The following is a 115,343-nucleotide window of genomic DNA, read 5'->3' as shown; positions in this document are numbered from 1 at the left end:
TTCTACATTTGAAACACCTAATTGCTTGTAATTATGAGCAACAATTTCAGATAAATCATTATTAATTTCACAATGAGTAACTTTTTTAAACGTTTTAGAAAAAGCTAAACAATCTACACCAAAACCTCCGGTAATATCAATAATAGATTCTCCCTGTACCAATTTCGACTTATAATCAGCTGTAATTTCTGAAGAAGTTTGTTCAATACTAATTTTTACGGGGTAATAAATGTTTTCCGTAGCAAACCAAGTGGGTAGTTTTTTCTCAGACTTCTGCTTTGCGACTAGTTGATTTGCTAATTCTTGCACGGTAACACCCTCAAAAGGACTCCCTTTAAAAATTAATTCTTCAATATTAGCGCGTAAGTTTTCGTTAATATAATTCTGAACCTCAGTATGTAATATATTTTTATTCAAAAAAAATGATTTATTGAGTACTCCTTACTGCAATAATACTAATAATTTAACAGTTCTTAAACGCAGCTAATCCTAGATTTTTACTAGGTTTGTTTACTTAATTATCAATTTAAAGTTAACAAATAATTTATTATGAAAAAAAGTATTTTAATGCTTGCGATGATTTTAGCAACAATGAGTGCAAGTGCTCAATTTTATGTTTCTGCTAGTGGAGGTTATTCAATATCTAGTGCAGGAGTAAGATTTGGAACTGAAACAACAACTGTAGGAGTAGAGAACACTTACGGTAGTTATGGAGAAGGTATGCACACTCAATTAAGAGGTGGGTATTTTTTTAATGACACTTTTGGTGTAGAAGCTGCTTTTGGTTATTTACATGGAGCAGATCAAACTATAAACAAAGTTAATCTAGCAGGTCAACCTGAAATTGATATTTACTCAAGAGGTAGAGCTTACGGTGCATCTGCTTCTTTAATTTATAAGTTTACTAATAACATCTATGGTAGAGTAGGTTTTTTAACAAAAATAGGAGGTAGAACTGAAGCTGTTGGAAAAATGCATGGAATTAAATTACCTGCAGGAACATTACCAGGTGTGCCAGTAGAAACAACTTTAGATGTTGATTTTGTTCATGATTTTAAAGGACGTTTTCCTTTAGGTGCTATTGCAGCAATTGGTTATAAGCATGATTTATCTAAAAATGTAGCTATTTTTGGTGAATTTGAGTATATGGGAATTAGTGTTACTAGAGATACTTCTAAAATGTCTGAGTTTTCAGCTTCTATTAGAGAAAATGGAGCAACATTAAATATCGATCAGGTAAGAGGTATTTTAACAGCAGGAGGAAATTCTGCAGCTGCATTATTTCATGATAATATAGAGTATGTTGATGAGTTACCTTTAGGAAACACAGATACTTCTAAGCAGTTATCTCAAAAAGTACCATATTCTTCTTTCGGAATTAATTTTGGTATAACTTATACTTTCGGTAAATAATATTTTTGAGTTATATAAAAACTAAAAGAGCAGCTATGTAGCTGCTCTTTTTTGTTATAATAATTTTTCACTAGGTTAATTGTATCCTTTAACATCTCCCATATCTAACACACCTACAGCCATTTCATGTTTTGTTGGTAGTATTGCTCCCGATTCTGTAGTTACCCAATCACTCCAGCTTGCTTCTGTTCCTCCTGTAGGGATTATAGAAACCCACATTTTATAACTAGTAGGTTTACCACTTTCATCTAAAATCCATAAATACGAGTCTCCTGGTGTTGAACCACCAGTTGTATAAGTAACTAGTAAAGCATCTTTACCTTCATATTGTACAAGTCTTCGTTCAATACCACTATCAAAAACTTTATATGGAGCAATTAGCCAAAAGCTATCATTATTAAAATAATCGATTGATTTTTGAAGAATTTCTTTGTTGTTGTTTTCTTTTCCATCAATCAAAACAATACTCTTTTCAGGTTCTTTGGTGTGTAATATCACTTTGTTGGTATCCCAAGATACTTCAACTATGTTTTTTTGTTTATCCCATTTATAAAAGCGTTTTCCTCTAAAACTCCATTCTATAAAACGTGTGTTTTTATATGCTTCATAATTTAATGCATTCAGCATTTTAGTAGCTAATTCATTCGCTTTAGGCCCCTGTTTTCCTGAAGGAAGACTTTCGTTATTCTTAAAGTAGAAAACAACTAAAACTATCCCTCCAATTAAAAGTAAACCACCCAGTATTTTAAATAGCTTTTTCATCTTTATTGATTGATTAATTGTTTAATTCCTTTAGCTAATTCATCCGCTGCAGCTGGTTGTTCTCTAAACCATAGTTCTGGCTCTATCAATTCTAATTCAGCAATAGCCAATTTATCATTATTATCAGTAAACACATCTACCCGAGCATAAATAGGCAACTCTACACAAGCTTTTACAGCATTCTCAGCAAAGTCAATTTCTTTTTGAGTAGGAGAGTAGCTGTGTACAGATCCACCAAAATCATCTTGTACTCTAAAATCTCCTGATTTGGCTATTTTCAATACTGCATGTGTAAACTTACCATTCATTACCATTAATGATATTTCACCTTTTTTTACAATATTATACTGAAAAGGTTGAAGAATCATTGCTTCTTCGGTTATCAATTCAGAAAAAACAGTTTCAAAGGTTTTTATGTTTTCTGGATTGATTTTATAAGTATGTCTTGCTGCTCCTGAAATACACGGTTTTAAAACAAACTCTTTTAAACCAAACTGAATTGAAAGTTCTTTAAGGGTTTTAGTAGTGCCTTGTTCTATAAAATATGATTCACAAATATGTACTCCGTTTTGTTGTAAATCTTGTAAGTAATGCTTGTCAATATTCCAACGAATAATTTTTTCTGAATTTAATAGAATAGTTTGCTGACTCACATTGTTTAACCATTCAGAAAATTCAGAAAATCGATCAAAATAGTCCCATGTAGTTCTAAATAAAATATAACGAGTTGTTGACCAATCAAAACTAGCATCATCCCAAGAAAGACGATCAACTTTTAAATCTTGATTTTCAAGAGCTATTCTTACATAATTATCTTCATCAAGTACGTTTTTAGTGTATGCGTTAATTTCAATCGGATTTACATATCTTTTATCTGTTAAGATAATTACATCGTATTTTTTCATAAGCTATTTTACTTTTTGTTAAATAAGTCTTTACTGATATAAAAATATTAGTTATAATTTAGCATGTTTTTTTAAAAAAAAAACTAAAAAAACAAAACTAGTATTAAATAAAAAAAGTGCTTAAGTAAGCACTTTTAAAATATATCTTTTACTAAATCATTCATACTATCGTATTCTTTAAATAAAAAGCCAAAGAAATCTTTACTCTTTTTTTCTTGAAACTCTATTATTCCTTCAGAAAACCTATACTCTCTAAAAGTTCTTAACTTGTTGTTTAGGTCTTTCTTTAAACCTTTTTTTATAGGTAAATGATCTGTGTTTTTCACAAGTATATTTTTATAACGCGTTATTTAAATCTACTTTATATTTGTTTAATAAAGCTTTAGTAATACCTAAGTTAGCTTCTTTAGAATCTACAGCCAAATAAATAAAGTAAGTACCACTTGGTGCAATGTTTATAACGTGTACTTGACTAGATAATGTAATTGTAATATCTTGTATCTCTTCGTTTAATTTTAAAGCTTCAATTGCTTTTAATTTAGCTTTTACTACCCCTAAATTGTATGCAGAAGCAAGAGTAGGATCGAAATTTGGATCTACTGTAAAATATTCGTAAGCTTCCCCTGAACTTACATCTGTAACAGACACTGCAATAAACCCTGGAACATTAGTTCTTAAGTTTTCGATAAAATCATTTAAAATTTCCTTCATTTTGATATTTTATTAATTGTATTAATAGATTTCTATATAAAATTATAGAGCTAGTTTTTTTAAGGTAAGTTTCATTATAGCTACCTTAGATACATCATCGGCTATTAAACAAACAATATGTTTGTTGCTATATTTATTTATTACCACTAGTTCATTATTTGAGTTTAATACTAGCTGATTAAGCTTATCAGATTCTAAAACGTCTTCGAAAAATTCATGAGACATTGTTATCATAACAGCTAACATTGCTGCTACATTATGTTCGTTAGTAACATTGTAAGAATCTATAATATGACCTTCAGAATCGAATACAAGTCCTTTGTTAGCCTCCGATTCTTCGACTAACATTTGTAAGTTTATTTCCTCCATTATGTTCAACTGTAAGCATTAACGTGTAGTTAATACTAAATTTTGTTTCCTATACACTGATTTAGACACACCTATTTTAAAAAGAGTCACAAAAATAAGTCTTTATTTTAGTGAATTAATTTTGTTTAATCTTTTTTTGTGATATCTTTATCAGAAAACTTTATTAAAAGAGGGTAAAAAAAAGACTAGATTTTATAGGGTCACAAAAATAAGTCTTTATTTTAGTGAATTAATTTTGTTTTATCCTTTTTGTGATATCTTTAACAGAAAACTTTTTTAAAAGAGGGTAAAAAAAAGACTAGATTTTTTTAATCTAGTCTTTTTTTGTGAGTATTAATCACCTTGTAGTTTTTGTTTGTTTTTAAACTTTACTAAGTCAAGAATGTTTTCAAACCTAGGTTGGAAAAAGAAATCGTAAACAGCTTCTTTTAAATCGCTTACACTGTTTATAGATTTTAAGGTTTCATTTTCATTAACAACTGAACTATTTAATGTGGGAGCGAATTCAAAAGAAACAAAACATAATTGCTTTCGTTAAAAACATGGCTAAAACAGGTAGATATTACTGGGTAATGACTGATTTTGCTGTAAAAGAAAATGAAAAAGGACAAGTTACAAACTACAAAGCATTACGTAAACCAGCACCTAGAAAAGCTATACAAGAAGTCATTCCTTTGTATAAGAGATTAAGAGAAATTGAAGATCTTAATGGAATTGAAGCTTCAGAAAAATTCTTGAAAGGTTTTTTAGATTCTAAAAACACTGATTACGATACTTATGTAGAAAGATTGATTACTGATAATTTAGGTAGTCTTTCAGAAAGTAGTACTCCTCAGGAAGTTGGAAAAGCTACTGAAAAGAAAAAAGGGTCTTTCTTTAAAAGATTCTTTGGAATAGAATAATACTTAATATCAATATTCCCCTGTAAAGGTTTTATGCTTGATAAGTTGCTTTAATCATCCGATTGTTGCCAAACAAATCTTTTCGAAGTTCAACTTTAGTAAAACCTTTACGCTTTAACATATCTACAGTTTCTTTACCTAAATACTGATTGATTTCAAAAAAAAGTAATCCGTTTTTAGTTAACGACTTAATAGCTAAATCAGCTATTTTTTTATAAAAAATCAACGGATTATCATCATCAACAAATAACGCTGAATGTGGTTCGTTTTCTAAAACATTGTTTTTGATTTCTACTTTTTCTAATTCGCGCACATAAGGTGGATTAGATACTATCACATTGTATTGTTCAGATAAACTCTCAGTTTGTAATATATCTTGAAGTATAAAAGTAACTTCAGCTTTGTTTAACAAAGCATTCTCCTTAGCCACTTTTAAAGCTTCCTCAGATACATCAATAGCGCTTACTTTTGCACCTGGAAGCTCTTTTTTTAAGCTGATAGGAATACAGCCTGTGCCTGTTCCTATATCTAAAATAGATAATTGCTGTTTGTTATTTTCTAAACCTAATTCTTTTACCTTATTAAGAATCCATTCAACTAATTCTTCGGTTTCTGGTCTCGGAATTAGTGTGTTTTCATTTACCTTAAAAGGATATCCATAAAACTCTGTTTTTCCTAATATGTACTGAATAGGTTCTTCTTTTTGTAATCTAGTAAGAGCCGTGTTTAAAAGATCATACTTTTTTGAAGGGATTTCTAAAGTTGGTTGTAAAGTAAAGTCTATTCGTTGTAATCCTAAATATTCTTCTATCAACAAAAAAAAGAAAGTATCTATTTCTGTTTTAGGAAATATACTTTCTAATTTTTCCGTAAAATAAACTCTAAAGTGTTTTAAATTCATTAAAATTTCTTTTCTAAAAATCCAGTAATCCAACTATCTATACTACAAATCTTTTAGCATCCAAACATTACACGAATAATGGCCTGTGTTTCCCATAGGCTTATCAAGATTTATGAATCCGTTTTTCGTGTATAAAGCTCTCGCAGCTTCCATGTATGGCATGGTTTCTAAATAACATTGCTCATAACCTTGTTGTTTAGCCCTATCCAAGCAATAATCAATTAATTTACTTCCTAAACCTTTTCCTCTAGCTATAGGCAGGAAATACATTTTTTGAAACTCACATACGTTACCTTCAAAATTGTCTAAAGGAGCAAAACCAGCACCGCCAACAACTTTTCCTTGATGCTCTATTACAAAATAACCAGCCTTTTCTTTTTGGTAAGTTTCGTACATCTCATCGGTAGCTTTATCTTCATAAGCAGTTCCTACTTTAGGGACTCCAAATTCGATTAACACACCGCGTATAACTGCTGCCAATTCCGCATTATCTTGCGGTTTTACTTCTCTAATAATAAAATCAGAAGGTATCATAAGAATATAGTACTTTTGCTAAAGCAAAGTACCCAAAAAAACACGAGTTTTCATGAAGAAAATCACATATTTTTTACCTTTTTTACTTTTTGTAATAAGTTGTTCTGTAAAACAAAAACCTATCTTCTTAAAAGTTGATGATATAAAACTACTATCGGTTACTACCGATACTATTAGAGTAGGGGCTAATGCATATTTTAAAAACCCTAATGATATTGGTGGTAAAATTGCTACTGATGAAATTAAAGTTTTAGTAAATCAGGTTCAAGTTGCTCAGGTATCTTCAGAAGAATTTAAAGTTCCTGCTCGTAAAGAATTTTCTATTCCTTTAAAAGTAGTGATTCCTGCCAAAAGAGTTTTTGAGAATAATAAAAACGGAGTTTTAGGTGGACTTCTTTCTTCTTTGCTTAACCAAAGTTTAAAAGTTCAATTTAAAGGAGACTTAAAATATAAAGTGTTAGGTTTTTCGCATGTGTACCCAATTGATCAAATTGAAGATGTAAAAATAAAATTATAACAATTTGAACCACGAAAAATATATACAACGTTGCTTACAATTAGCTAAAAACGGTATTGGCACAACACGTCCCAATCCATCTGTTGGAGCTGTAATTGTTCATGAGAATAAAATTATAGGAGAAGGATTTACCTCGCCTTATGGCGGTCCTCACGCAGAAGTAAACGCCATCAATTCTGTACAAAATCAAGAATTATTAAAAGAAGCCACTATTTATGTCACACTAGAACCTTGCTCTCATCACGGAAAAACACCACCATGTGCTGATTTAATCATAGAAAAAGGAATTCCGAATATAGTAATCGGTAGTGTAGACACCAATAGTTTAGTAGCAGGTAAAGGTATTGAACGTCTTAAAAAAGCAGGAAGAAATGTAATAGTTGGTGTTTGTGAAAAAGCTTGTAAAGAACATCACAAACGTTTTTTTACAGTTCAAAACAAAAAGCGCCCGTATATTATCTTAAAATGGGCAGAAACTAAGGACGGATTTATAGCTCCTTTGACCAAAGATGAGCAAAAACCTGTGTGGATTTCAAACGCTTATTCTCAACAGTTAGTTCATAAATGGCGAAGTGAAGAGCATGCCATTTTAGTAGGAACCAATACGGTGATAGCTGACAATCCATCATTAACTGTTCGTAGTTGGTTTGGAAATAACCCTGTGAGAATTGTTATTGATAAAAACTTACGAATTCCTTCAGAAGCAACTGTTTTAAATAGTCAAGTTAAAACGATTGTTCTTGTTGATAAAGAGATAAGAGAAACAAGAAAAGATAAACAAAAAGTCTTTTACGAAGAAATCGATTTTTCTTCTCGAGTAGCACAACAAATCTGCGAAGTTTTACACAAACATCACATTCAATCAGTAATTATTGAAGGAGGTGCGCACACCTTGCAAACATTTATCGAAGCTAATTTATGGGATGAAGCCAGAGTTTTCATAGGCGATGTAAACTTTGGAGCAGGAGTGAAGCACCCTGTTTTCAATGCGAAACTTTCTTCCGAAGAAAAAATAACTAACGACCTATTAAGAGTATATAAGAATGATTAAAAACATCATTTTTGATTTTGGTGATGTATTCATCAATTTAGATAAAGAAGCAACATACAAAGAACTGGCAAATCTTGGAGTTACTGAGATTAGTGAAGAAATGATGCAACAATACTATCAGTATGAAATGGGATTAATTTCTACGGATGATTTTATTGATTATTTCTACAATAAATTCAATATTCCTAAAGAAAAATTAATCTACTCTTGGAATGCTATTTTGTTAGATTTCCCGAAACATCGCTTAGATTTTTTGAAGAAACTTGCTGCAACGAATGATTACCGATTGTTTTTATTAAGTAACACAAACGATATGCATATTTCTTGGATTCAAAACGATTGGGGAGAAGAGCTTTATAATGAATTTAAAAGTTATTTTGAACAGTTTTACTTATCGCACGAAATCAATCTAAGAAAACCAAATACTAACATTTTTGAGTTTGTTTTAAACGAAAATAATTTACAAGCTTCTGAAACTATTTTTATAGACGATACCCAAGAAAACACCAATGCTGCACAACAGTTAGGTATTCATGTGTGGAATAATTGTCCGAAAACAGAAGATGTGGTAGATTTACTAAAAAGAAAGGAGTTTATAGCGTGATATTTTTAATTTTCAGTGTTTTTATAACAAGTTTACTCTTTGTAATCTTTAAATTGTTTGATGTTTACAAAGTAAATACATTTCAAGCCATTGTTTTAAACTATGCGGTAGCATTATGCTTCGGCTTTGTGCATTCAGAAATTTCACTTTCTGTAACAGAAATTCCACAACAACCTTGGTTTTTAGGAGCTACCCTCTTAGGTTTCTTATTTATTACCGTATTTCTTGTAATGGGAATCACAGCTCAAAAAAATGGGCTTTCTGTTGCTTCTATAGCAGGAAAAATGTCGGTCGTAATTCCTGTTGTTTTAGGAATTTTCCTCTACAATGAAAGTATTGATTTTGTAAAATTTATCGGGATTATACTTGCGCTGGTAGCAGTCTATTTATCTTCAGCAAAAAGTGATACTGCTCCTGTAAAATTTAAAAACTTATTGTTTCCTATGTTACTCTTTTTAGGGTCTGGAAGCATCGATACTTTGTTGAAGTACACAGAGGATACTTATGTTTCTAAAGGAGCCGTACCCATGTTTTTATCTACCATTTTTGGTTGTGCCTTACTTTTTGGAATCTTCTTTAGTTTACTACAATTTGTCAACAAGAAGGTTAAGTTAGAATGGAAAACACTTGTTGGAGGAATTGCACTGGGAGTTCCTAATTATTATTCGATGGAATTTTTACTAAAGGCACTACAAACAAAAGGACTTGAAAGCGCTACTATTTTTACTATTAACAATGTTTCGGTAGTCGTTTTAACAACGGTATTTGCCCTGTTGTTTTTTAAAGAAAAGCTCGTTAAAAAGAATTGGATTGGTATTGGACTTGCCATAATTAGTATTTTATTAGTAGTTTCGGCGTGATGAATGAGATAAAAGACACTTATAAAACCATTACAAAACCTTCTGAGGAAACCTTGTTTAAAGACCGAAACAGTAAGTTTTTCGGCTATGCGTTTCCTGTTTTTTCTGAAGAGGATATTAAAGAACGATTAGAAGAACTTCGCAAACAGCACCATACAGCGCGTCATCATTGTTATGCATGGCAGTTAGGAACTGAAAACATCCGTTTTCGTGCCAATGACGACGGTGAACCTAGCAACTCAGCAGGACAGCCAATTTACGGACAAATACAATCTTTTGATGTAACTAATATTTTAATTGTTTCAGTACGTTATTTTGGCGGAACTAAATTGGGAGTAGGAGGATTGATTAATGCCTATCGTACTTCTGCGCAATTGGCTTTAGAAGCTTCAATAATTGTAGAAAAAACTATTGATATTCATTATAAGCTGAAATTTGGTTACGATATGATGAACAAAGTACAACGTATCATTAAAGAACGAAACTTAGACATCATCAATCAAAAACTTGAGTTAGACTGCGAATACACTATTTCAGTACGAAAAAAAGAAGCCGAAAATATTTTTGAAATTTTTGACAATTTGTTTAAGGTGGAGATTAAGGAAGTGGAGTAGTATATTTTTTAAGTAAAAGTATTTTACATTTTGATTTTAAGTAAATTAAAATTACTTTTATCTCAAATTTAACTTAAAAAAATATGAAAATGAAAAACCTAACCTTTATTGTATGCCTATTCATGTCTTTTCAACTTTTTTCGCAAGCGCAAGCTGAAGTAACGAAAGAGAATATATGCAGAGGCGCTGCTATTAGTGTCGTAGCAAATGTAAAACCTTTTTTAGAAAATGGTATTCCTAAATCTGAGGTTTTACAAATGGGTAAAGAATTGGTAAAAGAAGTAATTAAAGATGCTCCTGCTAAAGCTTATGATTTATTAAAAGCTAAAAAATCTCGAGACGAAGTTGTTGAACTCCTCTACAAAGACTTTATGAAATTGGACGAAAAAACGGTGCTGCAATTTTTATTAAAGCCAGATAATGATGGTTTTGAAGATGAGGAAGATGATTATTAATGTTCCTAACCTAAAAATAGGTGAGATATCAGCTCATTAAAACGACGGATATCTTAACCGTTAGCTGCCATTGACCAAACTAGCACCAAAAACTATGGAAAATTCAAAAAATTAGAACTAACACCATTAACAAATATTAAAGAACGAAACTTAGACATCATCAATTAAAAACTTGAGTTAGACTGCGAATACACTATTTCAGTACGAAAAAAAGAAGCCGAAAATATTTTTGAAATTTTTGATAATTTGTTTAAGGTGGAGGTTAAATTAGTAGATTAAAAACTAACAGAGGCTTTGAGAAAATGAAGTTAATGAAAAAAAATATTATCATCCTCTTTTTAATGGTTTTACCCATTAAAAGCATAAAAGCTCAAAACTTTTTGTATAATACTGAACAGTTTGGTATACGAGGATCTATGTTAGGAGGTGCTATAGCTGCTGGAGCAGATGATGAAAGTATGACTTTTTATAACCCTGCAGGAATACACAAAGTTCCTTCTCAAGTAAGTATATCTCTATTTCAGCCTGTAATTCGTAGCTTTGGTTTTAATAGCTTTTGGGGAGCAAGGGAAAGCAGCGAAATAAATACTAATTATGGGCTAAAACCTTCTCTTATATCTTTTAAATTTAATTTAAAAAATATTGAATTAGCATTTATTAAAATAAGTAAAAGCGAGTTAACAGATTTTTTTAATGCAAAAAGAGAAACCACAAACAGTAACCTTTTAAATACACAGTACTTTGAATATGAATATAAAGGCGAAGATGATTGGTTTGGAGTTGGAACAAGTTTTAAATTAACACCAAATATTTACCTAGGTATTAGTCAGTTTCTAAGTATTTCTAACTTTGAATATAGAAATAAAGTATTTTTAGAAGAACTAAATACAGCTAATAACACTTCTAATAGCTACTTTAACTCTGAACAAGCTAGCAGTTATGATAACACAGGTTTTATAACTAAAATAGGTTTTTTATACGATACTAATAAACACGACTTTGGTTTTACAATAACTACTCCAAAGTATTTGAGAATTTTAAAAGATGGATACTATACAGGAGAATTAACCAGAATAGATAGTGACCATAGTTTAGGCAGGCAAATTGTAGATAATGATATATCTCCAGAGATACGAACTCCTTGGGAGTTTTCTATCGGATATAGTTTTCTAGTAAATAAAAATAGTAAATTATGGTTAAGTACCAGTTATCACACTGGAATATCTGATTATAAAGTCGCAAATATAAAATCCGGAAACTCAGCTTTTTCCTGGGTCAATGGTAATAAATCGGTTATTAACTTTGGAGTAGGGTATTCACATCAAATAAGTCCAACATTAGAATTATCAGGAGGTTTTAGAACAAATAATTTAGCCTACGAAAACAAAAAGGTTTCATTAACAAAATTGAGAAACACTATTTTAGATGGAAATCAGATACACTTTGTAATTGGAACTAAATTTAAATTCAAAAGACACGACGTGCTTTTAGGGTTAGACTGGGGTGCTATTTATGATACTCCAAACAAAACTAGCTTTGAATATTTACAAGATATTGCTGAATTATCTCCAAATTTGAATGGGCTGACCAAACAAAATATAACTATTCTATTAACATATAGGTTTATTATAGATGAACTAATAAAGCTATAACATATCTTAACTTACTTAAGCTCAAAACATTTTAGGTTACTTCAAGAATTATTCGTAAATTTGCACGCCTTTTTACGAGTACAGATTTAAAAAAGGTTTAATTTTTTTTATAAAGTTTAATTTCTCTTGGCGTTAGCATCGTTAAAAATCTGGTTAACAAAAAGATACAAATTATTTTCAGAATGTCTGAAACAAAAGTAAACCCACAAGAATTTTTAGCTGACTTTGATTGGCACAAGTACGAACAAGGTATTGAAGCTGTAGATGAGGCTAAATTAAAAGAATTTGAAACTGCGTTAGAAGGAACTGTAGGTTTCGTTAACGAGCGTGACGTAATTGAAGGTGAAGTAGTACGTATTACTGATCGTGATGCTATTATCGACATCAACTCTAAATCAGAAGGAGTAATTTCGTTAAACGAGTTCCGTTATAACCCAAATTTAGCAGTGGGTGACAAAGTAGAAGTATTAGTTGACAAAAGAGAAGATTCATCTGGTCAATTAGTATTATCTCACAAAAAAGCACGTGTAATCAAAGCTTGGGATCGTGTTAACAACGCACACGAAACTGGTGAAATCGTTAACGGTTTTGTTAAGTGTAGAACTCGTGGAGGTATGATCGTTGATGTATTTGGTATTGAAGCTTTCTTACCAGGTTCTCAAATCGATGTGAAGCCTATCCGTGACTACGATCAATACGTAGAGAAAACTATGGAATTCAAAGTTGTTAAAATCAACCACGAATTTAAGAACGTAGTAGTATCTCACAAAGCGTTAATCGAAGCTGATTTAGAAGATCAAAAACGTGAAATTATCGGTCAATTAGAAAAAGGACAAGTATTAGAAGGAGTTGTTAAAAACGTAACTTCTTACGGTGTATTTGTTGACTTAGGAGGTGTTGACGGATTAATTCACATTACTGATTTATCTTGGTCTCGTATCAACCACCCGAACGAAGTTGTTGAATTAGATCAAAAATTAAACGTTGTAATCTTAGACTTTGATGATAACAAATCTAGAATTCAATTAGGTTTAAAACAATTATCTGCTCACCCATGGGAAGCTTTAAACTCTGATTTAAAAGTTGGTGATAAAGTAAAAGGTAAAGTAGTTGTTTTAGCTGATTATGGTGCATTTGTAGAGGTTGAAGAAGGAGTAGAAGGATTAATCCACGTTTCTGAAATGTCATGGTCAACTCACTTACGTTCTGCGCAAGATTTCGTAAAAGTTGGTGATGAAGTAGAAGCTCAAATCTTAACATTAGATCGCGAAGAGCGTAAAATGTCTTTAGGTATGAAGCAATTACACCCAGATCCATGGACTGATATCACTACTAAATACCCAGTAGGTTCTAAACACACTGGTACGGTACGTAACTACACTAACTTTGGTGTATTCGTAGAGTTAGAAGAAGGTATCGACGGATTAGTATATATCTCTGATTTATCTTGGACTAAGAAAATTAAGCACCCATCAGATTTCGTAACTGTTGGTGATCAATTAGAAGTACAAGTATTAGAATTAGACGTAGAAAACCGTAAGTTAAACTTAGGTCACAAGCAAACTCAAGATAACCCTTGGGATGCTCATGAAGCTACGTATGCTATCGGGTCTATGCACGAAGGTACTATTAAAGAGAAAAATGACAAAGGTGCAACTGTAGTATTTGCTGACGGAATTGAAGCTTTCGCTCCAACTCGTTTCTTAGAAAAAGAAGACGGTGGTAAATTAGCTAAAGGTGACGAAGCTAAATTCCAAGTAACTGAGTTTAGTAAAGAATACCGTAGAATTGTTGTTTCTCACACTTCTATCTTTAGAGAAGAAGAGCAAAAGAACATTAAAGCTGCTGCTGCTAAGGCTCAAGAAGTAGAAAAAACTACTTTAGGAGACATCGGTGGATTAGCTGAGTTAAAGAAGAAAATGGAAGGAAAATAATCCTAACAACTTCTTAAAAATTATAAACCGCTAAGCTTTAAAGCTTAGCGTTTTTTTTGTTTCCATTATAAAATTCGTAATTCATAATTCTTAACTCGTAAATCAATATATTTGCTCATCAATTAAAAAATTAATATGACACTTATAAAATCTATATCAGGTATTAGAGGTACCATAGGCGGAAATACAGGTGATAATTTAACTCCAATTGATGCGGTAAAATTTGCGGCAGCATACGGAACATTTATTAAAAAGAAAAACGCAGAAAAAGAAAAGATTAGCATTATTATTGGTAGAGATGCTCGTATTTCGGGTAAAATGATAAGCAACTTAGTAGCTAATACCTTAGTTGGTTTAGGGATAGATGTTATCGATTTAGGATTATCTACTACACCTACGGTGGAAGTTGCTGTTCCTTTAGAAAAAGCTGATGGAGGTATTATCTTAACTGCTTCTCACAACCCAAAACAGTGGAATGCGTTAAAATTATTGAATGAGAAAGGAGAGTTCTTAAATGGTGAAGACGGAGCAGAGATTTTAAAAATTGCTGAAAACGATGCAACCATTGAGTTCGCTGAAGTAGACGATTTAGGATCATACAGAAAAAAGAAAAACTATATTAAAAAACACATTAAAGAAGTTTTAAAACTTGATTTGGTCGATACAAAAGCCATCAAAAAAGCGAAATTTAAAGTTGTTGTAGATGGTGTGAATTCTACAGGGGGAATCGCAATTCCTGCTTTATTAAAAGAATTAGGAGTAAAGTGTATTGAATTGTACTGTGAGCCTAACGGACATTTCCCTCACAATCCAGAGCCTTTAAAAGAACATTTAACAGATATTTCTGAATTAGTTGTAAAGAAAAAAGCTGATTTAGGTATTGTGATTGATCCTGATGTAGATCGTTTAGCGTTAATTTCTGAGGATGGTTCTATGTTCGGTGAAGAATATACCTTAGTTGCTTGTGCCGATTATGTTTTAGGTCAATTAGGTGGTGGAAATACCGTTTCTAATTTATCATCTTCAAGAGCATTACGTGATGTTACCGAAAAACATGGAGGAACTTACACTGCAAGTGCAGTAGGAGAGGTAAACGTAGTACAAATGATGAAAGACACCAACACCGTTATTGGAGGAGAAGGAAATGGAGGTATTATTTATCCAGCATCTCACTACGGACGTGATTCATTAGTTGGTGTAGCGTTATTTTTATCACACTTAGCACATAAAAAAATGTCTTGCAAAGAGCTAAGAGATTCATATCCTAGTTATTTTATGAGTAAAAATAAAATCCAGTTAACACCACAAATTGATGTTGATAAGATTTTAGAAACTATGGCTACCAACTATAAAAACGAAGACGTAAACACGATTGATGGTGTAAAAATTGATTTTGCTGAAGAGTGGGTGCACCTACGTAAGTCAAACACTGAGCCTATCATCAGAATTTATACAGAAAGTACTAGTCAGGAAAATGCAGATGCTTTAGCTGAAAGAGTTATTTCTGAAATAAAAGAAATAATAGCGTAAAGAACTTAAAAATTGTGAGCTTCTAACAAAATGTTATAAATACGTTAATATTATAATTATTTTAGACTACCTAATAGCATACTAGTAATTTTATCACCAAACAAACAACTCAGATTTTAAACTATGGATTTAGAACAGTATTTTGATAAGTTCAGAAAAAATATTGTAGGAATAGACCAAAATTTTCAAACACCTTATGGTGAAAAAAAAATGGTATATACCGATTGGACTGCTAGTGGAAGGTTATACAGGCCTATCGAAGAGCAACTTTTACATAAATTCGGCCCTTTTGTAGCAAACACACATACAGAAACTTCTACTTCAGGAGCTGCTATGACACTTGCATATCATGAAGCCCGTAATATTATAAAACGCCATGTAAATGCTTCTGCTGATGATGTTTTGATAACTGAAGGCTCTGGTATGACGGGGGTTGTAAATAAATTTCAACGTATTTTAGGACTTAAAGTATCTGAAAACCTTAAAGAAAACACCCAAGTTCCTGATGAAAAAAGACCTATTGTTTTTGTTAGTCATATGGAACATCATTCAAACCAAACTTCTTGGATTGAAACTATTGCCGATGTAGTAGTGGTACCCTCTAACGAAGAAGGTTTAGTGTGTTTAGATAAGTTTGAAGAAACGATTAAACAGTATTTAGATAGACCTATTAAAATAGCTTCAATTGTTGCTGGATCTAATGTTACAGGTATTAAAACTGACTACCATAAAGTAGCCTCTTTAATTCACAGATATGGTGGCTTATGCTTTGTTGATTTTGCTTGTTCTGCACCGTATGTTGATATTGACATGCATCCAGAAAATGAAGATGAATATTTAGATGCTATTTTCTTTTCTCCACATAAGTTTTTAGGAGGTCCAGGTACATCAGGCGTTTTAATTTTCAATAAGAAATTATATAAAAACATGGTTCCTGATAACCCAGGGGGAGGAACTGTAAGTTACACAAATCCATGGGGACAACATGATTATTTTGATGATGTTGAAACTCGTGAAGATGGAGGTACACCAGCTTTTTTACAAACGATAAAAATAGCATTGTGTATTCAGGTAAAAAATCAAATGGGTACCGATAAAATTAAAGAACGTGAAGATGAAATTAATCCGATCATTTTTAATTGCCTAGAAAATTTAGAAGGAGTTCAAATTTTAGCTCCTAACCATAAAGATCGCTTAAGTATTTTTTCTTTTTACTTTGAAAAATACCATTTTAACTTAGTAGTTAAGTTATTAAACGATCGTTTTGGTATTCAAACCAGAGGAGGTTGTTCTTGTGCTGGAACTTACGGACACTTTTTATTAAATGTAGATCAAACCAGATCAAATGAAATAAAAGGACAAATTTTAGGAGGTTGTAGTACAGAAAAACCAGGTTGGGTACGTTTATCAGTTCACCCAACTATTACAAATGAAGAAGTACAATTTGTTTGTGATTCATTAAAATCGTTAGCTGAAAATATTGAAGAATGGTCGAAAGACTATGAGTACGATATGGGTAAAAACGATTATGTACACAAAACTGTTGAACCTATTGAAAAACGGCTAGTAGCTGATTGGTTTTCGTTATAATATGACACACATTAGTAGCTCTTTTTTAGAAAAAAACTATTTAAAAATTAAAGAAGACTCTATATCTGGAAGGTGGATTACCCTAACAGATATAGAGCCTTTGTATTTTGACTTACAAAATTCTAAAATTGAAACGAAAATAATTGGTGAATCAGAGCAGCAGAGAGCTATTTATCAGTTGAAATTTGGAACAGGAGAAAAGAGAATTCTTATTTGGAGCCAGATGCACGGTAATGAAAGTACCGGAACCAAAGCTGTTTTCGATTTTTTAAACTTTATTCAGCGTTTTCCAGACCATGAAATTACTAAGGCAATTGTAAACAATTGTAGTATTACCATCGTTCCTATGCTAAATCCTGATGGAGCACAAGCCTATACACGTGTCAATGCTAATAATGTTGATTTAAATAGAGACGCTGTTGAGTTACAAGCGAAAGAAAGTAAGTTATTACGTAAAATTTTAGAAGAAGTTAATCCGCAGTTTTGCTTTAATTTACACGATCAAAGAACCATTTTTGGAGTAGAAGGCACTACCAATACTGCTACGATATCTTTTTTGGCTCCTTCTGAAGAAGAAACACGTAAAATTACTGAAGGCAGAAAAAAAACTATGAATGTTATTGTAGCAATGAATAAATTGTTGCAAGAAATTATACCAAATCATATTGGCCGTTATACAGATGAATTTTACCCAACCGCTACAGGAGATAATTTTCAAAAGTTAGGACATAATACTATTCTAATTGAAGCAGGCCATTTTCCTGATGATTACGATAGGGAAGAGGTAAGAAAGTATAATTTCTATGCATTACTACAAGGAATTTACCATATTTCAATAAATAACGACTTTAGTTTCTATCAAGATTATTTAGCTATTCCTAACAATATCAAGAATTTCTACGACGTAATTTATCGCTCAAAAAATAATGAAAAAGATGTTGCTTTTCAGTATGTAGAAACTATAGAAAATGGTAAATTTGCACTGGTTTTAACAAAAGAAAAAGAAGGAAATTTATCTTCATATTTAGCTCATAAAGAATTCACAAAAAATAGTTAAAAATTTATTTTTCCTTAAACAAAACTTAAGTTTTTTATAAAAAATCTATATTTTAGCAATATTACTTGAAGAAAACAAAAAATGAAGAAGTTCATACTAGATGAAATCGATCATCAAATTTTAGACATTTTAATTGAAAACGCTCGTACACCTTTTACAGACATTGCAAAAAAGTTGTTAGTATCTGCTGGTACTATCCATGTACGTGTAAAAAAGATGGAAGATGAAGGTATTATTCAAGGGTCAACATTAACCTTGAATTATGAAAAAATGGGATACTCGTTTATTGCCCATGTAGGAGTTTTCTTAGATAAAACATCTATGACTCAACATGTATTAGACAATTTACGTTTAATATCTAACGTTACAGTTGCTTATGTAACAGCAGGAAAGTATAATATTTTCTGTAAAGTTCGTGCTAAAAATACTGCTGACGCAAAAGATATTATTTATAGAATTGATGATATTCACGGAGTAAATAGAACTGAAACTATGATAGCGCTTGAAGAAAGTATTAACGATAAAAAACGTTTAATGCACGCTATTTTCCAAGATATTTAATTTGAAAAGTATTTTTCACAAAAAGGGTTACGAATTTCGTAACCCTTTTTTATTTTTTACCAACCAAATCTTTCAAAGACTGTATTCCAATCTTCAGGTAATTCAGCTATGATTTCTAGTTTTTCATTTGAATAGGGATGAATAAATTCTAAAGAACGCGCATGCAAAAAGAGATTTTCACAATTAAAATTTTCAAGAAACATCATATTGTGATTTTTATCTCCGTATTTAGGATCTCCAATTAACGGGTGACTAATTTTATTCATGTGAATACGCAGCTGATGTAATCTACCCGTTTTAGGCATTAATTTCACCAAACTATATCTTGAAGTATCGTACGGTTTCACAGGAATATCAACAGTAACTGTTTTTAACATTTCTAAATGAGTTTCTGCTTCTTTATGCACATTTGCATCTCTTCCTTTTACTGGCGAATCGATAATTTTTGTTTCAGGAGCATGTCCTCTTACAATTCCGTAGTATGTTTTTTGAATTTGATTATTCATAAACAATTCTTGAAACTTAGCTACGTACTCACTTTTTTTAGCTAACAATAGTATTCCTGATGTTTTTCTATCAAGACGATGTATAGGATACATTTTTTCACCACATTGCTCTTGTAATAACTGCAATAATGAAGCTTCATCTGCCACATTTCTAGAGTGATGCGCATGGTGTACAACCACATTATTAGGTTTTGATGCACACACTATATAATCGTCTTCGTAAAGAATTGATACATTCATAATATTAATTTTCCTGTTTAAGTTTTGTTAGTTTTACTAGCGCTAAAGATAAAGCGCCGCAAATAAAAAATCCGATAAAAAGTGGAAGGGTAGTGGTACTAACAAATCTACCTATTACCGTTGCAATTGGCACTGCCATAATCGTTGATACAAATCCGTTAATAGCAGCCCCAATACCCGCGATATGTCCAACAGGTTGCATTGCTAAAGCACGTAGGTTCCCGAATAAAAAACCGATAGAAAAGAACTGTAACGCAAAGAACACCAATAAAATGGTTATGCTAGGATTCTCTTTTTGGTAAAATAATGCCACATAAATTAAAGGCACAAAGGTAAATATGATTAAGAAGAAAGACACCAATTTGTGCATTCCGAATTTCATTACAAATGAACCATTTAAAAATGTAGCAAATCCGACAGAAATTGCCAACCCAGCAAAAATGAACGGAAACTCATCTACTAATAAATACTGCTCTTGAAAAATTTGTTGAGAAGCACTTAGATAGACCATAAAAGATCCTGTTATAAAACCGGAAATTATGGTGAAAACAGTTGCTTGTTTGTATTTTATAAATTCTTTTAAGCCGTCTGAAAATAAACCAAAAGAGAATTTAATTCTATTTTCTTCTTTAAGTGTTTCTGGTTGACGTTTCCATAACCAAAACATAACTAAAACTCCAAAAATTAACTGACTATAAAAAATAGATTTCCATCCGTAAGCATCGAGCATAATTTTTCCTAGTGCTGGGGCTATTACAGGAACTAAAATAAAAATAACGACAATAAATGACATGATTTTCGCCATGTAATTACCACTAAAACTATCACGAACCATCGCAATACTTATGGTTCTAGGTGCAGAAAGTCCTATTCCTTGTAAAATTCTTCCCACAACCATCATTTCTAAACTTGTTGCACTAACGCAAATAAAACTAGCGATTACAAAAAGTACAAATCCACCGTAAATAACTGGTTTTCTTCCTAAAGTATCAGAAATTGGTCCTGAAATTAATTGCCCAAATCCTAAACCTAAAAAAATCATTGTCACTAACAACTGACTATCGTTAGAAGATTCTTGAATGTTAATACTGATACCTATGTGTTCTAAAGCTGGGAGTAATGCGTCTATTGATAGTGCTACAAGCGACATTAAAGACGCCATTAGAGCGATAAACTCTAACTTTGATTGATTATTTTCTTGCATTGGGCAAAAGTACTCCCTTTGTTTTTGTTTAAAGTTAAAATTGTATAAAAAAAGGCTGTTAAAAAACAGCCTTTAAACAAACAATATCACGACTTTAAAAGTCTAATTAAATTTTGACGCTGTTAGGAATGAATTGTAGTGAAACAAAAAATGTATAGGTTGAAGGGGGCTTCCTGAACAGCGTCTAATATTATAAATACATCTTACATAACATAAAACAGGAATCTTTTAATAAACCCTACTTTTTTTGTTAAAAAAACTATTTTTTTTATTTTTTCTGAAAGTAGACAAACGATGAACAAAAATTATATAATTAAATAAAGAGGTTTTTCAGCTATTTTTCTTCTTTAAACAACTACTATTTAACATAATATTAATTATAGAACAAATATAGATAATTGATTTTGTAAGTTATAATTCTATACTATTATGTGAAATATCCTATAACCTTTATTAATTCTTTACAATATTTTAGTACTTGGATCATTAAAAATTCAAATACACGATTCTATCAGCTAAACAATAGATTGCTTTTATAAAATCAAAATGCTTATCTTTTCGGTATTAGATCAATCGCCTTCAGCTATTAAACTACGTTTGTATCAAACACTTTCTAACATTGCTGCAGAGAAAAACACAATAATTTTATTCCCTTTTCCTGAGGAAGTATTACCTAAAAAGAACTCTAAATAAAAGTAACAAAATGCAACTCTACTTCTCTTCTATTTCATTCTTTACAATTTATCATAACCATTAAAACGTTTATCTACAATACGCTTCCATTCTGGATGTTTTTTTATGTAAGCGAATACATAAGGACAAAATGGTAACAATGAATTATGGTGTTCTTCAAGATAGTTCAACGTTTTTTCTACCAAAGCTATTTGGCTATGTGTTTCTTTATAATCTATAAAAGCAATGATTCCTTCTACTTCTATCTCAAAACGATGATCCTTTTCGTTTTTTACAAGCGGTATGTTTAGAAATTCTTCTTTCATTTTATAAATAGGTTTTATAAGGCTGCCAGAAACTTCTAAACAGACCTATTTTATTGTAAATTTAAAAAGCAACTCGTTGAATTTGAGTTGCTTTTAAATTTAGAGCTAATCTTCTAAATATCCAAACTTTCCTGTGTTGAAGTCCTGAAATGCTTCCACCAATTCCTCTTGAGTATTCATTACAAAAGGACCATAAGCTGCAATAGGCTCATTTAGCGGTTCACCACTTAATACTAAAACAACAGTATCTTCAAGAGCTTCTAGTGTAAAAGTATCTCCATCATTTGCAAACAAAGCAAAGTGATCTTGTAAAACATTTTCCGTTTCATTTACCTTTACACTTCCTTCTACAGCTAAAATTGAAGTAGTATAATGCGTAGGAAATGTCAGTTGTGTTTTTGCTCCTTTTTTTAATCGTACATTAAACATATTTACGGGTGAAAATGTTGAAGCTGGTCCTTTATTTCCCTCATAATCTCCTGCAATTACCTCTACTTCTCCTTCATTATTTGGTAACTGAACTTTAGCCATTTCAGTATTTGCTATAGCTTGATATTTTGGCGGACTCATTTTGTCTTTTGCTGGAAGGTTTACCCACAACTGTACCATTTGAAACTCACCTCCTGTTTTGCTCCATTCAGTTTCGTGAAACTCTTTGTGTAACACTCCGGAAGCTGCGGTCATCCATTGTACGTCACCTTCACCAATAATTCCTCCTCCTCCTGCACTATCTCCATGCTCTACACGTCCTTTATAGGCGATAGTTACGGTTTCAAAACCTCTATGAGGGTGTACACCTACACCTTTAGGTTTATCTGTTGGAGGGAAATTATATTTTGAATTATAATCTAACATAATAAACGGATCCATACGCTGCATACTTGAGCTTCCTGGAATAAAATTATGTACTCTAAATCCGTCTCCTACAAAATGCGGAGCTCCTGGTTTTACGACTCTTTCTATACTTCTTGTTTTCATCTTTCTATCCTTTTATTAATTTAAACTACATGCTAGTTTTATTTCAAATGAATTGTCTAAATAATTACGTTGTGCTCCTGGTTTGTTTTTAGACCAATATGCTTTTTTTACATTTTCTGAAAGTGTTGTCTCTTCTTTATAAGTTACTACAATCGCTTCAGGAAATAGTACTGTAATTATTTTCTTTAATTTATTTCTATCTATTTCATTTATTTCTTCTGAAATAGCTAGCACATTATACGGTTGTTGATGTAATTTTTCAATGGCTGTTTCGACATTACTAACAGTTGAAACTTGCCAGTTTAAAATTTTAGGCATTGTTGTACTTTCTGTTACAACTAATGTTTTTAAATGTCTCATAATAAATCCTTTTTTACCTATTAAATGGGATTAATTATTCGATGATTAACATCGAAATGAATTCGTTTATTTTTTCTGAAATATTAAGTGAGTTGACCTCTACTTTTTATTTCACTGTAAAATTACTGCAACAAAAAAGGATATGCATTGACCTATGGTAAGAAGTGTTATTTGTGTGGTTTGAAGTTTTCTTCTGCAAGTGCTTTACGAACTCGGCTAAGACTTTCAGGGGTAATTCCTAAGTAAGAAGCAATCATCCATTGAGGTACCCGAAGCATAATATCGGGGTACATACTCACAAAATCTAAATAACGACTTTTTGCTGACACCCCTAATAACTGACTGATACGCTTATACAAATGTCGAATATGATTTTGTAATAACTGCTCGTTTTTTTCTCTAAAATCAGTGTTTATTTTTGATATTTCATTTATAAAATGCTCGTCGAACATCACAACCAGTGTATCTTCAACAGCATCAATAAAATACGTAGAAGGTTCTTGAAAAAAAACACTCCCTCTGTCGCTTACTATCCATCCTTCTGTAGCAAATTGTAAAATATTTTCTTTTCCCTCTTCATTTAGCGCATACATACGTAACAAACCTTGTTCTACAAAAAAGAAATGCGAACAAATTGCTCCTTGCTTTAATAAGAAGTCGTTTTTAGAAACCTTTTTTGTTTGAATATATGATTGTATTGAGGCATAATCTTTTTCAGATAATCCTCCTTTTTCAATAAAATGTTTCTTTAAGTTGGGTAACTCCATACATCTAATATATGCTATCAAGAATATTTACACAACTTTGTTTATTCTTTTGAAGTTTTGTTAACTACCCTACCACGATAATTTATAGACTTTTTTTGATTACTCATAACATAAATAGAAGTAGATAAACTAGGATATACTCTAACTATTACATTGTAATTTTCGGTAATATTATTTTTATCTTTTATTTTGAAGTTAATTTTATAACTATTCTCTTTCGCTTCAGTTATCGTTAAGTTTTCTGGCTCTCCTTCAAACACAATTCCAATATCTGTACCACCGTAAGATCCACCTGCTTGACGTTCTCCAAAATAAGGTAAATAGGCTGAAACAGTATCTCCTTTCATTTTAAAGAAATTAGCGTTTCCTATTAAATTTATATTTCCTGCACTACTCCCATTAGGTAACATTCCTGCATTAGCTATTTGTGTCATCGCAAGCGTAGCTTGAGGCTCTGCCCATTCAGATTCTATCTCGAAAGTTTTACTTTCAATAAGAGCTTTTAAATTATCTATTTCTGCTTGAGTTGCTGTTCTTGAAGAGGCGCAACTAAACAGTATAAAAACTACACCTACTAAAATGCTATACCTTTTCATATTATATTGATTTTAAAACCTATACAAGATACTCAAATCTAATGAGCTTTTCAAGAGAAGAAGTGATTTTAACTATTTAGTTTATCTACTTATCTTTAAGAAATAAAGGAGGTTATTAAAATAAACCTCCTTTATTATAAATGAACTTTCAGGGGAGACTTCATTTACTATTCTACTATAACTTTATACTCTGCAATAGTAAGTTTCTTAATTTGAAGAACACTACTCCTAAAAGACCAATAATTACCCTAAAAAGTTTTATTTATACCATAAAAAAAAGGTTAGAAATTAATCTCTAACCTTAATACATTTATATAAATAAGTATTATTCTTGTTTAGGAGGTACGTAAAACAATTCGGGTTTTGCTCCTTTTATATCTCTGTAAAAATCATAAATATGATTCATATCAGTATTCATATCCTCAGTTAAGTAATATGGAGGTGCTACTATAATTTGTTTATTTTCAAAATCGAAAGCAAACATTACTACTGGTACATTGGCCCCTTTAGCAATATAATAAAAACCTGTTTTCCATTCTGTTATTTTCGCTCGAGTTCCTTCAGGAGATAATGCTAAACGAAATTCATCGTGTTCGTTAAACAAATTCACAATAGCTTCTACCTTATTGGTGCTTTTACTTCTATCAACTGGTGAACCCCCTAACGCTCTAAAAATAAACCCGAATGGCGGTTTGAATAAGGAAGCCTTTCCTATAAAATTAATTTTAACGCCATAAGTGTTTCTTGCAAAAATAGCAATAGGAAAATCTTTCCAACTCGTATGAGGTGCACCAATAACCACATACTTTTTTAAATCTCTAGGAAAATCTCCTACCAACTTCCAGCCTAAAACTTTGTGAAATATAAATTTAGATATCATTCTAACAGTTATAAGGGTCAATGATACGGTTTTCCTTATAAAAATCAAATAAATTTAACCTATCTTGTCCTATATTTGTTCATTCAATAAACTTTTAAACAACCTAATGAATACCACTCTTTTACTGATTTTAATTGCTATTAGTACCCTTGTTATTGGGTTTATTATTGGAAATCTGCTTTCTAAATTAAAGTTTAAACAACAAACTACCGATTTAGAAAAAGAGATTGCTTCGTTACAAAACAATCAGGCCAATTTTGAGGTTCAAAAAAGAGAAAAGGAAGTCCTTTTTTCTCAACAAAAAGAAGATTTTTTAAAACGATTAGATGAAAAAACTAAAGAAAATGGTGAATTACGTCGTGAAAAGGAGTTTTCTTCTATTGAATTAGCTAGAAAAAATGAAGAGTTGAAAAATTTACAGCTAAAACTAAATGAGAATAAAGAGGAAGTAGAAAAGCTACAGGATAAATTCACCAAAGAATTTGAAAACTTAGCTAACAAGATTTTAGATGAAAAATCGAATAAGTTTACAGAACAAAATAAAAAGAACATTAAGGATATTTTAAATCCGCTTCAAGAAAAAATACAAACCTTTGAAAAGAAGGTTGAAGACACTCAAAAAGAGAGCATTTCGATGCATTCTGCTTTAAAAGAGCAATTATTAGGTTTAAAAGAATTAAATGCTCAAATGAGTAAAGAAACGATTAACCTTACCAAAGCTTTAAAAGGAGATAGTAAAACTCAAGGAAACTGGGGCGAATTGGTTTTAGAACGTGTTTTAGAAAAATCTGGTTTAGAAAAAGACCGTGAGTATTTTGTACAACAATCTTTTACCAATGAAGAAGGTAAACGCATTATGCCCGATGTGGTAATTCATTTACCAGACAACAAAAAAATGGTTGTCGATTCTAAAGTATCATTAACTGCTTACGAGCAATTTATTAATACTGAAGATGATATAGAAAAAGAACGCTTTTTAAAAGAACATGTAAATTCATTAAAACGTCACGTAGAGCAACTTTCAGAAAAGAAATATGAAGACATCTACAAAATAGAATCCCCTGATTTTGTGTTGCTTTTCGTGCCTATTGAACCTGCTTTTGCAGTAGCTTTAAATGAAGACAACACCTTATATAATAAAGCTTTTGAAAGAAATATTGTGATTGTTACTCCAACCACGTTATTAGCTACGTTACGTACTATTGATACGATGTGGAATAACGAGAAACAACAACGTAATGCTTTAGAAATAGCACGTCAAGCAGGTGCTTTATACGATAAATTTCAAGGGCTATTAATCGATTTAGTGAACATTGGTAAGAAAATAGATGGCACAAAAGCCGATTATTCCGCTGCTATGAATAAACTCGTAGAAGGTCGTGGAAACTTAATTACAAGTGTAGAAAAACTCAAAAAAATGGGAGCCAAAGCTAAAAAAGCACTTCCAGAAAAAATTCTTGAACGAGCTCAAGATAATGACGAATAAAAAAAGGTCGCTCTAAAATATTTTAGAGCGACCTTTTTATCTATACCTTATTCGAAGGCATCACCTTCTACATGATAAACAAACGTCTGTGGTGCATTAAATCAAACACCTTCTCTCCTACTGCTTCTAATAACTCTTCGTTGTCAGCATTCATTAAAGCTTCATCAATTAAGTCCACAACAACTTCCATGTCTGCTTCTTTTAAACCGCGTGTAGTAACTGCAGCAGTACCCACACGAATACCAGAAGTTACGAATGGAGACTCCGTATCAAACGGAACCATGTTTTTGTTTACAGTAATCTCCGCTTTTCCTAATGCTTCTTCAGCAGCTTTTCCTGTAATATTTTTGTTACGTAAATCAATTAACATACAGTGGTTATCTGTACCTCCAGAAATAATTTCATATCCTTTTGCTACAAATGCTTTCGCCATTGCTTGCGCATTTTCTTTTACTTGGATTTGATAATCTAAGAATTCATCTGTTAATGCTTCACCAAAAGCAACCGCTTTAGCAGCAATAACATGCTCTAATGGTCCACCTTGATTTCCTGGGAAAACCGCAGAATTTATCAACGTAGACATTTTCTTTAATTTTCCTGATTTTAATTTTTCTCCAAATGGGTTTTCAAAATCCTTTCCAATCATAATCATACCACCACGAGGCCCACGTAACGTCTTGTGAGTTGTTGTAGTAACAATATGACAATGTGGTAAAGGATCAGATAAAATTCCTTTAGCAATTAATCCTGCTGGGTGTGAAATATCAGCCATTAAAATAGCTCCAACGCTATCAGCAATCTCTCTAAATTTCTTAAAATCGATATCACGTGAATACGCTGAAGCTCCTGCAATGATTAATTTAGGTTTATGTTCCTTAGCTTGTTGCTCTAAGTGGTTATAGTCAATATATCCCGTTTCTTTATCAACTCCGTAAAATACTGGGTTGTATAATTTACCAGAAAAGTTTACTGGCGAACCGTGAGTTAAGTGACCTCCGTGAGATAAATCAAATCCTAAAATAGTATCTCCTGGCTTTAAACATGCAGCAAAAACGGCTGTGTTCGCTTGACTTCCAGAGTGAGGTTGTACGTTTACATACTCAGCACCGAAAAGTTCTTTAGCTCTATCAATAGCAATTTGCTCTACGATATCTACTACTTCACATCCACCGTAATAACGTTTTTGTGGATATCCTTCAGCATATTTATTTGTTAAAACCGATCCTTGAGCTTCCATTACTTGGTCGCTTACAAAATTTTCAGAAGCAATCAACTCTAATCCGTTTAGCTGACGCTCTTTTTCTTCTTGAATTAAATCAAATATTTGATGATCTTTTTGCATGTTGTGTGTTGTTACATAAAGAGCCAAAAGTACTAATTTTATTCTTCAATTTTTACAGATTTTACAAGAAGTGTTTCTAAATACACTTTCACATTTTTTTTACTCATCTTTTTGGGGTAAATTGAAAAAAATATGTAGGTTTGATGAAAATATAACAAAAACGATAAATGGAAATAACTGCTAATAATCCGAATAGAAAATCTTGGTTAACTGTGGCTGAAGACTCAGATTTTCCTATTCAAAACATACCTTTTGGGGTTTTTCTAACTAAAGACGATATTATAACTATTGGTACTAGAATTGGTGATTACGCTATTGATTTAGGTGCCTTACACCAATTAGGATACTTTGACGGAATCCCATTAACAGATGACATTTTTTTACAAGATACTTTAAACGATTTTATTGCTGACGGACGCAAAACTTGGCGTTTAGTTCGTAATAGAATTGCAGATGTTTTTGATGTTAAAAACAGTGCTCTACGTGATAATGCTGAGCATAAAGACAAAATTATCTTTAGAATGGATGAAGTTGAAATGCAACTTCCGGTAGCTGTAGGAGATTACACTGACTTTTATGCAAGTAAAGAACATGCCACTAACGTAGGGAGCCTATTTAGAGATCCTGAAAACGCTTTATTACCAAACTGGTTACAAATTCCTATTGGTTACCACGGAAGAAGCTCTTCAATCGTACCATCAGGAACTCCAATTCGTCGTCCTGTAGGGCAACAACGCCCTAACGAAGGAGAAACTACGCCTAACTTTGGACCTTCAAAATTATTAGATTTTGAATTAGAGATGGCGTTTATTACAACAGTAGCAAACGATTTAGGTGACAGAATTCCTATTGAAGAAGCAGAGGAATATATCTTTGGATTGGTATTATTTAATGACTGGTCTGCTCGTGATATTCAAGCTTGGGAATATGTTCCTTTAGGGCCTTTCTTAGGAAAAAACTTTGCATCAACAATTTCTCCTTGGATAGTTACTTTAGATGCTTTAGAGCCTTTTAGAGTAGACAATCCTAAACAAGTATTTGAACCATTACCTTACTTAAAAAAGGAAGGAAAAGACAGTTACGATATTAATTTACAAATGGCTATTCAACCAGAAGGAAAAGAAGAGACTGTTGTTTGTAACTCTAATTTCAAGTACATGTATTGGACAATGGTACAACAATTGGCGCATCACACGGTAAACGGATGTCCTGTAAATGCTGGAGATATGATGGGTAGTGGTACTATTTCTGGTCCAACACAAGATAGTTTTGGTTCTATGTTAGAATTAACTTGGAGAGGTCAAAACCCTATTAAAATGAATGATGGTAGCGAGCGTAAATTCATCAATGATAATGACACTGTGATTATGCGTGGATATTGTAAAAATGATAAAGTTCGTATAGGTTTTGGTGAGTGTTCTGGTAAAGTTTTACCTGCAAAATAATAATCCAAATCATAATAAAATAAAAAATCCGATTCTTTTTAAAGAGTCGGATTTTTTATTTGGTTATTATCTTAGATTGTTAGATTATTAGAAAATTTAATTTTTCACTTTTAGTTTTTCACTTTCTAACATCCCTACTCCTCTTCTGGTGGTGGATGACCATGGATTTGCTCGTACACCTCGTCAAAATTACCACGTAAATACGTGTTTAATTTTTTTCGGTAATCATCTTGTAACCAATCAATAAAATTATGGGTACTTTTAGAAATACATTTTGAATATCTGTAAATTCTATCATCAATATCTCCTCCTAACATTTTAGCTAGTATCAAAGCATCAAAAACATCCTCACTGTTTTCAACACACATTTTAGCATGATGTTCAATAGATTTTTCTAGTACTCTTTTAGAAGATTCACCTCCTTGTATCGTGTCTCTATATACTTTTTTAACATCAAAGTATAAATCTTCAGAATTAGCAAACTCAGCTTTTACCTCTTCTGGAAGCTCATATCTAAAATCACTTTCTATCTCTTCATCAGATAATAAATTATCTAAATAGAAGTTAGGCGCTCTAAACATTTTTTGCCAATCTAAATCTGCTCCCCAAGGACCGAAACGGTGGAAGTTGTTTCCTAAGTCAATTACATTAAAATCAGATTTACCTTTTAACACACGCGAACCACGACCAATCATCTGATAATAAAGTGTTAACGATTTTGTAGCTCTGTTTAAAATGATTGACTTAACTGATGGCTCATCAAACCCTGTTGTTAAAATACTTACTGAAGTAATTATCGCATTTGGTGTTTTATGGAACCATTTTAATATTAAATCACGTTCTTTCTTAGTATTTGTATTATCTAAATGCGCAATAGGATATCCTGCTCTTTTAAACGTATCAAATACGTGTAAAGAAGTATTAATACCATTGTTAAAAATCAACGTTTTAGTTCCTTTAGCGCGTTCTTCATAAGCTTGTAATAACTTAGAAAGCATGTCGGTGTTGGTATATAAATCTTCAGATGATTTTACGGTATAATCTCCATTTGCTCCTACTTCTAAAGAAGTTAATCCAACGTTGTAAGAAAAAACATTTGCTTTTGCTAAGTATTCATTTTCTATTAAAGAACCTATACTCTCCCCTACAATCAACTCATCATAATTATCTTTCATAGGAAGTTTAATATTAGAACTCAAAGGAGTCGCTGTAACACCTAAAATGAAAGACTTTTCAAAAAACTTGAATAATTTAGTAAATGAATTGTAGTGCGCCTCATCAATAATTACCAATCCAACATCAGAAATATCTAACATATCGTCGTTTAAACGATTGTTTAATGTTTCTACCATCGCCACAAAGCAATCATATTTGTCTTGATCTTCTAAGCTTGCTTTACTATCTATAATTTTATTCTCAACACCAAATTCAGTAAGCACTTTTGCAGTTTGCTTACATAACTCAATTCGGTGGGTCATTATCAATACTTTCTTTTGATGGTGTTTTAAATATTGACGTGTAATTTCAGAGAAAATAACTGTTTTACCACCTCCTGTTGGAAGCTGATATAACAAGTGGTAATTCTCTGGAGCATCTTCAAAACTTTTAAAAATTTTGTTTAATGCTTCTTTTTGATAATAGTATAAATTTTTTCCTTTCTTTGGTTGTGAAGTTGCTGTTTCGTTACTCAAATCTCTATAATTTTGAAATATGCAAAAATACGAGGTATTTAAGGAAATCCCACTAAAATCAGGAGTTTTTTTAGATTTTTTTCAAATCTACTTTTGAAATATCATAATGAGAAGCATGTGCTACTACCGCTCCTTTTTTAATTACCAATAATTGAGGAGATTGGTGTGTTACTTCAAATTGAGTCGAAATTTCATTCGAAATATCTCTATAACTCAACAAGTCTAAATAATACACTTTTAAATCTTTCAATTCTTCATCAAAACTATTTTCAAAACGTTTAATAACCATGCTACTAATACCACATCGAGTAGAATGTTTAAAAATAGCCACAGGTTCATTTTCTGATTGATTTTTAATAGCTTCTAACTGTTCAATAGTCGTTAACGGAATCCATTTTATAAACGATCCTTTATCTGATTTATCTATTTTTTTATTTCCAAAAAAACTATCCAACATTCCCATATATTTCTTAATTTAATATCAACTTAATTATCATTACTCTATATCAGTCAAAAAGTCAGTAATCACTTGTGTTTTTAAGACAAAATGTCGTTTTTAACTTTAAAAATAGAATTGGTATTGATTTTGACTTTTACAGTGAAAAAATAAAACGATATGAATTTTAACAATTATACAATAAAATCACAAGAAACCATACAGCAAGCGCAACAATTAGCGCAAAGCTATGGTAACAACCTTATAGAAAACGAACACATTTTTAAAGCTTTACTTTTAGTCGATGAAAATGTGCTTCCTTTCATTTTAAAGAAACTTAACATTAATATTGATGTTATACAGCAAATTTTAGACAAACAACTAGAAAGTTTTTCTAAAGTTACTGGAGCAGATTTAATGCTTTCTCGTGAAGCAAATAAAACATTGAACGAAGCTGCTATTATCGCAAAAAAAATGAACGATGAGTACGTTTCAATTGAGCATTTAATCTTAGCTATTTTCAAATCGAAAAGTCAAATAGCTCAAGTATTAAAAGACCAAGGTGTTACTGAAAAGAGTTTAACAGCTGCTATTGAAGAATTACGTAAAGGCAATCGTGTTACTTCTCAAAGTGCAGAAGAAACCTACAATTCCTTAAATAAGTATGCTAAAAACTTAAACCAGTTAGCACAAGACGGAAAATTAGACCCTGTTATTGGTCGCGATGAAGAAATTAGACGTCTGTTACAGATTTTATCACGTAGAACTAAGAACAACCCTATTTTAGTAGGTGAACCAGGTACTGGTAAAACTGCTATTGCTGAAGGATTAGCACATCGTATCATCCGTGGTGATGTTCCTGAAAATTTAAAAGATAAACAAATTTTTTCTTTAGACATGGGAGCTTTAATCGCTGGTGCGAAATACAAAGGTGAATTTGAAGAGCGTTTAAAGTCGGTAGTAAAAGAAGTATCTAAATCTGAAGGAAACATTGTTCTTTTCATTGACGAAATCCACACTTTAGTTGGTGCTGGTGGTGGCCAAGGTGCCATGGATGCTGCAAACATTTTAAAACCAGCCTTAGCACGTGGAGAATTGAGAGCAATTGGGGCTACTACCCTAGACGAGTATCAAAAGTACTTTGAAAAAGACAAAGCGTTAGAGCGTCGTTTTCAAAAAGTAATGGTAGATGAGCCAGATACTGAAAGTGCTATTTCTATTTTACGAGGTATTAAAGATAAATATGAAGCACACCACAAGGTTCGTATTAAAGATGAAGCTATTATTGGTGCGGTAGAATTATCACAACGTTATATCACCAATCGCTTTTTACCAGACAAGGCGATAGATTTAATGGATGAAGCTGCTTCTAAATTACGTATGGAAATCAATTCTAAACCAGAAGAATTAGATGTCTTAGATCGTAAAATAATGCAGTTAGAGATTGAAATTGAAGCGATTAAACGTGAAAATGACGAACCTAAACTAAAGTCCTTAAATGCTGATTTAGCCAATTTAAAAGAAGAGCGTAACGAAATCAATGCGAAATGGCAATCAGAAAAAAGTGTGGTTGATACTATTCAAAGCTTAAAAACTGATATTGAAAACTATAAACTAGAAGCCGAAAAAGCTGAACGTAATGGTGATTACGGAAAAGTAGCTGAATTACGTTACGGGAAAATTAAAGAAGCACAAGAACAGCTTGATGAGCAACAAAAAGTATTAGCTAGTCAACAAGAAAACTCTCTAATTAAAGAGGAAGTTACCTATGACGATATCGCTGAAGTAGTTGCTAAATGGACAGGAGTGCCTGTAACTAAAATGTTACAATCTGAACGTGAAAAATTATTGAAGCTAGAAGATGAACTTCACAGACGTGTAGTAGGACAAGAAGAAGCAATAGAAGCTGTTTCTGATGCAGTTCGTCGTTCAAGATCTGGGTTACAAAACCCTAATAAACCTATTGGGTCATTCTTATTCTTAGGAACAACAGGAGTTGGTAAAACAGAGCTAGCAAAGGCTTTAGCTGAATATTTATTCGACGATGAAAATGCCATTACTCGTATTGATATGAGTGAATACCAAGAACGTCATTCGGTAAGTAGATTAGTTGGTGCACCTCCTGGATATGTAGGTTATGATGAAGGCGGACAATTAACTGAAGCTGTACGAAGAAAACCGTATTCTGTTGTGTTGTTAGACGAGATTGAAAAAGCGCATCCTGATACTTTTAATATTTTATTACAAGTATTAGATGAAGGTAGATTAACCGATAATAAAGGTCGTGTTGCAGATTTTAAAAACACCATCATCATCATGACCTCAAACATGGGAAGTCATATTATTCAAGAGAAATTTGAGAACATGAAAGGCGACATCCATACAACTATGGATTTAGCTAAAACAGAAGTATTAGGATTATTAAAACAATCTGTGAGACCTGAGTTTTTAAATAGAATTGATGATATTATTATGTTTACTCCGCTTTCAGAAGAAAACATTAAAGAAATTGTAAAACTACAATTAAACAGTGTTAAAAAGATGATAGCGAAACAAAACATTACTTTTGATGCTACAGATCAAGCTATTGACTACTTAGCACAAAAAGGATATCAACCCGAGTTTGGTGCACGCCCGGTAAAACGTGTGATTCAAAAAGAGGTTTTAAATCAATTATCGAAAGAAATTTTATCAGGAAAAGTTTCTACTGATAGTATTATTTTATTAGATGCTTTTGATGATCAGTTGGTTTTTAGAAATCAATCTGATTTGGTTGGAAACGAAGAATAAAAAAAGGGAGTTTTAAAACTCCCTTTTCTTTTTTATATATAAATCTTATTCCACAGTTATATTCTCTAAAACAATTTCAGAAAGCTTTTTCAGCCTTCCTTCTTCATATAATTTATCAATTGTATAAAAATCAATTTCTTTATCTAAAGGCTTATAATTGTTATAATCTGCAAAGCGAATTCCGTCAACCAACTTTTCTTCTTTTACATCTCTAAAACGAACTCCTCCTCCATTTGTATGATATTTATAGGCTAAATAATCTAATTGAAAGTTCTCTTTAGAAAACCAGTAAAGAAACACATCATCAAAATCTTCTCCTCCTCCTTCTTCAGTAAAAGTAACTCTAACTTTATAATATTCTTTTCCCTTAATAGTTACGGGATCTAATAACTTTTTTTGAACAGCTTTATCGTTCAATCCAAATGGTAACACAGAAAAGTAATGAACAGAATTTACCGAATTACTGTACTTATTTTTATCTTCTTCTGAAAGGTTAACCAAACTATCATTAACAAAACGTTTAAATCCGTCATTAAACAATACATCTTTTACAGTTGCTGTATCGTTTTGCACAACTCGTGTTAATTCAAAAGTTCCGTTGTTTCGTATAGCTTTGTAATTGTTATCTCTAAAAGAAAAAGAAATAGTTGCATCCGCTATGTTATTAGACTTAGAATACGCTAACGATTGATCTATTACTTCTTGTGCTGTAAATTTTGGTTTACACGAGACTAATAATATTAATAGTGAAATATATAAGTACTTCATAAAATCTTAATTCTTTAAAAAATTGTCTTGCGCACAAATTTATAGGAATTCAATCACATTCACTTTAAAATTCTGTTAATAACAAAAAAAGAGCTGCAAAATTGCAGCTCTTAACATGCTCGCTTTCAAATTGGTTTAGAATCTTACTCCTACACCAAAGCCTATTAATAATGGATTGATATCTACTTCTGCAGGAACAGTTGCAATACCTGCATCAACAGTTACATCAGTACTTAACCCGATATACTTAGCATCTACGTTTAAAAACCAAGTATCGTCTAAATCATAGTCAAAACCTAATTGTAACGCATATCCGAATCCGTTTTTATAATCTACATCTACTACAGCACCAGGATCAGCATTGTAAAAAATAGTATAATTTACACCTGCACCAACATAAGGTTTAAAATCGCTGATATTAAAATGGTATTGTAATGTTAATGTTGGAGGCAATAACCATACATCACCCAAATTAACATCTCCTAAAGCGGTTCCTACTGCTTTTACATCGTGATTTGTAGTTCCTAAAATTAACTCCGCTGCTATATTTTCAGTAAAGTAGTACGTAAAATCTAGCTCAGGAATAAAACTTTTACTAATCTCAACATCTCCTCCAATAGTTCCTATGGTAGCTGATTCATTTGGCATTACACTAACCCATCTAAAACGAGCTTGCCATCTTTTAAAATCATCAGCTTTTGTAGTTTCTTGTGCAGCTGCATTGCTAAAAAATAAAATTCCAAATACAGCACTTAATATAATTTTTTTCATGATTATAAGTTTAAATTTTAAGCAAAATTACCTTTGCAATCCCCTTTAAAACATGACTTAAATCATAGCTTAATAATTTTATTTAACAACTTAAAATTATAGTTATATTTGTGTTTCCTTATGCAAAAAAACATTAACATACAGAATAAAAAAGCTCGTTTTGAATACGAGATACTTGACAAGTACACAGCAGGAATACAACTTACTGGTACTGAGATAAAATCGATACGGCAAAGTAAGGCTAGAATTACTGAAAGTTTTTGTGAATTCAATGATGAAGGAGAACTTTTTGTCGTTAATATGTACATTGAAGAATATGCCTTTGGACATCATTACAACCACAAACCAAAAAGCGAACGTCGTTTATTATTAAACAAACGTGAACTAAAAAAGCTTGAAAAAGAAGTAGAATCAAAAGGTAATACCATTGTTCCTTTACGTTTATTTATAAATGAAAATGGATGGGCTAAGTTAGAAATAGCGCTTGCCAAAGGAAAGAAAACTCACGACAAGAGAAATACTATTAAAGACCGTGATACCAAACGTGATTTAGCCAGAATAAAAAAGGCGTTTTAATTAATGAAAAATTGTTTCTTAAATAATATTCAATGGAAGAAGATTGTCTACTTCACTTTCATGTTATTTTTATTTAAGTTTTGTTTTTTATATGGTTATGGTTTTAAAACAACGCTTTCTTTTTTTGATTTAGGGCTTTTATCAATAGCTAGTGCTTTTTTATTAGCCTCTGGATATTTAAAAAGTTTTGCTTACAGAAATCAGCATAAAAAAATAAAAATTGATTTAGAAAAGACAAAAAAATGTTCTTTTTGGTTTGCTATAATCGGTGTTTTAGTTGGAGTTCTTCTATCATTTAAAATACAAAAACCATGGTACGGAATCTTATTTGTTGTTTGTCCAATCATTTCACATTTTTATGTAAAAAACAACATTAAAAAGACCTTTATTAGCAATATAGTTACTGCTTTTCTAAAACCTTTTGCCTTATTAACTTTATTGTGGTTTGACTCTCCTGTCGATTTAACTCAAGAACAATGGAGCTTGTTATTTAATCTTCAACTAATTACAATAGCTTATGTAATAATGTCTTTCTTTAGTAATATTGTTTTTGAAATTATTCTTGATTTAATTAATGTAAATGAAGATAATCTTAACAAACAAAACACGCTCCCTATTTTGTTAGGGAGAAAGAGAGCTAGAGACATCGCTTTAATTCTATCTATTATCGGTTGTTTTTTTATCTTTTCTATTGCCTTAGCTTTTTCTGATAATACATTCGTTTTTGCAACCCTAATGTTATTAGGCGTTCTTCCTTATTTATATTTTATTTACTACTTAATGAAAGCTTCTGAAACAAAACATTACAAGTACCTTATTAAAATTAGTTACTTTAATTTTTTTCTAGCGCTTTTAAGCATTCCACTAATAGCTTATCATTTTAAACATGTTATCTACTAAACTATCAAAGTACAATGTAATTTTAGCTTCTAACTCACCTAGAAGACAAGAATTAATCAAAAGTTTAAACATTCCTTTTTTAATAAAAACTAAGGAAGTAGAAGAAATATACCCTTCAGAACTACAACACAGCCAAATAACAGATTACTTAGCTGCTTTAAAAGCATCTCCTTTTACAACTGAATTAAAAGAGAATGACCTGTTAATTACTTCAGATACTATTGTTTGGTTAAATAACAAAGCCTTAGGTAAACCTAAAGATTATAACGAAGCGTTTAGCATGTTAAAAGAGTTATCTAATACAACTCATGAAGTTATTACTTCAATATGTCTTACAAGTAAGAATTTTCAAAAAACAATTAATGACGTCACAATTGTTACTTTTAAAGAATTACTTGATGAAGAAATTGATTATTATATAAATACCTATGAACCTTTCGATAAAGCTGGTGCTTATGGAATTCAAGAATGGATTGGTAAAATAGGAATTACAAAAATGGAAGGAAGCTATTTTAACGTTATGGGATTTCCAGTTCATAAACTTTACAAAGAATTATCAAAATTATAAGGCTAGCTTTTTATAAAAGATTATTTTTGACACGTATTTACACAACACAAACTGATGAAAAAATATACTTATACTGAAAAAAAAGATACCCGATCTGGGTTTGGTGATGGTTTAACCGAATTAGGGAAAACAAATCCTAATGTTGTTGCCCTTTGTGCTGATTTAACTGGCTCTTTAAAAATGAATGAGTTTGCTAAAAATCACCCAGAACGTTTCTTTCAAGTTGGAATTGCTGAAGCAAATATGATGGGAATTGCAGCAGGATTAACTATTGGTGGAAAAATTCCTTTTACAGGTACATTTGCTAACTTTTCTACAGGTCGTGTATACGATCAAATCCGTCAATCTATCGCGTATTCTGATAAAAATGTAAAAATTTGTGCTTCTCACGCAGGATTAACTTTAGGCGAAGATGGAGCTACGCACCAAATTTTAGAAGACATCGGGTTAATGAAAATGTTACCTGGTATGACTGTTATCAATACTTGTGATTATAGCCAAACCAAAGCAGCTACGTTAGCTATTGCAGAACATGAAGGACCAGTATATTTACGTTTTGGAAGACCTAGTGTTCCTGTTTTTATGACTGACCAACCTTTTGAAATTGGTAAAGCAATTCAACTTACAGAAGGTACAGATGTAACTATTGTTGCAACAGGACATCTAGTTTGGGAAGCATTACAAGCTGCTGAAAAATTAGAAGAAAAAGGAATTTCAGCAGAGGTAATCAATATTCACACTATTAAACCTTTGGATGAGGAAGCTATTTTAAAATCAGTAGCTAAAACTGGATGTGTAGTTACCGCTGAAGAGCATAATAAATATGGAGGCTTAGGCGAAAGTGTTGCGCGTTGTTTAGCCACTAACAACCCTACTCCTCAAGAATTTGTAGCTGTAAATGACAGCTTCGGGGAATCTGCAACTCCTGCAGAGTTAATGAAGAAGTACGGATTAAATGATGAAGCCATCGTAAAAGCTGTAGAGAAAGTAATTTCAAGAAAATAAACTCTGTATTATACACAATAAATACATCACTTTTTAGGTTTAAAGTGATGTATTTTTTTTATAAAAAAGTAATATAACCCCCAATTATTAATAAATAAACCCTAAACAAATGAAAAAAGCAGTTTTAATGATATTCCTTTTTGTTGGAGGAATTCAATTAGCACAAAGTCAAATCCAAGGAGGTATTAAAGGAGGTATTAACTATAACTCAAATTCTTTTACTGATGTAAAAAACGATGTAGTTTTTGATAATGCTAAAAGTAAAACAGGTTTCCACGCTGGTGCTTGGTTACGTATAAACTTACCTGTTGCCAATTTATACTTAAGACCAGAATTAGTATATACTCAATTAAGTAATGAGGTATCTTATAAATATAATATTGCCGATGATCCAAAAACTACCACCTATGACTTCCAAAAAATTGATATTCCTGTTTTAGTAGGAATGAAATTCTTAAAAGTAGCGCATGTTTTTGGAGGGCCTTCTTTTCAATATATTTTAGATTCTGATTTTAATATTGAAGACCTTAAACAAGTAGATTCTGACGGTTTCTCTGTTGGAGTACAATTTGGAGCTGGTATTGAGTTAGGTAAGTTAGGATTAGACGTTCGTTGGGAAAGAGCTTTATCTGATACTGAAGCTAAATTCATCGATTCTAACATTAACGATGTTAATTTTGACACTCGTGTAAATCAAATCATTGTAGGATTATCTTATAGATTCTAAAACAAACAATCACATATAAAAAAACCGAAGTTTTTAACTTCGGTTTTTTTGTTTTAATATTTTACTCTAATATCTCTGTTTAAATAATCAGGTACACTTGGCTTATTCGGATCATTAAAATCATTTCTTGGATCTCCATCACCATTTTTATCTTCATTTTTAGTTAAAACACCATCACCATCATCGTCTATATCTAAATAGTTAGGAACATTATTCTTGTCAGTATCATCATTCCTAGGGTTTCCATCCTCATCCAAATCTTCATAAATAGAAGGAATACCATCGTTATCATGGTCAGTATCTACTACGAAGTCTAATAAATCAATATAAAAAATCAATTGTGAGTTAGAAGGAATACCACCGTTAGGAGTGTTTCTATAAGCCAAACCTGAAGGAATGATTAAAATTCCTTTTCCAAAGTTTTCATAAGTAATAGGTTCTCCTGGAGTAGGCACATTAATCCCTGCTTTTAAATTAGGAATTCCATAAGTCCAACCTCTAATAGGAGATGGTGCATCCTGACGACTTCCAGATTGTGTTAAATTCCACCAAATAGGTTCAGTTCCTGTCTGACTTAATTCTAATTGATCTGCCTTTGTTGAATACCAAACTTGATATTTCGTTAAAACAGAATCTAATTGAGTAGGATTACCTTTTGGCGACTCTCCTTCTTTAACAATTAAATGATATAAATCATACTCAATATCATTTTCTGTGTGCGTTTTTTTAATAAGTCTATCATCTTCTAATAAAGGAGTTTTACCTGAAACCATAGGCTTTATAGAGTCTACAGTATCATCAAAATAATAGTTTTTTAAAAACTTTGCAATAGTATCTTTATCCTTAGCAGCTTGCGCTTCATGGTCAAAATTTTCTATTCTTGGATTACTATCAGTTCCGCATGCATACAAAAGAGTACCTACAGCAACCGTATATAATAAATGTTTAAATTTTATCATTTAATTTTGAAATTTTAACGCGCAATTTACCATTTTTATACCTTTGTAAAAAACGAAAGAACAAAAATTAACTTTTTATATGAGAATTGACAAATATTTGTGGTGTATTCGCTTGTTTAAAACCCGTAGTATTGCCACAGATGCTTGTAAAAAAGGGCATGTGAAGCTTGATGGAACCAACTTAAAACCTTCTAAAGAAGTTTTTGGAAATGAAGAAATTACCATCAGAAAAAATCAAATTAATTATAAAATAAAAATCTTAGACATCCCTCCTAACCGTGTGGGTGCTAAACTTGTTGATTTATATCGAAAAGATTTAACCCCAAAAGAAGAGTTTGAGAAAACCGAGTTATTAAAGTACTCTAAAGACTATTATCGTAAAAAAGGAACAGGACGTCCTACCAAAAAAGATCGTCGTGATATTGACGATTATTACAAAGATTCTAAAGAAAATGATGTTAATTTGTAATTCCTTTGTTTTAAACTAAAAGAAAAATGACCGACACTAACAATATCATCCTAAACAACACACAAATAGAGCAAAAAATTCGTAGAATGGCTTTTCAAATCTACGAAAGTAATAGTGAAGAAAAAGAAATCATTATTGCAGGTATTGCTGATAACGGTTTTTTTCTTGCTGAAAAAATTGCGGATGCAGTAAATAAAATCTCACCTTTAAAAGTTACCCTTTGTAAAGTTTTTATCGATAAGAAAAAACCTACAACTCCAATTACTACTTCAATAACTAGTTACGAGTACAAAAACAAAGCGTTAGTATTGGTTGATGATGTTTTAAACTCAGGTACTACTTTGATTTACGGCGTTAAACACTTTTTAGAGGTTCCTTTAAAAAGATTTAAAACTGCCGTGTTAGTCAATAGAAATCACAAAAAATATCCAGTAAAAGCAGATTTTAAAGGTATTTCTTTATCTACCTCTATTAAAGAACATGTTGTTGTTGAATTTAAAGCGAATGAAACTATTGCTTATTTAACTTAGTATAACTTGGAGATTCTCCACTGTTTCATTCACATCTTTATTATCAACTACTAGTTTATGAGTAGCTTGATTGTAATAATAACTACGTTCAAATAAGTGTTTGGCTATAAACTCTGCCAATTCATCTTCATTTAAGCGAGCTACTAACGGACGTTGGCTTTTTTCATTTACCAATCTTTCCTTGATTGTTTGTATAGATGTTTTTAAATATATAGAAGTCACATCATCATAACTTAACAATACATTCATGTTTCCTGCATAACATGGTGTACCTCCTCCTAAGGATAAAACAAAGTCTTCTTTTTTATCTAACAGTTCCTTTAGATAAACATGCTCTTGCTTACGAAAATAGATTTCTCCTTTCTCTTTAAAGACATCAGAAACCGACATTTTTTCTTTTTCTTCAATATATGCGTCTAAATCTATGAAAGAAATCTTCATTTTTTCGGCTAAAATCTTACTAATTGTCGATTTCCCGCTAGCCATATATCCCAATAAAACAATTTTCATAAACTAATAATTAAGCAGTTACAAATATCTATAAAAAATATTACAAAAAAGCTTTTTTCATTTAAAGAACAGTTGTATATTTGCAACCGCTTTCACAAGGAAGCAATGACCGGGTAGCTCAGTTGGTAGAGCATCTCCCTTTTAAGGAGAGGGTCCTGGGTTCGAGCCCCAGCCCGGTCACCAAAAAGTTAAGCGAAAGCTTAACTTTTTTAGTTTACGCACGTATGGCGGAATTGGTAGACGCGCAGGCTTGAGGGGCTTGTTTCCAACGGAAGTGCAGGTTCGACTCCTGTTACGTGCACCAACAATAAAAACCACAAACTTCACGGAAAGCTTGTGGTTTTTATTTTAAAGTAAACTTTGTACTTACCGTATCAATTTCACAGATAATTAACTAAACAAAATCTATTTATGCTTATTATTGCATTATGCAAAAAAAATATACTTTTTTATTGTTATTACTTGTTTCATCATTTATAACAATAGCTCAAACCACTCAAAACAATAATCTTAAAGGACAAATTATAGATTCTGAATCTAAAAAACCTTTAAGCGCTGCACATATATTAAACTTAAATACTGTAGTAGGTACAATTACCAACGAACAAGGAGCTTTTGATTTAGTAGCTAAAGCAAATGATACTGTTCTTGTATCTTATTTAGGATACTCTTCTATAAAACTAAAAGTAACAAACGACCTTTTAAAAGGAAATGAAGTGGTTATTTCTTTAGAGGAAAAACCTGAAGAAGTTAAAGAAGTCGTAATTAAATCTACAGAACTTATTGGTGTTTTAGAAGTTGATGTAAAACAAGTACCTAAAGATCGTTTTACAAGAATTCATATTAACGGTTTACCCCAAACCTATGAAGTAGGAAAACCTCAAAAGATCTCCTCTCCTATTGCTAAACTCTTAAATCCTGTCGATTTAGTGTATAATCACTTCGGAAGCAAACCTAAACAGCTAAAAAAACTAAAAAAACTGAAACAAGAAGACGATTTACGTAAAATGTTAGCTGGTAAATTTGATAGAGAAGTAATGATGGAGTATCTAGAAATGGACAGAGCTGAGTTAAACAAACTGCTCTCTGACTGTAACTATTCTGAATATTTTATAAAAAAAGCTAGTGATTTGCAACTTATCGAAGCCGTTTTAAACTGTTATGAAAACTACAAGGCTGTTAAAAATGGTAAAATAGAACGAGACAGAATACCTAAATAACATCTTTTATGTTAGAAAAACGGGATTTTCAATAATTTATCTGTTATATTGTTTAATAACTAACAAATAATTATATTTAAAAATGAGAAAAACCATATTATTATCTTTTCTATTTGTTATGCTTTTAAGCTGTAATAAGGAAGATATAAATCCGCCCGTTCTTGACAATCTAGCTAATGATTTCGTTTGGAAAGCTATGAACTCATGGTATAACTGGCAAGGTGATGTTCCAAATTTAGCAGACAGTAAGGATGATAATAAAAATGATTATTACACTTATCTTAACTCTTACAGTACTCCAACTTCATTATTTGAAAGCCTAAAGCACGCGAATGATGATTTCTCTTGGTTTATTGAAGATTACGTAGCTCAGCAACAACAATTTCAAGGTACTTCTAAGACTTTTGGTTTTAGACCTAGTTTGGTTAGAGTTGGTACAACCGATTATGTAGTAATGTATATTCAACATGTTTCAAAGAACTCTCCTGCAGATCTAGCTGGATTTAAAAGAGGTGATATTATAAATGCTATCAATGGAACTGTAATGACCTTGAGTAATTATAAAACCGTTTTTAATGGTTATTACCAAGAAACTTCAGAATTTTCATTTACAGAAAAAGACGGTCAAACTTTAAAAGAAAATAAAACAATTTCACAAGCTGTAGTATCAGACAACCCGGTACATTTAACTAAAGTTTTTGATGATATTAATGGTAAAAAAGTTGGGTACATAGTTTACAATGGTTTTAGATCTTCTTATAATGACGAATTAAACGCTGCTTTTGGCGAGTTGAAGTCTGCTGGTGTTCAAGAATTAGTATTAGATTTAAGAATTAATGGTGGTGGTTCTGTAGAAACATCTGCATATTTAGCAAGCATGATACGTGCAGAAGCTGGTACTGATAAATTTGCTGAATTAAAGTTTAATAGTAAACACTCTCAATACAATGATCCTTACTATTTTGATAATACGTTAAATGTTTATGGGGCTGATGGAAAAAAAACCCATGAAGAAACCATTAATAGACTGTCTGGTATTGAAAGATTATATGTTTTAACTTCTGGTAGCACAGCATCTGCTAGTGAAATGATTATAAACGGATTACGCCCTTTTATAGAAGTTAAAGTAGTAGGAACCAAAACAGTAGGTAAAAACGAGGGATCTATAACACTTTATGACTCTCCAATTAGTGATTATACAAATGTAAACTCTGCTAATTCTTCTCATAAAATGGCTATGCAACCGATAGTTTTTCAGATTTATAATAAGCTTGGTCAAAATGATTATGGTGATGGATTTGAACCTAATATTTTAATCGAAGAATGGAAACATTGGGATAACATCTTACCTTTTGGAGACGAAAATGAAATTGTGCTTAAAACAGCACTAGATGATATAAGAGGTGTATCGGCAAAATCTACATACGAAGTAAAAAGTTTTGAACGTATTGATATAAATGTATCAACAAACAAGTTTGAACAAGAAATGTATATTGACAGTCATTACTTTAATAAGTAAAATTACCTTATAAAAAGCAGCAAAATTTTGCTGCTTTTTTTATGCTTCTATTTCATCCAAAAGAATTAAATTTACAGCTTTCAAAAACACACACAAACACAACTAATAATGATTCATTTCTTTGGAAACGTAAACAGCAAGGTTTTTGCTGTTCAAACAACAGAAGAATTAACATCTGAAACAATTTCGAAGTTAACTTGGTTATTTGGCAACCAACCGAAAATAAACGCGGCGTCTGTTGACGCCTTTTTTGTTGGACCTAGAGCAGCAATGATTACTCCTTGGAGTACCAATGCCGTTGAAATTACTCAAAATATGGGAATTTCTGGAATTATCAGAATTGAAGAATTTGATGCAGTAGCTAATGATTTTTCTGACTTCGACCCTATGATTTCTCAAAAGTTTGACGGATTAAACCAAGAAACTTTTACGATCAATATTCAACCTGAGCCAATTTTAGAAATTGATGATATTGCTACTTATAATGAGCAAGAAGGGTTAGCCTTAAGTGAAGAAGAAATTGTGTATTTAGAAGAAGTAGCTACTAAAATTGGTAGAAAATTAACCGATTCTGAAGTATTTGGATTCTCTCAAGTAAATTCAGAGCACTGTCGCCATAAAATTTTCAACGGTACTTTTGTTATTGATGGTGAAGAAATGCCAACTTCTTTATTCAAATTAATTAAAGAAACTTCGGCAAAAAACCCTAATGATATTGTTTCTGCTTATAAAGACAATGTTGCTTTTGTTAAAGGTCCAAAAGTAGAGCAATTTGCTCCTAAAAGTGCAGATAAACCTGATTTTTACGAAACAAAAGAGTTTGAATCTGTTATTTCATTAAAAGCTGAAACACACAACTTCCCTACTACTGTCGAGCCTTTCAACGGAGCTGCTACAGGATCAGGTGGTGAAATTCGTGATAGATTAGCTGGTGGAAAAGGATCGTTACCCTTAGCGGGTACTGCTGTATATATGACTTCTTACTCTCGTTTAGAAGAGAATCGTCCTTGGGAAAAAGGAATGGATGAACGTAAATGGTTATACCAAACTCCAATGGATATCTTAATCAAAGCATCTAATGGAGCTTCTGATTTTGGTAATAAATTCGGTCAACCATTAATCTGTGGTTCTGTTCTAACTTTTGAACACGAAGAAGATGCTCGCAAACTTGGTTTCGATAAAGTAATAATGCAAGCAGGTGGTATCGGATATGGTAAAAAAGAACAAGCATTAAAAGATACTCCACAAGAAGGAGATAAAATAGTAATTCTTGGAGGTGAAAACTACCGTATTGGTATGGGAGGAGCTGCAGTTTCTTCTGCCGATACTGGAGAGTTTTCAACTGGAATTGAATTAAATGCAATTCAGCGTTCAAATCCTGAAATGCAAAAACGTGCAGCCAACGCTGTTCGTGGTATGGTAGAAAGTGATGAAAACTTTATTGTTTCTATTCACGATCACGGAGCTGGTGGGCACTTAAACTGTTTATCAGAATTAGTAGAAGATACTGGCGGAAAAATCGATTTAGATAAATTACCTGTTGGAGACCCTACGCTATCTGATAAAGAGATTATCGGTAACGAATCTCAAGAACGTATGGGGTTAGTTATTGCTGAAAAGCATATCGACACCCTTAATAAAATTGCTGAACGTGAGCGTTCGCCAATGTACACAGTAGGTGATGTTACTGGGGATCACCGTTTTACTTTTGAATCTAAAACCAATGGTAACAAACCAATGGATTTAGCTTTAGAAGATATGTTTGGAAGTTCTCCAAAAACGATTATGACTGATAAAACAGTAAATCGTAATTATGCTGATGTTGAGTATTCTAAAGAAAACTTTGCTCAATATTTAGAGCAAGTTTTACAATTAGAAGCCGTTGCCTGTAAAGATTGGTTGACGAATAAAGTTGACCGTTGTGTTGGAGGAAAAGTAGCCAAACAACAATGTGTTGGTTCTTTACAAATTCCATTGAACAATGTCGGTGTAATGGCGTTAGACTATAAAGGTAAAGAAGGAATTGCTACTACGATTGGGCACTCTCCTATTTCTGGATTAATTGATCCAGAAGCAGGAAGTAAAAATTCAATTGCTGAAGCATTAACTAATATTGTATGGGCTCCTTTAAAAGATGGTTTACAATCGGTTTCATTATCAGCAAACTGGATGTGGCCTTGTAAAAATGAAGGTGAAGATGCTCGTTTATATAAAGCAGTAAAAGCTGTTTCTGATTTTTCTATCGATTTAGGAATCAACGTTCCAACAGGAAAGGATTCTTTATCGATGAAACAGAAATATCCTAATGAAGAAGTAATTTCTCCAGGAACTGTAGTTATTTCTGCTGCGGCTAACTGTAACGATATTACTAAAGTAGTAGAACCTCTTTTACAAGCAAACAAAGGAGATATCTATTATATCAACTTATCACAAGATGATTTCAAATTAGGAGGAAGTTCGTTTGCACAGATACTAAATAAATTAGGTAACTCTGCTCCTACGATTACTAATAATGAGTTCTTTAAATCGGCATTTAATGTTTTACAGAATTTAATTAAGGAAGGAAAAATCGTTGCTGGTCACGATGTTGCATCTGGAGGATTGATTACTACCTTGTTAGAATTGTGCTTTGCAGATGTAAATGTAGGTGCAAACTTAGATTTATCTACTTTAAATGAAGCTGATAGTATCAAGTTATTATTTGCTGAAAACTCTGGAATTGTTTTCCAAGCAATCGACGCTTCTGTAGAACAAACTTTAACTAATAATAATATTGAGTTCTTTAAAATTGGTTCGGTAACAGAGTCTGATCGTTTAAATATTAAGAATGGATCTGATATTTTTGCTTTATCCATTGCTGAATTAAGAGATACTTGGTACAAAACATCGTACTTATTAGATCAAAAACAAACAGCTAATGGTTTAGCTAAAGATCGTTTTGATAATTATAAAAACCAACCTTTACAATATACATTCCCAACGCATTTTACAGGAAAGCTTGCTGACACTCTGGGTACTGTAACTAACAGACCTAAAGCTGCTATCATTCGTGAAAAAGGTTCAAACTCTGAACGTGAAATGGCAAATGCCATGTATTTAGCTGGTTTTGATGTAAAGGATGTTCACATGACAGATTTAATTTCTGGTCGTGAAACGTTAGAAGATATACAATTTATTGGAGCTGTTGGTGGTTTTTCAAATTCAGATGTTTTGGGTTCTGCTAAAGGATGGGCTGGAGCATTTTTATATAATGAAAAAGCGAACACTGCTTTGAAAAACTTCTTTAAAAGAGAAGATACACTTTCTGTTGGTATTTGTAACGGATGTCAGTTGTTTATGGAATTAGAGTTAATCAACCCAGAGCATAATGAGCATGGTAAGATGTTGCACAATGATTCTAAAAAGCACGAAAGTTCGTTTACATCTGTAAAAGTTCAAGAGAATAATTCAGTAATGTTATCTAGTTTAGCAGGAACTGAATTAGGAGTTTGGATTTCTCACGGAGAAGGAAAATTCAATTTACCAGAAACTGAAGACAATTACAACATTGTTGCTAAGTACGGATATGAAGGATATCCTAACAATCCGAACGGTTCAGATTATAATACAGCAATGCTATGTGATAAGACTGGTCGTCATTTAGTAACTATGCCACATATTGAACGTTCTACTTTCCAATGGAACTGGGCTAACTATCCACAAGACAGACAAGATGAAGTTTCTCCTTGGTTAGAAGCTTTTGTTAATGCAAGAAAATGGATAGAGAATAAAAAATAAGTAGAATACTACATTCTCAACTACAAAAAAGCACTCTGTAAACAGGGTGCTTTCTTTTTTTTACAAAAGTAAACAGCAAAACACATATTTTACATTTGTTAACCATTGAATTGTGGTAACATTTGTAATATTCTTATCATTCAACTTCTATTCTGCATATATAATATGTTTATATAAGTACTTTAAAGATATATGATTAAACCTATAGTAATTTAAAGTAGTTATAGAAGTATTATAAAGTTTATAGTCTGATTCAGATTTATATAGATTTAAAATACCGCAACATCATTATTATTCGCCTTAAAGTTGCTTATTTGACGTTTAAGTCAGTTAAATAAGGATAAATGGTCATTTAAACACATCATATTTATTAAAAAAGAAATGTATTTACATTCGTGAACTTAGCAAATCAAACAATTAACTTAATTACAAATATAAACAAGGAGGTTTACCAAAAGTATAAATTTTCTTTATATTAAACATGTATATATCTAATTTGCAGCATTTTAAATGTTATTTATTAAAGTGTTTTATAGTCTTGTTTTAAATTATTTTGAAAAAATATTAAATTTTTATTGTTTACAATTATAAAATATCATATATTTACAATCGTAAACAACCTTTAATGTTTACATAAGTAAACAAATGATTGAAAGATTAAAACAGATATTAGACTATTACAATTTATCGGCGTCAAGCTTTGCAGACAAAATTGATGTTCCAAGATCTAGCATTTCTCACCTGCTATCAGGAAGAAATAAACCAAGTCTAGATTTTATTATAAAAGTTGAAACGGCTTTTGATGAAGTTGATTTAAATTGGTTAGTGTATGGTAAAGGTAGTTTTCCACCAAACACACAAAATCAAGAGAAAGAGGTAAAAATAGAAAAAAATGAAGCTCCTTCTCTGTTCGCTGAAAATATAGTATTTGACCAAGAACCCGAAAAAAAATCAAATACGCAATTCTCAGAGAGTACTATAAAACCAAAAGAATCGGCCGCTTTTAGAGAAATTAAAAATATTTTGGTTCTATATGATGATGGAACCTTTGAAGATTATAAAAAAAGATGATACTATAAATGATTCCCAAAAAAAATCCCCAAAGAATTTAATGAGTTGTGAAATTCAAATAACCCCTCAGTATTTGTATCCCCCAACAAATCTTTTGAATTTTATAAATCATTAAAAACTAAACTCTCCCCTAAAACTTATGTCCCCTTTAAGTTGTGACTTTAGAAATTTGTCCCACAGACAAACCCATCGTGCTTGCACCCCTTAACAAGCAAACACAACCCCCTTAAAAATAAAAGAAGCCTGTATTATAAAAATAACACAGGCTTTTTTTTGTTTTTTATAAGTAAGTCAAATTTTATGTTAACATTCCTCCGTCAACTGATAATGTTTGACCAGTAATATATGAACTCATATCTGATGCTAAGAATACACAAGCGTTAGCGATGTCTTCTGGAGTTCCTCCTCTTTTTAAAGGAATTTCATTTCTCCAACCTTCAACTACTTTTTCATCTAATTTTGCAGTCATTTCAGTTTCAATAAAACCTGGAGCAACTACGTTACTACGAATATTACGAGAACCTAATTCTAATGCTACAGATTTTGAGAATCCTAAAATTCCTGCTTTTGAAGCTGCATAATTTGCTTGACCAGCATTTCCTTTTAATCCAACAACTGAACTCATGTTGATAATTGAACCTGCACGTTGTTTCATCATCGGACGAATTACTGCTTTGGTTAAATTGAAAACAGATTTTAAATTTACTTCAATTACTTTATCAAAATCTTCTTCAGAAATACGCATTAACAAATTATCTTTTGTAATACCTGCGTTATTTACTAACACATCAATAGTTCCGAATTCTTCTAAAACGTTTTTAGCCAATTCTTGTGCTGCATCAAATTCAGCTGCATTTGATTGATATCCTTTTGCTTTTACTCCTAATGCTTTCAACTCATTTTCTAAGGCAGTTGCTGCTTCAACAGAAGAGCTATACGTAAATGCAACGTTACATCCTTGATTTGCAAACTCTAAGGCAATTCCTCTACCAATTCCTCTAGTAGCACCTGTAACAATTGCAGTTTTATTTTCTAAAAGTTTCATTTATTAGTTGTTTTAATCACAGGGCGATAGCCAAGGGTTTTATTCCCCGAAGCTTGCCTCTAAATTTTTACATAATTTTTTTGAATACCCAGTATGCTTGTATCTGGGTAATTTATTGGAATTCAAATATAAAAATAAATTCCCGTTAAAAACGGGAATTTACTCTAATATGTATGTAGTTTCTTATGCTAAAACTTTAGCTACCATTTCTCCAATTTTAGCAGGAGACTCTACAACGTGAACTCCATTTTCAGCTAAAATTTTCATTTTTGCTTGAGCAGTATCATCAGCACCACCAACGATAGCACCTGCATGTCCCATTGTTCTACCAGCTGGAGCAGTTTGACCTGCAATAAAACCAACTACTGGCTTACGGTTACCGTCAGCTTTAATCCAACGAGCAGCTTCAGCTTCTAAGTTACCTCCAATTTCACCAATCATTACGATTGCTTCAGTTTCATCGTCATTCATTAATAACTCCACAGCTTCTTTAGTAGTAGTTCCAATAATTGGATCTCCACCAATACCAATAGCTGTAGTAATTCCGTAACCTTGTTTTACAACTTGATCAGCAGCTTCATAAGTTAAAGTTCCTGATTTAGAAACGATACCTACTTTACCTTTTTTGAAGATAAATCCTGGCATAATTCCAACTTTAGCTTCTTCTGGAGTAATTACTCCTGGACAGTTAGGTCCTACTAAAGTACAATCTAATTGATCAATATAAGCTTTTACTTTTACCATATCAGCAGTAGGAATTCCTTCAGTAATACAAATGATTACTTTAATTCCTGCTTCAGCAGCTTCCATAATAGCATCAGCAGCAAATGCTGGTGGTACAAAAATAATAGAAGTATCTGCTCCTGCTTTTTGTACAGCTTCATCAACTGTATTAAAAACTGGCTTTCCTAAATGCTCTTGACCTCCTTTACCTGGTGTTACACCTCCAACTACGTTTGTTCCGTAATCGATCATTTGGCTAGCGTGGAAAGTTCCTTCGCTTCCTGTAAAACCTTGAACTATAATTTTTGAATCTTTATTTACTAAAACACTCATTGGTTTGCTTTTTTTATTTTTTAAGACAGACAAAAATAACTTTTTAATTGTGTTTTCACAATTAATTTTAGGTTACTTTTTTTCTTTATTTGTTGCATTCTTTAAATAGATGACTTCTCTAAGAGTTTGACGGTATTCACGCTGTGGTGTTCCGAAGTATACTCCTTTTTTTAAGGATTTTGTAACTCCTGTTTGTGCCATTAAAACGGTACCTTTTTCAATAGTTAATCCACTACTAATACCTACTTGACCCCAAATTGTTACTTCATCTTCAATAACAGTACAACCAGCGATACCTGTTTGCGCTGCAATTAAACACTTTTTACCGATTACAGTATCGTGACCAATGTGAACTTGGTTATCAATTTTTGATCCAGCACCTATTAATGTATCTCCTGTTACTCCTCTATCAATAGTACAAGAAGCTCCTAAATCTACATTATTTTCAAGTACTACTCTACCTCCAGAAATTAGTTTATCAAAACCTTCTGGTCGATTTTTGTAATAGAAAGCATCTCCTCCTAAAACTGTATTGGCGTGAATTGTAACATTATCACCTATTACGCAGTTATTATTGATTGCTACGTTGGCGTGAATTAAACAATTTTTTCCAATCGTTACATTTTCACCAATAAAAACATTTGGTTGTATAATTGTTCCTTCTCCTATAATAGCCGACTCAGCAATACTACTTTTTGAAGCTATAAAAGGATTGAAATGTTTTGTTATTTTATTGAAATCTCTAAAAGGATCATCAGAAATTAATAATGATTTTCCTTCAGGGCATTCTACTTTTTTATTAATTAAAATAGTAGTTGCAGCAGAGTTTAAGGCTTTATCGTAGTATTTAGGGTGATCTACAAAAACAATATCTCCTTTTTCTACTACGTGAATTTCATTAATTCCTGTAATAGGAAAATCGTTTTCTCCTACAAATTCTAAATTTAATAGAGCTGCTATTTGCTCTAAAGTTTGAGGCTGTTTGAATTTCATCTTTAAAAAGAAATTCCCGCTAAAGAGCGGGAATCGTATATTTATTCTTTAATTCGCTCTGTATATGCGCCTTTTTCTGTGTCGATTTTTATTTTGTCTCCTTCATTAATAAATAAAGGAACATTAATTCTAGCACCAGTTTCAACAGTTGCAGGCTTTGTAGCGTTTGTTGCTGTATTACCTTTAACACCTGGCTCTGTATGAGTTACTTCTAAGATAACATGCGATGGCATTTCTACAGATAATGGCATATTATCTTCAGTATTAATTAAAACAGTTACAACCTCTCCTTCTTTCATTAAATCTGGAGCGTCTAATACTGATTTTTGAAGTGTAATTTGGTTATAATCTTCAGTATTCATGAAGTGATAAGTATCTCCTTCTGGATATAAGTACTGAAATTTATGAGTTTCAACACGAACGTCTTCTATTTTATGTCCTGCAGAAAATGTATTATCTAAAATTTTTCCTGTAGTAACACTTTTTAATTTTGTACGTACAAAAGCTGGTCCTTTTCCAGGTTTCACATGTAAAAACTCTATAACTTTATAGATATCGTGATTAAACTTTATACACAATCCTTTTTTAATATCTGATGTTGTTGCCATTTATTTTGATCTTTATAATTGCTCAATCAAGTGCAATTTTACTAATTAATTTGCTTTAAAATATCCTTTCATTATTCCACGATGCGAATCTTTGATAAACTGAATGATTTCATCACGCTCTGAAGTTGCTTCCATCTCAGCTTCAATAATATCTATCGCTTGTGAGTTGTTGTAGTTTTTCTGGAATAAGATTCGGTATATGTCTTGAACTTCTCTAATCTTTTCAGTAGTGAAACCTCTTCTACGTAATCCAACAGAATTGATACCTACATACGATAATGGCTCTCTAGCAGCCTTAACAAACGGAGGTACATCTTTACGAACCAAAGATCCTCCTGTAACAAAAGCATGATTTCCTACAGAGGCAAACTGGTGTACAGCTACCATACCCGCTAAAACTACATTATCACCGATGGTAACATGACCCGCTAACGTTGAATTGTTTGAAAAAATACAATTATCTCCCACTTTACAATCATGAGCTATGTGACAATATGCCATAATTAAGCAATTATCACCAATAACTGTTTTCATTCTATCAGAAGTACCTCTGTTAATAGTAACACATTCTCTAATAGTTACGTTATCTCCTATTTCTACAGTGGTTTCTTCGTCGTCAAATTTTAAATCTTGAGGAATTGCAGAAATTACTGCTCCTGGAAAAATTCGACAGTTTTTACCGATGCGCGCACCTTCCATAATTGTAACGTTAGAACCAATCCAAGTTCCTGAACCTATTTCTACATTTGCATGAATGGTTGTAAAAGGCTCAATAACTACATTACGAGCTATTTTTGCTTGAGGGTGTACGTACGCAAGTGGTTGATTCATATTATTTAATTTTTGAAATTTGAGCCATTAATTCTGCTTCACAAACCAGCTTACCATTAGCATAAGCATATGCTTGCATATGAGCAATACCTCTTCTTATTGGCGTTATTAATTCACTCTTAAATATTAATGTATCTCCTGGTAATACTTTCTGTTTGAACTTTACATTGTCCATTTTCATGAAATATGTTAAGTAATTTTCAGGATCTGGTACTGTGTTTAACACTAAAACTCCACCACATTGTGCCATTGCTTCTACTTGTAAAACCCCTGGCATTACAGGTGCTCCTGGAAAATGTCCTACGAAGAAACCTTCATTCATCGTAACATTTTTCATTCCAACCACATGTTTGTCAGATAGTTCAATAATTCTATCAATTAATAAAAATGGTGGTCTGTGAGGTAAGATATCCATGATTTTATGAATATCCATTAATGGTGGTTGGTTTAAATCAAAAGTAGGGACGTTATTTCTTTTCTCTTGTTTAATGATTTTAGCCAACTTTTTAGCAAATGAAGTATTTACTGAATGTCCTGGTTTATTAGCAATTACTTTACCTTTAATACGAGTTCCTGTTAAAGCTAGGTCTCCAATAACATCTAATAACTTATGACGTGCAGCTTCATTAGCCCAATGCAACGTTAAGTTATCTAACACTCCGTTAGGTTTTACGGTAATATTTTCTTTATTAAAGGCTTTTTTAAGTTTTTGCATTGTGCTGTCTGACAACTCTTTGTCAACATAAACAATGGCATTATTTAAATCTCCTCCTTTAATTAAATCATTCTCTAATAAAGTTTCAATTTCGTGTAAGAAACTGAATGTTCTTGCTGCTGAAATTTCGTTTTTAAAATCAGAAATTTTGTCTAAAGTAGCATTTTGAGTTCCTAAAATTTTAGTTCCAAAATCTACCATAGTAGTAATTTGGTACTCATCAGCTGGCATTAAAATAATTTCACTACCAGTTACTTCGTCTTTGTACGAAATAATTTCTTTTACAACATATTCTTCTATTTCAGCCTCTTGCTCTACAATTCCTGCTTCTTCTAATGCTTCAATAAAAAACTTTGAAGAACCATCCATAATTGGTGGTTCTGAAGCGTTAACTTCAATAAGTAAATTATCAATATCTAAACCTACTGCAGCAGCTAATACGTGCTCAGATGTTTGAATTTGAACCCCGTTTTTTTCAAGGTTAGTACCTCTTTGTGTATTTGTTACGTACTCAGCTTTTGCTTCAATTATTGGGCTTCCTTCTAAATCTACACGCTTAAAAGCGAATCCGTGATTTTCTGGAGCTGGTTTAAAAACCATTGTAACTTGATTACCTGTGTGTAACCCTACACCTGATAATGTTATTTCGTTTTGTATTGTTTTTTGTTTCTTACTCATTGTTTGAATTTTGAGCATTCAACTCTTTTTCTATTTTATGTACCGTTGTTGCTAACTTTGGTAAGTTTTTAAAGTGTACATACGATTTACTATAGTCAGAATATCCGAAGGCAGGAGATCCCTGAACAACTTCGTCATCTTTTAAACTTTTTCCTATTCCTGCTTGCGCTTGGATTTTTACATTATTTCCAATTGTGATGTGTCCAACAATACCTACTTGACCTCCAATCATACAGTTCTCTCCTATTTTTGTTGATCCTGCAATACCTGTTTGAGAAGCTATTACGGTATTTTTCCCTATTTCTACGTTATGAGCTATTTGAATATGGTTATCTAACTTTACTCCTTTACGAATAATTGTTGAACCCAAAGTTGCTCTATCTATTGTTGAATTGGATCCTACATCAACATTATCTTCTATAATAACGTTTCCAATCTGTGGAATTGCTTTATACTCTCCATTTTCATCAGGAGCAAAACCAAATCCATCTGCACCTATTACAGTTCCTGAATGAATCTTACAATTTTTACCTATAACTGTTTCTGAATAAATTTTCACTCCAGCGAAAACAACCGTATTGTCTCCAATAACTACATTGTCTCCAATATAAGAGTTCGGATAAATTTTCACATTATTTCCAAGCACCACATTTTCACCTATGTAAGCATAAGCTCCAATGTATTCATTATCTCCAATAGTCACAGAATCTGCCATAAAGTGAGGATTTTCTCTCCCTACTTTATTGTTTTTCACTTCGTTATAAAACTCTAATAATTTTGAAAATGATTTGTATGCATTTTCAACCTTGATTAAAGTTGTTTCTATTTCCTTTTCAGGAACAAAACTTTTATTAACAATGGCTACTGTTGCCTTTGTTGAATAGATATATGAATTATATTTCGGATTAGATAAAAAGGTTAATGACCCCAAGGTACCTTCTTCTATCTTGGAAAGTTTAGATACTTCAGCTTCTGGGTTTCCTACAATCTCTCCCTCTAAAATATCGGCTATTTGTTGTGCTGTAAATTTCATTAAGTGCAAAAGTAATTATTTTTGTTCAATTACCTCTCCATTCGTATTTGTTTCTAATAATTAGTCTAGGTGATTTTTTTAGGATAACACAGATAATGCTTTACTACAGGCTTCGTTAACGCTTTCAAATTTAGTTGATCAGATGCTTTTGCAATATCTTTTAACTTACCTTTTTTTGTGTAAATTTTTATAGGCTTATCAGAATTATAAGCTTGATGTTTAATGTTATTTGAAAAAACAAAATACTCTAACTCCTCATCGGTTAGATTTACTAGCTTTTGAAGTTTTCTCCTTCTTTTTTCAATATATTCTTCTGAAAATGGTTTCTCTTGAATTTCAATTCTTAAAAGATTTCTATCTATAATTTTCTTTGCTAAGGTAGATAGCACAAAATCTTCATGATTTTTCCATTCTTTGATAGCCGAAAAGATGTCATAATCATCCAACTCAGAAAATATCTGTAAGGTTTTCCCTGAAAAATTTTCACTAGTTATTTGATTATACAAAAAGTATTTTAATGCTGAACTTGCTGGCAGCTCCACTCCTTTTGTGGCTAAGTCTTTTGCTCGTTTTAAGATGCTAACTAAAAGATTTTCTGCTACTAATCCTGTTTTGTGTAAATACACCTGCCAATACATCAAACGACGTGCAATAATGAATTTTTCAACAGAATAAATTCCTTTTTGTTCTATTACCAATTCATTATCTACCACATTCATCATCGCAATTAAGCGATCGGAAGAAATGTTTCCTTCAGCAACACCAGTGTAAAAACTATCTCTTTTTAAATAATCTAATCTATCAATATCTAATTGACTTGATATTAATTGATATAAGAATTTACGAGGATGTTTTCCTTCAAAAACTTCAATGGCTAAACTTAATTTTCCGTCAAACTCCTCATTTATAGCTTTCATAAACTTTAAAGAAATCTCTTCGTGAGTAATTCCGTTAACAATACTATGCTCTAAAGCGTGTGAAAAAGCTCCGTGACCAATATCGTGCAATAAAATAGCTATGTATAAAGCATTCGCTTCATCTTCAGAAATTTCAACATTTTTTACGCGTAATACACGAACTGCTTTTTGCATTAAGTGCATACAACCAATTGCGTGATGAAAACGTGTGTGATTCGCCCCTGGATATACCAAATTTGACAATCCCATTTGAGTTACTCTACGTAATCTTTGAAAGTATGGATGCTCAATAATGTCAAAAATTAGTGAGTTTGGTATAGAGATAAATCCGTAAATCGGATCGTTAATTATCTTTAATTTATTGGTTGTCGATTTCTTCAAAATGTATAATTCCTTGAATTTTAAACAAAAAAATCATAATTTATCAACAAAACCAAATTAACGAGCGTTTAATTAACGTATTTTTAGCTTTTAAAAACGCAACAAAACTCCTTTTAGACGTTATTTACATGTATAGTCTACTATGACAACGATTTTGTTTTAGTAAAAATTTGATAAAAAATTATGATGAAAAACATACATATTCTTTGGGTTGATGATGAAATAGATTTATTAAAACCACACATATTATTTTTAGAAAAAAAGGACTACAAAGTAACTACTTGTACTAACGGAGCTGATGCAATTGATATGGTTGATGAAAACAATTTTGATATTGTTTTTTTAGATGAAAATATGCCAGGTATTTCTGGCTTGGAAGCCTTGTCTGAAATAAAACAGAAAAACCCTAACCTTCCTGTAGTTATGATTACCAAAAGTGAGGAAGAGTACCTTATGGAAGAAGCTATTGGATCTAAAATTGCTGATTATTTAATTAAGCCAGTAAATCCGAACCAAATATTATTGAGTTTAAAAAAGAATTTAGATCATTCTCGTTTAGTTTCAGAAAAAACCACTTCAAACTACCAACAAGAATTCAGAAAAATCTCAATGGATTTAGCCATGGTGAATTCCTATGAAGAATGGAGCGAACTCTATAAAAAACTAGTACACTGGGAGCTTGAATTAGAAGATATTAATGATACAGGAATGTTAGAGATTTTAGAATCTCAAAAATCGGAAGCTAATTCTCAGTTTTTTAAATTTATTAAAAAGAAGTATCAAAACTGGCTAACTAGCAACGATAAACCTACATTTTCTCATACTTTATTTAAAGATTATGTCGTTCCTAACTTGTCTAAAGAACAAGGAGTTTTATGGGTGGTAATCGATAATCTTCGTTATGATCAATACCGAGTTTTAGAGCCATTTATCAATAATTATTATAAAAAGGAAGAAGAGTACTCTTATTACAGTATTTTACCTACTGCTACGCAGTATGCTCGTAATGCGATATTTTCTGGACTCATGCCTTCAGAAATGGAAAAAAGATTCCCTAAAGATTGGAAAAATGATACTGATGAGGGTGGTAAAAACTTATTTGAAGCTGAATTTTTAGACGATCAAATTAAACGTTTAGGATTAGATATTAAGCATGAATATTACAAAATTGTTTCGCTAAAAAGCGGAAAAGATTTAGCCGACAATTACAACGGAACAAAGCAAAATGATTTAACCGCTGTTGTTTTTAACTTCGTTGATATGCTTTCACATGCTAAAACTGAAATGGAAGTAATTAAAGAATTGGCGGGTGATGATAAAGCATATCGTTCTTTAACGGTAAGTTGGTTTAAAAACTCTCCGCTATATGACATCATTCAAAAGGCGCAAAAATTAGGTCAAAAACTTATTATTACTACTGATCATGGTACGATAAACTGTAAACATCCTACCAAAGTTATCGGTGATAAAAATATCAGCTCAAACCTACGTTATAAAACAGGTAGAAGTTTAAGTTATGAAGATAAAGATGTATACGCAGTTAAAAATCCAAAGGATATATTTTTACCAACTGTAGCAATTAACAGTCCGTTTATTTTCACAAAAGAAGATTTGTTTTTTGCCTATCCTAATAACTATAATCACTTTGTAAAGTATTATAAAAACACCTATCAGCATGGTGGAATTTCGTTAGAAGAAATGATTATTCCCTGTGCAGTTTATAATCCGAAGTAATCAAAAAAAGGAAATTTATCTAACGTGTAAATTCTACTAGTCAAAACAAGTTTTCTTCTTTATTTTTGCTTTTATGAACAAAAACTATTCATTAAACGAATTAACAGCTATTGCTAAAGAAATCGTTGCAACAGCACCACATAAAATATTGTTGTTTTACGGGGAAATGGGCGTTGGTAAAACTACATTAATCAAAGAATTATGTAAAGTTTTAGGGGTTGAAGACATCGCTAGCTCCCCTACCTTTTCTTTAGTTAATGAATATAGAACGACCACCAATGAAACGGTTTATCATTTCGATTTTTACCGTATTGAGGATGAAGAAGAAGCCTATGACATGGGGGTTGAAGATTATTTTTACAGTAATAATTGGTGTTTAGTAGAATGGCCAGAAAACATTAAAAATTTACTACCTTTAGATACTGTTTCCATCTCAATTAGCTTATTAGAAAACGGGCAACGAAATATTCAATTAAAAACCAACTAATTACATGGGTTCTATTTCACCTTTTACCAAAGAGCAGTTAATGCCACAAACCGAAATGCTTGAAATTAAAAAGCAAAAAGGCGAATTGTTTATCGGTTTACCAAAAGAAACCCATTTTGAAGAAAAACGAATTAGTTTAACCCCTGATGCTGTAGGTGCTCTTGTTGCTCACGGACATCGAATTGTTGTTGAAACTGGTGCCGGAGACGGTGCAAATTACAGTGATAAAGAATACTCTGATGCTGGTGCAAAAATTTCGTACGATGTAAAAGAGGCTTTTGCTTGTAATATTGTTTTAAAAGTTGAACCGCCTTCTTTAGATGAAATTCAGATGTTAAATCCGCAAACGGTATTAATTTCTGCCTTACAACTTAAAACACAAGACAAAAAATACTTTGAAGCTTTAGCTAAAAAACGAATTACTGCTATTGCTTTTGACTATATTAAAGATGAACATGGTGTTTATCCTATTGTAAAATCATTAAGTGAAATTGCAGGAATTGCTTCTATGCATATTGCAGCTGAGCTTTTAACCACATCTAATGGTGGTAATGGTTTATTACTTGGTAATATTGGAGGGGTTCCTCCTACTGATGTCGTTATTTTAGGAGCTGGTACTGTTGGTGAATTTGCTGCTAGATCTGCTATTGGTTTAGGTGCAAGAGTTAAAGTTTTTGATAATTCAATAACTAAACTTAGAAAGCTACAAAGCTTTGTTAATTCTCCTATTTACACTTCTACAATCCAGCCAAAAACCCTTCAAAAAGCACTAATGCGTTGCGATGTAGCTATTGGAGCTATTAGAGGTAAGGATCGTTCGCCAGTTGTTGTTACCGAAGAAATGATAGAGCAAATGAAAGATGGCGCTGTAATTGTTGATGTAAGTATTGATAGAGGTGGTTGTTTTGAAACTTCTCAAATTACAACACATAGCAAACCTACCTTCTCTAATCATGGAGTAATTCACTATTGTGTTCCTAATATTCCCTCTAGGTATTCAAGAACAGCATCTGTATCTATTAGTAATATTTTCACTCCTTATTTATTAGAAATTGCTGAAGAAGGAGGCTTTGAAAATGCCGCTCGTTTTGATAAGAGCTTACGTAATGGTATGTATTTTTATCACGGAATCTTAACGAATAAAACAGTAGCTGATTGGTTTGATTTACCTTACAGAGATATCAACTTGCTCTTTTTCTAAAGTTTCAAAAACGAGGTATAATAAAGTAAAAATGTTACCAAAAGAATAATATAAGTTATTACTTTTGCCTTTCAATTTTAAAGTATGCAGTGGTTAAAACGTTTTGGTTATTATTTAATAGGTATTGCCTTGGGTAGTTTAGTAGTTCTTTTTATTTGGAAAGGAAAAGATGTTTCTTTTGACTACGGAATGGATGCTCGTACCTTAAAAACGATCAGGATTAAAGAACGTTTATTTTCTGAACAAGCTCAACAAGTATTAGCTACCTCAAAAATTGACACTACTACAATTTCAACTATTTTAACCCATGGTGATGTTGACTTTGGAAAAAGTAAACCTCGTTTAAAACCTTGTGCTGAGTATTTTATTACTGGAAAAGATAGCTTAAAACATATTGATTTATACGTAATACGCTGCGGTTCTACGTCAACTATCGATAAAATTACGATTAACTAACAGTTTTTGTATTTGTCATATAAGCCTACTCCATTCAAAATCATCGGGACAATTTTTTCTAATCGTTTTTGTTTGGTAGCTTCTCTTTTTGCTTCAGATATATAATCTGAAAACTCTCTTTGTTTACTCAAAGAAAAAACGTTGAAAGCCTCTTTTAATCTCTCATTTTTATCAAACTCTAAATGAAGTTCTTCAGGAATCGACAAAGGTTTTGTATTCCTTTTAACCTTTAATTCTTTTCCTTCTTCAGAATTTTTAATTGCTTCTAAAGCATATTGTTTTACTAAATCAGGCTGAATATCTTCTACTATATAAAACCTCCATTGACGCATCGCTTGTGTTTTTCCTTCTTGCGCATTGACCAACTTTTTTTGTTCATCAATTAAAAAACTTCCTTGAAAAAACCACAATCCGCAATAATTTTTAAAAGCTGAAAGCCCTACTATATTTTTTCCTTTATGAACATAAACAGGTGCTCCCCATTTAACAGTTTCTTCAAAACCTATTTCTAACAAAACAGAACGCAAGAGATTCAACTCTTGCGTCCATGTATTTTTATCATTGATATATTCTGTTACTTTAGCATTCATTAAGCTATCGGCTCTTCTAATGAAACCATCCAATTTACACCATATTTATCTCGTAACATTCCAAATTTACCTCCCCAAAAAGCTTCTTCAAGAGGCATCATTACAAAAGCTCCTTCTGAAAGTCCATTAAAAATAGCCACAGCTTCATCTTCGTCTCCAGTATTTATACTAACTGCAAAGTTATTTCCTTTGGTAAAAGCCTCATGTTCATTCAAATAATCAGACCCCATAAGAGCAATATTTCCTGCTTCTAACATACAGTGCATTGTTAATTCCATAGCCTCAGCAGGTACATTTTTACATACTTCTTCTGGTGCATCTTTAAATTGCATTAACATGGTTACTTCTCCACCTAATACATCTGCATAAAAAGTCATTGCTTCTTTGCAGTTTCCATTAAAATGTAAATACGTACTTGCTTGCATATCATTTGTTTTTTTTAGTTAGCTATATCACTTGTAAATTTTATACGCATTAAACGTAATTCATCATCATCATAATCGCCATCAAACTCATCTAAAGCATCTTGAATTTTATCTGTTTCAGCTTCCATGAAATACTCATGGATTTCTTCTTGCTGATCTTCATCTAACAAATCATCAATTGCATAATCGATGTTCAACTTAGTACCAGAAAACACAATAGCTTCCATTTCTTTTATCAACTCAGACATTTCTAACCCTTTTGAACTTGCTATATCTTCTAAAGGTAGTTTTCTATCTGTATTCTGAATAATATATAGTTTTAATCCTGAATTTACTCCTGTACTCTTAACGATTAAGTCATCAGGACGCATGATATCATTTTCCTCTACATATTTAGATATCAATGCTACAAAGTCTTTACCATATTTTTTCGCTTTTCCTTCTCCAACCCCATGAACTTTTGCTAATTCATCTAAATCAATTGGATATTTTAAAGCCATATCATCTAACGATGGATCTTGAAAAACTGCAAAAGGAGGAACTCCTAATCGTTTTCCTACAGTTTTTCTTAGATCTTTCAGCATTGCCACCAACTTATCATCAACTCCTCCGGCATTTGACTTTTCGTTTGTTATTATGGTACCGTCATCAGCTGTTTCGTAGACATGGTTTTCAGTCATCATAAAAGAAACAGGATTTTTCATAAACTGTTTTCCTTCTTTTGTGATTTTTAATACCCCGTACTGTTCAATCTCTTTTTTAATAAGATCTGCCACCAATACCTGACGAATTAACGCCATCCAATAATGATTATCTTTAGCTTTTCCTACCCCAAAAAATGGTTGTTCGTTTGTTTTGTGCGACTTTAGTAATGCATTTTCTTTGCCTATTATAGTATTTACTATTTCTTTAGGCTTATACATTTCACTAGTATTTTTAATAACCGATAATAAAGTTACTACTTCGTCTTTTGCTTCGTGCTTTTTCTTCGGATTACGCATATTGTCATCCATATCAGCTCCTTCACCATTTACTTCATCGAATTCTTCTCCAAAATAGTGTAACAAATATTTACGCCTATTCATTGAAGTTTCTGCGTATCCTACTACTTCTTGCAACAATGCATGTCCAACCTCTTGTTCAGCTACTGGCTTATTAGCCATAAATTTTTCAAGCTTTTCTATGTCTTTATATGAATAGAAAGTTAAACAGTAACCTTCACCTCCATCTCGACCTGCTCTACCTGTTTCTTGGTAATAACTTTCTAAACTTTTAGGAATATCATGGTGGATAACGTAGCGTACATCTGGTTTGTCGATTCCCATACCAAAAGCGATAGTAGCAACAACAACATCACAGTCTTCCATCAAAAACATGTCCTGATGCTTTACTCTCGTTTTAGCATCTAAGCCTGCATGATACGGAACTGCATTGATACCATTTACTTGTAAAACCTGAGCTATTTCTTCTACTTTTTTTCGACTCAAGCAATAAATAATCCCAGATTTACCTTGTCGTTGTTTTATAAAACGAATGATATCTTTTTCAACTTCTTTGGTTTTTGGACGTACTTCGTAAAATAAATTGGCTCTGTTAAAGGATGCTTTGAAGACGTTTGCATCCGTCATTCCTAGTGTTTTTAATATATCTTCTTGAACTTTCTCAGTAGCAGTAGCTGTTAAACCAATAATTGGTACATTATCAATTTGTTTAATAATACTACGTAAATTTCTGTATTCAGGTCTAAAATCGTGTCCCCACTCTGAAATACAGTGTGCTTCATCAATTGCTACAAAAGATATTTTTTGGTTTCTTAAAAAATCTACATATTCTTCTTTAATAAGTGATTCTGGAGCTACATATAATAATTTAGTAACACCAGACTCTATGTCAGATTTTACTTGGGCAATCTCCGATTTGTTTAATGAAGAGTTTAAAACATGAGCTATTCCATGGTTTTCAGAAATACCTCTAATAGCATCTACCTGATTCTTCATCAAAGCAATTAAAGGTGAAATTACAATAGCTGTACCTTCTTTCATTAGTGCTGGTAATTGGTAACACAGCGATTTACCTCCCCCTGTTGGCATGATTACAAATGTGTTATGATTTTCTAACACACTATTCACTACAGCTTCCTGTAGCCCTTTGAACTTATTAAACCCGAAGATCTTTTTTAATGATCCATATAAATCCGTCTGCTCTTTATTCATCTTCTAATATCAAAAATTAAAAACGAGAACTAATTTACAAAAAATCCTAACAATAAACAGCCGAAACTTTCTTTTTATTAAAAAGATTTTCTTCCTAAATATTCCTATTTTTACACTCTAAAAATTTCTTAAAACTTTTTTAACTTGAAAGACGCAAACGCTACTCTCTCAATAGCAAAAGAAACTATACTTATAAAAAGTAATACTCTTGCTAATTTAGCAAAATTATTAAATAGCTCTTATACAAGTGTTGTAACTTTATCGTTAAGTTTAAAGATAACAACAGCTATACTAACACGATTCTCTTTCAATATTAATTAAATACAAAGTTTTCTAATATGGCAGAAAAAGAAATGTCTTTTTTAGATCATCTTGAAGAATTAAGATGGCATTTAGTTAGAAGTTTTACTGCAATTTTTGTGGTAGCAATTGTCATTTTTGCAAATATCAAGTTTGTATTTAATGAAATTTTATTAGCACATTTAAAACCTGATTTCGCTACTTATAAATTCTTCTGCAAAACATTTACTGCTATAGGAATTGATAGTAGTTTTTGTAATATAAGTTTTAACCAAACACTACAAGCTTTAAACCCTACTCAGCAATTAATGACGGGAATTTGGTCTTCGCTAATTTTAGGTTTTGTGGTTGCTTTCCCGTATGTTTTATGGGAGATATGGCGTTTTATAGCTCCTGGTCTTCATCAAAATGAAAGAAAGAAATCTAAAGGATTTATTTTCACTTCCTCTTTCTTATTTTTCTTAGGAGTTTTATTTAGCTATTACGTTATTTTACCAATGTCTGTTTATTTCTTTTACAATTTTGAAATATCAGATGCTATCCAAAATAACTTTAAAGTTGATGCTTATATAGGTCTAATAACCAATACTCTCATAGGAGTTGCTGTATTTTTTGAGTTGCCTGTAGTAATTTATTTCCTTTCTAAAATAGGATTGATTACTCCTGAATTTTTACGAAAATATCGTAAACATGCATTAGTTGTTGTCTTGATTTTATCAGCAATTATAACACCTCCTGACGTTGCAAGTCAAATAATTGTATCGGTTCCTATCATGATTTTATATGAGATTAGTATTTATATCTCAAAGTTTGTAATAAAAAAACAACAAAAGAATGTCACAAAAAGTCCAAGAGTTTAATGAGTACCGTTCAAAAATGAACGAGAAAATTCTAGCATCAGATAATAAAGTAATCAAACGTATTTTTAATTTAGATACTAATGCTTATGCAGAAGGTCATTTGTCAGTAAAAACCAAAGAATTATTAGGTTTGGTTGCTTCTGCTGTATTACGTTGCGACGATTGTATTGCTTATCATTTAGAAACAGCGTATAAAAATGGCGTTACCAAGGAAGAAATGATGGAAACTATGAGTATTGCTACTTTAGTAGGCGGAACCATTGTGATTCCTCATTTACGAAGAGCTGTAGAGTTTTGGGAAGCTTTAGAAAACGAAGCTTAACTTTATCGTGCAATTGTTTAAGAGGATTTTAAGAAACTGTTTTGTTACTTTTACACTTTTAAACAATTCCACTTTCAACTATAAGAAATGAAATTAAGAGCAGATAACATACAAAAAGTTTACGGTAACAGAAAAGTTGTAAAAGGTATTTCTTTAGAGGTAGAGCAAGGTGAAATTATCGGGTTACTTGGTCCTAACGGAGCAGGAAAAACAACTTCTTTTTATATGATTGTTGGTATGATTAAGCCAAATGACGGTCATATATTTTTAGATGATGAAGAAATAACTACCGATGCCATGTACAAGCGTGCTCAAAAAGGAATTGGTTATTTAGCGCAAGAAGCTTCTGTTTTTAGAAAACTATCTGTTGAAGATAATATTATGTCTGTTTTAGAATTTACAAACAGAACCAAAGCTGAAAGAAAACAACGCTTAGAAGAATTAATTGATGAATTTAGTTTAGGTCATGTTCGTAAAAACCGTGGTGACTTATTATCTGGTGGAGAACGCCGTAGAACAGAAATAGCTCGTTGTTTAGCTTCTGATCCTAAATTTATTTTATTAGATGAGCCTTTTGCAGGTGTAGACCCAATTGCCGTAGAGGATATTCAAGGAATCGTTGCTCAATTAAAGAATAAAAACATCGGTATTTTAATTACAGATCACGATGTACAAGCTACCTTAGCTATTACTGATAGAACTTATTTAATGTACAATGGTGGTATTTTAAAAGAAGGTACCCCTGAAGAGTTGGCAGAAGACGAAACAGTTCGTAAGGTATATCTTGGAAAAGATTTTGAACTAAAAAAGAAGAATTTTGAGAATAATCATGCCATTACTCAGAATCATTTTATAATTGAAAGTGCTAAAGAAGATGAAATTCTAGCCTCTTTTTCTGAAGTTTATCATAATCACAATTTAAAAGAAGGATTCAAACTATACAGAAAAAAGGGAAATACCAGTTCTTTCCTTGTTATCCCTTCTGATCAGACAAACTTTGTTGATTTTTGCAATATCTGTATTGATATTAAAAATATAGGCGTGAAAGGAAACATTAAAGTTTCTGATCACAGCTATAGTAAAATTGCCAACTATAACGATTGGTGTAATTTCGAAATAGACACTGATAAAGTTATATTAACGAATAGAAACAATGAAAACTGGGATATCTTCAAAGGCGGAGACTATTCAAAAAACAAACATATAAGTAAACCTTTTGCTGAAGATAAATTATCCTTAGATAACTACCACTTCATAATGGATATTTATGATCCTGAAAAAAAGTAATTAATACAAAAAACCACGTTGTTAACAACGTGGTTTTTTTATGACTAAACTCTTCCACTCGAGGTTGTTTTTATACTATTTTGACGAAAGTTTTTTATCTGAATTATTTACAAGAGATAACACTACATATGAAAGAATAATCATAGGTACTGCAACTATCTTTAAGGTAATAATTAACACTACAGATAAAGCTAAGAACACATATTTTATCACATTATCTTTAAAATAAAAGTTTTTAAACTTTAAAGAAAATAACGGAATTTCAGCATTCATCAAATACGTAAATAATGCAGTTATAGTCAATAAAAAATATTGATTTTCTATCAAACCTATAAAAAAAGATTCTTTATCAAACTGAGCTATTAATGGTAATGAAATTACAAATAAACTCATTGCTGGTGTTGGTACACCAATAAAACTATCCGATTGACGTTCATCGATATTAAACTTAGCTAAACGATACCCAGCTCCTAGTGTTAATATCAACCCTAAATATGGCAAGTTACTACCGGTAGCTCCGTATGTATCAACTCCAAAGTAACCAACAGCATCAACATCAAAAGCATTTACTAACATTTGCATCATCACAATTCCAGGTACTACACCACTCGTTACCATATCTGCTAAACTATCCAATTGTTTTCCTAACTCTCCTTGAACGTTTAACATACGTGCTGCAAATCCATCAAAAAAATCAAAAAGAATTCCTGTCATTACTAAAATTGCTGTTGCAAAGAAGTCTCCTTTAATAGCAAAAACAGTAGCAATGGTACCACATAACAAGTTTCCTAACGTCAATAAATTTGGAATGTATTTTTTGATATTCATAGTGTTTCATAATTTACAGCTAAAATAAGAAATCATTTGATGAGTTTTATGTTTTAGCTATTTTTTGTCATATTTGTTATAAATGCTATAACGCAGTATTATGCCAATTATTTCAGACATATTTTCACCCAGCTTACCTTTTAAGAACGGACATTTTAACACAATTTATCGTCCTTTATTCATGAAAAACACAATTGTGTACAACCGAACAAGAGTAACAACTTGGGATGCTGATTTTATAGATTTAGATTTTTCTTTCGTAGGTTCAAAAAGCTTAGTATTGTTAATTCACGGATTAGAAGGGAGTTCACAATCAAACTATATGATTACCACTTCTAATTACCTTAATAAAAAAGGGTTTGATACTGTTTGCATGAATCTAAGAGGCTGCAGCGGTGAAGATAATTTACTTTTAGAAACATACCACAGTGGTAAAACTGATGATGTTGATTTTATCATCAAGTATCTTAATAAAAATTACAGTTACGATGAAATTATTCTTATCGGATTTAGCTTAGGAGGAAACCTAACGTTAAAGTATTTGGGTGAGTTTAGCGACATTCCTTCAGAAGTAAAAGGAGGTGTAGCTGTTTCTGTCCCCGTTGATTTAACCTCTTCTCAAGCTGAATTGAACAAGCTAAAAAACAAAATATACCTGAATGAGTTTTTAAAAACCATGAAATTAAAACTTCTAAAAAAGGCTGAAAAATTTCCTGATTTTAAACTCAACAAAGAATTGTTATTTAAAGCAAGTAAGTTTCGTCACTTAGAAAAACAATACACAGTTCCTGTCTTTGGTTTCGAAAGTTCTGAAGACTATTGGCAAAAAGCAAGCTCAAAACCTTTTATTCCTGAAATAAAAGTCCCAACATTACTTATAAATGCTTTAAACGATAGTTTTTTATCAAAAGAGTGCTTTCCTACAAAAGAAGCCAAAAACATGAAGAACTTTTATTTGTTAACCCCAAATTATGGCGGACATGTTGGTTTTATATCATCTTTTACCAATACTGAAAATGACTGGTTAGAAAAACGCATTGCTCAATTTATAGAGGAAACTATTGGAATTAAACATTAACTTAAAAATTCATAACTATATGAATCGGTTTTATGATATTTGTAAAACACTCATGTAGTTTAGCTTTTTATGATGATAAAAAAATTTGCTTTCATTTTACTTACTTTATTAAGTATTACCGTAGGAATTTCTCAAAATACCAATACTTTAACTTTATCTAAATTTTCACAAATAAGTGTAATTACCTCAGGACCAGGAGAAGCTTTATATGAAAAATTTGGGCACACAGCGGTTCGTGTAAAAGATCCTGTTTTGCAAATTGATTTAATATATAACTACGGTATTTTCGATTTTGAAGACCCTAACTTTTATATCAATTTTACAAAAGGATTTATGAAATATAAATTGGCTCGCTATCCATTTTATTTATCCTTAAAAAGCGCACAACAAGATGGTCGCTGGGTTAAAGAACAAGTTTTAAACTTAACACAGCTACAAAAATATGAGTTTTTTAAATTTTTAGAAAACAATGCGCTTCCTGAAAACGCAAGCTACTTCTACGATCCATTTTTTGACAATTGCGCTACCAGACCTCGTGATATCATCCAAAAAGTAGTAGGAGACAGTTTACTTTTTAAAGATGATTTTGTTTCAGAAGATTTATCACTGAGACAATTAATGAATAAAGAAATCAACCCGAATACATGGGGAAGCTTAGGAATTAATATAGCATTAGGAAGCAAACTAGATAAAATAGCTACTCCTTCAGAATATTTATACCTCCCTGATTATGTTTTTGAAGCTTTAAAGGTTTCCAAGATTATCAAAGGTGATAAAGAAGAAGATTTAGTTCAAAAAACGAACCTTTTACTAGATTTTGAAGAAAAAAAATCAAAAAGTGACACTTTTAGTCCATTTTTAGCAATTTTACTCTTTTCTCTATTAGGACTATTTATTACTTATAAAGACATAAAAAACTCAAAAAGAAGTAAATGGCTTGACTTTACGTTGTTTTTTACAACAGGAATTTTAGGTTTATTAATTGTATTCTTATGGTTTTTTACCAACCATTCAACAGCACCAAATAATTTTAATTTTTTATGGGCATTTGCTCCTAATATAGTTGTAGCTTTCTTCTTATTAAAAAAAGAACCACCTATGTGGATTCGTAAATACTGTTTAGTTTTATTAGCTTTTTTACTACTTATTCCTATAATATGGCTTACTAAAATACAACTATACACCTACCCTATGATTCCTTTATTTATACTATCAGGAATTCGTTATTGGTATCTACAAAAAACTTTGAAGCGCTAATTCATACCCTTGTAAACCAAATCCGAAAAGAACTCCTTTTGCATTCGGGGCGATATAGCTTACATGTCGAAACTCCTCTCTTGCATGTATGTTAGAAATATGCACTTCAACTACAGGAGTTTCAATTGCTTTTACAGCATCACCAATACCAACAGAGGTATGTGTATAAGCAGCTGCGTTTAGAATAATACCATCATAATCAAAACCAACTTCGTGTAGTTTATCTATTATTTCTCCTTCTATATTCGACTGAAAGTACTCCAATTCTACAATGGTATACTTCTTCTTCAACTCTTTAAAAAAATCTTCAAAAGAATTTGAACCATAAATAGTCGGCTCTCTTTTCCCTAATAAATTTAAGTTCGGTCCGTTAATTATAATTATTTTTTTCATCTCTAGTATTTCTTGTAAAAATAACTTTTTTAATTTTCCTTTATAAAAAAAGGAAGCAGTTTTGCTTCCTTTTTAAAGTTTATTTTAAAATACTTCTTAGAAGTGTAATGCGAAACCAACATTTAATTGGAAAGAGTTAAAATCTTCAGTATCTCCTAAACCTAAGTTATATCTTAAACCTGGCTCAATACTTACCATATCTCCTAAGAAAATAGCATACCCAGCTTGAAAACCTAAGAAAGATGCATCATAAGCATCATATGAAGCTCCTGAATAATCAATTTGTACTGGAATCATACTAGAAATATAATATTTTGCTCCAATCTTGTAAGAAAAAGCATCATCAGCACCTCTATCATTGTACCCTAAACCTAACTTAATAGCTAAGTCATCCATGATGAAATACCCTGCTTCAGCTCCAATTCCCCAAGATGTTACTGATCCTCCACCAGGCATATCTTCTGAAGACAAGTAAAAACCTGTTGCAGCACCGTGAGCAGCTCCAAAACCAGTGTTACCCTCTACTAACCATTTCCCTTTAGCTGTTTGTCCGTTAGCCTCTTGTGCGTTAGCTGTAAAACCTGCAGCAACCATAGCAATTACTAATAATAATTTTTTCATAATTTTTAAATTTATAATTTTAAGTTTGAGCAGCAAAAATAACTGTATTTTTATTTTTTATCATATTTTTTTTAAAAAACATTTCTCTTTTTAATAATGAACTGGAATCAAACTATTTACGACTATACTAATTATTTAAAAATTGAAAGAGGACTTTCAAAAAACTCGATAGATAGCTATACAAGGGATATAAATAAACTTTTTTTATTTGTAGAAAATCTAGAAAACACTCCTTCACCAATTCATATAACTACAGAAACTATCCAACAATTCATTTATGAAACTAGTAAAAATATCAATGCTCGTAGTCAAGCTCGGTTAATTTCTGGACTTCGTAGTTTTTTTGATTATTTAGTTTTTGAAGACTATCGAAAAGATAATCCAACCGATTTAATTGAAAGCCCGAACATTACAAGAAAACTTCCTGATACGTTAGAAAAAGAAGATATAGATAAGTTAATTGCTGCTATCGATTTAAGTCACCCTCAAGGAGAGCGTAATAAAACCATTATAGAAACTATTTACAGTTGCGGACTCCGTGTAAGCGAATTAATTAATTTACAACTCTCTGATTTATTTTTTGATGAAGGCTATATTCAAGTTCTTGGAAAAGGAAATAAATATCGTTTTGTTCCTATTCATATTACCACTATTCATCGATTGAACTTCTATATTAATGAAATCAGATCTCAAATAACTCCTAAAAAGGAAGATGAAGACACTGTTTTTCTAAATAGAAGAGGTAAAAAGTTAACTCGCCAAATGATTTTTATTATTTTAAAAGAATTAGCTCAAAAAATCAATCTTAAAAAAAGTATTGGTCCGCATACATTGAGACACTCTTTTGCTACGTATTTACTAAAAAACGGAGCAGATTTACGTGTTATTCAACAATTATTAGGTCATGAAAGTATTACGACTACCGAAATTTATGTGCATTTAGACAATAGTTATCTTAAAGAAGTTGTTGAATTACATCACCCTAGAAGTAATTTTAATTTAAATGAAGAGGAAATATAAACGAAACTTTCGGGTACAAAAAAAGGCAAGCTACCTACATCACACCGCTACGACCTAATACCCTTGCTGCGTTCCCGCCCTGGGGGGATTCAAAGGGAGCTGGTTGTGTAGGACTTGCCTCTGCAAATTTACAACGATTTTTCCGTAAAAAACAACAAAATTTGCATAAAAAATCTGTAACATTTCTAAGTTTTTGAATACTAATAGGTTGTTGCTTTTATTTTTTGCTTTCACCAGTATTAAATAAACGTAACATTAAAAAAGAATATATTTGTATCACTAACTAAAATTACACAATGGAAAATCAAGCAAACAGCAAAAGCACAATTTTAAACTACGGATTGTATCTAGGTATTATTGGAGTTTTTATTCATTTAGCATTTTATGCAACAGGTACCTTAATCAAATTTGGCTGGTTAAGTGGAATCATTAGCTTTGTAGCAATGGTTGCTATTATCATTCTAGGAATCAAAAAGTTTAAAAACGATAATGGCGGGTTTTTAACCTTTGGGCAAGCTTTAAAAGTAGGGGTTGGTATTGCTGTTATTAGCGCTGTAATTACTACCGTTTACACATTATTATTTACAAATGTTATTGAGCCAGATTTTCAAACTCAAATGATGGAAGTACAAAAGCAAGCGTGGTTAGATGCAGGTATGAACGATGAACAAATTGAAGCTTCAGAAGCTATGGCTGAAAAATTTAGTAGCCCTGTAATAACTATTCCGGTGTCTTTAGTTGTTTCAGCTTTCTTCGGATTTATCATTTCTGCAATTGGAGGCGCTATCATGAAAAAAACAGAAGAAGAACAATATTAAAACATAGTTTAAACAGGTTAAAGTTTTACATAAAAGTAATACTTCGTAACTTTACCTGATAAATTTTGAACTAATTATATGGATATATCGGTAGTAATACCTCTTCTTAATGAAGAAGAGTCTTTACACGAATTACACGATTGGATTGCAAATGTCATGCAATCCAATCAGTTTTTATACGAACTCATTTTTATAGATGATGGTAGCACAGATACTTCTTGGAGTGTTATTAAAGAGTTATCGGCTAAAAACAAATCAGTTAAAGGAATTCGTTTTCAAAAAAATTACGGAAAATCTCAAGCGTTAGATGCTGGTTTTGGTATAGCACAAGGGCAAGTGGTTATTACCATGGATGCTGACTTACAAGACAGTCCAGATGAAATTCCTGAATTATATAAACTCATTACAGAAGATAACTTCGATTTAATTTCTGGTTGGAAGAAGAAGCGCTACGACAATGTTGTAACCAAAAACATTCCTTCGAAGTTATTTAATTGGGCAGCTCGTAAAACATCAGGACTTAAATTACACGATTTTAACTGCGGATTAAAAGCTTACAAAAATGAAGTAGTTAAAGCAGTAAAAGTAAGCGGTGAAATGCATCGTTACATTCCTGTTTTAGCTAAAAATGAAGGCTTTAATCGTATTGATGAAAAAGTAGTACAACACCAAGCTCGTAAATACGGAGTTACCAAGTTTGGTATGGATCGTTTTGTAAACGGTTTTTTAGATTTAATTACTATTTCCTTTTTATCTAAGTTTGGTAAGCGCCCTATGCACTTTTTTGGTTTATGGGGAACCTTAATGTTTATTTTCGGATTCTTGTCTGCTTTTTTTATTGGAGTGATGAAAATTTACCACCTAACTGTGGGAGTAAAAGCAATACTAGTTACAAATAACCCTTGGTTTTACATAGCCTTAACTTCTATGATTTTAGGAACTCTTATGTTTTTAGCAGGCTTCTTAGGTGAGCTAATAATTAAGAGCAATCCACAACAAAAACATTACAAAATTAAAGACCAACTGAATTTTTAAACTCGTACCTTTGTACGTTTTTTAATTTGACACATGAAAGAGATTTTAAACAACGCTAAACAGTGGCTTTCTGACGCTTTCGATTCGGAAACACAACAAGAAATTCAGCAATTAATTGACGCTAATGCTGAGGATTTAGCTGATCGTTTTTATAAAAATTTAGAATTCGGAACAGGTGGAATGCGCGGAATTGTAGGCGCAGGTACCAACCGAATTAATAAGTATACTTTAGGTAAAGCAACTCAAGGCTTAAATAATTACTTACACAAAACTTACCCTAATAAAGCATTAAAAGTAGCTATCGGTTACGATTGTCGCCACGACAGTGAATGGCTAGCTAAAGTGGTTGCGAATGTTTTATCAGCAAACAACATTCAAGTGTTTTTGTTTGAAGATATGCGCCCTACTCCAGAGTTATCTTTTGCGGTAAATTACTTAGGATGTGATGCTGGAATCGTATTAACCGCTTCACACAATCCGCCAGAATATAACGGATATAAAGTATATTGGAATGATGGTGGGCAAATTGTGCCTCCACAAGATACTGAAATTATAGACGAAGTAAACTCTTTAGACTTTTCTGAAATTAATTTCAATGCAAAAGAAGAATTGATAACTTCTATCGGAAGCGAAATTGATGAAGCCTTTTGGAAAGCTTCTTTAGCGAATGGAACTTTTGATATTAAAGGGCGTGAAGATTTAAAAATCGTATTCACTTCTTTACATGGAACGTCTATCAAGTTAATTCCTGAAGTTTTAAAACGTGCAGGTTATACTCAAGTTCATATTGTTGAAGAACAAGCTACTCCTGATGGTGATTTCTCTACGGTAGAATCTCCAAATCCTGAAGAACCAGCAGCTCTTAAAATGGCGGTAGATTTAGCTAATAAAATTGACGCTGATATCGTATTGGGAACCGATCCTGATTCAGACAGAATTGGAATTGCTGTTAGAGATATAGATGGAAACATGACTTTGTTAAACGGAAATCAAACCATGAGTATGATGACCGATTTCTTAATCAATGATTGGAAAAAACAAGGAAAACTAAACGGAAAACAATTTGTAGGCTCTACAATTGTCTCTACCAATTTAGTGAATGAAATTGCAGATTCATATGGAGTTGAAACCAAAGTTGGATTGACTGGTTTTAAATGGATTGCTAAAATGATTAAAGACCACCCTGAACTTGATTTTATTGGTGGTGGTGAAGAAAGTTTTGGTTATATGGTAGGTGATTTTGTACGCGATAAAGATGCGGTTACCTCTGCCCTACTAGCTTGTGAAATCGCTGGTGATGCAAAAGCTAATAACAGTTCTTTCTATAAAGAATTATTAAACTTATATACACGTCATCATTTATATAAAGAACATTTAATTTCTTTAGTTAAAAAGGGAATGGATGGAGCGCAACAAATCAAACAAATGATGGTTGATTTACGTAACAATCCTTTTACTGAAATCGACGGTTCTAAAGTTGAATTCTTATATGATTATCAATCTTCAACAAGAAAAAATTTAATCACTGGTGAAGAAATAACAATCGATATTCCTGAATCGAATGTATTAATCTATCACACAGAAGACGGAACTAAAATTGCAGCACGTCCAAGTGGTACAGAACCAAAAATCAAATTCTATTTTAGTGTAAAAACTAAATTAAATACTATTAATGAAATTGCTGAAGTAGAAAATGATTTAGACGCTAAAATTCAACGTATTATTAAAGAATTAAATTTATAATGGACTATTTTAAAAAGATTATTAAATACGCCATTCCCTACAAAAAGTATGGTTTATTAAATGTACTATTTAATATCTTGTATGCTTTTTTTTCTACTCTTTCTTTTTTAGCATTAATACCAATGCTAGATGTTATTTTTAAACCCGATTCTCCTAAAGTTACTGTAAAACCAGTTTTTGAAGGTGTTTCAAAAATAATCGAGTATTTTAAAGAAACTATATCTTTTTATATATACCAAGTTGCTGGTGATGATAAAGCTAAGGCATTAATGCTTGTTGTTGGTTTAGTTATTATTACTTTCTTTTTTAAAAATATCTTTAATTACTTAGCTATGTATTTTATTACATTTTTAAGAAATGGAGTTTTAAAAGACATTAGAAACGAACTGTATAAAAAAACAATTGAGCTACCTCTTGCTTACTTTTCAGAAAAAAGAAAAGGCGATACTATGGCAAGAATTGGTACAGATGTATTAGAAATACAACATTCTTTTTTATCTATTTTAGAAATGTTAGTGCGAGAACCATTAACCATCGTTTTTACCATTGTAGCTATGGTTGCTATTAGCTTTAAACTAACGCTTTTTGTTTTTATTTTCATCCCTCTTTCTGGGTATATCATCTCTTTAATAGGTAAAAGTTTAAAGCGAAAATCAGATAATGTACAAAAAGAGCAAGGGTATTTTTTATCACTGTTAGAAGAAACTTTAGGCGGACTGAAAGTTATTAAAGGGTTTACTGCTGAAAAAGAATTTCAGCAAAAGTTTGAAGACTCAACCAATCGATTCTATCACTACTCTAACACACTATTAAACAGAACGAACTTAGCAAGTCCTGCAAGTGAATTTTTAGGAATTGGAGTTATTGCTGTGTTACTTTGGTATGGTGGTCAGCTAGTTATTACAGATGGTTCTTTAGATGGTGAAGATTTTATTGCTTATATGGGATTAGCCTATAATATTTTAACTCCTGCTAAAGCTATATCTAAAGCAAGTTACAATGTAAAAAGAGGAAATGCAGCAGCAGAACGTATTTTAGAAATTTTAGAAACTAAAAACCCTCTTGAAGATGTTGAAAATGCAGTTGATAAGAAAACATTTGATGCTGAAATTACTATTAACAATATTTCTTTTAAATATGAAGACAATTACGTTTTAAAAGATTTTTCTTTATCCATTCCTAAAGGAAAAATGGTAGCTTTAGTTGGACAATCAGGAAGTGGAAAATCAACCATAGCAAACCTATTAACTCGTTTTTATGATGTAAATGAAGGAGCAATCCTAATTGATGGAACAGATATCAAAAACATCAAAAAACATTCACTACGTCAATTAGAAGGTCTGGTTACTCAAGACTCTATTTTATTTAACGATACCATAAAAAACAATATTACTTTAGGTATTGAAGGTAAAAGCGACGAAGAAATTATCGAAGCAGCAAAAATTGCCAATGCTCATGAGTTCATTAAAGACTTACCGAATGGTTATGATACTAATATTGGTGATAGCGGAAATAAACTTTCAGGCGGACAAAAACAGCGTTTAAGCATTGCTCGTGCGGTTCTTAAAAATCCGCCAATTATGATTTTAGATGAAGCTACTTCAGCTTTAGATACTGAATCAGAAAAATTGGTACAAGATGCATTAGAAAAAATGATGCAAAACAGAACATCTGTGGTCATTGCGCACCGTTTGTCTACCATTCAAAAAGCAGATTTGATTGTAGTTATGCAAAAAGGAAAAATTGTAGAACGAGGAACACACGAAGAATTGATTTCTAAAAGTGGAATTTATAAGAAACTTGTTGACATGCAGTCGATAGGATAAAAAAAGAGAAGCAAATGCTTCTCTTTTTTTTTTATCCTTATTCTTGATTTATTTTTAATCCTAACTGCTCTCCTTTTTCAATCATAAATTGATAAGAAGCATCGTGTTCATTCGGAATTTTACCATCTAAAATAGCTTCTTTTATCGCTTCTTTTATCTGACCAATTTCTCTACAAGGTTTCAAATTAAAAGCTTCCATAATCTCTTCACCAGTAATCGGAGGTTGAAAATTACGAACTCGATCACGTTCTTCTACCTCTTTTATTTTTTGACGAACAAGCTCGAAATTTTTATGATAACGTTTAAATTTCTTCGGATTTTTAGTCGTAATATCTGCTTCACACAGTGTCATTAAAGATTCTACATCATCTCCTGCATCAAAAATTAAACGACGTACAGCAGAATCTGTCACTTCACTTGCTAAAACAATTGGACGAGAGCTTAACATCACCATTTTTTGAACAAATTTCATCTTATTGTTCAATGGCATTTTTAAACGTTTAAATAACTTATACACCATCTTCGACCCCACAAATTCATGAGAATGGAACGTCCAACCTATTTTTTTGTGATAACGTTTTGTGGGTGCCTTACCTATGTCGTGCAACAAGGCTGACCAACGAAGCCATACATCATTCGTGTTTTCAGAAATATTATCAACTACTTCTAAGGTATGATAAAAATTATCTTTATGCTTTTGTCCTTCTACCTCTTCTACTCCTTTTAAAGCAATTAGTTCTGGTAAAATTCTCTCTAACAATCCCGTTTTTTCTAACAGTAAAAACCCGATAGACGGTACTGGAGATTCTATAATCTTGTTCAACTCAACCACAATACGCTCACGAGTAATAATATCAATTCTCGAAGCATTCTTTGTAATTGCATTTAAAGAGTTCTCTTCTATTTCGAAATTCAATTGGGTAGCAAAACGAATAGCACGCATCATACGTAACGGATCGTCAGAATAGGTAATATCAGGGTCTAATGGTGTTCTAATTATTTTAGCTTCCAAATCAGCTATTCCTCCAAAAGGATCTAACAATAATCCAAAATCATCTTCATTCAGACTCAATGCTAATGCATTAATCGTAAAATCTCTCCTGTTTTGATCGTCTTGTAAAGTTCCTTCAGAAACTTCAGGATTTCTACTCTCTTCTGAATATGATTCTTTACGAGCGCCTACAAACTCCACTTCAATATCTTGAAAACGCAACATGGCTGTTCCGTAAGTTTTAAACACTTGAACTTTTGGTTTGTTTGGTAGTAATTTGGCTACTTTTTGTGCTAGTTCTATCCCACTTCCAACAGCAACCACATCTACATCTTTGGCTGTGCCTCGTTGTAAAATAAAATCACGTACGAAACCACCAATTACGTAGCTTTCTAGTTGTAATTCTTTAGCTGCTTGGGATATATATTGAAATATTTCTGCGGAAATTGCTTCCTTAAAATATTGTTTTTGCATACAATTATTCTCTAATCACAATAACATCGTCACCTTCAATTTTTAAAATAGTTGAAGACTTCTCTGCTACTTTCTCTTGATGCAAATTTACCACATAATCTACATTCTTTAAAATTGCTTCGCTTATTTCTGAAAAAGACTTAGGTGTAGACTCTCCACTAACGTTGGCTGAAGTAGACACAATAGGCTTTCCAAACTCTTTAATAAGCTGAATACAAAACTCATCATGAGGAATTCGAATAGCAATGGTATTGTCTGATGCAATGGTATTGGGTGCTAATCCTTTCGGATTATTATAAATAATAGTGGTTGGTTTTTTAGATTCTTTTAAAATTTCTAACGCTTTTTCAGGAATATTACCTACATGGTTTTGCAACATTTCAATAGAATCTACCAAAATAATTAGACTCTTCGATTCTTCTCTATTTTTTAATTGATAGATTTTTTTTACCGCTTCTTCATTCGTAGCATCACAACCTAATCCCCAAACAGTATCTGTTGGGTAAAGAATTGTTTTACCTACTTGAAGGTTATTTAAAGTTTCTTTATAATTCATTAGCAAAGTTTGAATCAAGTTTTTTATCTATCCATTTTAACAAAAATCTTAATTTACGTTCACTTACAGTTTCAAGACTTTGAAGACACATGAACAATTTTTTCTTTCTTTTTAAATCAGTTATAATAGTTTTTCTTAAAATTTTATACCAACTATAATCATGAGTATAAATCAAAGAAAAACCTTTCTTTAAATCACAGGTATTATTTTTTATTTCAACATGGTTTATTAAGCACTGTAATAGAAATTGATTCTTATTTCTAAATTTGTATTTCAAATTATTTTCTAATAAATCAGGATTCTCATTAAAAAAAAATTGAATTGTAGACTTTCTAAGTGGATATGGAGTGTGATGAAAATTATAGTATTTATTATTAAACCCAACTATACTTGCGGAATATTCTTTTGCATATTGATGAGTAGCTTCTCCTTCTATTGAGTTATTTTCAGCACTAGTAAACTCAACATTAGATTTCCATCGACCTCTTAATATAGGCTTACCGTCTTTAAAAAAATCGTCAGGATTTGTTTTATTAATTATAAAGAAATCATCATTTAAGTAAAGAAAATGTTCTGATAGACCTTCAATTTTATATATTAACGCTTCAATACATCTATTGTTGAACGTTGGTAAATATTCTTCATAACCTACAAAAATATCTTTATGGTCTATTAGCTTTAAATTAATATTATTTTTTTGAGCTAATTCTTTTAACTCTCTAAACCTTTTAGGCTTCTGATTATCTGTTACTAAAAAAATATTTCTTACAAAGGAAGCATTCTTTATTACAGACCTTATCGAAATTTCTATTTCATTAATAGAATTATATCTTGTAGACTCCTCTTTATTCTCCCAATCAATTTTTTTTTCTAAATATTGATTAATTTTATTTCTCCATAGTTCATCAGAACTATCTACCCATAACATCACTACATCTATATCCATCTATTATAATAATTTTAGTCTAAAAATATTTTAGATTTCATTCGCAAAATTTGAATCTAATTTTTTGTCTATCCATCTAAGCAAGAACCTTAATTTACGCTTACTAACTGTTTCTAAACTTTGTAAACATAAAAATAAAACCTTTTCCTTTTTTAAATCTGCTTTATACATTTTTTTAAAAATCTTACTCCAACCATATTTATGAGTATAGAAAAGTGATAATTTTTTTGTTAATGTACAAGTTCCATTTTTTATTTCTAAATGGTTAGCTAAACTTTGTAAAAGAAATTGGTCTTTATGCCTAAATCTATGTTTTATATTACTTTCTAATAATTTGGGGTTCTCCTCAAAAAAATTTTGAATTGTAGATTTCCTTAATGGATATGGTGTATGATGTATATTAAAATATTTTCCAAACCCCAATAATTTGGCTGTATCCTCTTTTGTATATCTGTGACAAAAAATTCTCTTTCTTTTTCTTGAATTTACAACTTTTTTATACCAAATATTTTCATCATACTCTTTCCATTTCCCCCTAATTAATGGATATGAATCTTTAAAAAAATCGTCTGGACTTGTTTCTCTAATTAAAAAAAAATCATCATTAAAATATACAAAATGCTCTGACAAATTAGGGATTCTATAAAGCATTGTCTCTATTGTTTGAGAATTAAATACAGGTAAGTATTCTTCATACCCTTTAAACAATATTTTATGGTCTATTAGTTCTAAATTAACTCCTAAATCAATAGCTCTTTTTTTCAGCTCAAAAAAATTATTTGGTATTTGATTATCTGTTACTACATAGATATTTTTTATAAATGTAGCGAACTTAAGTATTGATGTTATTGATATTTCTATTTCATTAATAGAATTATATCTAGTGGAATCTTTTTTATTATTCCAATCAATTTTTTTTTCTAAATATTGATTAATTTTATTTCTCCAAACTTCGTCCGAGCTATCAACCCAAGTAATTACTGCATCTATCTGCATATCAAAATCAAATTTTCTTAATTCTTTATACCGCCACATCATACTCTCTAAGAGCATCGTTTAATGATGTTTTCTTATTCGTACTTTCTTTACGTTTACCAATAATCAAAGCACAAGGTACTTGATACTCTCCTGCAGCAAACTTCTTTGTATAACTTCCAGGAATTACCACCGAACGTGCTGGCACTACTCCTTTCATTTCTACTGGTTCATCACCTGTTACATCAATAATTTTAGTACTCATTGTTAATACTACATTCGCTCCTAAAACCGCTTCCTTCTCTACTCTAACTCCTTCAACAACAATACAACGAGAACCAATAAAAGCTCCGTCTTCAATAATTACCGGTGCTGCTTGTAAAGGCTCTAAAACCCCTCCAATTCCTACTCCACCAGATAAGTGTACGTTTTTACCAATCTGTGCACAAGAACCTACAGTTGCCCAAGTATCTACCATGGTTCCTTCATCAACATACGCTCCAATATTTACATAACTAGGCATTAAAATAGTTCCTGCCGAAATATAGGCTCCGTGACGAGCTACAGCATTTGGTACTACACGAATTCCTTTAGCTTCATAACCTCTCTTTAATGGAATTTTATCGTGGTATTCAAAAATACCCGCCTCTAACGTTTCCATCTTTTGAATTGGGAAGTATAATACTACTGCTTTCTTTACCCATTCGTTAACCTGCCATCCATTTTCAGTTGGCTCAGCAACACGTAAATCTCCAGTATCTAATAAGTCTACAACTTTTCTAATTGCGGTAATTGTAGTTTCTTCTTTCAATAAATCGCGGTTATCCCACGCTTTTTCTATAATTGATTGTAATTCTGTCATTTTTAAAATATTTTTCAGCAAAAATAAAGTTGCTTTCAAGAATATACCGCGAAGATACATTTTTTAAACAGATATTCCTCCCTTGTTTAATTTAGCTACCTTTGCAAAAAACTTTTTTAATGGGCAGAATACTAGCCATAGATTTTGGAAAAAAAAGAACGGGAATTGCTGTAACTGACGAACTTCAAATTATAGCTTCGGGATTAACAACAGTTGACACTTCTGAGTTGCTAACCTTTTTAAAAAACTATACTCAAAAAGAAAATGTAGAACTCTTTTTGGTAGGTAAACCTAAACAAATGGACAATTCTGATAGTGAAAGTGAAGCTCTTATTCTTCCTTTTCTAGAAAAACTTGAAAAAGCAATCCCTTCCATTCCTATCAAACGGGTTGATGAGCGTTTTACTTCAAAAATGGCTTTTCAAACAATGATTGATAGCGGTTTAAAGAAAAAACAACGTCAAAATAAAGCCTTAGTAGACGAAATTAGTGCTACAATTATCTTACAATCGTATTTGTACAACAAATAAATTTTATAACACAGTGCTTTCTTTGTATTTTTGCATTCCTTAAAAATTAAAAAGTAGATGATTTTACCCATTGTTGCATACGGAGATCCCGTATTACGTAAAGTAGGAAAAGAAATCGATAAAGAGTATCCGCAGTTAGAAAAACTAATTGCCGATATGGAAGAAACTATGTACAACGCCAATGGTGTTGGTTTAGCGGCTCCTCAAATTGGAAAAGATATCCGTTTGTTTATCATCGATGCTTCTCCTTTTGCTGAAGATGAAGAATTAAGCGAAGAAGAGCGTACGGTTTTAGAAGGTTTTAAACGCGTTTTTATCAATGCTAAAATTGTCAAAGAAGAAGGTGATGAATGGGCTTTTAGTGAAGGATGCTTAAGTATTCCTTCTATAAACGAAGATGTTTTCCGTCAAGAAACCATTACTATTGAGTATCAAGACGAAAACTTTGAAAAGCACACAGAAACGTTAAGCGGATTACCTGCACGTGTTTTTCAACATGAATACGATCATATTGAAGGAGTTTTGTTTACCGACAAACTTTCTTCTTTAAAGAAACGATTAATTAAAAAGAAATTAGAGAATATTTCGAAAGGAAAAGTAAATGCAGGATATCGCATGCGTTTTCCAAATGCTAAGAAATAATAAGTAGTAATACACTAAAAAATTAAGACATGGAATTTAACAAAATTATAGCTGTTACTGGTAAGCCAGGTTTATATGAAATTTTATCACAAACCAAAACTGGTGTTATCGTAAAATCAATCGTAGATGGTAAACGTTTTCCTATTACAGCGACTCACAATGTAAGTTTATTAGAAAACATCGCTATTTACACATACGAAGAAGAAGTGCCTTTAGCACGTGTATTTAAGAACATTGCTGAAAAAGCAGAAGGTAAAGAAGCGATTTCTCACAAAGAAAGTGCTGCTAAATTAACTGAGTACTTCGGAGAAGTTTTACCAGATTTTGATCAAGAGCGTGTATATGCTTCAAACATTAAAAAAGTAATTCAGTGGTACAACACATTAGCGCAAGCTAATTTTGATTTTAGTACCTTAGTTGAAGCTGAAGAAACAACTGCAGAAGAAGCCTAAATCGTGAATACTCGTAAGCAACAGTTAGCCGCCTTTAATCGTTTGTTAGACATCATGGACGACCTTCGTGAGAAATGTCCGTGGGATAAAAAACAAACCTTACAAAGTCTACGTCATTTAACTATTGAAGAAACTTACGAATTAGCAGATGCTATTTTAGACAACGATTTAGAAGAGATAAAAAAAGAACTAGGCGATGTGCTTTTGCACATCGTCTTTTATGCTAAAATAGGTAGCGAAAAACAAGCTTTTGATATTGCTGACGTTGCCAATTCAATTTCAGATAAATTGATTGATCGTCATCCACATATTTATGGCGATGTGGTAGTTGAAAATGAAGAAGAAGTAAAACAAAACTGGGAAAAACTAAAACTGAAAGAAGGTAAAAAATCGGTTTTAGAAGGTGTTCCTAAAAGTTTACCTGCGGTAGTAAAAGCAAGCCGTATTCAAGATAAAGTTGCTGGCGTTGGTTTTGATTGGGAAGAACCACATCAAGTGTGGGAAAAGGTTCAAGAGGAGCTTTCTGAATTGAACGACGAGATCAAAAACAACAACCAAGAGAAAATAGAAAAAGAATTTGGAGACGTACTGTTCTCCATGATTAACTACGCACGTTTTATTGGGGTAAATCCTGAAAACGCACTGGAAAAAACCAATAAAAAATTCATCAATCGCTTCCAGTACTTAGAAGAAGCTGCTAAAAAAGAGGGAAAACAACTTTCTGACATGACTCTCGCTGAAATGGATGTGCATTGGGAGAATTCAAAAGAATTTTTTAAGTAACTGACTACTGTCATCCTGAATTCATTTCAGGATCTCATCAAGCTTTCAGACATATTTTGTGTGATTCTGAAACAAGTTCAGAATGACGTAAACTTAGCATTTATTTCCTTACTTTTACTCTTATGAACATCATTATCATTACCGGAGGAAGTAAAGGAATTGGTAGAGCCTTAGCCGAAAAATACGCACAAGAAAACTACAGAGTATACTCGTTATCGAGAAGTATTGCAGATTTGCAAAATGTTACGCAGGTACCTGTTGATTTATCGGATACCAAAGTAACCCACAATACATTTAAAATGCTGCTAGACGAAATTAAAGAACTAGACGTTACCTCAATTACTTTAGTGAATAATGCAGGACGCTTAGGTGTTATTTCTAACCTTGAAAATATTCCTCCAGAAGATATTGCCCAAAGTATTCATTTGAATACCACTACTCCACTTATTTTATCGAGTTTGTTTATTGAAGCTACACAACAGTTGATGTGTAAAAAGCAGATTATTAGTATTTCATCTGGAGCAGCCGTAAAACCTTATGAAGGTTGGAGTATTTACTGTGCGTCTAAAGCTGCTATTGATATGATGACCAAAACCATTGCTGCGGAACAAAACGAGCTTGAACATGGCGTAAAATGCAATGCGATTTACCCTGGTGTGGTAGACACCAACATGCAAACTGATATTAGAAGTACCGATGAAAAAGATTTTAAAAACGTACAACGTTTTATCGATTTAAAAGAAAACGACCAGTTGTATACTCCTGAGTACGTTGCTGAAACCATTTTTGCTATAGACACCCAAAACAAACTTAAAAATGGGGATATTGTGGATATTCGGAATTTTTAAAATATAATTTAATTTGATTCTTACCCTAAATTCTAATACCTTTAGCTAACGTTGAATATAAATCATTAAAACGGATTCATATTCTCAAACGAGTTAGGCACAAGTTGTAAAACAAACTGATATGTTAAGAAAAACTGTTAATCCAGAAAAACTTTTTGATTCAACTCAATACGGATTTTCTCAAATAGTAATATCTAATCCTGGAAAATTAATATTTATATCTGGGCAAGTTGCTTGGGATGAAAATCTTAATATAGTTGGAGAAAATAATTTAAAAGCACAAACCCAAAAAGCAATTGAAAATTTAAAAATCGCAATTGAGTCAGTTGGCGGAACAATGGAAAATATTATGATGTTGAGAATTTATAAAGTAAATTATCAAAATGGCGATGGACCAATTATAAATTCTATTCTTAAAGAAAATTTTGGAACTAAAAATCCACCTGCTAGTACTTGGGTTAGTGTAAATGGACTTGCAAATGAAGGATTTATGATTGAAATTGAAGCTCAAGCGGTAATATAGAAAATATCAATGCTGAATAAGTAAAACTATAAGAATTAGATAAAAAACCTGTGCATAACAATCTATAACCGCAATTACGGCGGATTCGACTACGTCCGAATCCACTCGGAATTGCTAACGTCAGTTCTAAACCGAAAATTAACGCATCTTTACCCCTAACTGACGGTTATACTAGACCGTTAGCGAAAATTTTAATAAGCATCCACATCCACAATAAAACGGATGGGTCTAAAATCTTTTACGGCTTCAAAAGTATTTTTAATTTTTTGTAATTGCTCTTTTGTTTTTCCTAAGGATTGCTTTGGCGGAATTTTAATCACTAAATTTTTAATGTACTGGTTTCGAATACGAGAAACCGCAGGTGCTGTGGGGCCTAATACATTTTCATGAAACACATTTTGTAAAGCTTTTGCTAACCAGTTAATACCGTTATCAACACGTGTATAATCTTTGTGTTTTAAGGTAATTTTTATCAAACGATAGTACGGCGGATAATGAAACTGCCAACGATCTTGTAGCTGTTCCTGATACATTTCGGTATAATTGGTCGTAGAAACTTGCTGTAAAATTTGATGATACGGATTGTAGGTCTGTATGGCTACGTTCCCTTGCTTTTTGGTTCGTCCTGCCCTACCCGATACTTGTACCATCAATTGAAAAGCACGCTCGTGTGCTCTAAAATCAGGGAAGTTTAACATCGAATCCGCATTCAAGATTCCTACCAAAGAAACATTGTCAAAATCCAGTCCTTTCGAAAGCATTTGTGTCCCTACCAAAATATCAATCTCTTGGGCTTCAAAAGCCCCTATAATCTTTTGATATCCATATTTTCCTCGTGTGGTATCCAAATCCATTCGTCCAATAGTATGATTTGGGAATAACTCTTTTAACTCGAGTTCTATTTGCTCCGTTCCAAAACCTTTGGTGTCTAAGGTAGTACTTCCACAAGCTCCACAACTGTTCGGCATCGAACGTTGGTAATGGCAATAGTGACATTTTAATTCCCTTCGGAATTTATGGTAGGTTAAACTCACATCACAATTCGGACATTGAGGAGAAACCCCACAAGTAGCACATTCTACCACAGGCGAAAATCCACGTCGGTTTTGAAATAAAATTACTTGTTCTTTTTCGTCTAGGGCTTCGGTAATCATTTTTAGCAAACGATCAGAAAAATGACCTGTCATTTCCTTTTTTCGATGCTTTTCTTTAATGTCTATCAACTCTATTTTAGGCAATTGAATATTTCCAAAACGACGTTTTAATTCAATAAATCCGTATTTGTTTTGTTGCGCATTAAAGTAACTTTCTAACGAAGGAGTTGCTGAACCTAACAATACTTTCGCTTGGTGTAAATGTCCTAATACCACCGCTGCATCACGCGCATTGTAACGTGGTGACGGTTCAAATTGCTTGTACGATGTTTCGTGTTCTTCATCCACCACAATCAGTCCTAAATTTGAAAAAGGTAAAAAAACTGAAGAACGCGCTCCTAAAATAATTTGAGCTTTGGGTTTGTTTTCTAACACATTATTCCACACCTCTACTCTTTCATTCATGGAATATTTAGAGTGAAATACTGAGATAAAATTTCCAAAATAGTTTTGTAAACGGGTAATAATTTGCGTAGTCAAAGCTATTTCGGGCAACAAAAACAAGACTTGCTTCCCTTCAGCAATCACTTCTTTTATCAATTTTACATAAATCTCCGTTTTTCCCGATCCTGTAACTCCGTGTAACAGACTTACATTCTGAGCTTCAAAAGAGCTCTTTATTTGTGTAAACGCTTCCTGTTGAAATTCATTAAGCTCTTTAATCTTATTCGTTTCTCCTTGATAATTGATTCGATCGGTTTGAATATGGTAAAACTCGAAAATATCTTTATCAACCAGCGCTTTTAATACCGCTGATGAAGTTCCCGATTTTTCTTCTAAATCCTTCGCTTTTATAGGCTTTTTAGACGCTGCTAATTGAAAATATGTCAACACAGCATCGCGTTGCTTTTTAGCTCTTGAGAGCTCATCTAACAACGCTTGTAAACCTTCATTTGAAGCATAATTATTATGCAAACGCACATATTTTACCAACTTAGGTTTATAGGTTTCGTAAATTTCTTCTTTAATGTATACCGCACTCTTTTCAATTAAACCGTTAATAATTGGTAGTACTGTTTTTTTACCTAAAATATCCGAAACCTGATGAATGGTTAATTGCGAATGATGCTGTAAGGCTTCAAAAATTAAAAACTCATCATCGGTTAACATAGTTTCCTCTGTGAATTCCTCATTTTTATAAATAATGGTTTCGCTTTCTAACAAAAACGCTGACGGTAAGGCAGCTCTATATACATCACCCAACGAACACATATAATAGCTCGAAATCCATTGCCAATGCTGTAACTGACGTTCATTTACAATTGGACGTTCATCTAAAATTTGATGAATGTCTTTGGCTTCGTATAGTTCTGGTGCTGTCTGATGAATATTGAATACTAAGGCAGTATAAATCTTACTTTTCCCGAAGGAAACAGCCACACGCATTCCTGTTTTTAAAAAAGAAGCTTCTGCTTCAGTTACCACATAGGTAAATGTTTTCTGTAGTGGAATCGGTAATATAACGTCAATAAAATGTGGCATTAATCTACTATTTCTATTGGAGCTGGTTTTGGTGGAGGTGGATTATAAAAGTTAGTACGATCCCCTTTTTCATCTATAAACGGGATAGCTTCTTCTAACCTAATCTGTAATGGGTATACTTTTTTAATAGAATCTATATTTTTCTTATTAAAACTAGTAATAAAATTATAATATGATTTTGAAATAGTATCTATTCTATTCTTTAATCTTCCCTTAGATTTATTTATACTTCCTATAAACTCTAAAAATATCAAACTCGTATATGGACTGTCAGCAAATTCAGGTTTTTCTCTATTATTAAAAAACTGCTTTTTCAACATATTTTCAAAACTTTCCGTATTAAAATTATATTTTACTTCATTGTGATAAAACAAACTATCTGTATAAGAGTCAACAAATAATATATTTTTAAATTTTATCATGCCACAAACAGCTTTTCCACAAAGAATCATACTATTCACATGAAAAGGAATGTCATTTTTAGACGTTCTGATGTAACACTTAATTTTTCTTTTATCATAATTCTTACAAAAAACTGAAGTTAATGATTCAAAGCTTTTTACCGTATCTAAATCAAAAACAAAAGTTGAATCTGTATTTTTCTGTGTAGGAAAAACATCTTTCATTGTTAAAACTCGCTCTTTAGGTTGTTTAGAACAAGAAATCATCAATAAAAATAAAACAGAAATTATGTATATGGTAGTCTTCTTCATCTAATATCAAAACTACACAAAAATGAGTACATTGTAAACACCAAAATTTACATATTTATAACTTCTTTAAAATCGTAAAACAAGTACAGTTTTTAAAAAGTTTAACAAATCAAGAATTATTTACTAATCATTTCTAAGTATAACTTTTCTACTTTGGCTCTTGCCCAAGGTCTTGTTCTTAAAAACTTTAAACTCGATGTATAGGTTGGATTCTTTTTAAAGACATTTATATTCAACATTTCTCCCATTTCTTCCCAACCATACTCTAGGTATAATTCTTCTAAAATTGTGGCTAGTTTTATTCCGTGAAGCGGATTATTTGGTTGTTCTTGACTCATGCTACAAAGGTAAATATTCTATTGTAGTAATTCGTCTAACAAAATTCTAATTTTATCACTATTCCAATAGGCAGGCCCTTTTTTATCTACGACAATAGTTCCGTTTTTATCAATAACAAATGTCGCTGGAATGGAATTACTCACTAGTTGATCTGGTACTTTTGATAAAATATTATAGGTTGGTAAATCGTAGCCTTTTTCTTTGTAAAAAGTATCAATTGTTGTCCAATCTTCATTACTTATAAAAACAAATGCTACCTTATCTTTATAATCATCGTATAATTTTTGAATACTTGGCATTTCTGCAACACAAGGTGGACACCAAGTAGCCCAAAAGTTTACAAATACTACTTTTTCCTTTAACGAGTTAAAATCAACAGTCTCTGTATTTAATCCTTTTAATTTCCAATTATAATCGGCTAATTCTACTCTTTTATCCTCAGTAATGGTTGATGGAGCAAAAGAAACTAATCGAATAAAATATACTTTGGTTGGCGGATACAACAGTAATCCTATCAAGACTACAAATATGATGTTGGAAATTGTTTTTCTATTAAGTTTCATCAAATTATTTTTAAGGTAGAATTGTCGTTTCAAATACTAATACATTACAACAATTACTTTTCTTTAATCTTTTCTCAAATCTACCACTCTTAAAGAAGATCAAGAAAATATTAACAAACATTTGGGTAATATCGTTCTATAATATTAAACACATCCGGCTCTTTTGTTTGCTAATTTTTCAATACTTTAGCAACACTTTTTAAACAAACATACTTAAGAATGAAAAATACAGCTTTATCACATGTACATGAAGCTTTAGGAGCAAAAATGGTTCCTTTTGCGGGATACAATATGCCTGTGCAATACGAAGGAGTAACTATTGAACACGAAACTGTTAGAAAAGGAGTTGGTGTTTTTGATGTGAGCCATATGGGAGAGTTCTTCTTAAAAGGAGAAAATTCGTTGGCTTTAATTCAAAAAATTTCTTCTAATGATGCTTCTAAATTAACTCCAGGAAAAGCTCAATATAGCTGTATGCCAAACAACGATGGTGGTATTGTAGATGATTTAATTATTTACATGATAGCTGAAAATGAGTACATGTTAGTAGTAAATGCTTCTAATATTGAAAAGGATTGGAACTGGATTTCTCAGCACAACGATTTAAATGTTGAAATGGAAAACCGCTCTGAAGATTGGTCTTTATTAGCAATCCAAGGTCCAAAAGCAGCAGAAGCTATGCAATCGTTAACTTCTGTTGATTTATCGAATATTAAATTCTATACGTTTGAAATTACCGATTTCGCAGGAATTCCTAACGTTGTAGTTTCTGCTACAGGTTATACGGGTTCTGGTGGATTTGAAGTATATGTAAAAAATGAAGATGTTGAGCAACTTTGGAATAAGGTTTTTGAAGCTGGAAAAGATTGGGGTATTAAACCTATCGGATTAGCAGCTCGTGATACTTTACGTTTAGAGATGGGATATTGTTTATATGGTAACGATATTGACGATACTACCTCTCCTTTAGAAGCTGGTTTAGGTTGGATTACTAAATTCACTAAAGATTTTGTAAACTCTGAAGCTTTAAAAGCGCAAAAAGAAGCGGGTGTTACTCGTAAATTAGTTGCTTTTGAATTAACTGAACGTGGTGTTCCTCGTCATGATTATGAGATTGTTGATGCTGACGGAAACAACATTGGTCGTGTTACTTCAGGTACTATGAGTCCTTCTTTAGGAAAAGGAATTGGTTTAGGATATGTTACTATTGAAAACTCAAAAATTGATAGTGATATTTTTATTCAAGTTCGTAAAAAACAATTAGCTGCAAAGGTGGTTAAATTACCTTTTTATAAAGGATAAAATAAAAACTCAATTAAAAAAGCAGCTCAAATGAGCTGCTTTTTTTTTGTTCGTATTCTTTCTCTTAAATACTAAACAATCTATTTATTTCATCATACGTAAGTAATTTAGAAACCGTCATCACATCTGGATCTCTGCTTACATATTGCTGAATTTGTAACAATACTATCCCATCTTCTTTGGTGTACTTTAACCAAATAACATCTCCGTTTGCTTTAATTTTGTACGGATCTCTTGGTTTTTCTTCAAAACCTTTCATTATTATCTGATGTAACTTTTGCGCATCATTATCTAAATTTTTAAACGAGAAATGTACATATTCATGAATTGGATCGTTGATGTTTTTGTAATAGAAGTTGTAAGCTTCATCTCCTACTTTTTCTAAGTAAACGTATTCTACTTTTCCTACTATTTCTGTTTTAGTAGTTTCAATAAATTCAATTTGAGAATACGATGCAATCGAAAACAAAAGTGCCGTTGCCAAAAGAAGTTTCTTCATAATTTAAGGGTTTAAAGTTTGATTTTATTTTTAATTTTCTAAATATAACTAAAACAACAACGCCTTATACAACTAAAAAGTATTTTATCTGTTAGAATTATTTCTTCAATAAAAAAAGCTCCTTTTAAAAAAGGAGCTTTTTACTATACTAATTTCTTAGCATTCTTAACTTTTTGCTTGGTAAGTGCAATATCAATTACCTCACTCATATCTGTTACGTAATGGAAGGTTAACCCTTTTAAGTAACTTTCCTTTATTTCATCAATATCTCTTTTATTATCGGCACAAAGAATTATTTCTTTGATATTAGCGCGCTTGGCAGCTAATATTTTTTCTTTAATTCCTCCTACTGGTAATACTTTTCCTCTCAATGTAATTTCACCAGTCATTGCTAATTTATTTTTCACCTTACGTTGAGTAAATACCGATACCAACGACGTTAACATAGTTATACCAGCACTTGGTCCGTCTTTTGGTGTAGCTCCTTCTGGTACGTGGATATGCACATCATATTTATCTAATACTTCAGGATTAATTCCAAATTCTTCAGCATTCGATTTAATATACTTCATTGCAATGGTAGAAGATTCCTTCATTACCGTACCTAGGTTACCTGTAATAGAAAGGTTTCCTTTTCCTTTAGAAATAATCGATTCTATAAATAAAATATCTCCTCCAACACTTGTCCATGCTAAACCTGTAACTACACCAGCTACATCATTATTTTCATATTTATCACGTTCTAAACGAGCTGGCCCTAGAATAGCTTCAATATCCTCATTGGTAAGCGTAACATTATATTCATCTTCCATAGCTATTGATTTTGCTACAAAACGAACCACTTTTGCTACTTGCTTTTCTAAACCACGAACTCCAGATTCACGAGTATATCCTTCAACAATTTTTTCTATCTGCTTTTTACCAACTATCAAATGTTCTTTTGATAATCCGTGTTCTGTTAATTGTTTCGGAAATAAGTATTTCTTGGCTATTTCTACTTTTTCTTCAATCGTGTATCCTGTTACATTGATAATTTCCATACGATCTCGTAATGCCCATGGAATTTGATTGATATTATTCGCTGTAGCTATAAATAATACCTTAGAAAGGTCATACCCAACTTCTAAATAATTATCGTAAAAATGTGTATTTTGTTCAGGGTCTAATACTTCTAACATTGCTGAAGAAGGGTCTCCTTGATGGCTTTGTCCTAATTTATCAATCTCATCTAACACAAAAACCGGATTGGAAGTTTCTGCCTTTTTGATATTCTGAATTAAACGCCCTGGCATCGCTCCAATATACGTTTTACGGTGACCACGAATCTCAGCTTCGTCACGTAAACCTCCTAACGACATACGAACATACTTACGCCCTAAAGCCTCTGCTACCGATTTACCTAACGATGTTTTACCAACTCCCGGAGGTCCGTATAAACAAATAATAGGCGATTTCATATCTCCACGTAGCTTTAAAACTGCTAAATGCTCAATGATACGTTCTTTTACCTTTTCTAATCCAAAATGATCTCTATCTAATATTTTTTGAGCTCTTTTTAAATCAAACTTATCCTTAGAAAACTCATTCCAAGGTAACTCTAACATCAACTCTAAATAATTACGTTGAATGCCAAATTCAGCCATTTGAGGATTCATGCGTTTTAAACGACTTAACTCTTTTTCAAAAGTTTCAGCAACTTCTTTACTCCATTTTTTCGACTTCGCTTTTAAACGCATTTCATCAAGCTCTTGCTCGTGAGAAACGCCTCCTAGCTCATCTTGAATCGTTTTTAATTGCTGATGTAAATAATACTCACGCTGTTGTTTATCTAAATCAGAACGTGTTTTCGATTGAATATCGTTACGCAATTGTAACTTTTGAAGCTCTTTATCTAAGTTTTTTAAAGTTAATAACGCACGCTCTTTCAAATTATCTTTTTCTAATAATACTTGCTTTTGCGACACGCTTAACTCCATATTTGATGAAATAAAATTCACCAAAAATGAACTTGATTGAATATTTTTAATTGCAAATGAAGCTTCAGATGGCAACATCGGATTTTCTTTAATAACCTCTAAAGCTAAATCCTTAATAGAATCGATAATTGCATCAAATTCTTTTTGATCGTCAATTTCACGCTCATCTACTGCTTCTTTTACCTTTGCTCTTAAATAAGGTTCTTCTTGAATAACTTCCTCAATTTCAAAACGCTTTTTACCTTGAATAATAACCGTTGTATTACCATCAGGCATTTTTAGTACACGTAAAATTTGCGCTACTACACCTGTTTGATAAATATCATCTATTCCTGGATCTTCAACTTCGCTATCTTTTTGTGCTACTACTCCTACAACCTTATCTCCCTTGTTGGCATCTTTAATAAGTTGAATAGACTTATCTCTACCTGCTGTAATAGGAATTACCACACCAGGAAATAATACTGTATTTCGTAAAGGAAGAATAGGTAATTCTTCAGGAATACTTTCTTGATTTATTAATTCTTCGTCTTCTGGCGTTAATAAAGGGATTAATTCTGAATCTTCATTAAAAACATCTTGAAGCGACAAATTGTCTAAATGTAATATTTTTGATTTGCTCATATCTTATATATTCTGTCATAGTGGCACTTTTAAATATTTTCAAAAAGAAATACCACTTTTTTAAAATCATAAATAACTAATAAACAGAAAGATAAAACCATCTAATTGCTTATCGTATTAACTATAAGTCAATTCTTATGCCATTAAAAACTATGTTTCATTTAATTTGTAACTATTTTTAATGTTAGTCGTCATATAGGTATCTTATCAACAAAAACTAATCAAAAAATGAAAACTAAACTTTTGTTCCTTTCCCTATTACTTTTAATCATTAGCTGTACTTCTAAAACAAATTCTTCTGAATTCATAGAAAAAGCTTCTGGACGTTATTATTTTAATGCTGATGAAATTATTGAAGTTACTTTTGATGAGGACAAAAAATTACGCTTAAAATGGCGTAACCAAGATTTAGAACCATTAAAAGTTGACGATACTTCTTTTTACGTTAGAGAATTAAACGAAAAACTAATTTTTAATACTGCTGAAAACAAAATAGAATTAGCCGAAAAGAGAGAACATGAGGGAGAAAAATATGTTTTTAAAAAATTAAAAAAAGGAGAAAAAACACCTAGCGAATATTTAGCTGAAGGTAATTTTAAAGCTGCTTTAGAAGGTTACAAAGCTATTAAAGAAAAGGATAGCTTAACCCCAGTTATTAGAGAGCGAAACTTAAACAGATTAGGTTATCAGTATCTTAGAAATAATGAATATGAAGCTGCTATTCATATATTTAAAATTAATATTGAATTATATCCTAATAGTTCAAATACATACGATAGCACTGGTGATGCTTATACTAAAATGAAAGATACTGCAAATGCTATTGAGTACTATAAAAAAGCATTGGCTATTAACCCTGAAAACAGAAGTTCAAAACGCGCTTTAGAAAAACTGACTTCTAAAAAAAAGGAATAAGTACTCAGAAAGAATTGGTTGTAAAAACTTTTTAAAGTAGAATCAATAAAGCAATCCCTACAAAAACCACTATTTGTGCCCATTTTAGGTATACTCCTACTTTATTGTGCTGTTTAATGTAATCAGAAATTTTTCCTGCTAAAATAGCTATTGAAGAAAAAATTAAAAACGAGGTTAGTATAAACAAACCTCCTAACACATAAAACTGAAGTACGTTTGACAAGCTGTCAGAAAACAAAAACTGTGGAAAAAATGCCAAAAAGAAAATCGTAACCTTCGGATTTAATACATTCATCCAAAAACCTGTTTTGAATAATTTTAATGTTGATTTTTTCTGAACATTCTCTGTAGAAAATGCAATTTTAGCATCACTTTTATACACTTGATATGCTAAATACAGCAAGTATCCTGCTCCAAATAACTTGATGATAAAAAATAAACTCGGATTCTGTTTGATGATTTCAGATACTCCAAAAACCACCAAAGTTGTATGAATAATACATCCAGTCATTAAACCTACAACTGTAGCTAACCCGTATTTTTTACCATTGACAATGCTTTGGGTTAATACAAAAATATTGTCAGGTCCTGGTGAAATAGCTAACGTAGCTGTAGCAAATACAAAAGAAATGAGAGTTTCTAGCATGAATTAACTTTCAGCTAAAATAGCCTTATTGATTCTTTTTACCAAGCTTGGTCCTTCATAAATAAAGCCTGTATAAATCTGTACTAAGTCTGCTCCTGCTTTTAGCTTTTCTAAAGCATCTTTTTCAGAATGAATACCTCCGACTCCAATAATAGGAAATGCTTTGTTAGAATTATCAGCTAAGTATTGAATCACTTTGGTACTTCTATCTTTAACCGGTTGTCCACTTAAACCTCCATTACCTATTTCTTGTAAACGTTCTTGAGAAGCTTTTAAATTTTCTCTATTTACCGATGTATTTGATGCTATAACTCCATCAATTTTTGTTTCAGCAATTAACTCGATAATTTCATCTAATTGTTGGTTGTTCAAGTCTGGAGCTATTTTTAATAAGATTGGTTTGCTTCGACTACGCTCAGCAACCGCTAATTCTTTATCTATTTTTTGTACCTCAGTTATCAATTCCTTTAAATAATCAGCATCTTCCAATTTTGCATGACTCGATACGTTTGGGCAGCTTACATTTAATACAAAATAATCTACATACGGATGCAGCCCTTTAAAACAAGTTACATAATCTTCAGTATAATTTTCAGGAGCTGTATTGGTATTTTTCCCAATGTTTCCCCCAATAATGATTTTTCCTTTGTTCTTTTTTAATTGTTCAATCGCTGCTTCTAATCCTTCATTATTAAATCCCATTCGGTTAATGATTCCTTTATCATCTTTTAAACGGAATAAACGTTTTTTAGGATTTCCTACTTGACCTTTAGGTGTAACCGTACCAATTTCTACAAAACCAAAACCAAAATCTGCCAATTCATTATACAAAACTGCATTTTTATCAAATCCTGCTGCTAATCCTACAGGGTTTTTAAAAGTTAGCCCAAATAAATTACGTTCTAATTTTTTATCGTTTACTTGATACATTCCTCTAAAAATAGCTGAAACCCCAGGTATTTTCGACAAAAATTTAACTAGCGAAAAAGTAAAATGGTGAATCTTTTCTGGATCAAAAAGGAAGAATATTGGGCGAATAAGTAATTTGTACATCGGTTTTAATTATAATCTTTCGTTTATTAAATATAAAAAAAGCTCCAATAAAGGAGCTTCTGAATTATCGTAATGCAGCGTCTAAATTCTTTTCGAATGTTTGCTGTAGTTTCTGCATTATTTTATCTATCTGTTTGTCTTCTAAGGTTTTGTTTTCATCTTGCAATACAAAACTAACCGCATAGGACTTTTTACCTTCTGGTAATTTATCTCCTTCGTATACATCAAACAAATCTACTTCTTTCAACAATTTTCTTTCTGATTGAAATGCCAAGTTATAAATATCTTTAAACTCTACTTTATTGTCTAATAACAATGCTAAATCACGTTTTACCGCTGGGAATTTAGGTAAATCTGCTACTTTAATTTTCTTGTTTCCTACTAACCCTAAAATAGTTTGCCAGTTAAAATCAGCAAATAACACTTCTTGTTTGATAGAAAATTCTTTTAAAATTGCTCTTTTTACAACTCCTAACTCTACCAACTTCATTTTTCCTAAACTTAAGATAATTCCTTCAGAAAACACATCTGATTTTGTAGGTGTTGTTTTTAAGTTATCTATTCCTAAACGACTTAACAAAGCTGTTACAATTCCCTTTAGATAAAAGAAATCTGACGCTTGCGAAGCTACCTTCCAGCTATCTTGTGTTCTGTTTCCTGTTACAAATAAGGTTAAGTGTTTATCTTCTTGATATCCGCTTTCGTACTTATGATAGGTTTTACCAAACTCATAAAACTTTAACGAATTTTGTTTTCTATTGATGTTGTAAGCAACAGACTCTAATCCACTAAATAATAATGACTGACGCATCACCTTTAAGTCATTACTTAACGGATTTAACATCTCTACACTGTGCTCTGGATTCAAATTCTCAGATAACTCTAAGTAATCCGCCTTGGTTAACGAATTTGCCATAGTTTCGTTGAATCCTAGTGATGATAGTTGGTCTGCCACAATGTTTTCTACTTTTACATTGATATCACTATCAAAAGAAATAGAAGTATTTAACTTGTGAGAAAACTCTACATTGTTATATCCGTAAACACGTAAAATTTCTTCAATAATATCTGCCTCACGTTGTACATCGGTTCTGTAAGATGGTACTACCAACCCTAAACCTGCTTCTGTAACACTATTGATTTTAATATCTAAAGAAGCTAAAATCTTTTTAATCGTTTCTTTAGGTATTTCTTGACCAATTAATTTATACGCATTTTCAAATGATAAGAATACTTCAAAATCTTCAACCTTTACTGGGTAAAAATCTAAAATATCTGATGACATTTTTCCACCAGCATACTCTTCTATTAATAAAGCAGCGCGCTTTAAAGCATATTTTGTTGTGTTAATATCGATTCCTCTTTCGAAACGGAAAGAAGCATCTGTATTTAATCCGTGACGTTTTGCTGTTTTACGAACAGACACAGGGTTGAAATAGGCACTTTCTAAGAAAATAGTATGGGTACTTTCAGTAACTCCAGAATTTGCTCCTCCGAAAACACCACCAATACATAATGGTTTACTATCAGCATCACAAATCATAATATCTTCAGAAGATAGCTCTCTTTCTACATCATCTAAGGTAGTAAACTTGGTTCCTTCTTCTAAGGTTTTCACTACCACTTTACCTCCTCTAATTTTAGAAGCATCAAAAGCATGTAATGGTTGTCCTAATTCATGTAGCACATAGTTTGTAATGTCTACAATATTATTTTTAGGAGTTAAACCTATTGCTTTTAATCGGTTTTGAATCCACTCTGGAGATTCTTTTACTTCAACATCGGTAATTGTAATTCCGCAATAACGAGGCACCAACTCTTTATCTTCTACTGCTATATCAATCTTTAAAGTACGCTCATCAACATGAAAATCAGAAACAGAAGGAGATATTAATTCAATATTTGTTCCTTGTTGAATTAATCCTGCACGTAAATCACGAGCAACACCATAATGACTCATTGCATCTGAACGGTTAGGGGTTAACCCAATTTCAAACACATAATCTGTTTCAATATTAAACACATCAGAACATGGTGTACCAGGAGCTAAACTTTCGTCTAATATCATAATTCCGTCATGACTTTTTCCAAGACCTAATTCATCTTCGGCACAAATCATTCCGTGACTTTCTTCTCCTCTAATTTTTCCTTTCTTAATCTTAAAGCCTTCGCCTTTTTCATCATACAACATCGTGCCTACAGTTGCTACAGGCACTTTTTGACCTGCATCTACATTCGGCGCTCCACAAACAATTTGTACAGGACTACCGTTTCCTAAATCTACCGTAGTAACTTTTAGTTTATCTGCGTTAGGGTGTTTTATACAGGTTTTTACTTCACCAACAACTACGCCTTGTAAGCTTCCTTTTATACTTTCAACCTTCTCTATACCTTCTACTTCAAGACCTAAATCAGTAAGTAATTCACCTGTCTTTTCAGCCTCCCAGTCTGTTTGTAAAAATTGTTTTAACCAATTGTATGATATCTTCATAATCAATCTCTGAATTTAGCCTGCAAATTTACGTAAAATAAAGGAAAAAAAATCATCTTGTCTCTTATAGCTTCTACGATACTGATTGTTAATCTTTTGGTAACACAAAAAGGCAGTTTCCTTGATTCTATTTATAGTCTGATTTAAACTTCTATTGTCTTTTTTGATTCTTTGGATGAAAACACATAGGTAAACAACCACATTAAGGTAAAGGTTGGTACTACATCTAACCCTGGCATAGCTTCTTCAATAAATGTTATTGCCCCTGCTATTTTACCTTTGTTTCCTTTATACATTTTTGTCATTAAGTAGGCTGATGCTGGTGCCCAAACAATGTCGGACAATTCTCCTATTCCCGGAATTAAATACGATACATATCCTATCGCGTCAAACAACAAACTCAATGCTAGTTTTTGGTATTTTTTTTCTTTATTCATTTATCTAAAATTAATTCAACACTACAAATCAAAATTCAAGCCAAAACATCTTATTTTTGTCTTGTAAATTGATAAGTTTGTTCTAAAATACTAAAAAACAAATGATTTTTTCTGATTTCATTAATCAAATAGAAAAATTACAACAAAAGCAATTAGGCGGTTTAACCTCGCAATTTAAACTGGCTCCTAAACTTAGAATCCGCTATTCAGAAGAGTTAATACTTAGCAAAAACCCGAAAAAAGCAGCCGTATTGGCTTTGTTTTATCCTGACAGTAATAATCAAACACGTTTTTTATTAACCGAAAGAGCTAGTTATAATGGCGCACACTCTGCTCAAATTAGTTTTCCTGGAGGGAAGTTTGACAAAACAGATGACAATTTAAAAACTACTGCACTCCGCGAAACTTACGAAGAAGTTGGCGTGCCTTTTGATGCTATACAAATTATCAGACAAACATCAGATGCTTATATTCCTCCTAGTAATTTTTTAGTAGCCCCATTTATTGGAATTTCTAAAAAAACACCTCTTTTTATTCCTAATGAAGAAGTAGCGGAAGTAATTGAAGTTTTGGTTAGTGATTTATTAGACGATGAAAATTTAACATTTGTTGAAATGGAGACCTCATATATGAAAAATATCGAGGTACCTTGCTTTAAATTAAACGATTACATTGTTTGGGGAGCAACAGCAATGATATTGTCAGAAATTAAAGATTTATTAAAATAAGGCTATTCTATAATTCTTTTGTAATTTAGCTTATTCGACTACTAAAAAACCAATAACAATGCCTTTATTTAAAAGGAACCCTTTCGGACATATACTATTCATTAAACGCTTTTTAATTCAAACTTTAGGATTAATTTCCCACGGTCGTTATCGTAAATTTAACGACTTACAAATAGAAGGTATGGATGTTCTAAGAAGCCTTCCAGATCAAAAAGTACTTTTTATTTCTAATCATCAAACCTACTTTGCTGATGTTGCTGCTATGTTTCATGTTTTCAACGCTGCTTTAAAAGGACGTGATGATAATATTAGAAATATAGGTTATTTATGGAAACCTAAATTAAACATGTACTATATTGCGGCTGGTGAAACCATGCGTGCAGGTTTACTTCCTAAAATATTTGCCTACGTGGGTTCTATTTCAGTTGAAAGAACTTGGAGAAGTGCTGGTAAAGACGTTAATAGACAAGTAAAAATGTCTGACATTTCTAACATCGGTAAAGCCTTAGATGATGGTTGGGTAATTACCTTTCCACAAGGTACTACTACCCCTTTTAAACCTATTCGTCGTGGTACAGCTCACATCATTAAAACTTATCAACCTATTGTAGTTCCTATTGTTATTGACGGATTTAGACGTTCTTTTGATAAAAAAGGACTTTTAATTAAAAAACGTAACGTACTACAATCAATGGTTATAAAAGAGCCTTTAGAAATTGATTATGAAAATGAGCCAGTAGCTGATATAGTTGAAAAAATTGAATATGCTATTGAGCAACATCCATCATTTTTAAAGGTATTAACACCTGAACAAATTAAAGAACAAGAAGAATTAAACGAAAAACGAAAGTTTTGGAGTTAATTCAGATATAAAACTTTTAATCATATAAATTATGGCTAAAAAATCAATTTTAAACAAAAAGTCGATAGACTTTTTAGAGAAATATTTAAACAATGCGGCTCCTACTGGATATGAGTGGGAAGGTCAAAAAATATGGATGGACTACCTAAAACCGTATGTTGATGAGTTTATCACTGACACGTATGGAAGTGCGGTTGGTGTTATTAATCCTGATGCTAAATATAAAGTAGTTATTGAAGGACATGCTGATGAAATTTCTTGGTATGTAAATTACATTTCTGACAACGGATTAATCTACGTAATTCGTAACGGAGGAAGTGACCATCAAATCGCACCAAGTAAAGTAGTAAACATTCATACTAAAAACGGAATTGTAAAAGGAGTTTTTGGTTGGCCAGCAATTCATACACGTAATAAAGCTTCTGAAGAAGCTCCAAAACCTGAAAACATCTTTATCGATTGTGGTTGTGCAACCAAAGAAGAGGTTGAAAAGTTAGGAGTACATGTAGGTTGTGTTATTACCTATCCTGATGAATTTCATATTTTAAACGGAGATAAGTTTGTTTGTCGTGCTTTAGACAACCGTATGGGAGGATTTATGATTGCTGAAGTAGCACGTTTATTACACGAAAACAAGAAAAAACTACCTTTCGGGTTATACATTACTAACTCAGTACAAGAAGAAATTGGTTTACGCGGAGCGGAAATGATTACGCAAACCATTAAACCTAACGTAGCTATTGTTACTGATGTAACTCACGATACTACGACTCCGATGATCGACAAGAAAAAAGAAGGTCATTTAGAGTTAGGCAAAGGACCTGTAGTAGCTTACGCTCCTGCGGTTCAACAAAAATTACGTGATTTAATTATTGACGCTGCCGAAGCAAACAAAATTCCTTTCCAACGTTCAGCGTTATCAAGAGCAACTGGTACAGATACTGATGCTTTTGCTTATAGCAACGGTGGTGTAGCTTCTGCTTTAATCTCATTACCTTTACGTTATATGCACACAACAGTTGAAATGGTGCATCGAGAAGATGTTGAAAACGTAATTAAGATGATTTACGAAAGTTTATTAAAAATTAAAGATGGAGAAGACTTCTCTTACTTTAAATAATCTCAAAAAGCCTGTTTAATTAAACAGGCTTTTTTTCTTTCTTTACATTAATTTTTGCATCAAATTATTTAGTAATTTCGTAGTAAATATTGTATCACTTTAAACTATATGATTTTACTTTTTTGCTAGGTCTATATGGCATCTCTTCAAAAAGCTAAAACAGACCTAAAAACGAATGAGAAATTGAATTTTTTATTCGTTTCTAAATGGGGCGAATCACTTGATATCGCTTATACAATTAAACAAGAAGGACATTTGGTAAAAATGTTCATCGAAGACAAATCTTCTCGAGAAATTGGTTTCGGATTTATTACAAAAGTAAGCGACTGGAAAAAGCACATTGACTGGGCTACCATTATCATTTTTGATTACACTGGATATGGGAAAATATGCGATGAGCTTAGAAATAATGGAAAACTTGTTTTTGGTGGATCTGAATATACCGATTTGCTTGAATTAGATAGAAATTTCGGACAAGAAGAATTAAAAAAACACAAGATTAAAACACTTCCTTCTAGAGAATTTTTCAATTTTGAAGAAGCTATAAATTATGTTGAGATAAATCCAGATGCTTATGTGGTAAAACCCTGTGGAGAAACACAAGATTTAAAACAATTATTATTTGTAGGTAATGATGATAAAGGCTTAGATGTTATTAGAATGCTAAAAGCCTACGAAAAATCTTGGGGAAATAGCTTTGGTACTTTTCAGTTACAACGAAAAGTAAAAGGTGTAGAAATAGCTGTTTCAGCTTTTTTTAACGGAACTCATTTTATTCAACCTTATAACATTTCTTTCGAACATAAAAAGTTCTTTCCTAAAGAATTAGGAGTGTCTACTGGTGAAATGGGTACAAGCATGTTTTGGACAAAAGATTCTCCTATTTTTGAATTGACGCTTGGTAAATTCGAACATACTTTAGCAAAAAAAAGATTTGTAGGACATCTTGACATCAACTGTATTGTAAATGGTAATGGAATTTACCCTCTTGAGTTTACTTCTCGTTTTGGATATCCACAAGTATACATACAAAGAGACGGGATTAATGAACCTATAGGCGCTCTTTTTCACAAAATTACTACAGGAAAACACTTTACTATCAACACTAAAAAAGGTTTTCAGGTAGGTGCTTATATGGTAGTTCCTCCGTTTCCTTTTAAGGATAAAAAGAGTTTTGAATTGTTTTCAAAAGATTCTGTAATTCTCTTTAAAAAAGAAATGAAGGAAGGAGTACATCCTATCCATATAAAACAAATAAATTCAGAATGGTTAATAACAGGTAATGATGGAATTGCTCTTTTGGTTACTGGTACTGGTGTTACGATGAAAGATGCTCAAAAAATGATGCAAAACAGAATCAACAACATCATAATTAACAATAGCTATTATCGAACCGATATTGGTGATCGTTGGCTAGAAGATTCAGACAAACTATGGGCATGGGGACTCTTATAAAGAAATCAGATTCCATACTGATTAAACTTCTTAATGATGAAACTCATTATTTTTCTATCCTATCTAATGAATGGCAAGAATTGATAATTCCAGTTTGGAAAAAACATAAAACCACTTCAAAAATAGTGGGATTATATATAAACAATCAACTTATAGGAGGAGGTATTTTGTTTAGCAAAATGCCTCCTTATGCTACTAATTTTGAAAAAAGTAATGCTATTTTATTTGAAAAAGGATATCTATACATCGGTTATATTTGGATTAGTGAAAAATATAGGAATAAAGGATATGCAAGTGCATTTTTAACCCTATTAAAAAAAGAAAATCCACATCAAAAGTTTTGGTTGACGATTGAAGAAGGAAATCTTCGTTATTTTTACGAACAGAATGGTTTTACGATGCATGCTGAAAGTGATGATATAACAACTACTAAAGAATGGATTTTAATATACAATGGATGAATTAATAGATATCGTTGATGAAAACGGAAACTACACAGGCAAAACTTGCTTAAAATCTGAGGCTCATAAACACGGTTACTTCCACCCTACTATTCATGTTTGGCTGTACACTTCTGATAAAAAAATTCTTCTTCAAAAAAGAGCTTTATCTAAAAAAGTATTTCCTGGTTTATGGGATATTTCAGTTGCAGGACATATCGCTGCAGGTGAAGATATAAATATTGCTGCTCTTAGAGAAGTAAAAGAGGAAATTGGTTTTGATATACTTCCTGAAAACCTACACAAAATAGGTACCCGTAAACACATGGTAAATCACCCAAACGGAATTATTGATAATGAATTCCATCATGTGTTTATTGCTGCATTAACAATTCCAGTGGAAGAGTTAACGCTTCAAGAAGAAGAGGTTGCTGAGTTAAAATTATTCGATTTAAAAACCATTCTGCATACTAAAGACTACGAAAACTTTTTACTTCCTCAATATCAAGATTACTATTCTTTTGTGCATAAACAAATTATAACTGCTTTAAGCTAGACTGTATTTCGGCTTCAACAATTTAGTTTCCATTTTAAAAATCAAATAGTTATCTTTAGAATGAAAACTATCAAACTATGTTATCAAAAGAGGATAAATCTGCGTTAAGAAGTAGGTTGTTTCGTCATTTAGACGGAATCGTGACTTGTCCAGCAGCTGGCGCAACCGTCACGCTTGTCCTACTTACAACTTTATAGTTTAAATTATTATCTGTTAACATATCTTCTTTTTTACTTGCTTTTTTTCACATGCCTTTACTTATCATACCGTCACGAGCAAGATGCTCGCGCTAGCGGGGGGTTTACTACCCGATAAAAACACTTTTAAAAAGTTTCCAAATTCAGATTTAGCTACGGTTTCTATAAATCTTTTTAAGTAATTTATTGTTTCGTAAAAATTTTAAAAAAGCTTTTTATTCCTTCTAATCTATTTGGCACATAAATAGTTGTACCATTCTCTTCATTATCTTTTATTTGAAAATACGCTCCTATAGGTAATAGTAACAACCCAAACCAACCTAGTATTGTTATAAAATACCCTAAGCAAATAATTATTCCTTTCTTTATATTTGGAATACTTCCAAGAATGGTTTCTTTATTTATAGCTATATATACTAGTTTTTCTTTACTATAAATTACTTCTAAAGTGTTTATAAAACTTAACTCAACCTTATTAAAACTAACAGGAAGTGAATTAAAAAACTCTTCTTCATTTTTAATTAAACTCTCTTTTTTTAAAACTCCTAATAACGTTTTGTATTTCTCATCTGGTATATAATACTGAAAATGAACTGTTTTTTTATTGGTTACTATATCAAGATTTAACCTATTCCTCATTAATGGATGTATATCCAGGTTATTATATTTTAAATCAATCCTTTTTACTTTATTAAATACTTCAGGTTTTGTATTTATCTCTCTACCACCATTTAATATATCTGGCCCACCAATAAATGCTAATAAAGCAGCAATGCCTACATAGGCTAGCGTATATAAAATAAAATTACTTTTAGACATGTTAACTTTAGTTTTATTACTCTTCTTTTTCTGGAGGAAATGGGTATTCATCTAAAGGTAACCAACTATCCCCTTTCATTGCTAAATACTTTTCTAAACTTCCTAATTGATATGCAAAGTCATAAATAAGTTCAATTGAGATTTCTTTGATATCTAAGGTTACAAAAGATGTTCCATCTGCATAGTCGGTATTAATCAATTCAATTTCTGTATTATTATTATTATTAAATTTATAAACTAATTGTTCAACTGCTAAAGGTGAATAAACTACTTTTTTTATTTTCATTTTTAATATTTTAAACCATCTATTAATATAACTTTTACATTAGGGAACATCGTACTAAAATCTTGTATTACTCCTTGACAAGATGTGCAATGTGGGAAGTTACCAATCTATCTCTCCTCTTTCTCTTAATTTTTCTTCTTTAACTCCATATGCATAACCTATTCTAAAAATGTCAGTAAAAGAAAAATTACTTGCTGTAATTTCAGCAAAATTCACCTCGTCTAAAATATAATTTGTAATTTCAAAATCTGTCTTCTTTCTTGAATTATACCATTTAAGAGATGATTCTAAATCTTCTTTCTTATTACATATAACTCTAAATACTATTTTATTATCTAACTCCATCTATTAATTTTATTTCTATGTTTGGAAACATATCTTTAATGCATTTATAAAAGCTTGCCTTCTGGTACCTGATGATTTAATGCTCTCAAATGCATTTTTTATAGCATCATAAGTTATATCAGGGTTTGATTGCTTAAAAAGATCTATGATTTTTTAATTTTTTCTATAATTTCATCTGTTAGTAATGGTTTTTCCCATATTCCATGAATATAGGTAAGAAAAGGGGCCTTTTGATCTTTTGCTCTTTCTGGGTATCCATAAGGATACCTTACAAATGAAATGATTAAATACTCATTAGTATCATTGTCTTCTAAGAACTTAAAATTTATATATGGTTTATCATCTATATTTTTTTCTCCTATTTCATTATAATATTCTTTGGGTATTGAGAGTGTTTTACTACCATTGGTTTCTTTACAGATTAATCCATAATTATCAGCTAAAAACAACACTTCTTCTTCGTTAAATTTCAACTGTGAATAATAGTCATTTTGGTATAAGACACCATCATAGATTCTTTCTTTAGATGGAATAGCATTATGAAATCTAAAATTAGATACTACAATTCTTTTCGAATCTGTGTTATTGAATTCTATACTAGGTCGTTCTAATTCTCTTCTTAAAACAGTTTCTCCTTTAAAGACTTTTTTTCTTGTATACGGATTCCAAGTGGAATAGAAAAATTTATCTATTAATTTCATATAACTACATTAGCATTATTATCTATTGGGGTTTTTAATTTTTTCTATAATTTCATCTGTTAACAAAGGATTTTCCCAAATACCATGAATATAAGTAATTGGTTCACCATAATAATCGTACATTCTGCTATGCTCTTGATTTTCATCCTCAAATCTGTTAAATTGAATTATTAAATATTCTTTATTATCATGTTCTATGAAAGTAAGTTCTGCTGAATTCTTGTACAACTTATTTAGTTTTTCGTTTGTCGAAGCCAAGTAAAAACTACCATCTAAAATATTTTCTTTGGTAATTAGTTCAACATCATAAGTTACTGCTAAAAAATTCATTTCTTTTTCTGTGAGATATGAATCACTAAATCGCATTTGAAATATCCCTATATTTTTCCAGTCAGAAGTATCAATTAATTTTCTTTCTGAATTTAAAAATTTAATGATAGGATACCTTAATTCCTCTTTTATTTTTTTAATTCCTATATATTTTTTCTCTTTACTACCTGGATTATATTCCCAATATTCAAACTCTTTAATTACTTGCATTAATCACATTTTTTAAGATTACCTTCTGCTGACGCAACCGTCACTCATACCATCACGAGCAAGATGCTCGCGCTAGCATCATAGGAAAGCTAGTAAACATTAAAGTTTAAGCTATCCTAATTTTCATCAGCCCTATTTTCTTTTACCGATAACAGATTCGCAAATAACTTATAAGCTCCAGAAACACCCGCTGGCAACTCTCTAAAGAAACTTAACCCAGTATAGATGTAATTTCCTTTTCCGTATTTAGCGACTAACAAACTTCCTTTTTTAGCTACTTCTCCTTTGTCGTGCATTGATAATATTGGTGTGTATTCTTTACTCCATTTATTCGGAAAATACAATCCGCGTTCTTGTACCCATCCGTTAAAATCAGCTTCAGTAATTTTATTAGGATAATTTAAAATCGAATGTTCTTTAGCTAACAAGGTTACTTTAGAATGCTCATCTGTTACTCTATCACGTGATAATTGTAATTCATACGGCGCTTGTACATCTACTCCTCTATTCGTGTTGTATTGCACTATTAAATTTCCACCATTTTTCACATATTCTAGCAAATATTTCTGCTTAAACTGTAATTCTTCATTGGTGTTATAAGCGCGAATACCTATAACTACAGCATCAAACTGATCTAAATTTCCGTTGATTTCATTTACATTCAATTCTGTTACCTCATAACCAATTTGTTGTAAACTTTCAGGAATAGCATCACCAGAACCTTGAATATACCCTATGCGTTTTCCGCTTTTTTCGATATTCAAACGAACTACTTTCGCTTGTGATGGCAACAATACCGATTGTTTTGGAATATGGTTATAATTGATTTCTACCAACTCTTTATCATAAGTTTTGCCATCAACCGTAGCGATAACTTTTAATGCTCCTTCTGATTCATTTTGAGTTGGAGTTACCATAAATTCCACAAATTGAACATCTCCTTTTTGGGCGATTGAAAAATCTATTGCTGTTGGAGATACTTTCCATCCTTTTGGAGCTTGTAAGCTTACTTTTCCGTTAATATTTGCATCTCCTGCTCTTACTTCAACAGGTATCTTTTGAGCTTCCGAAGTAGAAAAAATCAATACTTTATCGTTTAATTTTGTAGTTACTTTCGGCAATACCTCAAAAGGCTCATAGATTTCTCCAACATCACTTTTAGCATATCTATGCACTACCGGAATGGTAAAAGCAACTGGTTGATTTTCAATAATAATATTGTATTGAATTTGAATAGGTCTTGGAGATTCTGGATTTCCAATCAATTTCTGATTGTTTACCTTATACATTCCTAAATCCCAAGGAGTATTTAACCAATACGGTGAAGAGTATGAAACATCTTTTCCAATATTGATTTTATTTTTAAAATTTTGTTTGCTATTAGGAGCTAAATCCAATTCTTTTTTGATGTTTTTTCCTTCGGGAAGGATGGTAATTGATGATAACTCCATAGAGATAAAGCTTCTATTTAGCACTTCAAAATCTACATCAATCGTACTGCTTGGAGTTGCACTAGAACTTACAGCCGATGCTTCTAAATACAAACCTGCACAAGCCTTGATAATTTCATTTAACTCTTTGGTTTTAATAGTTCTCCAATGTGTATCTTTCAATTGTCGAACCATTTTGTAGGCTTGCAACAACTCTGGTAAATGTTTTGCTGGATTTACAAAATCGAAATCATCTTCAATTTTATATAAAATATCTCCAATTTCTCCACCTCCTTCTATACGATTCCAAGTAGTATTGATTCCTGAAAAAATATCTTTTTTATCCTTCGGAAAATCTCCTTTTAAAAACTCAACATATTCGGTTTGACTTCCTCTAGTAGTCAATCTACCAAAACCCTGACATAAATGTTGGCTACTTGCAATAGCAGCCACCTCGTTATTTGACAATCCTTTCAAAGGATAATACGCACCTATATCAAAGCTTAACATGTTGCCTTTATCTGCTTTTGAAAAAGCTTCTTCGCTTCCATAAAACCACCACGAAGTATTAAAAAACAACCTATTAGGTTGCCATGTACTCGTAGATTGTAGCTGTTCTGGGTATTTTGTTTTATCAGCGGCCAAATCAAATGCTTCAACACTTAACATTGCTGAAGATGTATGATGCCCATGCGTAGAACCTGGTGTTCTGTGATTAAAACGATTGATGATTACATCTGGTTTAAACGTACGGATTGCCCAAACTACATCAGCTAACACTTTATCTTTATTCCAAATTTCTAAGGTTTCGTCAGGATGCTTTGAATACCCAAAATCATTTGCTCTTGAAAAACGTTGCTCTCCACCATCTACTCCTCTTGCAGCTAAGAGTTCTTGAGTACGAATAACTCCTAATAATTCCCGCATTTCTGGACCAATTAAATTTTGACCACCATCACCACGAGTTAACGATAAATACGCTGTTCTTGCATTTTCATGGTTAGATAAGTAAGAAATTAATCGGGTATTTTCATCATCAGGATGTGCTGCTATATACAAAGCCGAACCTAAAAAGTTTAGTTTTTGTATTTTTTCATAAATCTGATTAGAAGTTAACTTTTGTGGTTTTTGTGCGCTTATTGTTAGTGAAATCAATAAAAATGATAGGACTAAAAGTACTTTTTTGTGCATTTTTAATAGTTTGAATACTACACAAATGTAACTTTTTTAACTAAAAAAAGAATTCTATTAACAAAATGCTAACGTTTTTTATTAAAATCTATATTTATAAGTTTAGTCTAAAAAATATTCATCTTTAAACCCTATCAAATACAATTTTTCTTGAGCACGCGTAACTGCTGTATATAGCCAACGTAAGTATTCTACTGAAGCTCCATCAGGTAAATAAGGTTGTTCTATAAAAACAGTTTTCCACTGTCCACCTTGTGATTTATGGCATGTCATAGCGTAAGAAAATTTCACTTGAAGTGCGTTGAAGTACTTATTCTTTTTCACTCCAATAAATTGTTTGTACTTCGATTTTTCTTGAGCAAAATCTTCTTTTACAGCTTCGTATAAGCGATTTGACTCTTCATAGGTTAATGACGGACTCTCGCTAGTAAGCGTGTCTAATAGCAAAACCGTTTCAAAAGGTTTCATATCAGGATAATCAATCATACGAACTTCAACTTCAGCAAACTTAAATCCGTATAAATCTTTAATTTCATTAATACGCATTACCTCACAAATATCTCCGTTGGCTATAAACCCTGCAGAAGACGAGTCTTTTAACCAATAGTAGTTATTTTTTACCACCATTACATAATCACCTGTAGAAATTTCGTTTTCTTGTCCGCGAATTTTCGTTCGTATCTGTTGGTTGTATTGATTCGCTCGTTTGTTGGAACGCACAATAATAGCGGTATCTTCTACTCCTATATCTCCGTCATAAGCCATTGTTATAGCATCTTGAATATCGTATCCATCTTGCAAACGAATAATATCAGGATAATTTAAATCGAATTGGAAATGAGTAGATTCATTTTGGATTAATAAGCGTAAATCGGTTGCGTTGGCTAAAATCCCTGAGCCTTCCTCTTGACGTACCACTTCATCTAGCTCTATTTCGGTAACTTCTTTATTGAATTCAAACGAAAGTTTATCGGCTTCTAAAGCTGGACTCATTGTCAACTTTACTGGAGGTAACTGAGCCGTATCACCTATAAAAATAATTTTACAATTTTTTCCTGAGTACACATAGGAGATTAAATCGTCTAATAACGAACCATTTTCAAACAATTTAGCACTCTGTTTTTCATCTGAAATCATCGAAGCTTCATCAACAATAAAAAGCGTATCAGTATGCTTATTAGGCTGCATAACAAAACTTACTCCACCACTACTTTGTTTTTTAGGAAAGTAAATTTTTTTATGAATGGTAAATGCTTGTCTATTCGAGTACCCCGAAATAACCTTAGCTGCACGACCTGTGGGCGCTAATAAAACTGCCTTCTGGCCAATCTTCCATAAATTATGAACAACTGTACTTATAATGGTAGTTTTTCCCGTTCCTGCATATCCTTTTAATAAAAACAAAGCACGATTATCATCTGAAAAAATAAAATGCGTTAAAACATCTAATAATTCACCTTGTTTTTGTGTAGGTGCATAAGGAAATTTTTGAAGTATCTCTTTATAGAATTTTGGGGCGGTTTGTATCATATTTTAAATAATGTTCAAAGATAAATGTATTTACAAAATAATTATTTTCATCATTGAAAAAAAATTGTAGATTTGCGAATATCATATATTAAAAATTAAAAAAATGAGTTTATTATTAATGATTTTGGTGGCTGTTGTGGTTGCTTTTCTTTTAGCTGTACTTGTAGTTAAATTTGTACCTCTAAAAATGAGATGGTTAGTTTCAATATTTCTTTTAGGTGCATCTGTCTTTTTAGTATATAAAATTTACGGTGGAATTATGGAGCCTATTAACTTTAACAAAGACAAAAAAGTACGTTACGCTAAAGTTATTAAGAATTTAAAACTAATTCGTGATGCCGAAGTAAAATATAAAGAGGTTTACGGAACTTATACTAACAGTAAAGATTCTTTACTTAATTTTATTCAAAATGGACAGTTAGCTTTAACAGAAACTAAAAACATTGAAGTAGAAGAAGACAGAGGTGGAGGAATTAAAGTTAAAGTTTCTAAAAAGCAAATTGATACTATTGGATACGAGCCTGTTTTAAAATACTTTGAAGGTAAAGAATATACTAAAATGTTTGAAGTACCAGGTACTACAGAACAATTTGAATTAGCTACTGGTAGAGTTGAAAAAGTAGCAGGTTTAGAAGTTCCTGTATTTGAAGCTAAAGTTTCAAAAAAGCCTATTTTAAAAGGAATGAACCCTTCGTTAATTAAAGCTGAATTAGAAGCAATTGAATCTGATCAAATTAAAGGTGAGTTTGTTTCTGTAGGTTCTTTAAATGAAGTAACTACTGGTGGTAATTGGCCTCCTTTTTATGATAAAGGTGAAGCAGTTGCAAAAAAAGACTAAAAAAACAAGCGCTATAGCGCAATATAAAGATCTATCCATCCAATTTAGTTTGGATGGATTTTCTTTTTGTATCTCTAACTCAGAAACGAAAGCTTCATTACTTTTTACCAAGTATACTTTTGCTGCTTCAAGCACTACACCTGAGTTATTATTAGAAGAAATTATACGTGTTTTTAATACCGATAAAGATCTACAACAAGATTTCTCTTCTGTTTTTGCCATACATCAAAACAACCTAGCTACTTTGGTTCCTAATAAACTTTTTGACCGAAACAATTTAGCTCCGTATTTAAAATACACCGTAAAAACCTTAAAAACAGATTTTATTACTTACGATTTACATGATATTATAGCTGCTAACACAGTTTATATACCTTATGTAAACATTAATAATTACCTGTTTCAAAACTTTGGAGAATTTGAATACAAACACCATTCAACTGTGTTAATAGACAAGCTACTCTCCTATTCTCAAGAAAACTCTGATCAACAATTTTTTGTACATGTTTCTCCTAATGATATAGATATTGTAGTTTGTAAAGAAGGAAAACTTATATTTTACAACTCCTTTTCATACAGTACCAAAGAAGATTTTATTTACTATATTCTTTTTACTGCGGAACAATTACAAATGGATCCAAACAATTTTCAATTAACATTTATTGGTGATATTGAAAAAGATTCAGAGTTGTACACTATAACTTATACTTACGTTCGAAATATTCATTTTATGAATCCTGTTGATAATTTCTTTGCGGATAGCGATG

General features: G+C 31.8%; 118 protein-coding genes, 2 tRNA genes, 1 other RNA gene and 1 pseudogene (2 of these 122 cut by a window edge). 61 read left to right on the top strand and 61 right to left on the bottom strand.

The genetic code is table 11. The features are described 5' to 3' along the window. Positions 1–417 carry the start of a THUMP-like domain-containing protein gene (locus ACR9ES_RS01610; RefSeq protein ID WP_435254846.1) on the bottom strand. It extends 771 nt beyond the left edge of the window, so 417 of the gene's 1,188 nt are visible here — the first part of the coding sequence; its start codon is at positions 415–417; the stop codon falls past the left edge of the window. Between the two features lie 132 nt (positions 418–549). On the opposite strand from ACR9ES_RS01610, the gene ACR9ES_RS01605 reads away from it, so the two are divergent. Continuing rightward, positions 550–1,413, top strand: coding sequence for an outer membrane beta-barrel protein (locus tag ACR9ES_RS01605; protein ID WP_435254845.1), 864 nt, complete (start codon positions 550–552; stop codon positions 1,411–1,413). A 75-nt stretch (positions 1,414–1,488) separates the two neighbouring features. Here the strand turns inward: ACR9ES_RS01605 and ACR9ES_RS01600 are convergent, their stop codons facing one another. From ACR9ES_RS01600 to ACR9ES_RS01580, 5 genes are all read right to left on the bottom strand, one after another. After that, complete coding sequence (locus tag ACR9ES_RS01600; protein ID WP_435254844.1) at positions 1,489–2,175, bottom strand: hypothetical protein; 687 nt, start codon at positions 2,173–2,175, stop codon at positions 1,489–1,491. A gap of 2 nt (positions 2,176–2,177) precedes the next feature. Next, the gene (locus ACR9ES_RS01595) at positions 2,178–3,080 is read right to left on the bottom strand and encodes an ATP-grasp domain-containing protein (RefSeq protein WP_435254843.1); all 903 of its coding nucleotides are present in this window, start codon (positions 3,078–3,080) and stop codon (positions 2,178–2,180) included. 134 nt (positions 3,081–3,214) lie between these two features. Then, on the bottom strand, positions 3,215–3,406 hold the full coding sequence (locus ACR9ES_RS01590) for a hypothetical protein (protein WP_274633665.1): 192 nt from the start codon (positions 3,404–3,406) through the stop codon (positions 3,215–3,217). A 10-nt stretch (positions 3,407–3,416) separates the two neighbouring features. After that, a complete protein-coding gene (locus ACR9ES_RS01585; RefSeq protein ID WP_274633666.1) occupies positions 3,417–3,791 on the bottom strand; it encodes a hypothetical protein in 375 nt (124 codons plus the stop codon). A 42-nt stretch (positions 3,792–3,833) separates the two neighbouring features. Continuing rightward, complete coding sequence (locus ACR9ES_RS01580) at positions 3,834–4,160, bottom strand: hypothetical protein (protein WP_435254842.1); 327 nt, start codon at positions 4,158–4,160, stop codon at positions 3,834–3,836. Between the two features lie 542 nt (positions 4,161–4,702). On the opposite strand from ACR9ES_RS01580, the gene ACR9ES_RS01575 reads away from it, so the two are divergent. Beyond that, the gene (locus ACR9ES_RS01575) at positions 4,703–5,062 is read left to right on the top strand and encodes a hypothetical protein (RefSeq protein WP_435254841.1); all 360 of its coding nucleotides are present in this window, start codon (positions 4,703–4,705) and stop codon (positions 5,060–5,062) included. Between the two features lie 31 nt (positions 5,063–5,093). On the opposite strand, the gene prmC is transcribed toward ACR9ES_RS01575, so the two are convergent. Beyond that, positions 5,094–5,963, bottom strand: coding sequence for a peptide chain release factor N(5)-glutamine methyltransferase (gene prmC, locus ACR9ES_RS01570; protein WP_435254840.1), 870 nt, complete (start codon positions 5,961–5,963; stop codon positions 5,094–5,096). A gap of 42 nt (positions 5,964–6,005) precedes the next feature. Then, entirely contained in the window at positions 6,006–6,497 is a 492-nt protein-coding gene (locus ACR9ES_RS01565; protein WP_435254839.1) for a GNAT family N-acetyltransferase, read from the bottom strand. A 52-nt stretch (positions 6,498–6,549) separates the two neighbouring features. Between ACR9ES_RS01565 and ACR9ES_RS01560 the strand changes: the two genes are divergently transcribed. The 12 genes from ACR9ES_RS01560 to ACR9ES_RS01505 all read left to right on the top strand — a co-directional run bounded on the left by ACR9ES_RS01560 (position 6,550) and on the right by ACR9ES_RS01505 (position 18,922). Continuing rightward, on the top strand, positions 6,550–7,014 hold the full coding sequence (locus ACR9ES_RS01560; RefSeq protein WP_435254838.1) for an LEA type 2 family protein: 465 nt from the start codon (positions 6,550–6,552) through the stop codon (positions 7,012–7,014). 4 nt (positions 7,015–7,018) lie between these two features. Then, positions 7,019–8,065, top strand: coding sequence for a bifunctional diaminohydroxyphosphoribosylaminopyrimidine deaminase/5-amino-6-(5-phosphoribosylamino)uracil reductase RibD (gene ribD / locus ACR9ES_RS01555; RefSeq protein WP_435254837.1), 1,047 nt, complete (start codon positions 7,019–7,021; stop codon positions 8,063–8,065). Beyond that, a complete protein-coding gene (locus ACR9ES_RS01550) occupies positions 8,058–8,669 on the top strand; it encodes an HAD-IA family hydrolase (protein ID WP_435254836.1) in 612 nt (203 codons plus the stop codon). Before ribD ends, ACR9ES_RS01550 begins: the two co-directional genes overlap by 8 nt. Then, positions 8,666–9,529, top strand: coding sequence for a DMT family transporter (locus ACR9ES_RS01545; RefSeq protein ID WP_299010244.1), 864 nt, complete (start codon positions 8,666–8,668; stop codon positions 9,527–9,529). The genes ACR9ES_RS01550 and ACR9ES_RS01545 overlap by 4 nt, the downstream gene beginning before the upstream one ends. Next, the gene (locus ACR9ES_RS01540) at positions 9,529–10,143 is read left to right on the top strand and encodes an IMPACT family protein (protein WP_435254835.1); all 615 of its coding nucleotides are present in this window, start codon (positions 9,529–9,531) and stop codon (positions 10,141–10,143) included. Before ACR9ES_RS01545 ends, ACR9ES_RS01540 begins: the two co-directional genes overlap by 1 nt. Positions 10,144–10,232: 89 nt before the next feature. Beyond that, positions 10,233–10,598 carry a hypothetical protein gene (locus ACR9ES_RS01535; RefSeq protein WP_435254834.1) on the top strand — a complete coding sequence of 122 codons (366 nt, stop codon included), beginning with the start codon at positions 10,233–10,235 and terminating at the stop codon, positions 10,596–10,598. 311 nt (positions 10,599–10,909) lie between these two features. Further along, complete coding sequence (locus tag ACR9ES_RS01530; protein WP_435254833.1) at positions 10,910–12,250, top strand: hypothetical protein; 1,341 nt, start codon at positions 10,910–10,912, stop codon at positions 12,248–12,250. Positions 12,251–12,432: 182 nt separating this feature from the next. Further along, positions 12,433–14,184, top strand: a complete 1,752-nt coding sequence (gene rpsA, locus ACR9ES_RS01525) for a 30S ribosomal protein S1 (RefSeq protein ID WP_299033680.1) — start codon at positions 12,433–12,435, stop codon at positions 14,182–14,184. A 135-nt stretch (positions 14,185–14,319) separates the two neighbouring features. After that, positions 14,320–15,714 carry a phosphoglucosamine mutase gene (gene glmM / locus ACR9ES_RS01520; RefSeq protein ID WP_435254832.1) on the top strand — a complete coding sequence of 465 codons (1,395 nt, stop codon included), beginning with the start codon at positions 14,320–14,322 and terminating at the stop codon, positions 15,712–15,714. Positions 15,715–15,837: 123 nt separating this feature from the next. Then, positions 15,838–17,304 (top strand): aminotransferase class V-fold PLP-dependent enzyme, encoded by a 1,467-nt coding sequence (locus ACR9ES_RS01515; RefSeq protein WP_435254831.1) that lies wholly within the window; start codon positions 15,838–15,840, stop codon positions 17,302–17,304. 1 nt (position 17,305) lies between these two features. Further along, positions 17,306–18,361: a M14 family zinc carboxypeptidase gene (locus ACR9ES_RS01510; protein ID WP_435254830.1), complete on the top strand. Its 1,056-nt coding sequence runs from the start codon at positions 17,306–17,308 to the stop codon at positions 18,359–18,361. Positions 18,362–18,442: 81 nt separating this feature from the next. Beyond that, positions 18,443–18,922, top strand: a complete 480-nt coding sequence (locus tag ACR9ES_RS01505) for an Lrp/AsnC family transcriptional regulator (RefSeq protein ID WP_274633680.1) — start codon at positions 18,443–18,445, stop codon at positions 18,920–18,922. Between the two features lie 56 nt (positions 18,923–18,978). Here ACR9ES_RS01505 and ACR9ES_RS01500 read toward each other — a convergent pair whose 3' ends face one another. Together ACR9ES_RS01500 and ACR9ES_RS01495 are read right to left on the bottom strand one after the other, a co-directional pair. Next, a complete protein-coding gene (locus ACR9ES_RS01500; RefSeq protein ID WP_435254829.1) occupies positions 18,979–19,668 on the bottom strand; it encodes a pseudouridine synthase in 690 nt (229 codons plus the stop codon). Positions 19,669–19,672: 4 nt separating this feature from the next. After that, on the bottom strand, positions 19,673–20,941 hold the full coding sequence (locus ACR9ES_RS01495) for a multidrug effflux MFS transporter (RefSeq protein WP_435255610.1): 1,269 nt from the start codon (positions 20,939–20,941) through the stop codon (positions 19,673–19,675). 477 nt (positions 20,942–21,418) lie between these two features. Between ACR9ES_RS01495 and ACR9ES_RS01490 the strand changes: the two genes are divergently transcribed. Next, a complete protein-coding gene (locus ACR9ES_RS01490; RefSeq protein ID WP_435254828.1) occupies positions 21,419–21,565 on the top strand; it encodes a hypothetical protein in 147 nt (48 codons plus the stop codon). Positions 21,566–21,606: 41 nt separating this feature from the next. Here the strand turns inward: ACR9ES_RS01490 and ACR9ES_RS01485 are convergent, their stop codons facing one another. The 6 genes from ACR9ES_RS01485 to ACR9ES_RS01460 all read right to left on the bottom strand — a co-directional run bounded on the left by ACR9ES_RS01485 (position 21,607) and on the right by ACR9ES_RS01460 (position 25,451). Further along, a complete protein-coding gene (locus tag ACR9ES_RS01485; protein ID WP_435254827.1) occupies positions 21,607–21,870 on the bottom strand; it encodes a GNAT family N-acetyltransferase in 264 nt (87 codons plus the stop codon). Between the two features lie 105 nt (positions 21,871–21,975). Next, positions 21,976–22,848 carry a pirin family protein gene (locus tag ACR9ES_RS01480; RefSeq protein ID WP_435254826.1) on the bottom strand — a complete coding sequence of 291 codons (873 nt, stop codon included), beginning with the start codon at positions 22,846–22,848 and terminating at the stop codon, positions 21,976–21,978. 15 nt (positions 22,849–22,863) lie between these two features. Beyond that, positions 22,864–23,208 carry a hypothetical protein gene (locus ACR9ES_RS01475; protein WP_274633685.1) on the bottom strand — a complete coding sequence of 115 codons (345 nt, stop codon included), beginning with the start codon at positions 23,206–23,208 and terminating at the stop codon, positions 22,864–22,866. A gap of 167 nt (positions 23,209–23,375) precedes the next feature. After that, entirely contained in the window at positions 23,376–23,975 is a 600-nt protein-coding gene (locus ACR9ES_RS01470) for a Crp/Fnr family transcriptional regulator (RefSeq protein WP_299001967.1), read from the bottom strand. Between the two features lie 41 nt (positions 23,976–24,016). Then, on the bottom strand, positions 24,017–24,571 hold the full coding sequence (locus ACR9ES_RS01465; RefSeq protein ID WP_435254825.1) for a DUF4251 domain-containing protein: 555 nt from the start codon (positions 24,569–24,571) through the stop codon (positions 24,017–24,019). A gap of 325 nt (positions 24,572–24,896) precedes the next feature. Further along, complete coding sequence (locus ACR9ES_RS01460) at positions 24,897–25,451, bottom strand: 1-acyl-sn-glycerol-3-phosphate acyltransferase (RefSeq protein WP_435254824.1); 555 nt, start codon at positions 25,449–25,451, stop codon at positions 24,897–24,899. A 106-nt stretch (positions 25,452–25,557) separates the two neighbouring features. Between ACR9ES_RS01460 and rmuC the strand changes: the two genes are divergently transcribed. Next, positions 25,558–26,937 (top strand): DNA recombination protein RmuC, encoded by a 1,380-nt coding sequence (gene rmuC, locus ACR9ES_RS01455; protein WP_435254823.1) that lies wholly within the window; start codon positions 25,558–25,560, stop codon positions 26,935–26,937. 67 nt (positions 26,938–27,004) lie between these two features. On the opposite strand, the gene glyA is transcribed toward rmuC, so the two are convergent. Beyond that, entirely contained in the window at positions 27,005–28,279 is a 1,275-nt protein-coding gene (gene glyA / locus ACR9ES_RS01450; protein ID WP_435254822.1) for a serine hydroxymethyltransferase, read from the bottom strand. Between the two features lie 167 nt (positions 28,280–28,446). Between glyA and fahA the strand changes: the two genes are divergently transcribed. Beyond that, on the top strand, positions 28,447–29,724 hold the full coding sequence (fahA, locus tag ACR9ES_RS01445; RefSeq protein ID WP_435254821.1) for a fumarylacetoacetase: 1,278 nt from the start codon (positions 28,447–28,449) through the stop codon (positions 29,722–29,724). A 134-nt stretch (positions 29,725–29,858) separates the two neighbouring features. Here the strand turns inward: fahA and ACR9ES_RS01440 are convergent, their stop codons facing one another. Next, positions 29,859–31,415, bottom strand: coding sequence for a DEAD/DEAH box helicase (locus ACR9ES_RS01440; RefSeq protein ID WP_435254820.1), 1,557 nt, complete (start codon positions 31,413–31,415; stop codon positions 29,859–29,861). A 70-nt stretch (positions 31,416–31,485) separates the two neighbouring features. Beyond that, a complete protein-coding gene (ytxJ, locus tag ACR9ES_RS01435) occupies positions 31,486–31,878 on the bottom strand; it encodes a bacillithiol system redox-active protein YtxJ (RefSeq protein ID WP_435254819.1) in 393 nt (130 codons plus the stop codon). 153 nt (positions 31,879–32,031) lie between these two features. Between ytxJ and clpB the strand changes: the two genes are divergently transcribed. Beyond that, positions 32,032–34,641: an ATP-dependent chaperone ClpB gene (gene clpB, locus ACR9ES_RS01430; protein WP_435254818.1), complete on the top strand. Its 2,610-nt coding sequence runs from the start codon at positions 32,032–32,034 to the stop codon at positions 34,639–34,641. Between the two features lie 45 nt (positions 34,642–34,686). On the opposite strand, the gene ACR9ES_RS01425 is transcribed toward clpB, so the two are convergent. Together ACR9ES_RS01425 and ACR9ES_RS01420 are read right to left on the bottom strand one after the other, a co-directional pair. After that, positions 34,687–35,409 (bottom strand): DUF6503 family protein, encoded by a 723-nt coding sequence (locus ACR9ES_RS01425; RefSeq protein WP_435254817.1) that lies wholly within the window; start codon positions 35,407–35,409, stop codon positions 34,687–34,689. A 135-nt stretch (positions 35,410–35,544) separates the two neighbouring features. Beyond that, on the bottom strand, positions 35,545–36,180 hold the full coding sequence (locus ACR9ES_RS01420) for an OmpW/AlkL family protein (RefSeq protein WP_435254816.1): 636 nt from the start codon (positions 36,178–36,180) through the stop codon (positions 35,545–35,547). A gap of 120 nt (positions 36,181–36,300) precedes the next feature. Between ACR9ES_RS01420 and smpB the strand changes: the two genes are divergently transcribed. From smpB to ACR9ES_RS01395, 5 genes are all read left to right on the top strand, one after another. Then, positions 36,301–36,756, top strand: coding sequence for an SsrA-binding protein SmpB (gene smpB, locus ACR9ES_RS01415; RefSeq protein ID WP_435254815.1), 456 nt, complete (start codon positions 36,301–36,303; stop codon positions 36,754–36,756). A 3-nt stretch (positions 36,757–36,759) separates the two neighbouring features. Continuing rightward, positions 36,760–37,656 carry a hypothetical protein gene (locus tag ACR9ES_RS01410; protein WP_435254814.1) on the top strand — a complete coding sequence of 299 codons (897 nt, stop codon included), beginning with the start codon at positions 36,760–36,762 and terminating at the stop codon, positions 37,654–37,656. Next, entirely contained in the window at positions 37,643–38,224 is a 582-nt protein-coding gene (locus ACR9ES_RS01405) for a Maf-like protein (protein WP_435254813.1), read from the top strand. The genes ACR9ES_RS01410 and ACR9ES_RS01405 overlap by 14 nt, the downstream gene beginning before the upstream one ends. 54 nt (positions 38,225–38,278) lie before the next feature. Continuing rightward, positions 38,279–39,229, top strand: coding sequence for a transketolase family protein (locus tag ACR9ES_RS01400; protein WP_435254812.1), 951 nt, complete (start codon positions 38,279–38,281; stop codon positions 39,227–39,229). 109 nt (positions 39,230–39,338) lie between these two features. Then, positions 39,339–39,956, top strand: a complete 618-nt coding sequence (locus ACR9ES_RS01395) for a porin family protein (protein WP_435254811.1) — start codon at positions 39,339–39,341, stop codon at positions 39,954–39,956. A gap of 53 nt (positions 39,957–40,009) precedes the next feature. On the opposite strand, the gene ACR9ES_RS01390 is transcribed toward ACR9ES_RS01395, so the two are convergent. Continuing rightward, positions 40,010–40,915, bottom strand: coding sequence for an FKBP-type peptidyl-prolyl cis-trans isomerase (locus tag ACR9ES_RS01390; RefSeq protein WP_435254810.1), 906 nt, complete (start codon positions 40,913–40,915; stop codon positions 40,010–40,012). Between the two features lie 79 nt (positions 40,916–40,994). On the opposite strand from ACR9ES_RS01390, the gene ACR9ES_RS01385 reads away from it, so the two are divergent. Continuing rightward, the gene (locus ACR9ES_RS01385) at positions 40,995–41,384 is read left to right on the top strand and encodes an RNA-binding S4 domain-containing protein (RefSeq protein WP_435254809.1); all 390 of its coding nucleotides are present in this window, start codon (positions 40,995–40,997) and stop codon (positions 41,382–41,384) included. 26 nt (positions 41,385–41,410) lie between these two features. Next, positions 41,411–41,914 (top strand): phosphoribosyltransferase family protein, encoded by a 504-nt coding sequence (locus tag ACR9ES_RS01380; protein WP_435254808.1) that lies wholly within the window; start codon positions 41,411–41,413, stop codon positions 41,912–41,914. Here the strand turns inward: ACR9ES_RS01380 and ACR9ES_RS01375 are convergent. Next, positions 41,906–42,424: a shikimate kinase gene (locus ACR9ES_RS01375; protein WP_435254807.1), complete on the bottom strand. Its 519-nt coding sequence runs from the start codon at positions 42,422–42,424 to the stop codon at positions 41,906–41,908. The genes ACR9ES_RS01380 and ACR9ES_RS01375 overlap by 9 nt on opposite strands. 107 nt (positions 42,425–42,531) lie before the next feature. Here ACR9ES_RS01375 and ACR9ES_RS01370 point away from each other — a divergent pair. The 6 genes from ACR9ES_RS01370 (at position 42,532) to ACR9ES_RS01345 (ending at position 50,011) form a co-directional block, all read left to right on the top strand. Then, positions 42,532–42,607: transfer RNA gene (locus ACR9ES_RS01370), tRNA-Lys, on the top strand. Between the two features lie 35 nt (positions 42,608–42,642). Then, a tRNA-Leu gene (locus ACR9ES_RS01365) sits at positions 42,643–42,728 on the top strand. A 124-nt stretch (positions 42,729–42,852) separates the two neighbouring features. Continuing rightward, positions 42,853–43,644: a carboxypeptidase-like regulatory domain-containing protein gene (locus ACR9ES_RS01360; RefSeq protein WP_435254806.1), complete on the top strand. Its 792-nt coding sequence runs from the start codon at positions 42,853–42,855 to the stop codon at positions 43,642–43,644. Positions 43,645–43,726: 82 nt separating this feature from the next. Further along, positions 43,727–45,163: a S41 family peptidase gene (locus ACR9ES_RS01355; protein ID WP_435254805.1), complete on the top strand. Its 1,437-nt coding sequence runs from the start codon at positions 43,727–43,729 to the stop codon at positions 45,161–45,163. 108 nt (positions 45,164–45,271) lie between these two features. Then, positions 45,272–48,940, top strand: coding sequence for a phosphoribosylformylglycinamidine synthase (gene purL / locus ACR9ES_RS01350; RefSeq protein ID WP_435254804.1), 3,669 nt, complete (start codon positions 45,272–45,274; stop codon positions 48,938–48,940). Between the two features lie 645 nt (positions 48,941–49,585). After that, a complete protein-coding gene (locus ACR9ES_RS01345; protein ID WP_408035722.1) occupies positions 49,586–50,011 on the top strand; it encodes a helix-turn-helix domain-containing protein in 426 nt (141 codons plus the stop codon). A gap of 298 nt (positions 50,012–50,309) precedes the next feature. Here the strand turns inward: ACR9ES_RS01345 and fabG are convergent, their stop codons facing one another. The 8 genes from fabG to ACR9ES_RS01305 form a co-directional block, all read right to left on the bottom strand. Further along, entirely contained in the window at positions 50,310–51,056 is a 747-nt protein-coding gene (gene fabG / locus ACR9ES_RS01340) for a 3-oxoacyl-[acyl-carrier-protein] reductase (protein ID WP_274634192.1), read from the bottom strand. A gap of 183 nt (positions 51,057–51,239) precedes the next feature. Continuing rightward, entirely contained in the window at positions 51,240–52,112 is an 873-nt protein-coding gene (gene sucD / locus ACR9ES_RS01335; protein WP_028891930.1) for a succinate--CoA ligase subunit alpha, read from the bottom strand. Between the two features lie 72 nt (positions 52,113–52,184). Continuing rightward, entirely contained in the window at positions 52,185–53,105 is a 921-nt protein-coding gene (locus ACR9ES_RS01330) for a UDP-3-O-(3-hydroxymyristoyl)glucosamine N-acyltransferase (RefSeq protein ID WP_435254803.1), read from the bottom strand. A 41-nt stretch (positions 53,106–53,146) separates the two neighbouring features. Then, the gene (gene efp, locus ACR9ES_RS01325; RefSeq protein ID WP_408035726.1) at positions 53,147–53,713 is read right to left on the bottom strand and encodes an elongation factor P; all 567 of its coding nucleotides are present in this window, start codon (positions 53,711–53,713) and stop codon (positions 53,147–53,149) included. 45 nt (positions 53,714–53,758) lie between these two features. Next, positions 53,759–54,544 (bottom strand): acyl-ACP--UDP-N-acetylglucosamine O-acyltransferase, encoded by a 786-nt coding sequence (gene lpxA / locus ACR9ES_RS01320; protein ID WP_435254802.1) that lies wholly within the window; start codon positions 54,542–54,544, stop codon positions 53,759–53,761. A 1-nt stretch (position 54,545) separates the two neighbouring features. Then, a complete protein-coding gene (locus ACR9ES_RS01315; protein WP_435254801.1) occupies positions 54,546–55,937 on the bottom strand; it encodes a bifunctional UDP-3-O-[3-hydroxymyristoyl] N-acetylglucosamine deacetylase/3-hydroxyacyl-ACP dehydratase in 1,392 nt (463 codons plus the stop codon). Next, a complete protein-coding gene (gene lpxD, locus ACR9ES_RS01310; protein ID WP_435254800.1) occupies positions 55,930–56,970 on the bottom strand; it encodes a UDP-3-O-(3-hydroxymyristoyl)glucosamine N-acyltransferase in 1,041 nt (346 codons plus the stop codon). The genes ACR9ES_RS01315 and lpxD overlap by 8 nt, the downstream gene beginning before the upstream one ends. Positions 56,971–57,035: 65 nt before the next feature. Further along, entirely contained in the window at positions 57,036–58,268 is a 1,233-nt protein-coding gene (locus ACR9ES_RS01305) for an HD domain-containing protein (RefSeq protein WP_435254799.1), read from the bottom strand. Between the two features lie 186 nt (positions 58,269–58,454). Between ACR9ES_RS01305 and ACR9ES_RS01300 the strand changes: the two genes are divergently transcribed. The 4 genes from ACR9ES_RS01300 to ACR9ES_RS01285 all read left to right on the top strand — a co-directional run bounded on the left by ACR9ES_RS01300 (position 58,455) and on the right by ACR9ES_RS01285 (position 62,146). After that, entirely contained in the window at positions 58,455–60,002 is a 1,548-nt protein-coding gene (locus ACR9ES_RS01300) for a response regulator (protein WP_435255609.1), read from the top strand. A 73-nt stretch (positions 60,003–60,075) separates the two neighbouring features. Further along, positions 60,076–60,489: a tRNA (adenosine(37)-N6)-threonylcarbamoyltransferase complex ATPase subunit type 1 TsaE gene (gene tsaE / locus ACR9ES_RS01295; protein ID WP_435254798.1), complete on the top strand. Its 414-nt coding sequence runs from the start codon at positions 60,076–60,078 to the stop codon at positions 60,487–60,489. Between the two features lie 4 nt (positions 60,490–60,493). After that, positions 60,494–61,690, top strand: coding sequence for an alanine dehydrogenase (locus ACR9ES_RS01290; RefSeq protein WP_435254797.1), 1,197 nt, complete (start codon positions 60,494–60,496; stop codon positions 61,688–61,690). Between the two features lie 84 nt (positions 61,691–61,774). Next, a complete protein-coding gene (locus ACR9ES_RS01285) occupies positions 61,775–62,146 on the top strand; it encodes a DUF4258 domain-containing protein (protein WP_299001906.1) in 372 nt (123 codons plus the stop codon). On the opposite strand, the gene ACR9ES_RS01280 is transcribed toward ACR9ES_RS01285, so the two are convergent. Genes ACR9ES_RS01280 through ACR9ES_RS01270 form a run of 3 tightly spaced genes read right to left on the bottom strand, consistent with a single transcriptional unit; the run spans position 62,143 to position 65,374 of the window. Next, positions 62,143–62,769: a YdeI/OmpD-associated family protein gene (locus ACR9ES_RS01280; protein WP_435254796.1), complete on the bottom strand. Its 627-nt coding sequence runs from the start codon at positions 62,767–62,769 to the stop codon at positions 62,143–62,145. The two genes, ACR9ES_RS01285 and ACR9ES_RS01280, sit on opposite strands and share 4 nt — an antisense overlap. Continuing rightward, positions 62,736–63,161: a VOC family protein gene (locus ACR9ES_RS01275; RefSeq protein ID WP_435254795.1), complete on the bottom strand. Its 426-nt coding sequence runs from the start codon at positions 63,159–63,161 to the stop codon at positions 62,736–62,738. Before ACR9ES_RS01275 ends, ACR9ES_RS01280 begins: the two co-directional genes overlap by 34 nt. A 14-nt stretch (positions 63,162–63,175) precedes the next feature. Beyond that, positions 63,176–65,374 (bottom strand): RecQ family ATP-dependent DNA helicase, encoded by a 2,199-nt coding sequence (locus ACR9ES_RS01270; RefSeq protein ID WP_274634182.1) that lies wholly within the window; start codon positions 65,372–65,374, stop codon positions 63,176–63,178. A gap of 338 nt (positions 65,375–65,712) precedes the next feature. On the opposite strand from ACR9ES_RS01270, the gene tatC reads away from it, so the two are divergent. From tatC to lptB, 3 genes and pseudogenes are all read left to right on the top strand, one after another. Beyond that, a complete protein-coding gene (gene tatC / locus ACR9ES_RS01265; protein WP_435254794.1) occupies positions 65,713–66,534 on the top strand; it encodes a twin-arginine translocase subunit TatC in 822 nt (273 codons plus the stop codon). After that, a complete protein-coding gene (locus ACR9ES_RS01260) occupies positions 66,509–66,856 on the top strand; it encodes a carboxymuconolactone decarboxylase family protein (protein WP_028891915.1) in 348 nt (115 codons plus the stop codon). The genes tatC and ACR9ES_RS01260 overlap by 26 nt, the downstream gene beginning before the upstream one ends. 87 nt (positions 66,857–66,943) lie before the next feature. Beyond that, positions 66,944–67,678: pseudogene (lptB, locus tag ACR9ES_RS01255) on the top strand (LPS export ABC transporter ATP-binding protein); the annotation flags it as partial. Positions 67,679–68,218: 540 nt separating this feature from the next. Here the strand turns inward: lptB and ACR9ES_RS01250 are convergent. Further along, on the bottom strand, positions 68,219–68,965 hold the full coding sequence (locus ACR9ES_RS01250; protein WP_299001979.1) for a CDP-alcohol phosphatidyltransferase family protein: 747 nt from the start codon (positions 68,963–68,965) through the stop codon (positions 68,219–68,221). A gap of 187 nt (positions 68,966–69,152) precedes the next feature. Here ACR9ES_RS01250 and ACR9ES_RS01245 point away from each other — a divergent pair, with 187 nt between their 5' ends. Together ACR9ES_RS01245 and ACR9ES_RS01240 are read left to right on the top strand one after the other, a co-directional pair. Continuing rightward, positions 69,153–70,049, top strand: a complete 897-nt coding sequence (locus tag ACR9ES_RS01245) for a YheT family hydrolase (protein WP_435254793.1) — start codon at positions 69,153–69,155, stop codon at positions 70,047–70,049. A 72-nt stretch (positions 70,050–70,121) separates the two neighbouring features. Continuing rightward, positions 70,122–71,306: a DUF4105 domain-containing protein gene (locus ACR9ES_RS01240; RefSeq protein ID WP_435254792.1), complete on the top strand. Its 1,185-nt coding sequence runs from the start codon at positions 70,122–70,124 to the stop codon at positions 71,304–71,306. On the opposite strand, the gene aroQ is transcribed toward ACR9ES_RS01240, so the two are convergent. Both aroQ and ACR9ES_RS01230 read right to left on the bottom strand, forming a co-directional pair. Beyond that, the gene (gene aroQ, locus ACR9ES_RS01235; protein ID WP_435254791.1) at positions 71,283–71,699 is read right to left on the bottom strand and encodes a type II 3-dehydroquinate dehydratase; all 417 of its coding nucleotides are present in this window, start codon (positions 71,697–71,699) and stop codon (positions 71,283–71,285) included. The genes ACR9ES_RS01240 and aroQ overlap by 24 nt on opposite strands. Before the next feature lie 96 nt (positions 71,700–71,795). Beyond that, positions 71,796–72,320 carry a hypothetical protein gene (locus ACR9ES_RS01230; RefSeq protein WP_435254790.1) on the bottom strand — a complete coding sequence of 175 codons (525 nt, stop codon included), beginning with the start codon at positions 72,318–72,320 and terminating at the stop codon, positions 71,796–71,798. Between the two features lie 96 nt (positions 72,321–72,416). Here ACR9ES_RS01230 and xerA point away from each other — a divergent pair, with 96 nt between their 5' ends. Then, on the top strand, positions 72,417–73,340 hold the full coding sequence (gene xerA / locus ACR9ES_RS01225) for a site-specific tyrosine recombinase/integron integrase (protein ID WP_435254789.1): 924 nt from the start codon (positions 72,417–72,419) through the stop codon (positions 73,338–73,340). 20 nt (positions 73,341–73,360) lie between these two features. Here the strand turns inward: xerA and ffs are convergent. Next, an RNA gene (gene ffs, locus ACR9ES_RS01220) (signal recognition particle sRNA small type) lies at positions 73,361–73,460 on the bottom strand. 176 nt (positions 73,461–73,636) lie between these two features. Between ffs and ACR9ES_RS01215 the strand changes: the two genes are divergently transcribed. The 4 genes from ACR9ES_RS01215 (at position 73,637) to ACR9ES_RS01200 (ending at position 78,762) form a co-directional block, all read left to right on the top strand. Continuing rightward, positions 73,637–74,158 (top strand): DUF4199 domain-containing protein, encoded by a 522-nt coding sequence (locus tag ACR9ES_RS01215; protein WP_435254788.1) that lies wholly within the window; start codon positions 73,637–73,639, stop codon positions 74,156–74,158. A 78-nt stretch (positions 74,159–74,236) separates the two neighbouring features. Further along, complete coding sequence (locus ACR9ES_RS01210) at positions 74,237–75,193, top strand: glycosyltransferase (protein WP_435254787.1); 957 nt, start codon at positions 74,237–74,239, stop codon at positions 75,191–75,193. 33 nt (positions 75,194–75,226) lie between these two features. After that, on the top strand, positions 75,227–76,936 hold the full coding sequence (locus tag ACR9ES_RS01205; RefSeq protein ID WP_435254786.1) for a phospho-sugar mutase: 1,710 nt from the start codon (positions 75,227–75,229) through the stop codon (positions 76,934–76,936). Beyond that, positions 76,936–78,762 carry an ABC transporter ATP-binding protein gene (locus tag ACR9ES_RS01200; RefSeq protein WP_435254785.1) on the top strand — a complete coding sequence of 609 codons (1,827 nt, stop codon included), beginning with the start codon at positions 76,936–76,938 and terminating at the stop codon, positions 78,760–78,762. Before ACR9ES_RS01205 ends, ACR9ES_RS01200 begins: the two co-directional genes overlap by 1 nt. 37 nt (positions 78,763–78,799) lie before the next feature. On the opposite strand, the gene ACR9ES_RS01195 is transcribed toward ACR9ES_RS01200, so the two are convergent. The 5 genes from ACR9ES_RS01195 to ACR9ES_RS01175 are packed head-to-tail and all read right to left on the bottom strand — an operon-like array spanning position 78,800 to position 83,566. Beyond that, entirely contained in the window at positions 78,800–80,227 is a 1,428-nt protein-coding gene (locus ACR9ES_RS01195; protein WP_435254784.1) for a CCA tRNA nucleotidyltransferase, read from the bottom strand. Between the two features lie 4 nt (positions 80,228–80,231). Beyond that, on the bottom strand, positions 80,232–80,783 hold the full coding sequence (locus ACR9ES_RS01190; RefSeq protein ID WP_435254783.1) for an L-threonylcarbamoyladenylate synthase: 552 nt from the start codon (positions 80,781–80,783) through the stop codon (positions 80,232–80,234). Then, entirely contained in the window at positions 80,773–81,729 is a 957-nt protein-coding gene (locus ACR9ES_RS01185; RefSeq protein ID WP_435254782.1) for a Stealth CR1 domain-containing protein, read from the bottom strand. The genes ACR9ES_RS01190 and ACR9ES_RS01185 overlap by 11 nt, the downstream gene beginning before the upstream one ends. 30 nt (positions 81,730–81,759) lie before the next feature. Further along, a complete protein-coding gene (locus ACR9ES_RS01180) occupies positions 81,760–82,725 on the bottom strand; it encodes a Stealth CR1 domain-containing protein (protein ID WP_435254781.1) in 966 nt (321 codons plus the stop codon). A gap of 25 nt (positions 82,726–82,750) precedes the next feature. Then, positions 82,751–83,566 (bottom strand): 2,3,4,5-tetrahydropyridine-2,6-dicarboxylate N-succinyltransferase, encoded by an 816-nt coding sequence (locus ACR9ES_RS01175; protein ID WP_435254780.1) that lies wholly within the window; start codon positions 83,564–83,566, stop codon positions 82,751–82,753. A 119-nt stretch (positions 83,567–83,685) separates the two neighbouring features. Between ACR9ES_RS01175 and ruvX the strand changes: the two genes are divergently transcribed. The 6 genes from ruvX (at position 83,686) to ACR9ES_RS01145 (ending at position 87,344) form a co-directional block, all read left to right on the top strand. After that, on the top strand, positions 83,686–84,096 hold the full coding sequence (ruvX, locus tag ACR9ES_RS01170; protein ID WP_408035754.1) for a Holliday junction resolvase RuvX: 411 nt from the start codon (positions 83,686–83,688) through the stop codon (positions 84,094–84,096). Between the two features lie 57 nt (positions 84,097–84,153). Then, on the top strand, positions 84,154–84,738 hold the full coding sequence (gene def / locus ACR9ES_RS01165) for a peptide deformylase (protein WP_274634167.1): 585 nt from the start codon (positions 84,154–84,156) through the stop codon (positions 84,736–84,738). A gap of 29 nt (positions 84,739–84,767) precedes the next feature. Continuing rightward, on the top strand, positions 84,768–85,190 hold the full coding sequence (locus ACR9ES_RS01160) for a DUF5606 family protein (RefSeq protein ID WP_299001866.1): 423 nt from the start codon (positions 84,768–84,770) through the stop codon (positions 85,188–85,190). Positions 85,191–85,193: 3 nt separating this feature from the next. Continuing rightward, a complete protein-coding gene (gene mazG / locus ACR9ES_RS01155) occupies positions 85,194–85,973 on the top strand; it encodes a nucleoside triphosphate pyrophosphohydrolase (protein WP_435254779.1) in 780 nt (259 codons plus the stop codon). Positions 85,974–86,095: 122 nt separating this feature from the next. Next, positions 86,096–86,821, top strand: coding sequence for a (S)-benzoin forming benzil reductase (locus tag ACR9ES_RS01150; RefSeq protein WP_435254778.1), 726 nt, complete (start codon positions 86,096–86,098; stop codon positions 86,819–86,821). Positions 86,822–86,942: 121 nt separating this feature from the next. Then, a complete protein-coding gene (locus ACR9ES_RS01145) occupies positions 86,943–87,344 on the top strand; it encodes a RidA family protein (RefSeq protein ID WP_274635467.1) in 402 nt (133 codons plus the stop codon). 191 nt (positions 87,345–87,535) lie between these two features. Here the strand turns inward: ACR9ES_RS01145 and priA are convergent, their stop codons facing one another. The 4 genes from priA to ACR9ES_RS01125 form a co-directional block, all read right to left on the bottom strand. Next, the gene (gene priA, locus ACR9ES_RS01140; protein ID WP_435254777.1) at positions 87,536–89,980 is read right to left on the bottom strand and encodes a replication restart helicase PriA; all 2,445 of its coding nucleotides are present in this window, start codon (positions 89,978–89,980) and stop codon (positions 87,536–87,538) included. Then, positions 89,980–90,693, bottom strand: a complete 714-nt coding sequence (locus tag ACR9ES_RS01135) for a hypothetical protein (protein WP_435254776.1) — start codon at positions 90,691–90,693, stop codon at positions 89,980–89,982. The genes priA and ACR9ES_RS01135 overlap by 1 nt, the downstream gene beginning before the upstream one ends. A 116-nt stretch (positions 90,694–90,809) precedes the next feature. Beyond that, a complete protein-coding gene (locus ACR9ES_RS01130; RefSeq protein WP_435254775.1) occupies positions 90,810–91,031 on the bottom strand; it encodes a VF530 family DNA-binding protein in 222 nt (73 codons plus the stop codon). Positions 91,032–91,049: 18 nt separating this feature from the next. Then, a complete protein-coding gene (locus ACR9ES_RS01125; protein ID WP_435254774.1) occupies positions 91,050–91,595 on the bottom strand; it encodes a TlpA family protein disulfide reductase in 546 nt (181 codons plus the stop codon). Between the two features lie 219 nt (positions 91,596–91,814). On the opposite strand from ACR9ES_RS01125, the gene gcvT reads away from it, so the two are divergent. Continuing rightward, positions 91,815–92,897, top strand: coding sequence for a glycine cleavage system aminomethyltransferase GcvT (gene gcvT / locus ACR9ES_RS01120; protein ID WP_435254773.1), 1,083 nt, complete (start codon positions 91,815–91,817; stop codon positions 92,895–92,897). A 64-nt stretch (positions 92,898–92,961) separates the two neighbouring features. On the opposite strand, the gene ACR9ES_RS01115 is transcribed toward gcvT, so the two are convergent. Both ACR9ES_RS01115 and lon read right to left on the bottom strand, forming a co-directional pair. Then, positions 92,962–93,396, bottom strand: coding sequence for a hypothetical protein (locus ACR9ES_RS01115; RefSeq protein ID WP_299001849.1), 435 nt, complete (start codon positions 93,394–93,396; stop codon positions 92,962–92,964). A gap of 143 nt (positions 93,397–93,539) precedes the next feature. Beyond that, positions 93,540–95,996, bottom strand: coding sequence for an endopeptidase La (gene lon / locus ACR9ES_RS01110; RefSeq protein ID WP_435254772.1), 2,457 nt, complete (start codon positions 95,994–95,996; stop codon positions 93,540–93,542). Between the two features lie 228 nt (positions 95,997–96,224). Here lon and ACR9ES_RS01105 point away from each other — a divergent pair, with 228 nt between their 5' ends. Then, a complete protein-coding gene (locus ACR9ES_RS01105; protein WP_435254771.1) occupies positions 96,225–96,911 on the top strand; it encodes a tetratricopeptide repeat protein in 687 nt (228 codons plus the stop codon). A gap of 31 nt (positions 96,912–96,942) precedes the next feature. Here ACR9ES_RS01105 and ACR9ES_RS01100 read toward each other — a convergent pair whose 3' ends face one another. The 5 genes from ACR9ES_RS01100 to ACR9ES_RS01080 form a co-directional block, all read right to left on the bottom strand. Then, the gene (locus ACR9ES_RS01100; RefSeq protein ID WP_435254770.1) at positions 96,943–97,557 is read right to left on the bottom strand and encodes a LysE family translocator; all 615 of its coding nucleotides are present in this window, start codon (positions 97,555–97,557) and stop codon (positions 96,943–96,945) included. 3 nt (positions 97,558–97,560) lie between these two features. Continuing rightward, positions 97,561–98,610, bottom strand: coding sequence for a quinone-dependent dihydroorotate dehydrogenase (locus ACR9ES_RS01095; RefSeq protein WP_435254769.1), 1,050 nt, complete (start codon positions 98,608–98,610; stop codon positions 97,561–97,563). A 64-nt stretch (positions 98,611–98,674) separates the two neighbouring features. After that, on the bottom strand, positions 98,675–101,101 hold the full coding sequence (pheT, locus tag ACR9ES_RS01090; protein WP_435254768.1) for a phenylalanine--tRNA ligase subunit beta: 2,427 nt from the start codon (positions 101,099–101,101) through the stop codon (positions 98,675–98,677). Positions 101,102–101,116: 15 nt separating this feature from the next. Further along, positions 101,117–101,302 (bottom strand): hypothetical protein, encoded by a 186-nt coding sequence (locus ACR9ES_RS01085; RefSeq protein ID WP_435254767.1) that lies wholly within the window; start codon positions 101,300–101,302, stop codon positions 101,117–101,119. Next, a complete protein-coding gene (locus ACR9ES_RS01080) occupies positions 101,245–101,538 on the bottom strand; it encodes a hypothetical protein (protein ID WP_435254766.1) in 294 nt (97 codons plus the stop codon). Before ACR9ES_RS01080 ends, ACR9ES_RS01085 begins: the two co-directional genes overlap by 58 nt. Positions 101,539–101,639: 101 nt before the next feature. Here ACR9ES_RS01080 and ACR9ES_RS01075 point away from each other — a divergent pair, with 101 nt between their 5' ends. The 6 genes from ACR9ES_RS01075 (at position 101,640) to ACR9ES_RS01050 (ending at position 106,699) form a co-directional block, all read left to right on the top strand. Next, a complete protein-coding gene (locus ACR9ES_RS01075; RefSeq protein WP_435254765.1) occupies positions 101,640–102,266 on the top strand; it encodes an NUDIX hydrolase in 627 nt (208 codons plus the stop codon). 58 nt (positions 102,267–102,324) lie between these two features. Next, complete coding sequence (locus ACR9ES_RS01070; RefSeq protein ID WP_299001816.1) at positions 102,325–103,128, top strand: lysophospholipid acyltransferase family protein; 804 nt, start codon at positions 102,325–102,327, stop codon at positions 103,126–103,128. Positions 103,129–103,159: 31 nt separating this feature from the next. After that, on the top strand, positions 103,160–104,248 hold the full coding sequence (locus ACR9ES_RS01065) for a M42 family metallopeptidase (RefSeq protein ID WP_435254764.1): 1,089 nt from the start codon (positions 103,160–103,162) through the stop codon (positions 104,246–104,248). 135 nt (positions 104,249–104,383) lie between these two features. Then, positions 104,384–105,703, top strand: a complete 1,320-nt coding sequence (locus ACR9ES_RS01060) for a phosphoribosylamine--glycine ligase (protein ID WP_435254763.1) — start codon at positions 104,384–104,386, stop codon at positions 105,701–105,703. Further along, entirely contained in the window at positions 105,688–106,164 is a 477-nt protein-coding gene (locus ACR9ES_RS01055; protein ID WP_435254762.1) for a GNAT family N-acetyltransferase, read from the top strand. The genes ACR9ES_RS01060 and ACR9ES_RS01055 overlap by 16 nt, the downstream gene beginning before the upstream one ends. Beyond that, a complete protein-coding gene (locus tag ACR9ES_RS01050; RefSeq protein ID WP_435254761.1) occupies positions 106,157–106,699 on the top strand; it encodes an NUDIX hydrolase in 543 nt (180 codons plus the stop codon). The genes ACR9ES_RS01055 and ACR9ES_RS01050 overlap by 8 nt, the downstream gene beginning before the upstream one ends. Positions 106,700–107,079: 380 nt before the next feature. Here ACR9ES_RS01050 and ACR9ES_RS01045 read toward each other — a convergent pair whose 3' ends face one another. From ACR9ES_RS01045 to ACR9ES_RS01015, 7 genes are all read right to left on the bottom strand, one after another. Beyond that, positions 107,080–107,715 carry a hypothetical protein gene (locus tag ACR9ES_RS01045; protein WP_435254760.1) on the bottom strand — a complete coding sequence of 212 codons (636 nt, stop codon included), beginning with the start codon at positions 107,713–107,715 and terminating at the stop codon, positions 107,080–107,082. Positions 107,716–107,731: 16 nt separating this feature from the next. Then, positions 107,732–108,001, bottom strand: coding sequence for a hypothetical protein (locus tag ACR9ES_RS01040; RefSeq protein WP_435254759.1), 270 nt, complete (start codon positions 107,999–108,001; stop codon positions 107,732–107,734). Between the two features lie 99 nt (positions 108,002–108,100). After that, positions 108,101–108,346, bottom strand: a complete 246-nt coding sequence (locus ACR9ES_RS01035) for a hypothetical protein (RefSeq protein ID WP_435254758.1) — start codon at positions 108,344–108,346, stop codon at positions 108,101–108,103. A 143-nt stretch (positions 108,347–108,489) separates the two neighbouring features. Next, complete coding sequence (locus ACR9ES_RS01030) at positions 108,490–109,047, bottom strand: hypothetical protein (protein WP_435254757.1); 558 nt, start codon at positions 109,045–109,047, stop codon at positions 108,490–108,492. 18 nt (positions 109,048–109,065) lie between these two features. After that, complete coding sequence (locus tag ACR9ES_RS01025; protein ID WP_435254756.1) at positions 109,066–109,587, bottom strand: hypothetical protein; 522 nt, start codon at positions 109,585–109,587, stop codon at positions 109,066–109,068. 116 nt (positions 109,588–109,703) lie between these two features. Further along, positions 109,704–112,208 carry a PIG-L family deacetylase gene (locus tag ACR9ES_RS01020; RefSeq protein WP_435254755.1) on the bottom strand — a complete coding sequence of 835 codons (2,505 nt, stop codon included), beginning with the start codon at positions 112,206–112,208 and terminating at the stop codon, positions 109,704–109,706. Between the two features lie 102 nt (positions 112,209–112,310). Beyond that, positions 112,311–113,738 carry an ATP-dependent DNA helicase gene (locus ACR9ES_RS01015; protein WP_435254754.1) on the bottom strand — a complete coding sequence of 476 codons (1,428 nt, stop codon included), beginning with the start codon at positions 113,736–113,738 and terminating at the stop codon, positions 112,311–112,313. Positions 113,739–113,841: 103 nt separating this feature from the next. Between ACR9ES_RS01015 and ACR9ES_RS01010 the strand changes: the two genes are divergently transcribed. Further along, a complete protein-coding gene (locus ACR9ES_RS01010; protein WP_435254753.1) occupies positions 113,842–114,576 on the top strand; it encodes a hypothetical protein in 735 nt (244 codons plus the stop codon). Next, a protein-coding gene (locus ACR9ES_RS01005) for a DUF3822 family protein (RefSeq protein WP_435254752.1) crosses the window boundary here: on the top strand, positions 114,551–115,343 show its 5' portion. The gene runs 38 nt beyond the window's last position; 793 of the gene's 831 nt are visible here — the first part of the coding sequence; its start codon is at positions 114,551–114,553; the stop codon falls past the right edge of the window. Before ACR9ES_RS01010 ends, ACR9ES_RS01005 begins: the two co-directional genes overlap by 26 nt.

The organism is Tenacibaculum sp. A30, from assembly GCF_051200845.1.
Classification (GTDB): domain Bacteria; phylum Bacteroidota; class Bacteroidia; order Flavobacteriales; family Flavobacteriaceae; genus Polaribacter.
This window is presented reverse-complemented; position numbering and strand designations above follow the sequence as displayed.

Coding starts and splice junctions, on each gene's coding strand:
- ACR9ES_RS01410 (WP_435254814.1), top strand. CDS start 36,760: ATGAAAAATTGTTTCTTAAATAATATTCAATGGAAGAAGATTGTCTAC.
- aroQ (WP_435254791.1), bottom strand. CDS start 71,699: ATGAAAAAAATAATTATAATTAACGGACCGAACTTAAATTTATTAGGG.
- ACR9ES_RS01300 (WP_435255609.1), top strand. CDS start 58,455: ATGAAAAACATACATATTCTTTGGGTTGATGATGAAATAGATTTATTA.
- rmuC (WP_435254823.1), top strand. CDS start 25,558: ATGAATACCACTCTTTTACTGATTTTAATTGCTATTAGTACCCTTGTT.
- ACR9ES_RS01185 (WP_435254782.1), bottom strand. CDS start 81,729: ATGGATATAGATGTAGTGATGTTATGGGTAGATAGTTCTGATGAACTA.
- rpsA (WP_299033680.1), top strand. CDS start 12,433: ATGTCTGAAACAAAAGTAAACCCACAAGAATTTTTAGCTGACTTTGAT.
- ACR9ES_RS01460 (WP_435254824.1), bottom strand. CDS start 25,451: ATGATATCTAAATTTATATTTCACAAAGTTTTAGGCTGGAAGTTGGTA.
- ACR9ES_RS01260 (WP_028891915.1), top strand. CDS start 66,509: ATGTCACAAAAAGTCCAAGAGTTTAATGAGTACCGTTCAAAAATGAAC.
- ACR9ES_RS01515 (WP_435254831.1), top strand. CDS start 15,838: ATGGATTTAGAACAGTATTTTGATAAGTTCAGAAAAAATATTGTAGGA.
- lon (WP_435254772.1), bottom strand. CDS start 95,996: ATGAGCAAATCAAAAATATTACATTTAGACAATTTGTCGCTTCAAGAT.
- ACR9ES_RS01075 (WP_435254765.1), top strand. CDS start 101,640: ATGATTTTTTCTGATTTCATTAATCAAATAGAAAAATTACAACAAAAG.
- ACR9ES_RS01285 (WP_299001906.1), top strand. CDS start 61,775: ATGCAGTGGTTAAAACGTTTTGGTTATTATTTAATAGGTATTGCCTTG.
- glmM (WP_435254832.1), top strand. CDS start 14,320: ATGACACTTATAAAATCTATATCAGGTATTAGAGGTACCATAGGCGGA.
- ACR9ES_RS01560 (WP_435254838.1), top strand. CDS start 6,550: ATGAAGAAAATCACATATTTTTTACCTTTTTTACTTTTTGTAATAAGT.
- ACR9ES_RS01180 (WP_435254781.1), bottom strand. CDS start 82,725: ATGCAGATAGATGCAGTAATTACTTGGGTTGATAGCTCGGACGAAGTT.
- ACR9ES_RS01500 (WP_435254829.1), bottom strand. CDS start 19,668: ATGAATGTATCAATTCTTTACGAAGACGATTATATAGTGTGTGCATCA.
- def (WP_274634167.1), top strand. CDS start 84,154: ATGATTTTACCCATTGTTGCATACGGAGATCCCGTATTACGTAAAGTA.
- ACR9ES_RS01330 (WP_435254803.1), bottom strand. CDS start 53,105: ATGAAATTCAAACAGCCTCAAACTTTAGAGCAAATAGCAGCTCTATTA.
- pheT (WP_435254768.1), bottom strand. CDS start 101,101: ATGAAGATATCATACAATTGGTTAAAACAATTTTTACAAACAGACTGG.
- ACR9ES_RS01315 (WP_435254801.1), bottom strand. CDS start 55,937: ATGAGTAAGAAACAAAAAACAATACAAAACGAAATAACATTATCAGGT.
- ruvX (WP_408035754.1), top strand. CDS start 83,686: ATGGGCAGAATACTAGCCATAGATTTTGGAAAAAAAAGAACGGGAATT.
- ACR9ES_RS01380 (WP_435254808.1), top strand. CDS start 41,411: ATGACCGACACTAACAATATCATCCTAAACAACACACAAATAGAGCAA.
- ACR9ES_RS01405 (WP_435254813.1), top strand. CDS start 37,643: ATGTTATCTACTAAACTATCAAAGTACAATGTAATTTTAGCTTCTAAC.
- ACR9ES_RS01470 (WP_299001967.1), bottom strand. CDS start 23,975: ATGGAGTTACCCAACTTAAAGAAACATTTTATTGAAAAAGGAGGATTA.
- glyA (WP_435254822.1), bottom strand. CDS start 28,279: ATGCAAAAAGATCATCAAATATTTGATTTAATTCAAGAAGAAAAAGAG.
- ACR9ES_RS01040 (WP_435254759.1), bottom strand. CDS start 108,001: ATGAAAATAAAAAAAGTAGTTTATTCACCTTTAGCAGTTGAACAATTA.
- ACR9ES_RS01230 (WP_435254790.1), bottom strand. CDS start 72,320: ATGAAAAAATTATTATTAGTAATTGCTATGGTTGCTGCAGGTTTTACA.
- ACR9ES_RS01055 (WP_435254762.1), top strand. CDS start 105,688: ATGGGGACTCTTATAAAGAAATCAGATTCCATACTGATTAAACTTCTT.
- ACR9ES_RS01475 (WP_274633685.1), bottom strand. CDS start 23,208: ATGAGACATTTAAAAACATTAGTTGTAACAGAAAGTACAACAATGCCT.
- ACR9ES_RS01030 (WP_435254757.1), bottom strand. CDS start 109,047: ATGAAATTAATAGATAAATTTTTCTATTCCACTTGGAATCCGTATACA.
- lpxD (WP_435254800.1), bottom strand. CDS start 56,970: ATGAAATTTACAGCACAACAAATAGCCGATATTTTAGAGGGAGAGATT.
- ACR9ES_RS01345 (WP_408035722.1), top strand. CDS start 49,586: ATGATTGAAAGATTAAAACAGATATTAGACTATTACAATTTATCGGCG.
- ACR9ES_RS01035 (WP_435254758.1), bottom strand. CDS start 108,346: ATGGAGTTAGATAATAAAATAGTATTTAGAGTTATATGTAATAAGAAA.
- ACR9ES_RS01145 (WP_274635467.1), top strand. CDS start 86,943: ATGTTAAGAAAAACTGTTAATCCAGAAAAACTTTTTGATTCAACTCAA.
- ACR9ES_RS01425 (WP_435254817.1), bottom strand. CDS start 35,409: ATGAAGTACTTATATATTTCACTATTAATATTATTAGTCTCGTGTAAA.
- ACR9ES_RS01045 (WP_435254760.1), bottom strand. CDS start 107,715: ATGTCTAAAAGTAATTTTATTTTATATACGCTAGCCTATGTAGGCATT.
- ACR9ES_RS01205 (WP_435254786.1), top strand. CDS start 75,227: ATGAAAGAGATTTTAAACAACGCTAAACAGTGGCTTTCTGACGCTTTC.
- gcvT (WP_435254773.1), top strand. CDS start 91,815: ATGAAAAATACAGCTTTATCACATGTACATGAAGCTTTAGGAGCAAAA.
- ACR9ES_RS01025 (WP_435254756.1), bottom strand. CDS start 109,587: ATGCAAGTAATTAAAGAGTTTGAATATTGGGAATATAATCCAGGTAGT.
- ACR9ES_RS01385 (WP_435254809.1), top strand. CDS start 40,995: ATGAGAATTGACAAATATTTGTGGTGTATTCGCTTGTTTAAAACCCGT.
- ACR9ES_RS01465 (WP_435254825.1), bottom strand. CDS start 24,571: ATGAAAAGGTATAGCATTTTAGTAGGTGTAGTTTTTATACTGTTTAGT.
- ACR9ES_RS01210 (WP_435254787.1), top strand. CDS start 74,237: ATGGATATATCGGTAGTAATACCTCTTCTTAATGAAGAAGAGTCTTTA.
- ACR9ES_RS01490 (WP_435254828.1), top strand. CDS start 21,419: ATGCTTATCTTTTCGGTATTAGATCAATCGCCTTCAGCTATTAAACTA.
- ytxJ (WP_435254819.1), bottom strand. CDS start 31,878: ATGGGAATGTTGGATAGTTTTTTTGGAAATAAAAAAATAGATAAATCA.
- ACR9ES_RS01360 (WP_435254806.1), top strand. CDS start 42,853: ATGCAAAAAAAATATACTTTTTTATTGTTATTACTTGTTTCATCATTT.
- ACR9ES_RS01010 (WP_435254753.1), top strand. CDS start 113,842: ATGAGTTTATTATTAATGATTTTGGTGGCTGTTGTGGTTGCTTTTCTT.
- ACR9ES_RS01540 (WP_435254835.1), top strand. CDS start 9,529: ATGAATGAGATAAAAGACACTTATAAAACCATTACAAAACCTTCTGAG.
- ACR9ES_RS01565 (WP_435254839.1), bottom strand. CDS start 6,497: ATGATACCTTCTGATTTTATTATTAGAGAAGTAAAACCGCAAGATAAT.
- tatC (WP_435254794.1), top strand. CDS start 65,713: ATGGCAGAAAAAGAAATGTCTTTTTTAGATCATCTTGAAGAATTAAGA.
- ACR9ES_RS01115 (WP_299001849.1), bottom strand. CDS start 93,396: ATGAAGAAACTTCTTTTGGCAACGGCACTTTTGTTTTCGATTGCATCG.
- ACR9ES_RS01605 (WP_435254845.1), top strand. CDS start 550: ATGAAAAAAAGTATTTTAATGCTTGCGATGATTTTAGCAACAATGAGT.
- xerA (WP_435254789.1), top strand. CDS start 72,417: ATGAACTGGAATCAAACTATTTACGACTATACTAATTATTTAAAAATT.
- ACR9ES_RS01600 (WP_435254844.1), bottom strand. CDS start 2,175: ATGAAAAAGCTATTTAAAATACTGGGTGGTTTACTTTTAATTGGAGGG.
- ACR9ES_RS01070 (WP_299001816.1), top strand. CDS start 102,325: ATGCCTTTATTTAAAAGGAACCCTTTCGGACATATACTATTCATTAAA.
- ACR9ES_RS01245 (WP_435254793.1), top strand. CDS start 69,153: ATGAAAAACACAATTGTGTACAACCGAACAAGAGTAACAACTTGGGAT.
- lpxA (WP_435254802.1), bottom strand. CDS start 54,544: ATGAATCAACCACTTGCGTACGTACACCCTCAAGCAAAAATAGCTCGT.
- ACR9ES_RS01535 (WP_435254834.1), top strand. CDS start 10,233: ATGAAAAACCTAACCTTTATTGTATGCCTATTCATGTCTTTTCAACTT.
- ACR9ES_RS01355 (WP_435254805.1), top strand. CDS start 43,727: ATGAGAAAAACCATATTATTATCTTTTCTATTTGTTATGCTTTTAAGC.
- ACR9ES_RS01530 (WP_435254833.1), top strand. CDS start 10,910: ATGAAAAAAAATATTATCATCCTCTTTTTAATGGTTTTACCCATTAAA.
- ACR9ES_RS01580 (WP_435254842.1), bottom strand. CDS start 4,160: ATGGAGGAAATAAACTTACAAATGTTAGTCGAAGAATCGGAGGCTAAC.
- ACR9ES_RS01125 (WP_435254774.1), bottom strand. CDS start 91,595: ATGAAACTTAATAGAAAAACAATTTCCAACATCATATTTGTAGTCTTG.
- ACR9ES_RS01080 (WP_435254766.1), bottom strand. CDS start 101,538: ATGAATAAAGAAAAAAAATACCAAAAACTAGCATTGAGTTTGTTGTTT.
- ACR9ES_RS01510 (WP_435254830.1), top strand. CDS start 17,306: ATGACACACATTAGTAGCTCTTTTTTAGAAAAAAACTATTTAAAAATT.
- smpB (WP_435254815.1), top strand. CDS start 36,301: ATGCAAAAAAACATTAACATACAGAATAAAAAAGCTCGTTTTGAATAC.
- ACR9ES_RS01065 (WP_435254764.1), top strand. CDS start 103,160: ATGGCTAAAAAATCAATTTTAAACAAAAAGTCGATAGACTTTTTAGAG.
- ACR9ES_RS01060 (WP_435254763.1), top strand. CDS start 104,384: ATGGCATCTCTTCAAAAAGCTAAAACAGACCTAAAAACGAATGAGAAA.
- ACR9ES_RS01595 (WP_435254843.1), bottom strand. CDS start 3,080: ATGAAAAAATACGATGTAATTATCTTAACAGATAAAAGATATGTAAAT.
- ACR9ES_RS01240 (WP_435254792.1), top strand. CDS start 70,122: ATGATAAAAAAATTTGCTTTCATTTTACTTACTTTATTAAGTATTACC.
- ACR9ES_RS01175 (WP_435254780.1), bottom strand. CDS start 83,566: ATGACAGAATTACAATCAATTATAGAAAAAGCGTGGGATAACCGCGAT.
- ACR9ES_RS01480 (WP_435254826.1), bottom strand. CDS start 22,848: ATGAAAACAAGAAGTATAGAAAGAGTCGTAAAACCAGGAGCTCCGCAT.
- sucD (WP_028891930.1), bottom strand. CDS start 52,112: ATGAGTGTTTTAGTAAATAAAGATTCAAAAATTATAGTTCAAGGTTTT.
- ACR9ES_RS01375 (WP_435254807.1), bottom strand. CDS start 42,424: ATGAAAATTGTTTTATTGGGATATATGGCTAGCGGGAAATCGACAATT.
- ACR9ES_RS01400 (WP_435254812.1), top strand. CDS start 38,279: ATGAAAAAATATACTTATACTGAAAAAAAAGATACCCGATCTGGGTTT.
- ACR9ES_RS01585 (WP_274633666.1), bottom strand. CDS start 3,791: ATGAAGGAAATTTTAAATGATTTTATCGAAAACTTAAGAACTAATGTT.
- purL (WP_435254804.1), top strand. CDS start 45,272: ATGATTCATTTCTTTGGAAACGTAAACAGCAAGGTTTTTGCTGTTCAA.
- ACR9ES_RS01270 (WP_274634182.1), bottom strand. CDS start 65,374: ATGAATAAAGAGCAGACGGATTTATATGGATCATTAAAAAAGATCTTC.
- ACR9ES_RS01215 (WP_435254788.1), top strand. CDS start 73,637: ATGGAAAATCAAGCAAACAGCAAAAGCACAATTTTAAACTACGGATTG.
- ACR9ES_RS01420 (WP_435254816.1), bottom strand. CDS start 36,180: ATGAAAAAAATTATATTAAGTGCTGTATTTGGAATTTTATTTTTTAGC.
- priA (WP_435254777.1), bottom strand. CDS start 89,980: ATGCCACATTTTATTGACGTTATATTACCGATTCCACTACAGAAAACA.
- ACR9ES_RS01095 (WP_435254769.1), bottom strand. CDS start 98,610: ATGTACAAATTACTTATTCGCCCAATATTCTTCCTTTTTGATCCAGAA.
- ACR9ES_RS01200 (WP_435254785.1), top strand. CDS start 76,936: ATGGACTATTTTAAAAAGATTATTAAATACGCCATTCCCTACAAAAAG.
- ACR9ES_RS01135 (WP_435254776.1), bottom strand. CDS start 90,693: ATGAAGAAGACTACCATATACATAATTTCTGTTTTATTTTTATTGATG.
- ACR9ES_RS01275 (WP_435254795.1), bottom strand. CDS start 63,161: ATGCAAGCAAGTACGTATTTACATTTTAATGGAAACTGCAAAGAAGCA.
- ACR9ES_RS01395 (WP_435254811.1), top strand. CDS start 39,339: ATGAAAAAAGCAGTTTTAATGATATTCCTTTTTGTTGGAGGAATTCAA.
- ACR9ES_RS01550 (WP_435254836.1), top strand. CDS start 8,058: ATGATTAAAAACATCATTTTTGATTTTGGTGATGTATTCATCAATTTA.
- clpB (WP_435254818.1), top strand. CDS start 32,032: ATGAATTTTAACAATTATACAATAAAATCACAAGAAACCATACAGCAA.
- fabG (WP_274634192.1), bottom strand. CDS start 51,056: ATGAAACTTTTAGAAAATAAAACTGCAATTGTTACAGGTGCTACTAGA.
- efp (WP_408035726.1), bottom strand. CDS start 53,713: ATGGCAACAACATCAGATATTAAAAAAGGATTGTGTATAAAGTTTAAT.
- ACR9ES_RS01150 (WP_435254778.1), top strand. CDS start 86,096: ATGAACATCATTATCATTACCGGAGGAAGTAAAGGAATTGGTAGAGCC.
- prmC (WP_435254840.1), bottom strand. CDS start 5,963: ATGAATTTAAAACACTTTAGAGTTTATTTTACGGAAAAATTAGAAAGT.
- tsaE (WP_435254798.1), top strand. CDS start 60,076: ATGAACAAAAACTATTCATTAAACGAATTAACAGCTATTGCTAAAGAA.
- ACR9ES_RS01390 (WP_435254810.1), bottom strand. CDS start 40,915: ATGATAAAATTTAAACATTTATTATATACGGTTGCTGTAGGTACTCTT.
- fahA (WP_435254821.1), top strand. CDS start 28,447: ATGGAAATAACTGCTAATAATCCGAATAGAAAATCTTGGTTAACTGTG.
- ACR9ES_RS01575 (WP_435254841.1), top strand. CDS start 4,703: ATGGCTAAAACAGGTAGATATTACTGGGTAATGACTGATTTTGCTGTA.
- ACR9ES_RS01160 (WP_299001866.1), top strand. CDS start 84,768: ATGGAATTTAACAAAATTATAGCTGTTACTGGTAAGCCAGGTTTATAT.
- ACR9ES_RS01020 (WP_435254755.1), bottom strand. CDS start 112,208: ATGCACAAAAAAGTACTTTTAGTCCTATCATTTTTATTGATTTCACTA.
- ACR9ES_RS01130 (WP_435254775.1), bottom strand. CDS start 91,031: ATGAGTCAAGAACAACCAAATAATCCGCTTCACGGAATAAAACTAGCC.
- ACR9ES_RS01195 (WP_435254784.1), bottom strand. CDS start 80,227: ATGCAAAAACAATATTTTAAGGAAGCAATTTCCGCAGAAATATTTCAA.
- ACR9ES_RS01100 (WP_435254770.1), bottom strand. CDS start 97,557: ATGCTAGAAACTCTCATTTCTTTTGTATTTGCTACAGCTACGTTAGCT.
- ACR9ES_RS01015 (WP_435254754.1), bottom strand. CDS start 113,738: ATGATACAAACCGCCCCAAAATTCTATAAAGAGATACTTCAAAAATTT.
- ACR9ES_RS01485 (WP_435254827.1), bottom strand. CDS start 21,870: ATGAAAGAAGAATTTCTAAACATACCGCTTGTAAAAAACGAAAAGGAT.
- ACR9ES_RS01290 (WP_435254797.1), top strand. CDS start 60,494: ATGGGTTCTATTTCACCTTTTACCAAAGAGCAGTTAATGCCACAAACC.
- ACR9ES_RS01050 (WP_435254761.1), top strand. CDS start 106,157: ATGGATGAATTAATAGATATCGTTGATGAAAACGGAAACTACACAGGC.
- ACR9ES_RS01505 (WP_274633680.1), top strand. CDS start 18,443: ATGAAGAAGTTCATACTAGATGAAATCGATCATCAAATTTTAGACATT.
- ACR9ES_RS01190 (WP_435254783.1), bottom strand. CDS start 80,783: ATGAATTATAAAGAAACTTTAAATAACCTTCAAGTAGGTAAAACAATT.
- ACR9ES_RS01105 (WP_435254771.1), top strand. CDS start 96,225: ATGAAAACTAAACTTTTGTTCCTTTCCCTATTACTTTTAATCATTAGC.